Annotated in this window: 85 protein-coding genes and 3 tRNA genes; 46 read left to right on the top strand and 42 right to left on the bottom strand. The window is 35.0% G+C overall.

Annotated features, from left to right (window positions below; all coding sequences use genetic code 11):
* Window positions 1-93: 93 nt before the first annotated feature.
* Both HHU12_RS10760 and HHU12_RS10755 read right to left on the bottom strand, forming a co-directional pair.
* The gene (locus HHU12_RS10760) at window positions 94-2,883 is read right to left on the bottom strand and encodes a sialidase family protein (RefSeq protein WP_169656743.1); all 2,790 of its coding nucleotides are present in this window, start codon (window positions 2,881-2,883) and stop codon (window positions 94-96) included.
* A gap of 22 nt (window positions 2,884-2,905) precedes the next feature.
* Window positions 2,906-3,307, bottom strand: coding sequence for a hypothetical protein (locus HHU12_RS10755; protein ID WP_169656742.1), 402 nt, complete (start codon window positions 3,305-3,307; stop codon window positions 2,906-2,908).
* A gap of 383 nt (window positions 3,308-3,690) precedes the next feature.
* On the opposite strand from HHU12_RS10755, the gene HHU12_RS10750 reads away from it, so the two are divergent.
* The gene (locus HHU12_RS10750; protein ID WP_169656741.1) at window positions 3,691-4,878 is read left to right on the top strand and encodes a phosphoglycerate kinase; all 1,188 of its coding nucleotides are present in this window, start codon (window positions 3,691-3,693) and stop codon (window positions 4,876-4,878) included.
* A gap of 80 nt (window positions 4,879-4,958) precedes the next feature.
* Here HHU12_RS10750 and HHU12_RS10745 read toward each other — a convergent pair whose 3' ends face one another.
* Window positions 4,959-5,444 carry a GNAT family N-acetyltransferase gene (locus HHU12_RS10745; protein WP_169656740.1) on the bottom strand — a complete coding sequence of 162 codons (486 nt, stop codon included), beginning with the start codon at window positions 5,442-5,444 and terminating at the stop codon, window positions 4,959-4,961.
* A gap of 326 nt (window positions 5,445-5,770) precedes the next feature.
* Between HHU12_RS10745 and HHU12_RS10740 the strand changes: the two genes are divergently transcribed.
* A complete protein-coding gene (locus HHU12_RS10740) occupies window positions 5,771-6,328 on the top strand; it encodes a hypothetical protein (RefSeq protein ID WP_169656739.1) in 558 nt (185 codons plus the stop codon).
* 117 nt (window positions 6,329-6,445) lie between these two features.
* Here HHU12_RS10740 and HHU12_RS10735 read toward each other — a convergent pair whose 3' ends face one another.
* Window positions 6,446-6,583 (bottom strand): hypothetical protein, encoded by a 138-nt coding sequence (locus HHU12_RS10735; RefSeq protein WP_169656738.1) that lies wholly within the window; start codon window positions 6,581-6,583, stop codon window positions 6,446-6,448.
* Window positions 6,584-6,936: 353 nt separating this feature from the next.
* On the opposite strand from HHU12_RS10735, the gene HHU12_RS10730 reads away from it, so the two are divergent.
* The gene (locus HHU12_RS10730; protein ID WP_169656737.1) at window positions 6,937-7,548 is read left to right on the top strand and encodes a LuxR C-terminal-related transcriptional regulator; all 612 of its coding nucleotides are present in this window, start codon (window positions 6,937-6,939) and stop codon (window positions 7,546-7,548) included.
* Between the two features lie 60 nt (window positions 7,549-7,608).
* Entirely contained in the window at window positions 7,609-9,441 is a 1,833-nt protein-coding gene (locus HHU12_RS10725; protein WP_169656736.1) for a sensor histidine kinase, read from the top strand.
* Between the two features lie 6 nt (window positions 9,442-9,447).
* On the opposite strand, the gene HHU12_RS10720 is transcribed toward HHU12_RS10725, so the two are convergent.
* Window positions 9,448-10,677, bottom strand: a complete 1,230-nt coding sequence (locus HHU12_RS10720; RefSeq protein WP_169656735.1) for a DEAD/DEAH box helicase — start codon at window positions 10,675-10,677, stop codon at window positions 9,448-9,450.
* A gap of 670 nt (window positions 10,678-11,347) precedes the next feature.
* Between HHU12_RS10720 and htpG the strand changes: the two genes are divergently transcribed.
* The 4 genes from htpG (at window position 11,348) to HHU12_RS10700 (ending at window position 15,871) form a co-directional block, all read left to right on the top strand.
* On the top strand, window positions 11,348-13,222 hold the full coding sequence (gene htpG, locus HHU12_RS10715; protein ID WP_169656734.1) for a molecular chaperone HtpG: 1,875 nt from the start codon (window positions 11,348-11,350) through the stop codon (window positions 13,220-13,222).
* Window positions 13,223-13,652: 430 nt separating this feature from the next.
* Complete coding sequence (locus tag HHU12_RS10710; protein WP_169656733.1) at window positions 13,653-14,606, top strand: hypothetical protein; 954 nt, start codon at window positions 13,653-13,655, stop codon at window positions 14,604-14,606.
* 299 nt (window positions 14,607-14,905) lie between these two features.
* Window positions 14,906-15,388 (top strand): TlpA family protein disulfide reductase, encoded by a 483-nt coding sequence (locus tag HHU12_RS10705; RefSeq protein ID WP_169656732.1) that lies wholly within the window; start codon window positions 14,906-14,908, stop codon window positions 15,386-15,388.
* 66 nt (window positions 15,389-15,454) lie between these two features.
* Complete coding sequence (locus HHU12_RS10700) at window positions 15,455-15,871, top strand: secondary thiamine-phosphate synthase enzyme YjbQ (protein WP_169656731.1); 417 nt, start codon at window positions 15,455-15,457, stop codon at window positions 15,869-15,871.
* A gap of 4 nt (window positions 15,872-15,875) precedes the next feature.
* Here HHU12_RS10700 and HHU12_RS10695 read toward each other — a convergent pair whose 3' ends face one another.
* The 3 genes from HHU12_RS10695 to HHU12_RS10685 all read right to left on the bottom strand — a co-directional run bounded on the left by HHU12_RS10695 (window position 15,876) and on the right by HHU12_RS10685 (window position 19,573).
* Window positions 15,876-17,558 (bottom strand): hypothetical protein, encoded by a 1,683-nt coding sequence (locus HHU12_RS10695; RefSeq protein WP_169656730.1) that lies wholly within the window; start codon window positions 17,556-17,558, stop codon window positions 15,876-15,878.
* A 107-nt stretch (window positions 17,559-17,665) separates the two neighbouring features.
* Window positions 17,666-18,598, bottom strand: a complete 933-nt coding sequence (locus HHU12_RS10690; RefSeq protein ID WP_205959851.1) for a YeiH family protein — start codon at window positions 18,596-18,598, stop codon at window positions 17,666-17,668.
* Window positions 18,599-18,670: 72 nt separating this feature from the next.
* Entirely contained in the window at window positions 18,671-19,573 is a 903-nt protein-coding gene (locus HHU12_RS10685; protein ID WP_169656728.1) for a LysR family transcriptional regulator, read from the bottom strand.
* A gap of 269 nt (window positions 19,574-19,842) precedes the next feature.
* On the opposite strand from HHU12_RS10685, the gene HHU12_RS10680 reads away from it, so the two are divergent.
* A complete protein-coding gene (locus HHU12_RS10680) occupies window positions 19,843-20,235 on the top strand; it encodes an arsenate reductase family protein (protein WP_169656727.1) in 393 nt (130 codons plus the stop codon).
* A 48-nt stretch (window positions 20,236-20,283) separates the two neighbouring features.
* On the opposite strand, the gene HHU12_RS10675 is transcribed toward HHU12_RS10680, so the two are convergent.
* From HHU12_RS10675 to HHU12_RS10665, 3 genes are all read right to left on the bottom strand, one after another.
* Window positions 20,284-20,985, bottom strand: coding sequence for a DUF2490 domain-containing protein (locus HHU12_RS10675; RefSeq protein ID WP_169656726.1), 702 nt, complete (start codon window positions 20,983-20,985; stop codon window positions 20,284-20,286).
* A gap of 63 nt (window positions 20,986-21,048) precedes the next feature.
* Window positions 21,049-21,654 (bottom strand): hypothetical protein, encoded by a 606-nt coding sequence (locus HHU12_RS10670; RefSeq protein ID WP_169656725.1) that lies wholly within the window; start codon window positions 21,652-21,654, stop codon window positions 21,049-21,051.
* Between the two features lie 155 nt (window positions 21,655-21,809).
* Window positions 21,810-23,807, bottom strand: coding sequence for an alpha-amylase family glycosyl hydrolase (locus HHU12_RS10665; RefSeq protein ID WP_169656724.1), 1,998 nt, complete (start codon window positions 23,805-23,807; stop codon window positions 21,810-21,812).
* 289 nt (window positions 23,808-24,096) lie between these two features.
* On the opposite strand from HHU12_RS10665, the gene HHU12_RS10660 reads away from it, so the two are divergent.
* Window positions 24,097-26,523 carry an ATP-binding protein gene (locus HHU12_RS10660; protein ID WP_169656723.1) on the top strand — a complete coding sequence of 809 codons (2,427 nt, stop codon included), beginning with the start codon at window positions 24,097-24,099 and terminating at the stop codon, window positions 26,521-26,523.
* 2 nt (window positions 26,524-26,525) lie between these two features.
* Here the strand turns inward: HHU12_RS10660 and HHU12_RS10655 are convergent, their stop codons facing one another.
* Together HHU12_RS10655 and HHU12_RS10650 are read right to left on the bottom strand one after the other, a co-directional pair.
* Window positions 26,526-27,509, bottom strand: coding sequence for a glycosyltransferase family 2 protein (locus HHU12_RS10655; protein WP_169656722.1), 984 nt, complete (start codon window positions 27,507-27,509; stop codon window positions 26,526-26,528).
* Window positions 27,499-28,599 (bottom strand): AMP-binding protein, encoded by a 1,101-nt coding sequence (locus HHU12_RS10650; RefSeq protein WP_169656721.1) that lies wholly within the window; start codon window positions 28,597-28,599, stop codon window positions 27,499-27,501. Before HHU12_RS10650 ends, HHU12_RS10655 begins: the two co-directional genes overlap by 11 nt.
* Before the next feature lie 95 nt (window positions 28,600-28,694).
* Here HHU12_RS10650 and HHU12_RS10645 point away from each other — a divergent pair, with 95 nt between their 5' ends.
* From HHU12_RS10645 to HHU12_RS10635, 3 genes are all read left to right on the top strand, one after another.
* Window positions 28,695-30,275, top strand: a complete 1,581-nt coding sequence (locus HHU12_RS10645) for a toxin-antitoxin system YwqK family antitoxin (RefSeq protein ID WP_169656720.1) — start codon at window positions 28,695-28,697, stop codon at window positions 30,273-30,275.
* A 1-nt stretch (window position 30,276) separates the two neighbouring features.
* On the top strand, window positions 30,277-30,582 hold the full coding sequence (locus HHU12_RS10640) for an RNA-binding S4 domain-containing protein (RefSeq protein ID WP_169656719.1): 306 nt from the start codon (window positions 30,277-30,279) through the stop codon (window positions 30,580-30,582).
* A gap of 169 nt (window positions 30,583-30,751) precedes the next feature.
* Complete coding sequence (locus HHU12_RS10635) at window positions 30,752-31,009, top strand: hypothetical protein (protein WP_169656718.1); 258 nt, start codon at window positions 30,752-30,754, stop codon at window positions 31,007-31,009.
* On the opposite strand, the gene HHU12_RS10630 is transcribed toward HHU12_RS10635, so the two are convergent.
* Entirely contained in the window at window positions 31,010-31,492 is a 483-nt protein-coding gene (locus tag HHU12_RS10630) for a tetratricopeptide repeat protein (RefSeq protein WP_169656717.1), read from the bottom strand. It abuts the gene before it with no gap.
* Between the two features lie 159 nt (window positions 31,493-31,651).
* Here HHU12_RS10630 and HHU12_RS10625 point away from each other — a divergent pair, with 159 nt between their 5' ends.
* The 5 genes from HHU12_RS10625 to ilvC all read left to right on the top strand — a co-directional run bounded on the left by HHU12_RS10625 (window position 31,652) and on the right by ilvC (window position 38,500).
* On the top strand, window positions 31,652-32,965 hold the full coding sequence (locus tag HHU12_RS10625; RefSeq protein WP_205959850.1) for a M28 family metallopeptidase: 1,314 nt from the start codon (window positions 31,652-31,654) through the stop codon (window positions 32,963-32,965).
* A gap of 294 nt (window positions 32,966-33,259) precedes the next feature.
* Complete coding sequence (locus HHU12_RS10620) at window positions 33,260-34,387, top strand: DUF3179 domain-containing (seleno)protein (RefSeq protein ID WP_169656715.1); 1,128 nt, start codon at window positions 33,260-33,262, stop codon at window positions 34,385-34,387.
* A 181-nt stretch (window positions 34,388-34,568) separates the two neighbouring features.
* Window positions 34,569-35,822, top strand: a complete 1,254-nt coding sequence (gene hemA / locus HHU12_RS10615) for a glutamyl-tRNA reductase (protein ID WP_169656714.1) — start codon at window positions 34,569-34,571, stop codon at window positions 35,820-35,822.
* 223 nt (window positions 35,823-36,045) lie between these two features.
* Window positions 36,046-36,930 carry an AraC family transcriptional regulator gene (locus tag HHU12_RS10610; RefSeq protein WP_169656713.1) on the top strand — a complete coding sequence of 295 codons (885 nt, stop codon included), beginning with the start codon at window positions 36,046-36,048 and terminating at the stop codon, window positions 36,928-36,930.
* An 88-nt stretch (window positions 36,931-37,018) separates the two neighbouring features.
* Entirely contained in the window at window positions 37,019-38,500 is a 1,482-nt protein-coding gene (gene ilvC / locus HHU12_RS10605) for a ketol-acid reductoisomerase (RefSeq protein WP_169656712.1), read from the top strand.
* Between the two features lie 332 nt (window positions 38,501-38,832).
* Here ilvC and lgt read toward each other — a convergent pair whose 3' ends face one another.
* The 3 genes from lgt to tsaD all read right to left on the bottom strand — a co-directional run bounded on the left by lgt (window position 38,833) and on the right by tsaD (window position 41,295).
* On the bottom strand, window positions 38,833-39,693 hold the full coding sequence (lgt, locus tag HHU12_RS10600) for a prolipoprotein diacylglyceryl transferase (protein ID WP_205959849.1): 861 nt from the start codon (window positions 39,691-39,693) through the stop codon (window positions 38,833-38,835).
* Between the two features lie 222 nt (window positions 39,694-39,915).
* A complete protein-coding gene (locus HHU12_RS10595) occupies window positions 39,916-40,272 on the bottom strand; it encodes a hypothetical protein (RefSeq protein WP_169656711.1) in 357 nt (118 codons plus the stop codon).
* A gap of 6 nt (window positions 40,273-40,278) precedes the next feature.
* Entirely contained in the window at window positions 40,279-41,295 is a 1,017-nt protein-coding gene (gene tsaD / locus HHU12_RS10590; RefSeq protein ID WP_169656710.1) for a tRNA (adenosine(37)-N6)-threonylcarbamoyltransferase complex transferase subunit TsaD, read from the bottom strand.
* A 105-nt stretch (window positions 41,296-41,400) separates the two neighbouring features.
* Between tsaD and HHU12_RS10585 the strand changes: the two genes are divergently transcribed.
* The gene (locus tag HHU12_RS10585; RefSeq protein ID WP_169656709.1) at window positions 41,401-41,850 is read left to right on the top strand and encodes a hypothetical protein; all 450 of its coding nucleotides are present in this window, start codon (window positions 41,401-41,403) and stop codon (window positions 41,848-41,850) included.
* 317 nt (window positions 41,851-42,167) lie between these two features.
* Here HHU12_RS10585 and HHU12_RS10580 read toward each other — a convergent pair whose 3' ends face one another.
* Window positions 42,168-43,874 (bottom strand): T9SS type A sorting domain-containing protein, encoded by a 1,707-nt coding sequence (locus HHU12_RS10580; protein WP_169656708.1) that lies wholly within the window; start codon window positions 43,872-43,874, stop codon window positions 42,168-42,170.
* A gap of 54 nt (window positions 43,875-43,928) precedes the next feature.
* On the opposite strand from HHU12_RS10580, the gene HHU12_RS10575 reads away from it, so the two are divergent.
* Entirely contained in the window at window positions 43,929-47,315 is a 3,387-nt protein-coding gene (locus HHU12_RS10575; protein ID WP_169656707.1) for a leucine-rich repeat domain-containing protein, read from the top strand.
* A gap of 264 nt (window positions 47,316-47,579) precedes the next feature.
* Here the strand turns inward: HHU12_RS10575 and HHU12_RS10570 are convergent, their stop codons facing one another.
* The 7 genes from HHU12_RS10570 to HHU12_RS10540 all read right to left on the bottom strand — a co-directional run bounded on the left by HHU12_RS10570 (window position 47,580) and on the right by HHU12_RS10540 (window position 55,112).
* Entirely contained in the window at window positions 47,580-49,763 is a 2,184-nt protein-coding gene (locus tag HHU12_RS10570) for a S46 family peptidase (RefSeq protein ID WP_169656706.1), read from the bottom strand.
* Window positions 49,764-50,037: 274 nt separating this feature from the next.
* Complete coding sequence (gene lepB, locus HHU12_RS10565) at window positions 50,038-51,141, bottom strand: signal peptidase I (RefSeq protein WP_169656705.1); 1,104 nt, start codon at window positions 51,139-51,141, stop codon at window positions 50,038-50,040.
* 23 nt (window positions 51,142-51,164) lie between these two features.
* Window positions 51,165-51,890 (bottom strand): 4-hydroxy-tetrahydrodipicolinate reductase, encoded by a 726-nt coding sequence (gene dapB, locus HHU12_RS10560; RefSeq protein WP_169656704.1) that lies wholly within the window; start codon window positions 51,888-51,890, stop codon window positions 51,165-51,167.
* A gap of 8 nt (window positions 51,891-51,898) precedes the next feature.
* On the bottom strand, window positions 51,899-52,612 hold the full coding sequence (locus tag HHU12_RS10555; RefSeq protein WP_169656703.1) for a DUF5683 domain-containing protein: 714 nt from the start codon (window positions 52,610-52,612) through the stop codon (window positions 51,899-51,901).
* Window positions 52,612-53,562, bottom strand: coding sequence for a ParB/RepB/Spo0J family partition protein (locus HHU12_RS10550; RefSeq protein ID WP_169656702.1), 951 nt, complete (start codon window positions 53,560-53,562; stop codon window positions 52,612-52,614). Before HHU12_RS10550 ends, HHU12_RS10555 begins: the two co-directional genes overlap by 1 nt.
* Window positions 53,563-53,612: 50 nt before the next feature.
* Window positions 53,613-54,392, bottom strand: a complete 780-nt coding sequence (locus HHU12_RS10545; RefSeq protein WP_044201265.1) for a ParA family protein — start codon at window positions 54,390-54,392, stop codon at window positions 53,613-53,615.
* Between the two features lie 78 nt (window positions 54,393-54,470).
* A complete protein-coding gene (locus tag HHU12_RS10540) occupies window positions 54,471-55,112 on the bottom strand; it encodes a polysaccharide deacetylase family protein (protein WP_169656701.1) in 642 nt (213 codons plus the stop codon).
* Window positions 55,113-55,553: 441 nt separating this feature from the next.
* On the opposite strand from HHU12_RS10540, the gene HHU12_RS10535 reads away from it, so the two are divergent.
* From HHU12_RS10535 to HHU12_RS10500, 8 genes are all read left to right on the top strand, one after another.
* Entirely contained in the window at window positions 55,554-56,450 is an 897-nt protein-coding gene (locus HHU12_RS10535) for a branched-chain amino acid transaminase (RefSeq protein WP_169656700.1), read from the top strand.
* A 41-nt stretch (window positions 56,451-56,491) separates the two neighbouring features.
* Window positions 56,492-58,174: a dihydroxy-acid dehydratase gene (ilvD, locus tag HHU12_RS10530; RefSeq protein ID WP_169656699.1), complete on the top strand. Its 1,683-nt coding sequence runs from the start codon at window positions 56,492-56,494 to the stop codon at window positions 58,172-58,174.
* A gap of 33 nt (window positions 58,175-58,207) precedes the next feature.
* Window positions 58,208-59,950, top strand: coding sequence for a biosynthetic-type acetolactate synthase large subunit (gene ilvB / locus HHU12_RS10525; RefSeq protein WP_169656698.1), 1,743 nt, complete (start codon window positions 58,208-58,210; stop codon window positions 59,948-59,950).
* A 12-nt stretch (window positions 59,951-59,962) separates the two neighbouring features.
* Window positions 59,963-60,505, top strand: a complete 543-nt coding sequence (gene ilvN, locus HHU12_RS10520) for an acetolactate synthase small subunit (protein ID WP_062617391.1) — start codon at window positions 59,963-59,965, stop codon at window positions 60,503-60,505.
* Window positions 60,506-60,777: 272 nt separating this feature from the next.
* Entirely contained in the window at window positions 60,778-62,046 is a 1,269-nt protein-coding gene (gene ilvA / locus HHU12_RS10515; RefSeq protein WP_169656697.1) for a threonine ammonia-lyase, read from the top strand.
* A 151-nt stretch (window positions 62,047-62,197) separates the two neighbouring features.
* A tRNA-Asp gene (locus tag HHU12_RS10510) sits at window positions 62,198-62,274 on the top strand.
* A 36-nt stretch (window positions 62,275-62,310) separates the two neighbouring features.
* Window positions 62,311-62,387 (top strand) — tRNA-Asp (locus tag HHU12_RS10505).
* 36 nt (window positions 62,388-62,423) lie between these two features.
* A tRNA-Asp gene (locus tag HHU12_RS10500) sits at window positions 62,424-62,500 on the top strand.
* A 49-nt stretch (window positions 62,501-62,549) separates the two neighbouring features.
* Here the strand turns inward: HHU12_RS10500 and HHU12_RS10495 are convergent.
* The gene (locus HHU12_RS10495) at window positions 62,550-63,497 is read right to left on the bottom strand and encodes an RluA family pseudouridine synthase (protein WP_169656696.1); all 948 of its coding nucleotides are present in this window, start codon (window positions 63,495-63,497) and stop codon (window positions 62,550-62,552) included.
* 67 nt (window positions 63,498-63,564) lie between these two features.
* Here HHU12_RS10495 and HHU12_RS10490 point away from each other — a divergent pair, with 67 nt between their 5' ends.
* On the top strand, window positions 63,565-64,764 hold the full coding sequence (locus tag HHU12_RS10490; protein ID WP_240970907.1) for a site-2 protease family protein: 1,200 nt from the start codon (window positions 63,565-63,567) through the stop codon (window positions 64,762-64,764).
* Here the strand turns inward: HHU12_RS10490 and cas6 are convergent.
* The 4 genes from cas6 to HHU12_RS10470 form a co-directional block, all read right to left on the bottom strand.
* Window positions 64,751-65,470, bottom strand: coding sequence for a CRISPR-associated endoribonuclease Cas6 (gene cas6 / locus HHU12_RS10485; protein WP_169656695.1), 720 nt, complete (start codon window positions 65,468-65,470; stop codon window positions 64,751-64,753). The two genes, HHU12_RS10490 and cas6, sit on opposite strands and share 14 nt — an antisense overlap.
* Window positions 65,471-65,711: 241 nt before the next feature.
* Window positions 65,712-67,616 carry an asparagine synthase (glutamine-hydrolyzing) gene (gene asnB, locus HHU12_RS10480; RefSeq protein WP_169656694.1) on the bottom strand — a complete coding sequence of 635 codons (1,905 nt, stop codon included), beginning with the start codon at window positions 67,614-67,616 and terminating at the stop codon, window positions 65,712-65,714.
* 140 nt (window positions 67,617-67,756) lie between these two features.
* On the bottom strand, window positions 67,757-68,887 hold the full coding sequence (gene chrA / locus HHU12_RS10475) for a chromate efflux transporter (protein WP_169656693.1): 1,131 nt from the start codon (window positions 68,885-68,887) through the stop codon (window positions 67,757-67,759).
* A gap of 365 nt (window positions 68,888-69,252) precedes the next feature.
* Window positions 69,253-69,756 carry a metallophosphoesterase family protein gene (locus tag HHU12_RS10470; RefSeq protein ID WP_169656692.1) on the bottom strand — a complete coding sequence of 168 codons (504 nt, stop codon included), beginning with the start codon at window positions 69,754-69,756 and terminating at the stop codon, window positions 69,253-69,255.
* A 146-nt stretch (window positions 69,757-69,902) separates the two neighbouring features.
* On the opposite strand from HHU12_RS10470, the gene HHU12_RS10465 reads away from it, so the two are divergent.
* Together HHU12_RS10465 and HHU12_RS10460 are read left to right on the top strand one after the other, a co-directional pair.
* Window positions 69,903-70,517: a DUF4251 domain-containing protein gene (locus HHU12_RS10465; protein WP_169656691.1), complete on the top strand. Its 615-nt coding sequence runs from the start codon at window positions 69,903-69,905 to the stop codon at window positions 70,515-70,517.
* 279 nt (window positions 70,518-70,796) lie between these two features.
* Entirely contained in the window at window positions 70,797-71,303 is a 507-nt protein-coding gene (locus HHU12_RS10460; RefSeq protein WP_169656690.1) for a YciE/YciF ferroxidase family protein, read from the top strand.
* A gap of 11 nt (window positions 71,304-71,314) precedes the next feature.
* Here the strand turns inward: HHU12_RS10460 and HHU12_RS10455 are convergent, their stop codons facing one another.
* Window positions 71,315-72,589, bottom strand: coding sequence for an N-acetylmuramoyl-L-alanine amidase (locus HHU12_RS10455; RefSeq protein ID WP_169656689.1), 1,275 nt, complete (start codon window positions 72,587-72,589; stop codon window positions 71,315-71,317).
* Between the two features lie 220 nt (window positions 72,590-72,809).
* Here HHU12_RS10455 and tatC point away from each other — a divergent pair, with 220 nt between their 5' ends.
* Complete coding sequence (gene tatC, locus HHU12_RS10450) at window positions 72,810-73,643, top strand: twin-arginine translocase subunit TatC (RefSeq protein WP_169656688.1); 834 nt, start codon at window positions 72,810-72,812, stop codon at window positions 73,641-73,643.
* A gap of 83 nt (window positions 73,644-73,726) precedes the next feature.
* On the opposite strand, the gene recR is transcribed toward tatC, so the two are convergent.
* Window positions 73,727-74,332, bottom strand: a complete 606-nt coding sequence (gene recR, locus HHU12_RS10445) for a recombination mediator RecR (protein WP_169656687.1) — start codon at window positions 74,330-74,332, stop codon at window positions 73,727-73,729.
* Window positions 74,333-74,357: 25 nt separating this feature from the next.
* The gene (locus tag HHU12_RS10440; protein WP_169656686.1) at window positions 74,358-74,648 is read right to left on the bottom strand and encodes an ATP-dependent Clp protease adaptor ClpS; all 291 of its coding nucleotides are present in this window, start codon (window positions 74,646-74,648) and stop codon (window positions 74,358-74,360) included.
* A 133-nt stretch (window positions 74,649-74,781) separates the two neighbouring features.
* Here HHU12_RS10440 and HHU12_RS10435 point away from each other — a divergent pair, with 133 nt between their 5' ends.
* The 3 genes from HHU12_RS10435 (at window position 74,782) to HHU12_RS10425 (ending at window position 77,530) form a co-directional block, all read left to right on the top strand.
* A complete protein-coding gene (locus HHU12_RS10435; protein ID WP_169656685.1) occupies window positions 74,782-75,693 on the top strand; it encodes an SDR family oxidoreductase in 912 nt (303 codons plus the stop codon).
* A 231-nt stretch (window positions 75,694-75,924) separates the two neighbouring features.
* Window positions 75,925-76,698 carry a DUF6089 family protein gene (locus HHU12_RS10430; RefSeq protein ID WP_169656684.1) on the top strand — a complete coding sequence of 258 codons (774 nt, stop codon included), beginning with the start codon at window positions 75,925-75,927 and terminating at the stop codon, window positions 76,696-76,698.
* Window positions 76,699-76,810: 112 nt separating this feature from the next.
* On the top strand, window positions 76,811-77,530 hold the full coding sequence (locus HHU12_RS10425) for a DUF6089 family protein (RefSeq protein ID WP_169656683.1): 720 nt from the start codon (window positions 76,811-76,813) through the stop codon (window positions 77,528-77,530).
* 67 nt (window positions 77,531-77,597) lie between these two features.
* On the opposite strand, the gene HHU12_RS10420 is transcribed toward HHU12_RS10425, so the two are convergent.
* Window positions 77,598-78,176 (bottom strand): outer membrane beta-barrel protein, encoded by a 579-nt coding sequence (locus tag HHU12_RS10420; RefSeq protein ID WP_169656682.1) that lies wholly within the window; start codon window positions 78,174-78,176, stop codon window positions 77,598-77,600.
* 173 nt (window positions 78,177-78,349) lie between these two features.
* Between HHU12_RS10420 and HHU12_RS10415 the strand changes: the two genes are divergently transcribed.
* The 3 genes from HHU12_RS10415 to HHU12_RS10405 all read left to right on the top strand — a co-directional run bounded on the left by HHU12_RS10415 (window position 78,350) and on the right by HHU12_RS10405 (window position 81,071).
* The gene (locus tag HHU12_RS10415) at window positions 78,350-79,138 is read left to right on the top strand and encodes a S1/P1 nuclease (RefSeq protein ID WP_169656681.1); all 789 of its coding nucleotides are present in this window, start codon (window positions 78,350-78,352) and stop codon (window positions 79,136-79,138) included.
* An 80-nt stretch (window positions 79,139-79,218) separates the two neighbouring features.
* Window positions 79,219-80,391: an MFS transporter gene (locus HHU12_RS10410; protein ID WP_169656680.1), complete on the top strand. Its 1,173-nt coding sequence runs from the start codon at window positions 79,219-79,221 to the stop codon at window positions 80,389-80,391.
* Window positions 80,391-81,071, top strand: coding sequence for an HAD family hydrolase (locus HHU12_RS10405; RefSeq protein WP_169656679.1), 681 nt, complete (start codon window positions 80,391-80,393; stop codon window positions 81,069-81,071). The genes HHU12_RS10410 and HHU12_RS10405 overlap by 1 nt, the downstream gene beginning before the upstream one ends.
* A gap of 3 nt (window positions 81,072-81,074) precedes the next feature.
* Here the strand turns inward: HHU12_RS10405 and HHU12_RS10400 are convergent, their stop codons facing one another.
* Complete coding sequence (locus HHU12_RS10400) at window positions 81,075-81,716, bottom strand: histidine phosphatase family protein (RefSeq protein WP_169656678.1); 642 nt, start codon at window positions 81,714-81,716, stop codon at window positions 81,075-81,077.
* Window positions 81,717-81,864: 148 nt separating this feature from the next.
* On the opposite strand from HHU12_RS10400, the gene HHU12_RS10395 reads away from it, so the two are divergent.
* The 5 genes from HHU12_RS10395 to HHU12_RS10375 all read left to right on the top strand — a co-directional run bounded on the left by HHU12_RS10395 (window position 81,865) and on the right by HHU12_RS10375 (window position 86,128).
* Window positions 81,865-82,293 (top strand): hotdog fold thioesterase, encoded by a 429-nt coding sequence (locus HHU12_RS10395; RefSeq protein ID WP_169656677.1) that lies wholly within the window; start codon window positions 81,865-81,867, stop codon window positions 82,291-82,293.
* Window positions 82,294-82,422: 129 nt separating this feature from the next.
* On the top strand, window positions 82,423-82,935 hold the full coding sequence (locus HHU12_RS10390) for a hypothetical protein (RefSeq protein WP_169656676.1): 513 nt from the start codon (window positions 82,423-82,425) through the stop codon (window positions 82,933-82,935).
* Between the two features lie 22 nt (window positions 82,936-82,957).
* Window positions 82,958-84,148 (top strand): sensor histidine kinase, encoded by a 1,191-nt coding sequence (locus HHU12_RS10385; RefSeq protein ID WP_317170466.1) that lies wholly within the window; start codon window positions 82,958-82,960, stop codon window positions 84,146-84,148.
* A 568-nt stretch (window positions 84,149-84,716) separates the two neighbouring features.
* Window positions 84,717-85,574 (top strand): carboxylating nicotinate-nucleotide diphosphorylase, encoded by an 858-nt coding sequence (gene nadC, locus HHU12_RS10380; RefSeq protein ID WP_169656675.1) that lies wholly within the window; start codon window positions 84,717-84,719, stop codon window positions 85,572-85,574.
* An 8-nt stretch (window positions 85,575-85,582) separates the two neighbouring features.
* Window positions 85,583-86,128 (top strand): hypothetical protein, encoded by a 546-nt coding sequence (locus tag HHU12_RS10375; protein ID WP_169656674.1) that lies wholly within the window; start codon window positions 85,583-85,585, stop codon window positions 86,126-86,128.
* Window positions 86,129-86,164: 36 nt separating this feature from the next.
* On the opposite strand, the gene HHU12_RS10370 is transcribed toward HHU12_RS10375, so the two are convergent.
* The gene (locus tag HHU12_RS10370) at window positions 86,165-86,956 is read right to left on the bottom strand and encodes an alpha/beta fold hydrolase (protein ID WP_169656673.1); all 792 of its coding nucleotides are present in this window, start codon (window positions 86,954-86,956) and stop codon (window positions 86,165-86,167) included.
* Between the two features lie 63 nt (window positions 86,957-87,019).
* Here HHU12_RS10370 and HHU12_RS10365 point away from each other — a divergent pair, with 63 nt between their 5' ends.
* A complete protein-coding gene (locus tag HHU12_RS10365) occupies window positions 87,020-87,934 on the top strand; it encodes a MerR family transcriptional regulator (RefSeq protein ID WP_169656672.1) in 915 nt (304 codons plus the stop codon).
* On the opposite strand, the gene folB is transcribed toward HHU12_RS10365, so the two are convergent.
* The 5 genes from folB to HHU12_RS10340 are packed head-to-tail and all read right to left on the bottom strand — an operon-like array spanning window position 87,911 to window position 91,176.
* Window positions 87,911-88,267, bottom strand: a complete 357-nt coding sequence (gene folB, locus HHU12_RS10360; RefSeq protein WP_169656671.1) for a dihydroneopterin aldolase — start codon at window positions 88,265-88,267, stop codon at window positions 87,911-87,913. The two genes, HHU12_RS10365 and folB, sit on opposite strands and share 24 nt — an antisense overlap.
* Before the next feature lie 3 nt (window positions 88,268-88,270).
* Window positions 88,271-88,918, bottom strand: a complete 648-nt coding sequence (locus HHU12_RS10355) for a DivIVA domain-containing protein (protein ID WP_169656670.1) — start codon at window positions 88,916-88,918, stop codon at window positions 88,271-88,273.
* Window positions 88,919-88,963: 45 nt separating this feature from the next.
* The gene (locus HHU12_RS10350) at window positions 88,964-89,185 is read right to left on the bottom strand and encodes a hypothetical protein (RefSeq protein WP_169656669.1); all 222 of its coding nucleotides are present in this window, start codon (window positions 89,183-89,185) and stop codon (window positions 88,964-88,966) included.
* Between the two features lie 3 nt (window positions 89,186-89,188).
* On the bottom strand, window positions 89,189-89,689 hold the full coding sequence (locus tag HHU12_RS10345; RefSeq protein ID WP_169656668.1) for a hypothetical protein: 501 nt from the start codon (window positions 89,687-89,689) through the stop codon (window positions 89,189-89,191).
* Window positions 89,686-91,176, bottom strand: a complete 1,491-nt coding sequence (locus tag HHU12_RS10340; protein ID WP_169656667.1) for a hypothetical protein — start codon at window positions 91,174-91,176, stop codon at window positions 89,686-89,688. The genes HHU12_RS10345 and HHU12_RS10340 overlap by 4 nt, the downstream gene beginning before the upstream one ends.
* A gap of 161 nt (window positions 91,177-91,337) precedes the next feature.
* On the opposite strand from HHU12_RS10340, the gene HHU12_RS10335 reads away from it, so the two are divergent.
* A complete protein-coding gene (locus HHU12_RS10335; RefSeq protein ID WP_169656666.1) occupies window positions 91,338-92,222 on the top strand; it encodes a hypothetical protein in 885 nt (294 codons plus the stop codon).
* 3 nt (window positions 92,223-92,225) lie between these two features.
* Window positions 92,226-93,338 carry a S41 family peptidase gene (locus HHU12_RS10330; RefSeq protein ID WP_169656665.1) on the top strand — a complete coding sequence of 371 codons (1,113 nt, stop codon included), beginning with the start codon at window positions 92,226-92,228 and terminating at the stop codon, window positions 93,336-93,338.
* Window positions 93,339-93,633: 295 nt separating this feature from the next.
* Here the strand turns inward: HHU12_RS10330 and HHU12_RS10325 are convergent.
* Window positions 93,634-93,985: transposase (locus tag HHU12_RS10325; protein ID WP_169656664.1), on the bottom strand; the 352-nt coding region annotated here is incomplete at its 5' end.

The raw sequence follows: 93,985 nt of genomic DNA, 5'->3' as shown, positions 1-93,985 counted from the left end.
AACAGCTTGAATTAGCATCTACTTATCAATATTTTAACCATTCGCAAATTTTAAGAGAGCGAAAGGTCAGTTACTGATTCAAAATCAAAAGTATTATTGAACCAAGAACTTTAAACTTCTCACCTCATTACTGTAAGAGAGTCTTAATACATAAGTTCCATTACCCAAAATAGGATGAGCAACTTTGTATTGGTAGTTTCCTATTTTAAGTTGATCAACCACTTCTGTATATATTGATTGACCTGTTATACTAATAATTTCAATTTCAAGAGTTGTTTTAATATCACTATTGATATTCAGAGACAAGCTTTCACCAGTAATTAAAGGTGATTTTACAATTGAAATATCAAGAATAGAAGGAGTCTGAATGATTGAGGTAACAGTATCTTCACCATTATCTCCATCTCCATCTCCACTTCCGTCTCCGTCACCATTTCCATCGTTTTCATCTGTCAAATCATGGGTCCATGCACCTCTGCCATGAGTACCAGCAATGACTTGATTATCATAAATTTTGATATCCCAAACAGAAACAGCAGGGAAATTACTTTCTAAACGGCTCCAGCTACTACCTCCATTCTTTGTTTCAAAAATGCCTATCTCAGTTGCTGCCCATAATTTGTTGGCCTCACCAGGAAATTCAAGCACATCAAAAACAGCAACATCAGGGAATCCAGTATCACTTGTCCTTGCATTAGCGGCAACTTCAAAGCCTGTAATATCATTCCAAGTTTCACCAAAGTCTGTGGTCTTAATAATTTTTGCAGAACCTAAGAAAGAGAACATCACATAGGCTGTAGAATCATTATTGGGACTTGTTGCCAGGCCAGAAATGTTACCAGGATGAGAATTTATGAAGTTGAAATTACTTGTTGCGGTAAAAGACCTTCCTCCATCTTTAGAGACAAAAATTCTATCATTACCATCCATTGCTCCTCCTGCCCAAACGACTAGAGGAGATTTTTCTGAAACCTCTACATCTAAGAAGTCTTGCTCATTCCAGTTTTCACTGATTGTAACCCCTGTCCAGTTTTTACCAAAATCAGTTGATTTCCAAACTCCGCTATATCCAACAGTAAATAAAGTGTCAGGTGCGTTATGATTATTGGCTAGCATTGACATAAATGGAGCACCTAACCTTCCCATATCAGTAAGTCCAGAACCTTGTGCGGAAATTGCAGAGAAAGAATTACCTCCATCAGAAGATACTTCAAACTGATTGTTAGTGTATGAACCAATCAGTTGTGAGGAGTCTCTCTTGTTGATGTAACTTGCAAAACCATCACCTCCAATAACAGGTCGATATTCGGTACCGGCATTTGCTGTAGAATCTTCAGGTGTAATCCATGATCCGTTATCTTGTGTTCCAAAGAAATATCTTTTTTGGTTAGGGAATTTATCAATTGCATAAATTTGAGTGGTATTTACTCCGTTTCCAATTTTGAGCCATGTCCCTTCTCCTTCACCAGGGGATGTAACATCATTTGTATGATATATCCCTCCGTCATTTGTGACTATTAAAGAGAAAGTTTTGTTGGTTTGATTAATAGATCCAATTGTCATAAAGTGTTGATCGGGGTGTATGGCATCAGCATCATTAGGTCCTGCTCCATCATAATCACCATAGGCGTCAGATAGCTCTGTAAAAACTCCAGTGTTATTTGCGGATACTTTTATTTTACTCAAGTTTACTCCACCAACGTAAACTACAGTTTCATCAAATGGATGAGCTAATACAGTGTGATCATACCACCCTTGTCCTCCAAGGTAGGCATAACTATTATTGTTTAGCGTAACAAAGTTCCATGTTGCTCCTTTATCTCTTGAGATGTAAAGGTTACCATCTGTACTACCTGAACCTTCGCCTGCTATGTTTGCAAATATGACATTTACATTAGCAGGAGAAACATCCATTTCTACTCTGCCTTGTTGAATAACTCCACTTGCAGAGAGGGTGTCCCAAGTTTCGCCTGCATCAGTAGATTTAATAAACTTATCGTTATTTGATGTCGCATACATGACATCAAAATTATTTGGTTCAAAGATTAAAGATTCTACATAAGTATTTGCATTGTAAACGCTAGTCCAATTATTGCCACCGTCAGTAGATTTATATATTCCAGCTGAACGATTGTAAGTATTGTCTCTTGTAGATGCGGCCATTAAGATAGTATTGTGATTTTCTGGGTCAACAATGATTTTATAAATGGTCTCATACCTCATGTCACCCTCCAAGGAACTTAAAAAAGCCCATGTGTTTCCTCCATCTGTAGATTTCATAATACCGTTGCCAACTATAGAACCAAACCCAGAAAAACCCTCTCCAGTACCGGCATACCAGATTTTTGAATTGGAAGGAGCCACAGCCATACACGATATCGCAATACTAGTAGAGGTAACTTCGGTGAGATTAGTCCAATTTTTTCCTTTATCAGTAGTTTTCCATATACCACCGCCTACAGCACCAATCAAGATAGTGTTGCCTGTAGCATCCGTAGGGTCTACGATGGCAGATCTAGTTCTTCCGGGAGAGTTGGATGGACCTCTTTCAATCCATTTGATAGCACTATCGCTTTTGATACGACTATTACTTCTTTGCATTGCTTTTTTGAGCTCCTTAATCTGATAACCAGAAGTATAATTCTGCCCTGTAGGTCTGTACTTCATACGGTTGAGAATGTCCATGTATTTTTTTGGTTGATTGGACTTTCTGTAACCATTATTTCGTTTCCACTTTTTTAATGCTTTTTCATAAGCAATAACATCTTCTGATGTGTGTGTAGTGGGTAAAGTGGGTTTTGTAGATTCATTATCATATGTGAAGTATACAATAGAGCATACTAGCATGATGATAAATGTAGCAGAGAGTAATTTTTGGGTCATGATGAATTTGTATTTTAAAGCTTTATAATTTCGTAGATTTTCCAGTAGTTATATCGATGGAATAATGAATGATATTTGATTCTCCTTTCTTAGCTATTCCCATGCTCTGGGAAGTTTTGAGATGTTTATCATCAATCCAAGAAACATCTCCATCTATAATGACTTTCAACGGGAGTGATATATTTTGCTTTTCATCCAGCACTATAAAACTCAGTTTCTGTTTTACAGGATTTTCTGATTTTGTATAGCACAAGTAATGGGAGTTTTGGCTATTGGGTATCACTTTTACATTTTCACTTTCTAATACCGTTTTTGCTTTATTAAGCATGATTTTATTGATTTCAGACTGATCGGTTTTTTTAGGTTGACAACCTAATGAGATAATTAACCAAAATGACACAAAAATAGACGCTTTTAATTGCATAATTAATGGACGATAACTTACTGTAGAATTAAAAATAAGATTGAAATTAGAGGTTCGTATTTGAAGAAAAAAAGGGAATTGAAACTTATATGAAAAAGTAAATTATTAGAACAAAACATAGGTAAGATAATGTTGTCTCATTTCTATTTTTAGTTTGAATCTCCTTGTCTTTCCACATTAATCACTTTAATATAACTTAATATCTATACCAATATTTGAAAATCATAATAAAACATCATTTTATATTAAATAACGTCTATTTTACGCTTTAGTGAAATAATTTTTTCCTCTGATTTTAGTCATTTTTTTAGAAGAAATATAGCTATATGTTGCGGGTGCAATTTTAAAAATTCACAATATTCTAAAAAACGTAGTTTATTAATATGAAAACTATCGATTCTTATAATTTCGCAGGTAAGAAAGCGGTTGTACGTGTAGACTTGAACGTACCTTTAAACCCAGATTTTTCAGTTCGTGATTTCACTCGTATCAATGCAGTAATTGCTACAGTTAAGAAAATCGTTGCTGACGGTGGTTCTGCTATCTTGATGTCTCACATGGGTCGTCCAAAAGATGGTTTTGAGGACAAGTTCTCTTTAAAGCACGTTGTTGCTCCATTATCTGAAAAATTAGGTCTTGAAGTTAAATTCGGTGGTGATCCAATCGGTGCTGAAGCAGACGAGATGGCTGCTAACTTACAGCCAGGTGAAGTAATGTTATTGGATAACTTACGTTTCTACAAAGAAGAGAAAAAAGGTGACGAAGAGTTTGCTAAGAAATTAGCTTCTCGTGGTGATGTTTGGGTAATGGACGCATTCGGTACTGCTCACAGAGCGCACGCTTCTACTGCAGTTATCGCTAAGTTCATGGACGAAAAAGTTTCAGGTTATGTAATGGGTCGCGAAGTTGAAAACGCACAAAAAATTACTGACAACCCTGCTCGTCCTTTCACAGCTATCATGGGTGGTGCTAAGGTTTCTGACAAAATCTTATTAATCGAGCGTATCATGGACGTTGCTGATAACATTATTATCGGTGGTGGTATGGCTTATACATTCTTCAAAGCACAAGGTGGTACTATCGGTAACTCTTTATGTGAAGAAGATAAATTAGACTTAGCTTTAGAATTAATCGAAAAAGCAAAAGCTAAAGGTGTAAACTTATTGTTGCCAGTTGATTCTGTATGTGGTGATAAATTCGGTGAAGATGCAGCTGTTGCTTCTTACGATTCTAACGCTATTGCAGACGGTTACATGGGTCTTGATATCGGACCAAAAGCTGCTGAGGAATTCTCTAAAGTAATCAAAGAATCTAAGTCAGTACTTTGGAACGGACCAATGGGTGTTTCTGAGTGGGCTAACTTTGCTAACGGTACTACTACTGTTGCAACTGCAGTGGCTGAAGCTACTGAAGCTGGTGCATTCTCATTGATCGGTGGTGGTGACTCTGCCGCTGCTGTAAACACTTTAGGTTTTGGTGATAGAGTATCATACATCTCTACAGGTGGTGGTGCTATGTTGGAATTAATGGAAGGTAAAGTTCTTCCTGGTATTGCAGCATTAGAAGACTAGTATTTCAACAACCAAGTATATTTCCTTAGATATTATATCTAAGACAAGCGATACCTTTTCAATAAGGTATCGCTTTGTTTTTATAAAGTAATTTTCACTGCAGATAATACAGCAACTTCAAGGCGCTGGCCGTGATGCACCCTGCATGCATTTTTGATGTAAAATTCTAAGGGCGAAAGGTATTTCTGTCCGTTGTTTTTAAAATAGCGGTTGTGATCAATTACCCATCCATTGAGTGCTCCAAACTGTTTCTTACCCAATTTCAATAAAGTACTCCCAATACCTTTTCCTTTATGTTTTTCATCCACAATAGTGGCAAACCATAGTTCTCCCTCTCTTTCAAATTTGAAGAACCAACCTACTATTTGATTTCCATAAGTTTTGGCTAATATAAAACGCTTTTGGTTTACTTTATTCAGATAGTTTTCAAATGCTTCAAGGCTTTGATACGATAACTGCATTGGGTATTCATTGTTCCATATCAGCATCAGTCTTTCTTTTTCTAAAAGATTGAGTTCTTGCACTAATTCATACTGATATTCATCTGATTGTAATAATAGATTCATCTTACAGAAAATTTATAAGAGATGTTTCAAACATGCTCTAAGTAGGATACTTCAATTAGGAACAAAACTAACCAATTTTACTTGAATTTGGTACGTGACAATTGAGTAAATATGTTTGACATTAAACTTATGTTAAATAATACTTTAATTTGAAACAGGAATAAAAATACTACGTCTAATAATAACCTAAGATCTTTTATTCTGAATAATGAATTTCACAAAAAGGATTTATAAAAATACACGCGAAATACTCAGATAATTTTAGAAAGAAGTTAATGTTGTTTGAGTTGCAATAATAATGTTGAATGATTTCTTATCTATATTAAATGAAAACGATTTGTAAAACGTATGCCTGCCAAATTGCACCTAAGCAATGGATGACAGCCTTTACGGGTATGTCTTATTTACTTATAAGTATTGTTTTATACATTCGCCCTTTTGACAATGTGTATGGCATGACTACTGCATTTGGTGTTTTACTTTTGCCTGCGGCGTTTCTCGATATGTATTTTTCATCAGGTAATAAAGACAAGATTTTCAGCTGGGGCTTTCTATTATTAAATGCCATTGCTGATTTTGCTATGGCTATTGTCTTTATTCTGCATTCTTATATGGATAATTCTACATTATTGTATTTCGGAAGTTTCTGGGTCCTTGGGAAGGGCATGATGGCACTGAATTTTTCTTCTTTAATCAAAAAGCAAAGGTTATTGAAATTGATATACAATGTCAGTAGTTTAGCCACTTTAGTGTTAGCCATGCTATTAGTGACCAATGCTTTATTTTCTGATATTCAGATCGATACAATATTTACCTCAGCCTTATTACTTTGTGCTTTAAATAAGTTTATTTCGGTATTCTTATTAAGTGAAAAGCATTATTAAGTATTTGGTTATCAGTAATAAAAAAGAGCTCAAGATAAATGAATAATCTTGAGCTCTTTTTTGTAGTCAAAGCGGTGAAAGAGAAATAAATTATTTCTTTTCACCTAGTACTTATTACTATTTTATGTTCATTTTTTGTGTAATAGAAGCTAACAATTCCTTGTCAACATCTTTATTGAAGTTTTCCAGATTACGAATAGCATCAGCAAACTTGATAGCATAAGTTTTCTCAAATTTGTACTTATTCTTCTTCATATCTAATTTAATTTATCTATCCATACATAAAATACGTTTTAAATTAACGTTGAATTTTATAATAAGGATAACGTTTTTAGTGAACAGTTACTAAAATTACGATATTTTATATTTTGTTAAACTGCCAACAACATTGAGATAATATTGAATATAAAAGTGAAAAAATAGTACTTTGTAACAATGAATAAAGTGGGTAACAAAATAAACATCAATAAATCACTCAATATTGTTTTATTTTTTTGTAAAACTTACAAATTATTACATCATTGTGTTTTTGTTAAATAAAATTATTTAATTAATCTTTTTAAAGCGATCTTTCGACACTCAACTCTTCTTGCTAATATTTAATCGTGATGGCACCTAAAATACTTATACTGGATGATCATATGTTATTCTGCCAAGGAATAGAAAGAATACTTTTAGAGCAATTTAATTCTGAGATCGATATCATCAATAATCCTAAAGAGGTAATACTCAATGAAGTGAACAATTATGATATTGTATTGGTTGATATGGATATGCCTGGACAGAAAGGTTATGATTTTGTTAGCACAGTAAAGGAAACTGGTAATAAAACAACAAAGTTTTTAATTGTATCAATGCACAATAAGCCTTCTCTGGTCAAAAAATCAATAGAATCAGGAGTAAATGGCTACATTCTCAAGGATGACCCTCTGGAAGTTTTTACAGAGGCAATTACTGCTATTTTAGAAGGTGGAGAATTCTATTCAGAGAGAGTAGAAGAATCAATGAAATACCTTACACTCGAAACAATTATCTTATCTCCAAGAGAAGAACAGATCTTAAAATATATTGCCAAGGGCTTGAATGCCAATGATATCGCAGAAATGCTTTATATTAGCGTTGAAACTGTGAAAACACATAATAGAAATATTAAGTCCAAACTGAAAATTGAAAATAGAGCAGAGTTGATCAAATATGCTTACAAGAACCTACTCACATAATACCTTGTAAGGGCTCTTCTATTGCTCTAAGTTTTATTTACTACTTGCTTCTTTGACTGAATGAAAATAAAGCTCATAATAGTACTACTATTCTGTCTGCTAAAAATTACTGCTTCTGTGAATGCACAGATTAAGATTGAGACGTTAAATGATAAATTTAACCTGACGCCGTATGCTCAAAAATATGGTGTTGATCAGCCTGTCTTTCAAGGAAACCGACCTGTTTTCAGTAATAACTGGGAAAAACCAAATCGAAAAGGACTTTCTAAAGGACCTACCGAGGAGGGAAGCTGGTATCGTTTAATCTTAACCAGTGAAAAGGAAGCTCAAAAAGTGCTGTATTTTAATTATTCTTTGATCCCAACACTTGAACTGTGGGTGTTGTCTTCGGGTGGAGATTCCATTCATTATTACGGAGGCACAAGCAGTCCTGTTCATTTGAAGAGTTTAGGGATTTCAGATAAAGGATACAGTTATGTATTAAATTTTGATGAAGGAGACGAAAAAATTATCTATTTTAGAATGGAAGGGCAAGGGTGGCCGATTCATTCTGAAGTCTTTTTATTTGATGTGACCTCTTTTCTGGAAAGCAATCAGCATGAGTTTTATATCATCAGTTTTTTAAGAGCTGTGGTGATCACTCTGCTGTCAATTGGCTTTTTGATTGGTGTATTGACACGTCAGCCTGTTTTCCTTTTTTATGCATTGACTTTCTCTGCCGGAATCTTGTTTGCCGAATGTGAAGTAGGATTATTTATAGATATATTCAAAGACCAATACCACGACGCTAATTATATAATGCGTCATTTTTTCAACTTGGTTTATATTCTTTCTTTAGTCTATTTTTATAACCTTTTTATACCTGAACAACGTTTTTTCAAAAAGTTCTTAAGTTGGTTTAATCCCCTGTTTCTTGTTTTTTCAGTAGTATCAATTGTGTCGCTGATCGCAAGTAAAAACCCTGTGGTTGTCTATGTGAATTTTATTTCAATTGTCATCATATCATGGGTAAGCTTCGGGTTCAGTACAGTAATTCTGTATAAGAAAAGGAAGTTCTCTTTATTATCAAAGTACCTTTTTTGGGTACAGATAAGCAGAGTTGTCATCATTGCTATATTTGTGACATTACCGCATATGGGATTGATTCAAAGATCCTCCTATACTGATTATGTCTATTATATTTTTATTGTATATGAATCTATCGTTTATTTCTACCTTCTTTTGAAGCGTTCGATAACGATTTACAATGAAAAAATAGAATTGAAAAAGGCAATGCTTGAGAAGCATAAACTGTATTCTAAAGCGGTATTGGAAGGGCAGGAGAAGGAGCGGAACAGAATCGGTAGAGAGTTGCATGATTCTATTGGAGGCAACCTCGCGCTTTTCAATAAATCTGATACATCAATGAGTCAGGAAGCCAAAAATCTTCTGACCAATACCATGGATTCTATCAGAAATCTGAGTCATGAGTTGATCTCACCTAGCTTCCATCACATTTCTTTCAAAGAATCTATTATCGATTTAGTCTCAAAGTATAATTCTGATAAGCAGAAAGTGATTGTTCAGTTTCATGATTGGCCTGTCATTAAGAATAAAGAAACACAGCATCACTGTTTTAGAATTATCCAAGAATTGATTCATAATGCAGAAAAACACAGTCAGGCTTCTACAGTTTTTATACAGTTTTTTGGCAATGATGATGAGATTGGAAATATCTATTATGAAGACAATGGGATTGGCTTTGATCCGCAAACTGTAAAGGGTGGAATTGGGTTGAATAATATTGATTTCAGGTCAGCTTCAATAGGAGCGAAACTGACCATTGAATCTTCTGTAAAAGGAACGATTGTGAAAATAGAGCATATTTCACTCAAAAAAGAAGTGAGCAAATAATGACCGTTATTTACTTTCCGGCTTTTTCTTTCTTCTATTTCCCTGTCGACTTCTTTTAATCTGTTTCTTTCTTTTGGCATCTCGCTGTGCAATATCCTTATCCTTTTCCTGCATTGGAAATGGATTTTCTTTTATTTCAGGAATCTTGTGGCCAATTAGTTTCTCAATACTTTTTACATCTTGAAGTTCAGTGCCATCAGCAAGTGAAATAGCAATTCCCTCTTCACCGGCTCTACCCGAACGGCCAATTCTATGCACATACGTCTCTGCTACTTCAGGGATCTCAAAATTGATCACATATTTCAATTGACTGATATCAATTCCTCGAGCAGCAATATCTGTTGCAACCAAAATTCTCGTCTTCTTTTTCTTGAAGTTTTCCAATGCCCTCTGACGTGCCGTTTGTGATTTATTACCATGAATAGCCTCTGCTTTCACACGGTTTTCATTCAGTGTTTTTGCTAAGTGATTGGCACCTCTTTTTGTTCTCATAAAAATAAGTACACTGTCCTTTTTGTCATCATCAAGTATTTCAAAAAGAAGCTGTTTCTTATTTCTTTTATCTACGTAATAGATAAACTGATCAATGGTGTCTGCTGTAGATGATACCGGAGTGACTTCTACTTTCAGTGGTTTATGAAGCAGAGATTTACTTATTTCTTGAATGCTAGGTGGCATTGTGGCAGAGAAAAGAAGCGTCTGTCTTTTTTTAGGAATCAGCTTAACGATTTTTTTAATATCGTTGATAAATCCCATATCAAGCATTTTATCTGCTTCATCCAGCACAAAAGTTTCTATGTGTTTCAAATCCACATAACCTTGCTGATGTAAATCCATCAATCTACCTGGAGTCGCAATAAGTACTTCCACTCCTTGTTTCAACCTTTTTATCTGCTTATCATGAGGAATACCTCCAAAGATCACCAGCTGTTTCAGTTTTGTTTTTTGATTGTATAAACTGAAGTTATTAGCCACCTGAAGTGCGAGCTCACGTGTGGGCGTAAGGATTAATGCTCTTATTTTATGTCCATTATTAGAATTCTTTTTCAACAATTGAATAATTGGAATACAAAAAGCGGCTGTTTTTCCAGTACCTGTCTGTGCACTTCCTTGTAAATCATGACCTTCTAAAATAGAAGGAATAGCTTTTTCTTGAATAGGAGTAGGCGTATCATACCCTCTGTTTTCTAACGCTTCTTGTATTTCAGGGATCACTCCCAATTCTTCAAATGTCATGGACAAAACAATTTTGATTTTTTTTGCAAAGGTAGTTGTTTGAAACTATTGCTCATAACATCATTTCTAAAAGGTCATTAATAAGCTGATATCGAGTGTAAATATTGTGTAATTGAATAAAGGGAAGAGTTTTATAAAAAGAAAAAAGCTGTCGAAACATTCAACAGCCTTTTCATTATGATGTGTGACTACTTATACAAATTTGAAAGGCAAAGTAAATAATACGTCATTACTTTGCGACGTTTTGAAAAACTCTGTGATATACTAAAATGTGTTTCTAAAAGGGGGTATCTTTTACATGATGCTGTAAAAGACATATGACTTGTTGATTTAGTTTAAATCTTTTATACCCGTTGTTAGATATTTAGTAAGAGAGTGTTTCTATGGTTTATATGTGACTTTGATAATCGTTACACAGAATGTTAATATATTCAAATGTCATCCAAAATTATCAACGTCGTCTACAAATCTATTACATTTTTAATATTAACCCAAAAAAAGGGCCTTTTTAATGAAAGTAATAAAATCAAAACTGACAAATAGGCAGTTTTGAGTGTCAATTTTACCCAATTTTTGTCTTGGAATGCAATTTGAAAAGAAAGACATGACTTTAAACAAGAAGTTTTTGGTCTTTAATAAATAAGTATTTTAATAAACAAAAAATATAAACATGGCAGCAAAAGGTTCTATTTCAGTAAATACTGAAAATATCTTTCCTATCATTAAAAAGTTCTTATACTCAGATCACGACATTTTTTTACGTGAGTTGGTAGCCAATGCAGTTGATGCAACTCAGAAACTTCAAAAACTTGCTTCAATGGGCGAGTTTGATGGTGAACTAGGTGATCTAACGATTCAGGTTGATGTAGACAAGGAAGCAAAAACAATTTCAATCACTGACCATGGTATCGGTATGAGTGAGGATGAAGTTGAAAAATATATCAACCAAGTGGCATTTTCTGGTGCTACTGAATTTGTTGAGAAATTCAAAGATGTAGATACTTCTACAATCATCGGTAAATTCGGTCTTGGTTTCTATTCAGCATTTATGGTTTCTGACCATGTTGAAGTAATCACAAAATCTTTCAAAGATGCTCCGTCAGTAAAATGGACTTGTGATGGTTCAACTACTTATGAAATCACTGATGCTGACAAAGCAGACAGAGGTACTACAATTGTACTTCATGTCAATGAGGATTCTGAAGAGTTTGTAGACGAGCACCGTTTACGTACTATCTTAAACAGATACTCTAAGTTTATGCCTATCGCTATCCAAGTAGGTGTAGATAAAAGAACAGAAAAAGAAGGTGAAGGTGATGATGCAAAAGACGTAGAAATCGTTGAGCCACATATCATCAACCAAAAAGAGCCACTTTGGACAAAAGATCCTAAGACATTAACAGACGAGGATTACATCAACTTCTACAAAGAGTTGTACCCAATGTCTGAAGAGCCTTTATTCTGGATTCACTTAAACGTGGATTACCCATTTGAATTGACTGGTATCCTTTACTTCCCTAAAGTAAAAGAAGATATCACTCCTCATAAAGATAAGATTCAATTGTACTCTCGTCAGGTGTTTATCACTGACAATGTAGAGGAAATCATGCCTGAGTTCTTACGCTTAATGCACGGTGTAATTGATTCTCCAGACATTCCATTGAACGTATCGAGATCTTACTTACAGTCGGATGCGAACGTGAAGAAAATCTCTAGCTATGTAACTCGTAAGGTTGCAGATCGTTTGAGCAGCTTGTTCAAAAATGAAAGAGAAAGCTATGAGACGAAGTGGGAGAGCATCGGTTTGTTCGTGAAGTATGGTATGATGACAGACGACAAGTTCTTTGACAAAGCAAAGAAATTCGGTTTGTTTGAAAACATCGACGGTAAGAAATTTACTTTAGAGGAGTACAAAGAACATATCGCTTCTAACCAAATTGACAAGGACGGCAAGCACGTATTCCTTTATGCTACTGACCAAGGTACGCAAGATACTTATATCCAAGCGGCGAAGAAGAAAGGATATGATATCTTGAAAATGGATACGATGATCGACAGCCACTTTGTGAGCAACACAGAGCACAAGTTCGAAAACATCACAATGAAGCGTATCGACTCTGATACGGTAAATAACTTGATTGAAACGGACGAGAAAAACGAATCTGTATTAACAGAGGACGAAACTAAGAAGTTGGTAGAGATCTTCAAGCGTGCCTTGAATGATGACAAGTTAGAGCCAAAAGTAGAGGCGATGACTGCTGACGAATTGCCGGTAATGATCACTAAGCCTGAGTTCATGCGTAGAATGGAAGAAATGTCTGCAATGCAAGGTGGAATGGGTGGCATGTTCGGTGGTTTCCCTGGTGCTGATACAGTAACTATCAACGGAAACAGCGAACTTGTAGGTAGAATCTTGAAAGAAGAAGATACTGCAGCTCAAGATAAATTGGTGAAACATGCTTATGATTTAGCAAAACTTTCTCAAGGTAACTTGAAAGGTGCTGATCTTACTGCATTTATCAACCGTTCATTAGAAATTATCTAATCAGGAGTTCGCTCTTTAAGAGTGAATTTTTGAACCGTTAATAGAAGGTCGTTGAGTATTTTTACTCTTCGGCCTTTTTATTTTTATTCTTTTTTCAACCAAAGAGTTGAGTTGGAGCAATCAAGGAAGAGTTGTTTTATACATTGTTCTTTTTAGGCTAGAAACATTCTATAATTGATAGAATTACATAAACTATTTTTTGATTTGATATTTAGAGCATGTTTGAAACATCTATTTTAGTAAAAATTTCTCCTTTCAGAACGTGAGTTTATTAATTTCATCAACCATAGAACCACTATTTTCTCTGAAATTAATTTCCTCACAACCTAAAATGGAAAATTTTTACTTCTAAAATATATATTCCAATCATACTCTTAGTTGTTGATAAAAATGTATATTTGGTACCGCTTAAGGTAAAAGAACAGTTAATATGCATTCAATCGCCAAACGAATTCTCTCAAGAGAAGAATTTACAAACAAACCACCTGTATTAGTAGATGTTGGAGCATCAGGAGAAATCCATGCAAAGTGGAAAGAAATAGCTCCTTACTGCATTTGTATTGCTTTTGATGCAGATGATAGAAAATTTGATATTTCAGAAGAAGATAATCAAGGTTTTAAAAAGCTCTATAAATTCAATTGTATAGTTTCTGATCAGGAAGTAGAGAAACTAGATTTTTATCTGACAAAAAGTCCTTACTGTTCGAGTACTTTGCTACCGAACCCTGATAGTGTAAAAGATTATATTTTTTCTCCCTTCTTTGAGCTGGACAGAACTATTCAGCTTAATAACATTTCTATCAGTCATGCACTGGAGAAATTATCTTTAGGCTACATTGACTGGTTGAAGACAGATTCTCAGGGTATTGATCTCCGTATTTGGAGAAGCTTGGATACTTCTATTCAAGATAATACTCTCGCTATAGATTTTGAGCCAGGTCTTACCCAGACTTATAATGGAGAAGACAATGCCAGCTCTATTTTGAATTATATGGCAGATAAGAATTTCTGGCTTTCAGAATATGAAGTGCAAAAGGTCATCCGTGGTAATCATGAAACATACGAAAACCTTTTTTCGGGTGCTATCAATAAAAGATTAGCGAAAGTAACTTTGAAAAAGGCACCTTTGTGGGTGGAAATTTCGTATTTAAATAACCTGGAGAAAGAAAATATTGATATTCGAGACTTTTTATTAGGACTGCTTTTCACCATTATCAATAAAGAATATGTGGTGGCTTTAGAGTTGGCAAGAAAAGGTAAAGAACTATTTTCAGATCCAATTTTTAATGAAATTGAAAAGGACGTTTACTCTAAGATTAAAAAGAACTTCTGGTCTGAAGCATTTGTAGATGAAGTGGTGAAGAAGTTTAAAAGTATTTTTTAAGCTTTTACATATTTGAAATTGGGATGAGTTGGATAATTATACTTTAGTTTAATTAAGCCAGAATAGAAATAGCTTCGTGATGATATTCTAATGCTGAGTGAGTAGGCTAAAAAAGCAAATCCAAAGTTTCCGATTTTAATTGAATGTCTGTTTTATCTTACATTTATTGTCGATCACAAAGGAAAAATTGTCTGAATTTAAGGAAGTATCTCCTATCAACAACATTGAAATTTTTATCAACTTTACATCGTTATATATAAAAACACTCTTTAGAAACTTAATTTATAAATCAGAGAACAATGAAAAAAAATAATATAATTACTACCTTAACACTGCTTATATCAATCACTTTATTCAGTTTTTTAAATGTTGAGAAAGATAGTGTCTATACATTTAAAGATCTAAAAGGAAATGAAGTGAACCTTACTGATTTTAAAGGGAAATATGTTTACATAGATGTTTGGGCCTCATGGTGCGGACCGTGTCTGGGAGAAATTCCTTCGTTAAAAGCTTTGGAAGAAAGCCATAAAGATGGAGATGTGGTTTTTGTAAGTTTGTCAGTTGATCAAGACACTAAAGCTTGGAAGAAAATGGTGGAGAAAAAAGAATTACACGGTAATCAATTCCATTATTCAGGAAATCAAGATTTCATAGAGAAGTTTAATATTTCAGCAATTCCAAGATTTATTTTATTAGATAAAGACGGAAAAGTAAAAGAGTCAAATGCTCCACGTCCATCTTCTTCAGAAATTAAATCTTTATTTAAAAAATTAGGAATATAATATCAATCACAAAATATTTAAAAAACTGTATGGGGTAGACTCATACAGTTTTTTTATTTTTGGACTATGGTTATTCAAAAGACAATTGCATTAAGACCTTATTCAAGAGGTTATCATATTATTACTGATGAGGTATTGGCTCAAATGCCAGAACTGAGTGGGAAAAACGGTATTCTACAGGTGTTTATTCAGCACACTTCAGCATCACTTACCATCAATGAAAATGCTGACCCTTCGGTGAGAACAGATTTTGAATCACATTTCAACAAAGTATATCCTGAAAACGCTCCATATTATGAACATACCTATGAAGGTCCTGATGATATGCCAGCTCATTTGAAGGCATCAACATTAGGAAGTAGTGTCTCTTTGCCTATCGGTAATGGTAGACCGTTATTGGGAACATGGCAGGGTATTTATCTTGGTGAACATAGAGACAGAGGCGGAAGCCGAAGGTTGGTGCTTACTTTTATAGGAGAGTAGTCTATTAGTGATGTTTCTTTTTAGCGTCCCTTTTATGCTTTTTATAAGCCTTTTTTTCGTCATCAGGAAGTTGGCTATAAGTACCAATTACAGCTGTCTGTGCTCCAGACATTACGGTATGAATGAGATAATGAATAAATGATTTGTATTGTATTCTTTTATAATACAAAGGTGCGTGCCTTGGTTTTCTGTTTTTGAAATTATTGCGGTGTACCAAATTATTAGCGGCAAACCCTGCAATTGATTCTATTACGCTTGATTTGCTGTCATTCTTTCCGGTGATTTTAATTTTTAAATCTTGATAGAAAAAATCTAAGTTTCCCCTTCCTATTGAGTCATTCAGTTGCGCATTAAAATCAATGGCAGTAGCAATTCCTCTTTGAAATTGTACTCCCATATTATCATGCGTAAATTGATTTAAAGCCGAAAGTGGAAAAGCGTCAATATGTCCTTCCGCCGTCATAAAATAAGGCTCTTTTCTCCCTAAAAATACATCAATAGAAAGCTTTGTGTCTGCTTTATCCAGGAGTTCACAAGCAAGTTCTAGTTGGATGATATTTTCATTTTTATTATTGACGTCAGAGATGACCCCATTGATATGTGTGATTGGGAGGTGGCCAGCGTGTGTGGCATCTTTACTTTTTTCCTGATATGTTAGCTGACTATTTTTAAGTTCAATACTGTCAATTGCCAATTGAAAATCTAATGCTTTTAAACTTATATGTGGAAGTTGTTTTATCACGGAGGAATCTTCCTCAAAGTTCTTGTCTCTGTAGATATTGGCATTTAGTGAATTGATAATGATTTTATCTAAATGGAAACGGTCTTGATTGAACAGTTCCTTTTCAGCGAGTCCATGTCCTTCCAACGATTCAATCTCTACAATAAAACGATCTGTTTGTTTTCCAATCATTTTAAAGAAAGTATCATCACTATACTGAGGAGACAGCTTGAGACCTCCTAACTTGAAAAAATCTCCTGTATTGCTGATCAGGAGCGTATCAAATTGATACTGATATAAATCTTTGTGGCCCTTCATAAAAGTAGGCCCGCTTGAAAAATGAAACTTCTCTAAGTCTACCACTTTATTTTTGTTGTCTAAAGAGTCCAAGTTGAATTTTAAACCTTCAAGAATAAAGTTTTGTGAAGTGTGGAAAATATGGAGGTGATTGTAATTATTGGTGACTAAATAACCATTGAATTCGGTATTCAAAATGCTGATTGTATGGATACCTATTTTGGATAAACGAGCTCTAAGTGCATCAAATTTTGGGATAGGGTTATGCACTTTCTTGTTTTTATTTTGAGTGTTTTCATTCCAGAAATATTGAAAATTAGGATGTATTATTCTTAAATCCTCAATGGTAATATTTTTTGAAAGCGCTCCAAGATAGAGGTTAGAAAACTCAATGATAAGTGTGTCTACAGTACCATTGACCCAGCTGTTTTTTTCTTGATTGATATGTGGAATAATACTGATACCTGTGGCCTCAATTCTACTGTTGCCCCATTCGATAGAAAACTCTTGAAAGTTGACAAAATAACCTTTCCCATTTTTTCCTAATGCTACTTCCTTTAAGGTTTGAGCAGCAAACTCTTCCAGCATTCTTTGACCTGCAGTAAAGAAATAAAAGATAAAACTAAAGAGCAGTAATAAAACAGTAAAGAGAATGTGCTTTTTTTTCATTGAAGAAGAATGGGTTGGGCTATAGTTTTAATTGTACAACTGCTTAAATATAAGAAAATCCCTGACAATAAGACTATTGCAGGGATTTGATATTGGGCTAATTCTCTTTAAAAGAGATGAATTACAGCGTATAATGATATTGAAGAAACGATTACCCAAAGTGCAATACCTTGGTACATTGGTCTTGTTCCCACGTGTTTTACACTTGACACATCCATAGTACAGCCTACTGTAAATAATGCAAGTGAAAGACCTTTGTGAGCAATAAATTTACATAATGGAGCAAAAGCCTGTGCGCCTGGCACATAAGAGTTGATCAACATCGCTACGATGAAACCTAAGATAAAAACAGGCATTGTTTTTAAACTCATTTTTCCTTTCTGAGAGAATGCTGCAATCAATGAGATAGGCACAATCCATAATGCTCTCGTCAGTTTTACTGTTGTTGCAATCTGTAAAGCCTCTTCACCGTATTTAGCGGCCGCACCAACTACAGCACTTGTATCGTGAATAGCTAGTGCTGCCCACCATCCAAACTGTGTTTGAGAAAGATGGAAGTACTCGCCTATAACAGGGAAAGCTACTAATGCCACGGCATTCAAAATAAAGACAGTGGCCATGGCTACTGAAATCTGATGTTGATCGGCTTTTAATGCAGGAGCCATAGCAGCAATAGCACTACCACCACAGATAGCTGTTCCTGATGCAATCAAACGGTAAATGGTTTTATCCAAACCTAGCTTTTTACCGATATAAGCACCAAACGTTAATGTAAGAGCAATACTACTGAAAGTGATTAATGATCCTTCGCTCCCTGTTTTCATGGCATCTACGGCATTCAAGCCAAAGCCAAGGAAAACGACAGACCATTTCATTAAATTATTACTTAAATTTTTATTGAGAGTTGGGTTAGGTATTTTGAATAATAAAGCGAAGATAATTCCGGCAAATAATGACATGGCTGGAGTTACCCATGGGGTTAAAGTCAATAAGGCTAAAACGATATATACAATTTTGTTACTTTGATTAGGACTTTTCATTTTCATATTCTTTTGATAACAATACAAATGTCATAAGTATTGACCTCAAAATGAATGAAGAAAATGAATGTGTTATAACTTTTTGTTATAATGAAGTAAGGCGTAATCCATAAAAGTAGTACCTAGGCCTATTGAACCACCTTCCTTTATTACAAAATGAAGGTCTCGGTCAATTTCAAAGTCCTCGATGTCTATAATTTGTAGCTGATCTCTATTCAGCTCCTCCAAAATGGAATAAATAGATAAGAGTGCGTAATTAGGCGAAGCTTCAATATATCTTTTAATACTTTCAGTGGAGTCCAGCTGCATGGCTATTGTAAGGTCATCTTCATGCAGGTTTTTACTTTCAAGAGCATCCTTGATGATTTTACGGGTACCGCTGCCTTGTTCCCTGATCACAAATGGTTTTTTCAAAAATTCCTTGATGGTCAATGAACTTTTATGTCCTCTGTGAAATTTTGTAGAGCAGACAACGACTAGCTCGTCTTTCAGAAAAGGAATGTATTTTAATCCGCCTCTATGCGGAGAGCCTTCAATCATTCCTAAATCAATCACATCATCAATCAGCCAGTTTTCAATGGCTTCAGTATTGCCGCTTTTAATTTCTATGTTGACATCCTTTACTTTCTGCTGAAAAGAAGCAATCACTTTTGGGATAATATAATGCGCAATTGTAGTACTTGCACCTATACGAATCGTTCCTCCTTGATTTTCACGAATGGCATCAATCTCAAATTTCAACTGACGTTCTAAACCAAAAATCTTTTCACAATAGCTTTTAAGTACCTCTCCCGCTGGAGTAATATGAATGATAACACCTTTTCTTTCCAGCAATGGAACTTTATATTCTTCTTCCAATGCTCTTACATGCTTTGTCACAGCCGGCTGAGAGATTTGCAATGCTTCTGCGGCTTTAGTAAAACTCTGTCGTTGAACAACTTCATAAAAAACATGCAGGCGGAAGTGTGATTTCATATACTTGAAAAGGTTGTATTTTTTTATTAATTTGATGAATATAATTGATCCAGAACTGACTTACTAAGCAACAAGGTAAAAACAACTTTATTTTTATCATGATGCATCATGTAAACCAAAATTACTCAAAACTATTTTTCACAATCAATACACCAATTGAAGATGATGAATGTCAGTAAATCTGGATGATTAATGTATGTTAATAAATAAATGGATTTTTACTAACTTTTGAATGAAAGAAAAACAAAGTCCAATAACAACCCATCACCATGTCACATTTAAAGCTCAACCATCCAATTGTTATCTATGATAGCAATGCCCCAAACCAACAGTTCTTCATCAACGATTTGAGAAGGAAAAACCATTTGATCCGCGAAATCGAGATCAATGTATGTCCAGTCTCAGAAGGTCATTTGATCCATATCATGGAGAACATAAATCTAAAACCAACAAGAGCATTGATCAACACCAATTCACCTTGGTACAGATGCTTCGCAGAAGATTTACACGAAATGAGTCCATTTGTACTTATTCGTACTTTACGAGATTTTCCTTCTTTACTTAAAACCCCTATTGTGATCTTAGAAAATGATATATTTATTGATCCCAGTTTGGAGGACTTATCACAGTCCCATGAGGAGGAGGAACAAGTCCTTGTGTAAAAAATAAGCCCAGAATTAAGTTTCTGGGCTTATTTTTTGAATTACTTTTTAAATTTTATGCCTTACTGCAATTCTTAGTAAATTGGCATAGTGATCAGATCCTTCCCCTTTCTTGAAAGAATCTTCCCTGATGTACTGAGCTTCCAGGCTCACATGACTGCTTACACTTCTATTAACTAAAGCAATCGTACGGTTTTTATTGAAGAATGGACTCTCTTCTTTATCTTCAAGATTGATAAAGGCTTCAGTACCAACACCGAAAATCCATTTCTCTATTCTCTTTCTAAGAATGATTGAATATCTCATTCTAAAATCGATATCACTTACCTCTGTCTCATTTAGTTTTGCACTGTAAATTTGCTGTTCAAAACGCACCCTTTGTTTGATAAATAATGACTTATCTGAGGTAAGCAAGTGGGTACCAATAAAATCCTGCATTGGTCTTATTTCATGTAAAATTGAAGACTCCTCTCCAAATACATAAAAATATCCTGCTCCGATTCTGATTGATAAATTTTTGTTGATCTTTCTTTTTAAACCCGAACGTATCTGAAACCTGTCGACAGGCTTGTCAAGCATGAACATGTAAGCCGCGTCAGTATCTACTGCCCATTTGTCAGACAGACTTACACTGTTGAAGTAATGAAGCCACAATCTGTTGTCAGTTACGTCTTGAGCATTAAGAGTATTCGAGGTAAAAGAAAGAATTGAAAAGACAATTATAAGTAGTCCTTTATTTAATTGTTTCATAAAAAAAAGTTGTTAGTATTGTTTAACAAAACTAGCAACTTTTTCATTAAGATTCTTCTTTTCTTAAAACCTTTTTCCGATAGAAACACCAAAAGTCCAAGTGTCGTATAACTTTTCTTTCATGTCATACTGGAAATTGGGAGAAAGTTCCCAACCATCATGTAATTTGAATTCCTTCTCAAGGATAAATTTCCCAACAAAAAGGTTTTTGTTTTTTTCAATTTCAATACCTGGTCCAATGCCGATTTTCCAGCTTTCCCAAGGTGAATAGAAAACTACTAGAGAACCTACATAAGCGTATTCTCTATCCAGTGTTTCTATGTGTCCATGTTCGCCCCCACTGTTTTTAACTTCTACCATATATTGAGCAATCTCAATATCGTTGATTAGGCCCACGGACCATTTTTCAGAGAATTGGTAAACATAGTCTAGCCCGAAAGTGGGAACTAACAGTCCTTCATGTGAAGGGATGGCCTGAGGAATATAAGTGTATCCCATATAAATGGATAACTTATGCCTTTTGAAGTCTTCTTCTTCGTGGTGGTGAGTAGTTGCTTTAGATGAGATGTGATTTGATTCATTTGCTTCTGAATCGAAATGCGATTGCGCGAAAGATTGATTTGCAAAAAACAATACTAATAAGCCAACAACATAACTTGTTACTTTCATTTTCCTGTTTGTTTGATTAAGAAGTAAATTTAATGTTTAAATACTAACGTATGAGAATTACAGTGTGAACATTAGTAAATCGTAGTTTGTACGTATAAAACCAAAAAAGGCTACTGATTATCAGTAGCCTTAAGTATATTTATAAAAGTTAGTGATTAAACCAACTTCTTTAGTTCAATGATTAAACACTGTCCTGGTTGAAGTGTAGCAGAAAGCCAGTTGTCTACAAATTCGTAGTCTTTCTTTTCTACAAAATCCCAATACTTACCATTGTTAGTACCTGGAACATTGATGTAGAAGTCCTGGCTGTTTTGGTAATCCGTATTAGCAACAACTAGAATACTATGTTCTGGATGCCAAGGATCAAAACGCTCAAAACCAATTACACTTTCATATGCAGTTTCAGGGTAGTGAAGCTTCATGGACTTCTCATTACCTCTCAAATGCACATTATTCAATAACCAGTCGAAGTGATTATAAATACTGTTAATGTATTTGATGTAGCCAATAAGGTTGTGATCATTATTCCATCTTAAAGCAGACTTAAAGAACAATGGTAATCTTTGCTGGCTGTAATAATCTGTTTCAGACTGCAAGAAGTTCAAACCAGTATTGACAGGCCACTCTTCCAGTAATTCAAAACCTTGATGAATAAATGGAATAGAGTTAGGCAGGAATTTGTTCAATACATACGTGACTCTACAGTGTGGTTCACCGCCTCTCATCATCGCACGAGGAGTGTTGTGTGTTTCAGGAGTACCGTAATAAGGTAAAGCCAGACGCTCGCTAGAATCTTGAACAATTCTTTGGATACCTGCTCTCTTTTCTCTTGAAGTGACTCTCCATTCGTGGCCTAATACAGCATTGAAACCTGCTTCTCTACTTTCTTGAGTAACATCGAAGTTTTCCTCACAGAAAGCAAAATCAGGGTCATTCTGACGTGCGACATGAATGATTTCTTCCATTAATGGTTTTGGAAGTGCGTGTCCCATGTCAATCATCACACCATCAATACCGAAAGACTGATAGTGAGGAATCACACCGGCAATCTTATCCCAAAGCGGTCTGTTGACATGTGGCGGTTGAGCCAGCTCAGGGTTGTAGTAACGGATAGTATCATAAGCGATGTAGTTATAATCATTTGGATAATGATCATAAGGGAAGTCGTACATACGCAAATACGTTACATCTGACCAAGCTGGTTGGATATCGTCTGGCGGCCAGTCCGCAAATGCACCAGGAATGATTAATTCACCCTCGTCAGTGTAAGCGACATATTTGCCGTCTTCCACCTTGATTTGTTCTGGTGTAGGAGGTTTCTTGAATAATGATCTGTACTCGTTGTTAGGAGCGAAGTGGAATCCGCCACCTTTTGGAATCTGTAAGATCTCTGCTAATTCATTGGCAGGGAATTCCGGGCTTTGGTATTCATGTGCTCTATGACGGTCGATCCAGTAGAACCATTCTGGGTTTGTTTTCACCCAGTCACCGCCTAATGAAGAAGTTCTTAATACAAACTCCATAATTACTCTCATTCCCATCATGTGAGCCGCTTCCACAAAAGCTTCAAACTGCTCCTCAACTGAGAATGGAATCAACGGGTCTGCTAAATTTTCATCCAGCTTGTACTGATCTTTGATGGCATAAGGAGAACCTAAATCACCTCTGTTACCATCCTCACCGATACTTGTGATCGGCAACATATACACAGTATCACATCCTAAATCTTTGATGTATTTCAGGATGGCAATACATTTTAATAAAGTACCTGTTTCTCTAAAGCCATTATCACTGCTAGTGATGTCCATACGATGACTAGAACCTACGTGCCCATCATTGTCATGGTCATAAGCAGTAGTTAATCTTGGGAAGATGTTATAGAAAGCCGACTGATAGGTCCAGTCTCCTCCATAACCATGTATTTGACTTCTTAATGTAGAAAGAGAACGGTTATAATTTACAGATGCGTCAGTAGGAGCAGTGATCTCCTTGATTGCATTTTTAAAGAACGTAAACGGGTTAGTTTTTACAGGGTGAGAAGCTCCCTGCTCTTGTCCCATCCATAAAGACGGAACATAATAATCTCTTGTCTCTTTGCCTTCATTGGCTTCAAGATATTCAAGAATTTTTAATAGTTTCGAATCTTTTTTCATACTTACTTTTTAAATCACGGATAGGTGATATTTATAGAAATTATCCTTCGATTGCTTTCTAATTTACAACCTTTTTATTCATTCAAACTACCTTCAATTGATTGTTTTTGTTAACAATTTATTTCAACCCGTTTCGATACATTTTTTTATTAACATTATTATGCGAATAAATTTATTCTCTAAAAAAACTTAACAATATATGTAATTGAATATTTGCTAAGTAACTTTGTGTGTTTGACAAAACGACCACTTGTTATCAGTTAATAAAAACGGAAAACTTTCACCAAATTTGAGTTCACAGTCCAGATCCATATGGTGGGTAATTACCCTAACTACTTTCTGCTTTCTTATCATAGGCTATAAGGTTTATGAAAACGGAGGGAGCCAATCCAAGAAATTGGCTTTCGAAGTGACAAAAGAAAGAGCGGTACGCTATGGTGAATCCATTGAGTCAAGGTTGCAGACCTTGCTTGGTGAGATGCGCATGATAGGTAATGCTATGCGTGTGATCAGAGGTGACAAGGAATACAGAGACAAAGTGCTAGGAGGTTTGTTAGACCATACGGTTCAGAACTATTCTAATATAGAATCTTTATGGATGGTATTGTTTGACAGTGCCAATGAAAATCAACTGCTTTACAACCCTGTTTTTATAGATAAAGAATATGTGGACAGTAGAGGAAGGGCAAAAAATAAATTACTCCATACGCAATTAGATTGGGATAACTTTATCCTTAAAGATAGAATTCTTAATTCAAAAGAATCATTTGTAACGCTTCCAAAATATACCAACAGAGACGAAGATAATAAGTTTGTTGTACACGTTGTACAGCCCTTTTTTACACAAAAAGGAAAATTTATTGGGGCTGTGGGTAGTTCTATCCGATTGTCATTCTTCCAGCGATTCATTGAAGAAAGTGAAGATTTCGATAACAGATATGTATGCATTGCCGCACCAAACGGACAAATTGTTGGTTCTGTCAATGAAGCAGATATTGGAATGAACGATGGTATTCCTGCTTACTTGTTTGCCTCATTAAGAAATGATCAGAAAGTTTCACGTATTGTAGAAAACAGTGAAACGGAGCAAAGTTACTATGAGATGTTGTTCCCGATCAAAATTCAAGGAATGACTGAGCCGTGGGTAATTACTACTCGTGTACCTTTAAAAACGGTATTAAGAAGTTCTATTCAATCAAGAAACTTCACGATGGCGTTGGTTTTCCTTCTTTGGGTTATTATTACTTCTTCTCTCACATTTATGGTAAGTAAGTGGAAGAACGAATTGAATCAAAGAAGAATAGTAGTTGAAGAGTACAAGAAAACCAATGAACTGCTTCGAAATATCTTAGATAATTCTGATTATATCATGATGTACACTCTCGACCGCGACAAGCGATTGTTGAGTTGTAATAACAAATTCATGAAAATCACGGAAATGCTGACAGGTATCAAACTGAAAAATGGTATGTACCTGCTGGATATTTTTGATAAGATTAAAGAAAACAATAAAAATATACTTCAAAGCGAATATTTTGACCGCTGTATTAAAGGAGAAGATATTGTGGTAGTAGACCGTTTTAAAGGTTACTATTTCGAACAGTTCTTTAACCCATTTAGAAATACACAGGGCGAAATTATTGGGGTGACTTCTTTCTTAGTGGATGTCACAGAACTGAAGGATGCTCAGAAACAATTGGAGGTGCATAAAAACCACCTTGAGTTATTGGTAGAGAAGAGAACTAAGCATATTGAAAGACAAAACGAAGCACTTAGAACACAGTCTGAAAAACTCCGTTATGCACATGATGAGATCCGTGAACAAAACGTGGCATTAGAGCATAAGAGTGACGAGATCAAGACAAAGAACAGTGCTTTAAAGGACTCTTTAAATAAAACAGAAGATACATTATCTCAGTTGAAAGAGATGCAGGATCAACTTGTCAGTTCAGAGAAATTGGCGTCTATTGGTCAGCTGACAGCAGGCATTGCCCACGAAATTAATAACCCTATTAATTTTGTAGCGAATAATGTGCTTCCTTTAAAAGATGATATTGAAGATTTGATTCAAGCTTTCTCAGAATTGAAGAGACACGCTTCTGAAGAAGTGGTCAATGAAATAGAGGAAGACTATGAAGTGTCATTTGTGATTCAGGAAATCAGTGACTTATTAAAAGGTATTGAAGAAGGGGCTACAAGAACGACTCAAATTGTAATGGATTTGAAGACGTTTGCTAGAATGGACTCTACTAAATTTAAGGAAGCTAACCTTGAAGAAGGTATTGATACTTCATTGACTTTATTGAATAGTAAACTAAAGGATAGAGTACAGGTTCATAAACAATATGCAGATATTCCACCAGTGGTTTGTAACGAAAGTAAGATCAATCAGGTGTTTATGAATATTCTGAACAACGCTGAGCAGGCCATCAAAGGTGAAGGTAATCTGACAATCAAGACTTGGTATGATGCGAAAATGGTGTTTATCAAAATCTCTGATGATGGATCGGGTATGGATAAAGAAATTGTGAGTAAAATTTTCGATCCTTTCTTTACAACAAAACCTGTTGGATTAGGAACAGGATTGGGTATGTCTATTTCTTTTGGTATTATTCAAGATCATTCAGGAGATATAAAAGTCGATTCTGAAGTTGGAAAGGGAACTTCCTTCACAATATCACTGCCAATAGAAGGTCCTAGTAGTGATATTAGTTAATACTATTTCTTCATCACACTCCATTTCATAATAGGTTTCTGAATAGCAAAAGGAAGGAACAAAAATGCTAGAATTAATCGTTCCTTATTGTTCAGAAGGTTTAAATGTTGAATCAATATTTTTTTGTTGATAAAGTGCTTATATGAATGGATTGACTTCTCTATAAATTTAGATTCATTTTCTGAAAGTTCTTTTCTCTTTAAATAAAACCTTCTAAAAAAACTCCCGAATATCAACAGTGATTGTTTCTCAAATTTGAAGGCATGCTCCTCATAAATTCCCCTTTTTTGTAATAGCCCTTTTGTCTTATACTGTAGTTTAAATTGACCAAGAGAGGACATGGATAATGAATTGGTTACAGAGCTTTCATTTTGTCTATAAAAATAAATTCCATTATTGATTTTAAAGTTTTTCATTTTTAAAACCATTCTTCTTGTTAGAAATTCATCATCATATGAAGTCGCTATTGGAGAAAGGGCATAGGAAAACTCCTTGAACTCTGATTTGTAGACACCTGTTGCTGATACACTCCAATCTAAGGTATTGGAGAACATCTCGCTAGCACTGAAAAGTTGATTGTATTTCTTGGGAAGCCTAAAGTTCTTGTCTGGCGATTGTGGGTAAATATAATTTAGTGTAAAGAGTGAAGCATCGATATCCTCTCTGTTGAGTTGCTGTACTGCTAATTCAATAGCGTTTTCAGATAACCAATCATCACTATCCAAAAAACAGTAGTAATCACCGCTCATGGCATCCAATCCTTTATTTCGAGCTTGACTTACACCTTCATGTTCTTGTCGGATGACCTTGATTATTTTAGGGTATTCTTTTCTATATTCATAAAGCTTGGCTACACTTTTATCAGTGGAACCATCATCCACACAGATAATTTCAATATCCTTATAAGATTGATGAAGAAGACTATGGAAATAATCATCCAAGAATGCTTCACTATTAAAAACTGGGGTAATGATACTAACCTTCATGGTGTTCTAAAAAAAGCTGTATTGTTTCCTTTCTTTTTACTTTAAGTGTGTTTGTTTTGATAAACTCACCCATAGAGTGAATATTTTTAGGTAATTCGTACTTCGTAAACTGTTCCTTCAGTTCATCCATCAACTCTTTCTTTTCACTTTCTGTGAGTGATATTCCTTCAATAAATAAATTGGCTTCCTCCCCCAAACTGTCATGAGGTAGTGCCCCAATGAAAAGGTTGATAGCCGCATAATCCATTTTTTCAAGTATTTTAGAAATACAATTTTCAATTTTCTCCACTTGAATTTTTACGCCTCCCGAGTTGATGATATTATCCACTCTACCTAGCCATTCGAATGTATCTCTTGCAACTATTTTGACAACATCGTTAGTTTGAATTCTTTGATAATCTGTCATTGGGGCAATGATGTGTAGGCAATCTCTTTCATCTTGACCGATACTCACTCCCTCTAATGTGTGATATAGCTGATCACTTTCCGCACTAATACTTTTTAAAGCTATATGTGAAACACTTTCAGTCATCCCGTAAGTCATATATACTTTAGAACTTTCGAGTAATTCTATAATTTTATTTTCGAGATGTGAACTGATAGGCGCTCCACCAATAATGATATTTTTGACCTTCTGAAGTTGTTCCATTTCTTCCGGAACATCCAAACTGCATTGGACCTGCAAAGGGGCAAGAGCTACAAAGTCAAAAGGAGGCAGGAAAGGGTGTTTAAAAGGATGAGCGGAAGGAGCAAAAATCCATAAATTCAGATCAGCAACCAATGCTCTTACAATCATCATTTTGCCAGCGATGTAATCTGTGTTAAGACAACATAGTGCATTATTACCATTTCTTAAATTAAGAATTTTTGTAGTAGCAGTAGCACTTGAAATCATCTGATTTCTTGTTACCGTAATGCTTTTAGGAGTTCCCGTACTGCCAGAAGTTTGGAGCGTAAACTCTTCTTTTCCATTGAGCCATTCAAAACAGAAAACTAAAATATTATCAATAAAATCATCACCTTCAAGCGTAAAGTTGCCTTGCTTGATTTCATTACTTTCAAACTGTTGATTTGCGATATTAAGATGCATAAATGGCCTTATGTGAATTAAAAAGGTTTAATGAGGTTGCCATTATAGGAATGATAATTGATCTTTGTAGGATAAGATTAATCTCATATACCTAAATGGATAATAAAAATAAAACAATCAAAATTAATTCTTTGTGTCTTCTACTTTTATTTACTTTTTTTTCATTTAAAGTAATAGGACAAACTAAGAACAAGACCCTAATTAAAACCTATTATGACGATTGGGCTGGAATTGTTGCTGAAGAATTTTATGTAATTGATGGTGATTCTGCTCGTATTGACGGAGAATACAAACGATTTTTTCCCGGCTCAGATAACCTTATTGTAAAGTCTTATTACAAAGACGGTGTTTTGCATGGCACTTTTCAGGAGTTTTATGAAAATGGACAGCCTCACTTTATTGCTCATTATAAAAATGGCAGTCAAGAAGGTGCGTATACATCCTATTATGTAGAGGGAATGAAGAAAACTGAAGCTCAGTTTAAGAACAATGAGATGGTGGATGTGATGAAAAAGTACTACCAATCTGGCGAGCTTCAGATCAAGAATGATATCAAAAAAGGAACGTGGAAAGAATTTTATCCAACGGGAGAGAAAAAATCAGTTTCTCAAATGTCGGGAGAAAAGAAAAATGGACTGACGGAAGTTTTTGACATAGAAGGAAACCTTGTTCAAAAAGGTACTTATAAAGAAGGGGTGATTGATGGCATTTTTTATACTTATTTCCCAGCGTCAAATACAGTAAAAAAGCAAAGTCAGTTTATTGAAGGTAAGTTGGAAGGAGAGTCAAAGGAGTTTTATGAAACGGGTAAAATAAAAGAGATCATTCCTTTTGAAAACAACAAAGAACATGGGTTGAGAAAGGCATATTACCCTAGTGGGGTGCTGATGGCAGAGGAAAAGCTGATTGAAGGGAAAGTAACTGGAAATTATAAAAACTATTATGAGAACGGTCAGTTGAAAGCAGAGATGATCACAGCCATGGGCAAAGATCGTAAAGGTGTTTTTAGAGAGTTTTCAGAAGAAGGTGTGCTTTTAAAAGAAGGGCATATGCAACAAGGTAAAATGCATGGCACTACACAACTTTTCTATGAAGACGGAAAAACAAAAGCGTCTTATTTTTATGCGAAAGGAATTAAGAAAGGAGAGCAAAAGGATTTCTATGAGGATGGTACAACTGTAAAACAATTGGATGTGTATTCTAAGAATGCAACGGTACATACTTCAAAAGAATTTTATCCTTCAGGTGTCTTAAAAGCAGGAGGAAACTACCTTGGTAAGGTGAAAAATGGGGAGTGGAAGACCTATTATGCGGATGGATCTGTAAAAAGTGTAAAGGTATATCAAAAGGGATTTGAAGAAGGCGAGGCTTTTATTTACAGACAAAATGGCGTGCTTCTTACAAAAGAAAGATATAGAAAAGGCAGAATTGTAGGCATCAGAATGGAGTATCATGAAGATGGAAAAACAGTGCTTCATGAAATCCCTTATGACAAAGGAAACATTTATGGTATGGTCAAAAAGTACTATAATGATGGTACTTTGAGAGAAATTGGAAAAAAATACAAGGAACAGAAGCTTGGATCATGGAAATACTATGATGAAAGTGGTAACTTGGAGAAAGAAGAAATATATGAAAAAGGGAAATTGCTGAAAGTAAATTACCCGAACGAATAAAATGCGAATAGACAAATATTTATGGTGTGTACGAGTTTTTAAAACACGTACCGTAGCAACAGATGCTTGTAAAAAAGAAGAAGTATTACTAAACGGTCAAGTGCCGAAGCCGTCACAGAAAGTGAGCGTGGGTGATACTGTAAAAGTAAAAAAAGCTCCAATCTGGAGAACCTATAAAGTATTGAATGTGATTGATAAAAGAGTAGGAGCCAGTTTGGTAGAAGGAAATATTGAAGATATTACGCCTGAAGAAGAATTAAGTAAACTTCAGGAATATATTGATGAGAAAAAGTTTTACCTGCGATAAGTGAGGTAGTAATATGAAATCAAAAAAAAGAGGTGTTTTAAACAAATACCTCTTTTTTTTAACTGTAAATATATTTAAATTAAGAACTCAAGCACACAAGTACAATTTTGGTGTGATGCTTATTGAACCCTAACTTTTCAAAATGTCAATTAAATAACTTAACTATTATATGGAGTACATTCACTTTTTATTATTGATAATGTACCTTTCAATTGGTCTTGCTATTTGGTCATTTTACAAAACCTACCTTATGAAAGAGGACTCTTCAAGAGGTTCTTCATTCGGTAATGATGATGATGATAATAATGGCGGATGGCCTACAACTCCCAAAGAACCTGATTTAGATTTGCCTCCGGGTATCTTTATTTTACCTCCTAATGCTCCTGATCCAAGTAAGAAAGAGCCACAGGAAGTAACACTGGTATAATTATCTTCCTAATTTTTGCCTTAAAGTATATGCTTGAGCGGACAACCCTTCTTTATTCGGAATAATTCTCAGTAATATTTCCAAAGTCCTTAAAGTATGTACTTCTAATTTTATTTCTCTATAAATATTGCATAAACCTGATAAAGCCCCGAAGTGTCTAGGTTCTAATTCCAAAACCCTTCTTAAATCAGCCAATGCCTTATTGTATTCACCACGCATGTAATAAGCTACAGCTCTTTTATTATAAACCTCAGCATGTTCTTTATTAAACATTAATGCATGTGAGAAAGTAGCAATTGCGTCTTTATAATTTTCCCTTGTTAATTGTTCAACTCCTAAAACGATGACATCATCTAGAAAAGGATCTTCTGTTCTTTGCCATATTTCAATAATTGAACTTTCTAAATCTGAAATTTTTTCACTTTCGGTAGCTTTTTTTAATTCCTTAAATAAACTATCTACCTCTTCTGTATATTGTTTCATAATGGGATACTTTAGATTTTAGTAAAAATTCATTTACTTTTATACCGCAAAACCATAATTCTTTTGGATTGCGCCACACAACATTAATACATAAACGCCCTAAAAAAGTTTCTTACAGTTAAATTCATTAGGGAAAAACTTAACATATCTTCATAGTTCATGAGAATAATACAAACAATTTGTGGATTGACATTTATACTACTGATGGCTACCTTTCAAGTAACTTCAGCACAGACTATTAACAGAGCAACCCAAATAATTGACACATTAGCTAGCGATGCCCTGAGAGGAAGATTGGCAGGGAGTGATGGTGAAAAACTAGCCACAGATTACATTAGTAACGAATTCAAAAAATTAGGATTAAAACCAGCTGGAGAGAATGGTACTTACTTTCAGGTAATGACAAAATACCAGAAAGTCGTTCAGAATAATACTCTGGTTATTAATAAGGAAAATATAGCTTCAGATCAGTTTTTTGTTGATACAAACTTGGAGCAGATTTATTCTAAAAAAGCAAAAGAGCTTCAGGTAAAGGATATTCCCTCAGGGAAGTCATTAAAGGAGTTCCGTGAAGAATTACTGAAGGAGACAGCTGTGACAATGGTTTGGATAAAATCAGATCAACATAAAAAAGAATTAGCAACACTTCAGTTTAAAAGTGCGAATCAAAAACACTTAGAGGACGTTTCTTCAAAACAAGCAATCATTTGGGTAGTTCCTCCAGCATCTGCTTTAAGTAAATTCAAGAAAGTACTTTTGGACTTCAAACAGGAGGTGAAAAAAGTGGAGATGAGAAATGTGATGGCAAAACTTGAAGGTACTGCAAAAGCAAAAGAAGTAGTGATGATTGGTGCGCATCATGATCATATTGGTATTTTAGATGCTGTGCAAGAAGATTCAATTGCGAACGGAGCTGATGATAATGCCTCTGGAGTTTCAGCAGTGATTCAGATTGCAGAGTATTTTGCCAAAAGAAAAAGAGCGTACGCCAGAACTATCTTGTTTACAACTTTTACAGCTGAGGAGATTGGTCTAGTTGGCTCGGAATATATGGTAAGCAAAATGTCTGAAGAGGAATTGAAAAATATTGTTGCGCTAATCAATATTGAGATGATTGGAAAACCGTCAGCCAATGGAAAGAGAAAAGCCTATATTACGGGATATAATAAGTCTAATCTTGGTAGATTGATGCAGAAAAATGTACGTGCAGCAAGAATAAACTTCAATTTCTTCGCAGATCCATATCCGGATTTACAGCTTTTTATGAGATCTGATAATGCACCTTTCGCCGCTAAAGGAGTTCCTGCGCATACTGTATCTTCAACTGATATTGATTTTGACTCGTATTATCACACTGTAAATGATGAGATTCCTTCATTAGACTTCCAAAATATAGTAGAGGTAACAAAGGGAATTATTATTGGCATAGAGCCGATTGTTTCTGGTAGAGTGACACCATCTAGAATCAGATAAAATGATTTTATCAGAGTATGTTTGGAATATATATTTTAGAAGTGAAAATTTTCCATTTTAGGCTGTGAGGAAATTAATTTCAGAGAAAATAGTGGTTCTATAGTTGATGAAATTAATAAACTCACGTACTAAAAGGGTAAATTTTCACTAAAATAGATGTTTTAAACATGCTCTAAGGTGTAGGTTTTTTTGTAATTTTGTTGTCTAACAGATAAGAAGTGTATTTAGATTTGAACTACTTGATTACTTATCTTGATGGTGACAGAATAAACCTAATAGAAATAGATGAATTTTTTGAAAAATATATTGCTATTGTTTTTTACGTTTGGAGCAGTGAGTATTGCTTCAGCACAGATCAATAGAGTAGGGGTGAAAAGTGAGTGGACTACCAATGTAGACAATTCATCTATTTCATTGTATGAATATGAAAACCTAGTACCTAAGGACGCTTTCCAAAGTATAGACCACCCAAGGTTCTATAATGAGGAAAATGCGAAAGAAGAATACAAAGAGGAAGCCAATGTTGTAGTGGTAGCGGCAGGCCGTGAGTTTAAAGCTTATCCACTAGACTTTTTGATGTTTCATCAGGTCATAAATGATAGAATTGGTGGAATGCCTATCGCTATAACCTACTGCCCGCTTACAGATGCGGTGGAAGTTTACGAAAGAAGATTCCAGTATAAAGGTGTGCAGAGAGAACTTACACTTCACCCTTCCGGAATGATCAGAAAAAGTAATATTATACTTTATGATCAGCAATCTGAGTCATGGTGGCAGCAGTATAATGGCAAAAGTTATACAGGAGAATTCAAAGGGCATGAGTTGGTGAAATACCCGGTATTGAGAATGACGATGGGCCAGTACTTTGATAATTACAGATATGGTTTGGTGATGAAGTTTAATGAACGAGATGAATTGCTTCCTTACGGTAAAAACCCATACTATAATTATGACAATGTATTGGTGGAAAAACCATTGCACCTTAATTATATGCCAAGTGAAAGGCTGATGCCGATGGAAAGAATTGTTGCTGTAAAACTTTTGGACGAACATGTCATTTATCCGTTGGAAGATGTACAGGAAAGAGGTGTGATCAATGACAAACCGTTGGATATGTACATTGCTGTTTTTTATAGTGGAGCATCAACTTCCATGTTAGCCGGCAGGGATATTCATACCAATAAGAAAATTGGTTCAGTGGCTGTTTACTCTTCATTTCATGAAGGTCAATCTTTATCTTTCTCAAAAGAGGGAGAAGTATTTAGAGATGATCAAACGCAGTCAGTCTGGAATTTCAGTGGTCGATGCATTGAGGGGAAATTGAAAGGACAGCAGTTGAAAATGCTTAAATTCTCACAGAACTTCTCATTTCCTGAACTGGATTTTTATCCGAATAGCCTGATTTACAATATAAATTGGTAATCTTATCAAATAGATTGACTTTCTTCTAAGAACATCTTTAAATTTGTAATTAATAAGTACTTATACCTATATTATGGGCTGAAGAGTATTCTTTATTAAAGAATAACTTTAAAGATACCAACAAGGTAAAAGTTTATTTTAATGGTTAGGATCATTTCTAACCAATAGATTAAGTTAGTAAATGAAAGATTTTAAAGCCGTAAAATTATCATACAAAAATACTCCTCTAGAAGTTAGAGGGCAGTTTTCACTTTCTCAACAAGATTGTGAATCCCTGCTGAAAGTATACCAAAATGATGAACGTGTCAATGAGTTGTTATTGGTTTCTACGTGTAACCGAACGGAAGCTTATTACATGGCGGAAGAGGACCTTTCAAAAGATATAATCAAAGAAATCTGCACTCTCAAAGAGGTGGAGGAAGATAAGGCTTACAATTATTTTGAGTCGATGTCTTCTTCATCAGATGCTCAAATGCATTTGTTTAGAGTCTCAATGGGACTAGAAGCTCAAGTGGTGGGTGATATTCAGATTTCAAGTCAGGTGAAAAGAGCGTATCAATGGACTGCCGATCATGAAATGGCAGGGCAGTATCTTCACCGCCTGATGCACACTATTTTCAATGCCAATAAAAGAGTTCAGATTGAGACTGAATTCAGAGACGGTGCCGCTTCAGTATCATATGCTGCAGTGGAGATGATTGATGAAATCACTTCAGATGTTTCTAATCCAAAGATCCTCGTTGTAGGATTAGGGGAAATTGGTACTGATGCTGTTAGAAACCTTCAGAATACGGAAATCACTGATGTAACGATCATGAACCGTACGCTTTCTGTTGCTGAAGAATTGGCTGAAGAAACAGGTTATCAAGTAAGGGATTTTTCAGAATTATGGAAAGCAGCCAAAGAAGCAGACGTAATTATCTCTTCTCTTCCAATTGCTGATTATTTTAATGCTGATAATGTAAAGTCTCTTGATATTTTAGCCTTCAAATGCTTTATGGATCTATCAGTGCCTCGATCAGTAGCCGTTGATGTAGAAAAAATTCCAGGTGCATTAGTATATACCGTAGATGATATAAATGCTAGAGCTTCAAAAGCATTAGAAAAGCGTTTAAATTCAATTCCTAAAGTGGAAGCAATTATTGAATCAGCATTGACAGAGTTCAACAAAAGAACACAGGAAATGGAGTACTCACCAATCATAAAAGGATTAAAGAGTACATTGGAGGATATCAGATGCAGAGAGGTTCAGAAATACGAAAAGGAATTAAGCTCTAAGGAAAAGAAAAATATAGATAAAATCACTAAGAATTTATTGAACAAGATTGTTAAGATTCCGGTACTTCAATTGAAAACTACTTCCAATATTGATAAAAAGGAAGGACAGAAGATGGGTAAAATCATTAGTGATCTTTTTGATCTGGATAAACAGTAATTATCCATTAAAATAAATTGCAAAGAAAAGTGGTTATCAGAGATGGTATCCACTTTTTTTATAGCCTACATTATTTTTTGACTTCTATTTTAGAAAAATATTGGGGCTTGATAACATTCCAATAACATTTCGAAAAGTAAGGTTTGCATATTAATAGCTTCTTTGGTTTATTTGGCTTTATTAAGCTTCCAAACGAAAATAGATAAAGGTTTAAAACTTCCAATTGAAAAATCTAATCCCCACATACAGTCTAGATAAATTCAAACCTATTGGTAATTCAAAGCATCCTTTCCAAATTGAGGTGTTTGATGCCAATCGTCATTTTGAGGTGCAGTATCCTCACAAGCACGATTTTTTTGAGGTTTTGTTTTTGACTCAGGGGTCGGGGCTTCATGTGATTGATGACAATGAATACAAGGTAGAACCTCCGTGTATGTTTTTTTTGAGTCCAGGCCAAGCACATAAGTTGGAGTTGTCGAAAGACATTGCAGGCTATATCTTTCTGTTTACCGCTGAGTTTTATCTGATTGATAAGAGCAACAAAAACAAGTTGCTTGAGTTTCCTTTCTTTTTTAATCTCAAACAGGAAAACCCTCCACTGAAACTAGAGGAGCCAATGGATGTGGCTTTTCTTACACAGTTGTTCGTAAAAGGTTGTGATGAAATGGATCAAACGGATGTAGTTTCTCACGAAATGGCTAATTCTATTTTAGACTTGATATTAAATACCTGTAATCAGATCTACCCTAAAGAACAACGTGCAATCGAAAAAGGGAAGGGACATTTGATGGTTAAACGGTTTAGAGAATTGATTGAGGAAAAATACCAAGAGAATTTATCGGTTAGAGATTTTGCAGAATTCCTCAATGTGACGGAAAACCATTTAACTCAAACGGTGAAAGGACTCACAGGGAAAACATCAAAAGAGTTAATTATGGATAAGCAAGTGCTTGAAATTAAGCGACTTTTGAAGCATACGGACTTGACGGTTACTCAAGTTTGTCACTATCTCAACTTCAAAGATCAATCCTATTTCAGTAAGTTTTTCAAGAAGTTGACAGGGCAGACGCCGAATGCTTATAGAGAGCGATCATTGAAAAGTACCTAAACTTTATTTAAAATCACCACAATCTTATTGATTATTATCTTCACATTTGTGATAGACAAATAGATTTAAATTAAAAATATTATATACAATGGCAAATTACTTCAATACACTTCCATTAAGAGAGCAGTTACACCAACTTGGACAATGTGAATTTATGGATAGCTCAGAGTTCAGCGAAGGCGTTGAGGCTTTGAAAGGTAAGAAAATCGTAATCGTTGGCGCTGGTGCACAAGGATTGAACCAAGGTTTGAACATGAGAGACTCTGGTTTAGATATTTCTTATGCTTTAAGACAAGTTGCAATCGATGAGAAAAGAGCATCTTTTGTAAATACTTCTGAGGCAGGGTTCAAAGTAGGTACTTACGAAGAAGTAATCCCTACAGCTGACTTGGTGATCAACTTGACGCCAGATAAGCAACATACTAACGTTGTTGAGTCAGTAATGCCATTGATGAAACAAGGAGCTACATTATCTTACTCTCACGGTTTCAACATCGTTGAGGAAGGAATGCAGATCAGAAAAGACTTAACTGTAATCATGGTGGCTCCTAAGTCGCCAGGTTCAGAAGTAAGAGAAGAGTACAAGAGAGGATTTGGTGTACCAACTCTAATCGCAGTACACCCAGAAAACGATCCAGAAGGTAAGGGTTGGGCACAAGCTAAAGCTTATGCAGTAGCAACTGGTGGAGATAGAGCTGGATGTTTGAAATCTTCATTCGTAGCTGAGGTGAAGTCAGATTTAATGGGTGAGCAAACTATCCTTTGTGGATTGTTACAAACTGGATCTATCCTTTGCTTCGACAAAATGGTTGAAAAAGGAATCGATGCAGGTTGGGCTGCTAAATTCATCCAATACGGATGGGAAGTTATCACTGAGTCATTAAAGCACGGTGGTGTATCAGGTATGTTAGATAGATTATCTAACCCTGCAAAAGTAAAATGTTTCGAAGTGTCTGAAGAATTGAAAGACATCATGAGACCATTATTCCAAAAGCATCAAGACGATATCATTTCAGGTGAGTTCTCATCTACAATGATGAAAGACTGGGCTGAAGATGACAAAAACTTGTTGAACTGGAGAGCTTTAACTGGTGAGACTAACTTTGAGAAAACTGCTCCTGCTGATGTTGAGATCACTGAGCAAGAATTCTACGACAAAGGTTTATTGATGGTTGCTATGGTAAGAGCTGGTGTTGAATTGGCTTTCGAAACTATGGTAGAAGCTGGTATCATCGGTGAGTCTGCTTACTATGAGTCACTTCACGAAACTCCATTGATTGCTAACACAATTGCAAGAAAGAAATTGTTCGAAATGAACAGAGTAATCTCTGATACTGCTGAGTACGGTTGTTACTTGTTCGATCACGCATGTAAGCCGTTATTAACTGACTTCATGAAAGGTGTTGAAGCTGATATCTGTGGTAAAGACTACAACGAAGGTAAAGACAACGGTGTAGATAACGTAACATTGATCAAAGTAAACGAAGCTTTAAGATCACACGAAATCGAAGCTGTAGGTGCAAGATTAAGAGGAGCAATGACTGCTATGAAGCAAATTGCTTTAGGATAAGGAATACTATTTATATCCAATATATGAAGGCTCCCTTTTTGGGAGCCTTTTTTGTTTGTGATTTTTAGGCATTATATAATCAAAACTATGAATGATGCATTTAGATATAAAAAGAAAGAGAAGATTATTTCTAAGTAGTGGTAATTAATCGGTGTTTTCAACGCATTGCCCTGATTATTATGCCGAGATCAAAGAGGGAGTAAGAGGTGTTGATTCAACTTGGCATTAAAAAAAACGAGAGCATTCAGAAAAAAGAATGCTCTCGTTTTTTATATAATTAGAAGGCTAATAAGTGCAAAGTCAAAAATAAAACATAGTTAATTTTGAACTTATTACTTCTTGGCCTTTACTTTTTCTTCATTAGGGTTTACCTCTGGAAGTGGAAGCGGTTCTCCAGCTTTACCAAATGATCTGATAAAGAAGAAAAGTCCTGCAAGAACAGCTGGGATACTTAACCATTGCCCCATATTCAAGGACATTGTAGCCTCAAATGCAACTTGATCTTCTTTGAAGAATTCCCAAACAAAACGCATCCCGAAAACTAATACCAGGAATAAACCAAACGTTCTTCCTTGACGTAGTTTTACGTTTTCTTTTCTGTAAATGGCACCCAGTATAAAGAAAATAACCAGATAGGTCAATGACTCATACAATTGCGCCGGGTGTCTTGGCGTCATTGGGTCAGCAACGTGAGCACGCTCGAAGATAAACGCCCATGGTAGATCAGAAGGTCTACCAATAATTTCAGAGTTCATCAAATTACCTAAACGGATAAAACAACCTGCCAAAGCTACAGGAATGACCACGCGGTCCAAGATCCATAACCAAGGTTGAGTGGGTCTGTCTTTACTGTAAAGGTAAAGTGCTATGATAATACCAATGGCACCACCGTGACTTGCAAGTCCACCTTTCCAAATTTGAATGATTTCAACAGGATTTCTCAAATAATAATCAGGTTGATAGAAAAAGACATGACCAAGACGTGCTCCAACAATTGTAGCGATCACTACATAAATAAGTAGAGCATCTGCATCTGACTCAGGTCTATTTTCAATTACAAAGATTTTTGCAATTAGCCATGTGCCTATAAAGAAACCAAGCGAGAATAAAAGTCCGTACCAGCGTACGGGTAACATGCCTGGTAAAATTTCTGGGTTAATGTCCCAGTGTATGAATGTTAGTATTGCTTCCATAGCACAAATATGTAAAATGAAGTCGTATTAAAAAAAGCATCTAAGGATTTAGAGTATGTTTGAAACATCTCTTTTAGTAAAAATCCATCCTTTCGGAATGTGAGTTTATTAATTTTATCAATTATAGAACCACTATTTTCTCTAAAATTAATTTCCCCATAACCTAAAATGAAGAATTTTTACTTCTAAAATATATATTTCAAAAATGCTCTTAGATGAAACTTATTTTCTAATTCTGTTTTTATTTTTTGAGGATAGAAGTGATGTGTCGGTCAGCGCATATTTTTCAGCACCGTTTTCATCTACATTGAGATAAAGCAACCCTTGTTCTCTCAAAGCTTCCATCTTCTTTTTTACCTCTATCGCAGAAGCTTTTGATGCAAGGCAGACAGCAGCGACACTGATGCCTTCTTGATGCTCAGAAGCTAATGCAAGAATAGCCGCATCATTTAAAGCTGTCACATGATCAGGGGAGGTGTTGCCTTTTAGTTCTCCCTTATTAGGAAACTTCTGATTAACATACACACCTAAACTGATTGCAGTAACAAATGCAAGAACAGCGATTATAATGATACTCATACTATTTTATTTTGTTCCACTGAATTTCATTCTTGGATTAGGGGAAGTGCTCAAAGCTTCAAAGTCTCCACCCTCGTACTGATAATGCGCAGCCATTGCAATCATAGCGGCATTGTCTGTACAATGTTCAAATTCAGGAATAAATACATTCCATCCTAATTTTTTTCCTTCCTCCAGCAATGTGTTTCTCAAACCAGAATTGGCTGAAACACCGCCGGCAATTCCTATTTCCTTTATGTTCAATTCCTTTGCCGCTTTTTTCAATTTTTTCATCAATATATTGACAAGCGTAAATTGAATACTAGCACACAAATCAGCTTTATTCTTTTCTACAAAGTCAGGATCTTTTTGTGTTTCCTTTCTTAGGAAATTAAGGAAAGCAGTTTTGATACCGCTGAATGAAAAATTATAATCAGGAATATTTACATTCGGGAATTTGAATTTGGCAGGATCTCCATCTTTAGCAAACTTATCAATAAAAGGTCCGCCGGGATAATCTAGTCCCATGATTTTGGCTGTTTTGTCAAAAGCTTCACCCACAGCATCATCGATCGTTTCACCAATTACTTCCATTTCTAGTGGAGATTTCACCACCACTAATTGTGTGTGTCCTCCGCTGACTGTTAAGCATAAAAATGGAAAATTGGGCTGAGGAGCTTCAATAAAGTGAGCAAGGATATGTGCTTGCATATGATTCACGCCAATCAAAGGTTTTTTCAATGCCATCGCCATCCCTTTCGCAAAAGAGGCTCCAACCAGCAAGGCTCCTAATAATCCAGGACCTTTGGTAAAGGCTATTGCATCTAAGTCAGATTTATTTATATTGGCTTCTGTAAGGGCTTCATTAACTACAGGAAGAATATTCTTTTGATGAGCTCTAGAAGCAAGTTCAGGAACTACACCGCCGTATTTTTGGTGTATTTCTTGCGTAGACACTATATTGCTAAGTACAGTACCATTTTTTACTACTGCTGCTGAGGTTTCATCACATGAAGACTCTATGGCTAATATTATTCCGCTCATTGTATATTTTCTTTGTCAATTAGAGAACAAAATTACATTACTTGGGGGGAATTACCTTAAAAAAAGAGAACCATTAACGACAATATTATTATATCAAACAAAAAGATGAGTTTACATACAAAAACGGAGGAACTTTACACACACTATAATTCATTGAATAATGTTGAGCTCTCAAGAGAACATTTTCAGACTTTATTTATCTACTTTCCATGTCTTTTGATTGTAGCTTCTGATGGAGTGGTAGATGATGAAGAGTGGGTTTTTGTAAAATATCTGGCGAAATTCATGGCCGAGGGGTATAAAAGTTCTTTGACAAGAACGGAGTTGGAAAACCTTCAAAAGGTATACTACAATGAATTGGAATACTTGATCAATAACTTGGAGCAATGGAAAGATCCTTTCTTAGATACCCTGAAAAGTTATCTGGATCAGAATGATGATGAGAAAGATGATATTCTAGATATTCTCCACCTTTTTGCAGACGCTTCAGACGGTATCAGTGATGATGAGGAAGAAGCGATTGAGGAAATATCGAATCGTCTGAATTTAGAATAAGGCTATAACATTTATAATATGATGTTGTATAATTTTATCTTTTCACATCCAGATTATTACCCTCTTCATTTTTTCTGTCCTACATTCAAGGAATAAACTAGGGATGACTTGCAAATAACGCTCATCGTGACGTTGAATTAGAGGTGTCGTTTTAATATGATATTTTATAAAAAACAAAAAGGCTCAATAATTTAAAAAATTATTGAGCCTTATATTAAAATACTCTGTCGTTATTTTGAGGTATTATTCTTAATTAATAGCATAGTATAATAGAAATTTCAAACAAGAGGCATTATCACTTTTCTGATATGAAATTTCTATTCTTTAATGAAAGATGCATGTGATACTTTTTGATTTTTTATTAGTTTTATCACATAAATACCACTAGGTAAAGTATTAACATTCAAATGTTGATTACCATTAGTTTCTGTTAATACAACTTTACCATTAAGATCAATTATTGAAAGAATATCATACTCTGGAATTCTGATAAAAGCAGAAGCTGGATTAGGGTAAATTAAAAATTCAGTTGAGGATGGTATTGAATTAATTATATCACTACCTTCTCCTTCACTACCTTCTCCTTCATTATCTTCTCCTTCATTATCTTCTCCTTCACTACCTTCTCCTTCATTATCTTCTCCTTCACTACCTTCTCCTTCACTACCTTCTCCTTCATTATCTTCTCCTTCACCACTTTCCTTTGAGTTATATACCCATTTAGCATAAAAAGTATAATCAGAGTTAGCGTTTTTAGGAATTGCGTTTCCATCTACCTTTAAAGTATACCCTTCGTCATAATACCAACCTTGAAAATACAAATCAATAGACTCATTATTTGGAAGATCTACCAATGCTATTGGGGTGTCTTCAGGGTTGTAGGAACGTGGGTTCTGATAAGTATTGTAATTACCTGCATTCATGTAAGTAATTTCATAGCCTTTAGTACGTTCGAGATAATATTCTGTCATGTTCTGTACAGTATGATAACCTGGCTCTATTCTATCACCCATGCTAGTATACCAATTGTAACCTTCATGATCAACAAAGAAAAAGCCTGACTCGTAGTTGTTGTACCCTAGAAATTCTAAATCTTTAAAGTAGAGCTTAGTATTTAGAATCGTGATTTTTGTAACATTAGATTCCAATCTTTTTAGAGTAACTGGCAATCGTAAAGAAAAAACATAATTTATAAGTTTTCCATCAATATATTGAATACCATCTTCAACATACAATTGATTCAAATACTCCACTTTATCAAGAAGATAATTGGTGTCTGAAGAGTTTTTAATTTTTAAGATCTTTTTCCCATCAATTTCATTCGGGATATAAATATCTTCTTCATCTTTTGGTACAGTACAGTTTGTTAATGTATTATTGGTGATAGTACTATTGTATTTATTTAATAAGTAATACCTTTTAGATGTATACTTACTTCTTGCGTCTGAAGAAGTTTCAGTATAGCGTTCACCACTTTCACCAACAACCCACATATACATATAATTTACATTATCAGATATTTGTTGTGGTAAAGCAAATATACTTCTGGGGTTTTCAACAAAGGCTGTAGTAGATATCCATTTTAATTTACTTGCTCCTTTAAAAGAAATAGATTTTAGTTTATTGTGAGAAAATGAATACTCATCTATAATTTCTATATTTTCAGGAAATTCTATACTTTCAATTTCATTCTCGATAAACGCAAAGCTGTATATTATCTTTAAACTAGAAGGTAGAATGATATTTTTTAGTTTTACCTCTCGAATTTTACCTCCAGATGATGTAGAAAATGCACTGCTTGCAATATAATATACAGGGTACCCTGCTAATGAATCAGGAATATAAAGATTCTCAATAGCAAACTCTTCATTGGTAACCTTCTTAATAGTATTGTTAGAAAAGTCAACATCATCTAAAGTCAATGTATCATATTTGATCTCATTTGTAGTATTAAAGCTTGCTTGTTGTGCTTGTAATAGAGTTACAATTAGAAAAAAATAAGAGAGTAATATAAATTTTTTCATAAAAAGTTTAACTATATTTATACTTTAAAATTAGTAAAACTATTGGCAAATTCAATGAAAAAACTTTTTTTCTGTTCTCTTCTATTTTTAATTACAACCATCCAAACATACAGTCAATGTATTAGACAAGAGTTCAATATCGGATATAACTTTATGCATTATGGAGATTCCGCTTCTCTATTCATACCTAAGGGTGCAAAGACTATAGACCTTCATCTTTCTACACGTACAAATATTTATAGTTCAAGTCAGATCGAGGTAGTCTTAAAAACTTGTGATGGAACTATAATAGAATCTACTGGATTTTTTGATTTAAAATCTTCACATGGAGTTGCATTTTCAGTGCCTGATAGTATACAAAGTGGCTATTGTAAGATTGTAACTAATGGTAAGAATTTATATTATAATAGCACTCAAAATCAGTTTGTAGTTACCTTTCTTAACGAGGATAATAAAAAGGTTAACTTTATAACTATGCCATTGGAGCACTCTATCATTTATGGAGATACTCTAAATCTAGACTTTAAATCTTATTACAGTAGTTCCCGTAGAACTTTCGATTTTCAAACTGAGTTTGTTGGAGAAGATTTAGGCATTCTGAATATCGACGGAACGAGTGTGACATCTACTAATATACCAGGTGCACAAGCAGTGAAAGTGAAATGTTTTCCAGGGAGTGGTGCGGAGGATTACGCATACACTGATACTACTATTTACATTACCAATATCGTTGATGAATCAAAAAGGAAAACGGGAATTATCTATGGTAATAATGAGTATTTATTAATCGATAAAGTAGCATCATTCAATTTAAATCAGGTAAGCAATAATAAGGAAACGGAGATTTCTTATGAGATTTTGACAGACGGAGAAACTATAACTATCGAGGATGGAATAATTTATTTTGAAGATACCACTCAAAACATTGTAGTTAATATTAAAGCTTATCAAGCAGAGAGTGAAGAATTTACTGCTGTAGAAAAGTTTATGCGAATTGTTTATACTGATTTAGGTAATAACTATCTATATCCATTAGTGGTAGAAGAAGAACTTATTGATTCCATCTTAGTTGATAATCCTAATGCTTTAGAAGAAACCTCTTCAACGGAAAAAATTCGATTTGAAAATATATTAAAAGATGGTCGAATGAATGAAATTTGGTATTACAATTGTGTAAGAAGAATCTCTTTGGAAAATGCTAATGCATCTACTCACACAGATAAACTTCATCGGTTTACTCGGCTTAAAACACTAAAATATACTAATTATCATGACGTCACCTTGCCTCAAATGTTGTTAGATAATACTACTTATCACTTAGATCAGTTGTCATTAGAAAATGTTCAAAGTATACAATATCAGCATTCTGATGATTTTCGCAACAATATTAGTGAACTTACAATTACACGTTCAAAGAATATTTTAGATATACCAGAATTTATCAATAAAGAATCATTGATTCGATTTGAGCTTTTATCTGAACATGAACTTGAATTCAGTATGTTCGCCGGTTGTTATAATTTGAAGTATTTGTTATTGAAAAACAATAACTTCAAGAATTTAGAAGGGATTGAGAAGCTTTCTAATTTAGAGTATATCGACGTGTTAAATAATAAAATAAATGATATTTCGGGGATTGAAGAATTGAAAAAAATAAATCACATAAACTTATCGAATAACTTTTTAAGTTATGTAGAGTTTGATAAACTGCTAAGTCCACTGCCTATTACAAATTATTTATTTCCTCAACATAAATTACCATTGACTACTACTATTGAGGGCGATACTATCATAGTAGAATATCCTTATCATACGGAAAATAATATATATTCTATCAATAATGCTGATAGATTAGAAGGTAATAAAGCATTTTTCAATATTTATTATTTTGAAGGTGCGATTGTGAATTTTGAGATTAGAAACGCATTATATGAAAATGCAGGGTATTATTATAAGGAAATCACCGAACCTCGATTCAAATATCTTTTCTCTCATGAAGTTTTTCTAAGTGCTAATTCTATAAAAGGAATTATTTCCGACTTTAAGGACTATGATCCTGATAAAGCCTACCTGAAGTTTGATCATGATGATACTCGTTATAGAATAAACTATGATCACGATGAACAATATTATTATGTATATTTTTCTAAAGAGTTAATTGATCGACCTTTTAGATTCTATAATAAGGAAGGCTCGTACGAATTGGATAAAAAAAATAACCCCGTAAAACATCGAGTGGGAAAAATAGAAAATAATATTGTATATATAGATTCCCCCCTATTCTTTGAAGAACTAAATGGAGCAGATAAATTTTACACTCCAATGGACGGATGGAATTATGGAGAGGTAAAATTCTTTTATCACAATATTTTAGAAAGAAAAGATACTGTAAAATGGGTAGTAGATTCATATGATATAGATTTGAATCCCCACATAAGGTGTGTTATCGTTTATGATTCCACAGATGTCCAACTTGGAGTGCTAGAGCCAATTATAATTGATGATTCTAATTATCAGAATTTTCATTATGAGTATATTTTGGAGCCTAATGAAAAAATCTATTTTGAGGTATACTTCACAGAGTTTCAATTCAGCAACTATAAAGAATACCAGATAGCTAGCTCATTCCAAACAGATGAGTTTACGACAGGTATATTCGATTATAAAAAAATAGTTACCGACAAAGGGTTAAAAATTGACGAAGCAAAAGTCAATTATGATTATTATGTGAAAAATGATCCTAGAGGATACCTGTTTATTGAAAGGGCAATGGAATATAGGGTCAGCCTATATAACTATGGAAATGAAGATTATTTTGGTTTTTATGGACTATACGAAGATGTTGAAGCCAAAAAAGGAAAAGATGCTTTTTCTCTGGATACATACAATTTTTTCTATAATCTAGATATTGTTGGTAAGACCTACGATGCGTCAAGTTCTATCTACAGAACTAATGGTGAAATCAATTTAGATATTGACAATTATAGTGGAATTTCTAAGCACTGGTCTGGTGGGGGGTATATTACACCAACTTCAAAAGGTTGGGGACATATACAACTTAGTCATCAGGGTGATGAAAACTTTCAACCATTTAGTGAGCGGATTAGTTTTAATGTTGGCGGGCCTGAATCAATTGAAGAAGACAAGCCTGAAAAGCCAGGTACTGATATTGAAGGTGATATAATTACATCAGATATTAATGATATTGGAAAAATTCAATTATTTTTTTATCAGAATACACTCTTTGTAAAGCTTAATTCCATAAAAGAACTTCATGAATACAGTATTATAAATATCAATGGAAGTATTATTCAAAATACACAAGTTGAACAAAAAGGTGATGAGTTTGAGTTGAAAATTCCTGCTTTACAGAAAGGAGTATATATTATTAAGCTATTTTTAGAGAATAAGGTTTACACTTATAAATATATGGAAGAGTAACCCTTGATAAAAATGGATAAAAGTATTGAAATGATGTTTATCTAAATTGCCTGTTATAAGATTAGCTTTATGTACGAATAGATTTTATGGGCAAATAGCCTCAAGTATTTATTTAAAATATGCTCTTAATTTATGAGTGTTTGAAAATCAAAATTAATGGAATAGGTCAAAGAACCGCACTAATTTTTAGAAGTCTAAAAATTTAATAAAAAAATAAGGGATTGAATCAGTAAAGTTCAATCCCTTATTTTATATCTCGAAATGTTATTGATTTTTCACCAATGTCATTTCTTCAATCAATCTTGGGCATTCACCATATTTGTCTACTACAAATAATACATAGCGGATATCCACGATAATATTTCTACATTTCACTGGGTCAAACATTAAATCTGACATTGTAGATTCCCAAGTTCTATCGAAGTTAATACCGATCAATTGACCTTCAGCATTGATCACAGGGGAACCTGAGTTACCACCCGTAGTATGATTAGAACCTGTGATACAAACCATCATTTTTCCATCTTCACCATACTGACCGTAATCTTTGTTTTTATAAAGATCCATTAGTTTCTGTGGAACATAGAATTCATGCGTTTTAGGTACATCAGTTCTTCTTTTCTCCATTACACCTTCCAATGTTGTGTAATATTTGAATTGAACACCATCTCTTGGTTCAGAGCCTTCAATTTTACCATAAGTCACTCTTAATGTGCTGTTGGCATCTGACCAATACTGCTTGCTTGCACCTTTTACATTGGCAACATACTCTCTATTAGGGAATACTTCTTTCAATGCTTTCACATAAGTACGCATTGATAAATCAATTTCTTCACCTAGTTTTTTATATTCAGGAGCAATGTTGTTGCCGTACATATCATAGATTTCTTTACCAATCACAAAAGCAGGATCTTTAAGCACCTTTTTGTAAATACTTTCCTGTGATGCATTGAGTACTTTCATAAGTTTTTCTTCATGGCAGAAAATACTTTTCTTGTAAACTGTATTGGCTAGTTTTTCAAAGTCACCTTTTTCTTTAGCTATAGCAAAAGAAGAAGGTAAGAATGATGGGTCAATAGCATCAGAATACATAGAAGAAGCAGAAACAAAAACCTCTTTGTCAGTGGCTAAATCATAATTTTTATAGAAAGCCTTCGCATTGTTTTTTAATTTCTTTAGTGCCATCTCAAATTCAGGCGTGTTAGGACTTACCTCTTTTAACGCATTAAAACCTAAAGAAAAACGAAGGATTTCAGGACCGTAATACAACTCTTCTATATATAAATCTCTACCTAGCTGATACTTTTCAATTGCCTTGAATTCCTCTTGGAACTTGCTTAATAATGCTTCATATTCCTTATTGCCTTTCACAGCTTTCGCAAACATTTCTTCCTGCTCATTTTTCTTGTTGATGGCATCAAGTCGTTTTAAACCTTTGCTTTCACCAATCCATTTTTTATAAGCATTCGCTACACGTGCTTTTTTAGCAGAATATTTAATTCTTACAGCATCATCTGCCGCCATGTTTTTGTCATAAATTGCAATTGTTTTTTCACGCATTGCAATTTTGATAGGGTTAGAAGTCTCCACAGTATATGAAACACCTTCTGAAGGTAAATATTGTTTTGTTCTACCAGGGAACCCATAAACCATTGTGAAATCATCAGGCTTAACACCATTCAATGAAATTGGGAAGTGGTACTTGGGAGTGTAAGGCACGTTGTCTTCTGAATATTCAGCAGGGTTACCGTTTTTGTCAGCATAAATTCTGAAAATAGAGAAATCACCAGTATGACGAGGCCAGACCCAGTTGTCAGTATCTCCACCGTATTTACCAATTGATGAAGGAGGAGCAAAAACTAAACGAATATCTTTAAATGTTTCCATGACGAACATATAATATTCATTGCCATAGAAGAAAGGTTTAATAATATAGTCGTAGTGTGTGCCTTCTACAGCTGCATCACCAACTTTCTCAATGTTTGCTTTGATGATCTCTTGACGTTTTTCTTCATCCATACCGTCTTTCACACCAGCAAGTACACTCTTAGTCACATCGTCAATTCTTACAACAAAACTGACAGTTAGCCCATTATTAGGAAGTTCTTCACCAAAAGACTGCGCCGCGAAGCCATCTGTTAGCAAATCGTTTTCAACTGTAGAGTGAGATTGAATTTGTCCATAACCACAATGATGATTCGTCAGGATTAGACCCTTGTTGGATACAACTTCACCTGTACAACCTCTGCCAAACCATACCACAGCATCTTTCATACTAGATTTATTGACAGAATAAATATCTTCAGCTGTTAATTTAAAGCCATTAGCTTGCATGTCCTCTTCGTTCAACTGCTGTAGTAATGAAGGGAGCCACATTCCCTCGTGTGCAATAGAAGATAGAGGTGTGAGTATACATGCAACCACAAAAATGTGTATGTATTTTTTCATTTCAATTTAGAATAAGTGTTTATAAAATATGGTTAATTACTATTGCCCTGTTTTTTTGATAATATTGTCCAGTAGTTTTGGGGCAGTATATTAAGTTAATTTTTTTGTCTTACTTAGGCAAAAAGTTTAACGAAAAAAAGCCAAACTACAGTACACTTTATACGGTCCAGATCAGGAACTTAAAAATACTGGAATAAAAAAGCCGAAATTGATTTCTCAACTTCGGCAAATTTGATATTTTTTGCTGACTCTTAAAATGAGTAGGCTCATTTAATTAGTCAATGAAATTAAATATTCTTCTCCATCGGACAGCTGAAGCGTCAGGATTTCTGTCCATTGACATCCAAACCATCACCGCTTTACCAATAATATGATCAGCAGGAACATAACCCCAGTAGCGTGAATCCAGAGAGTTGTGTCTGTTGTCACCCATCATGAAGTAGTAGTTTTGCTTGATAATATAAGTATCTTGCACCTGACCGTCAATTGATAGCTGACCGTCTTTGAAAACAACATTTTCATTGTCTTCATATTTAGTGATGATGTCCTCATACTGTGACCAGTTGTCTTTAGTGATTTTCACCACATCACCTTCCTTAGGAATGTAAAGAGGACCGAAGTTGTCAATACTCCAAACATTGTTAGGGTTTTGAGGGAAAACAGAAGGATCTTCTCTCGCATAGATTTTCTCTACGCTTTCTATGAAATCCAGTTTTCTTAATTCTTTTGCTGTATGAAGCGGAAGCATTGCAGAGTAACTGAATTTTCCTTCAGGACCAGGAATCATTTTCAATTTATAATGTCCTACATTCATGTGGTCATAAGCGTAAACATTATATCTTTCCAATGTTCTTTTACCGATCTGAGTTTTGGAAACGATTCTATATTGTGTTTCACTGTCTTCCGGAACCTCAACGCGGTTGCCGTTGATGAACACCTCTTGGTTTTTAATCTGAAGAGTATCACCCGCTATACCAATACATCTTTTGATGTAATTGAGTTTCATGTCAGAAGGAAAACCTTCCTCAGCAGGGTAGTTGAATACTACAACATCATTATTTTTAACGTCCGTAAAGCCAGGTAATCTGAATTGAGGCAGTTGAATCCAGTCTAGGAAAGAAGGAATTTGAGTACCCCATATTGTTTGATGCGTTAATGGAAGCTGAAGCACCGTTTTGGGTGTTCTTGGTCCATAATGCACTTTACTTACAAATAAATAGTCTCCCACAAGAAGAGATTTCTCCATGGAAGAAGTAGGAATCGTAAAGGCTTCAAATGCCGCCCAACGGATAAGCGTTGCGGCGATAACGGCAAAAATCAAGGCATCGGTCCATTCCTGAACGACACCTTTTTTCTTTTTATCTTTTTTGTTGCTCATTGTTGTCTTAAAGTCAGATTAAATTACAATGCTAGCATGTCCTGCATTCCAAAAATACCTTCTTTCTGATGCAACCATTCACCTGCAAGAACAGCACCTAGTGCAAATCCTTTTCTAGTGAAAGCAGTATGTTTGATATCAATTCTATCAATTTCAGAAGTGTAAGAAACTTCATGCGTACCAGGTACTTCAGGTTCTCTTACTGCCTCAATTTCAATACCATTGTCAACTGCTTCATCCTCACCTTGAAGAGTCCACTTGTCTACACCTTCAAAGTTTTCGATCACACCTTCAGCCAAAGTAATAGCTGTTCCAGAAGGAGCGTCTAACTTCTGAGTATGGTGAATTTCAACCATAGATGATTTGTATTCTGCATTGAAAGCACTCATCATTTTGGCTAATTTCTTATTCAGCTCAAAGAAAATATTCACACCTAAGCTATAGTTAGAAGCATAGAAAAATGCTGTTTTATTTTCTTTAGTAGTAGACTCTACCACTTCTTTTTGCTCTAACCACCCTGTAGTACCAGAAACAACTCTGATTCCTTTGTCAAGGCATTTTTTGATATTTTCATATGCCACACTAGGCTGTGTAAATTCAATAGCAACATCAACTGAAGCAGGATCAATAGTATCCAGGTCAGAAGCATTGTCTTTATCAATAATGCCGGCAATATTATGTCCTCTTTCTTTTAATATTTGTTCAATGGTTTGACCCATTTTACCATATCCAATTAATAGAAAATTCATTTGTTATTTTATTTTGAACTTAATTGTAAAGATACTGTCATTCCCACTGCAGGAAGTCCACTGTAAGGATCTGCAATCGCTGCAGGTTTCACTTTCATTGATAGATCCTCACTTATATCATAGTATTTTAAATGTTGGTCTACTGCTGCATCCAAAGCTCCTAACATGTACCACATGCATGATAAGATAATCATGAAGTCACGGTCTCTTCTGAAGTTGTCTCTTCTTTGGCGAAGATTTTCTTCAGTCAAGCCACGGTAGATCTCAGGAATCAGATGATCATTTGTAGGGTCTGCATCCGCTTTATAAGCCAGCCAATGACTACTCTCTACAAGATTATTATGATTAAACTGCATAAAGTAACCAAAAACGGCCATTCCGCCATACAGTATAGGTAGTTTCCAGAGTTTACGGTTGTAAATTTGCCCTAAACCTGGCACAGCAATAGTATAAAAAGAAGCCTTAGTAGGCTCTGTTATATCCATGTACTGTGTTTTCTTTTTCTTTTTTCTTGCTTTTTGGTCAATATGATTAGGTATAGCAGAGATAGAACTCAAAGAATCTAATGATTTTTGGTTTTTTTCCTCTGCCGTTAATCCATCATCTTCATCAGCAGTTTCTTCCTGTTGAGGCTCAGTTTGAGCGAAACTTTCAGAAGAATTAAAGAGAATAAAAAATGATGTAATGAATAAAAAAGCGATATGTACGCACTTGTAGAGCATTAGTGAGTTTTTAATATATCTAAGATGCGGTTGAGGTCTTCAATGGATTGATAAGGTATGTTGATTTCTCCTTTGCCATCATCAGCATTCTTGATTTTGATTTGAGTACCAAAATGCGTTGAAAGATCTCTTTGCAGTCTGCTGAATTCAAAGTCAAGAGGCTCTTTCTTTGCCTTCGCTTTAGCACTTAGAGGGTCTTTTCCTTGAATGATATCTCTGACAAGGTTTTCAGTTTTTCTAACCGATAGTTCACTTTTTACAACAGTATCATATAAAGCCAGCTGTACTTCGATGCTGTTTACATTCACCAAAGCTCTTGCATGCCCCATTGAAATGACTCCTTTTCTTAAACCGCTTTGGATTTCAGGAGGTAATTTTAATAACCTTAAGTAATTGGCTACTGTAGACCTTTTTTTACCAACTCTATCACCTAGTTCTTCTTGCTTTAATTCACATTCTGCAATAAGACGCTGATAAGAGATCGCTACTTCAATAGGGTTCAAGTCTTCCCTCTGAATGTTCTCAATCAATGCCATTTCCAGCATCTGCGTATCATTTGCTCCTTTCACATAAGCAGGGATTTTCTCTAGTCCTGCCATTTTTGAAGCTCTCCAGCGACGCTCACCTGAAATGATCTGATATTGTTGGTCTGTAAGTTTTCTTACAGTAATTGGTTGGATAATGCCTTGTGCACGTATAGAATCAGCTAATTCTTTCAATGCTTCATCTTGAAATTCTAAACGTGGCTGAAAAGGATTTCTTTCAACATAGTCAATAGAAATCTCATCAAGTTTTTCCACAACAGTAATATTGGTTGATTGGTTTTCAACCGCTTTCTGAGGTGCAGAACTACTTGTTTCTGTATTATTACTACTACCAAGTATTGCACCTAGTCCTTTGCCAAGTGCTTTTCTTTTTTTTAAGGTCTTTTTTTCAGAGTTTTCCGGCATATTATATTTTCGCCATTATCAAAGGTTATAAAAATTTAATTTTCCCTACCTTAGGCTTTAACAGGGATATTGTTTTTTGTAAGTATTTCCTGTGCTAAGTTTAAGTAACAAACTGCTCCTTTACTTACTGCATCATGAGCAATAACAGGCACACCAAAACTAGGTGCTTCACTTAATTTAATATTTCTAGGGATAATAACATCAAAAACCAAGTCATTTAAGTGTTTTTTCACTTCTTCAACCACTTGATTCGATAAACGTAAACGTGTATCATACATTGTCATCAAAATTCCTTCAATCAATAGATTAGGGTTTAATCTTGATTGAATCAATTTGACTGTATTTAATAATTTATCCAAACCTTCAAGAGCATAAAACTCACATTGTACAGGAACAATCACAGAGTCAGCAGCAGTAAGTGCGTTGACTGTAATTAAGCCCAATGAAGGTGAACAATCAATAATGATAAAGTCATAAGAGTCTTTGATTTTCTCCAATGCCTTCAGCATTCTTGTTTCTCTATCTTCAATATCAATCATCTCGATTTCAGCCCCCACCAAGTCAATGTGAGAAGGGATGATATCTAAATAATCATATTCTGAATTTATAATAATATCACTGACATTGATGTCTTCCACCATGCAGTTATAGATACTTTTTCTTTCTTCCTTAGGATCTAGGTTTAATCCAGAAGTTGAGTTTGCTTGCGGATCAGCATCTACCAAAAGAGTATTGTATTCCATTGCTGCAAAACTTGCGGCAAGGTTGACTGCAGTTGTTGTTTTACCAACACCACCTTTCTGATTGGCTACAGCGATTATTTTTCCCATGGATATCTCTTTCTAATTTTTGTTTGTCTACAAATATAGTTTTAATTCATACACATTTAAAAAAAGTCACTGTTTTATTCAAAGTGTATGAAATTCATAACCTTTATTTGAAAAATATTCTAAAAATCGGGGCAAAACATACTTTAAATTCTTTTCTGCTTTGATGCTGTCATGAAAAACAATGATTGATCCATTCTCTGCATTTTCTATAGCAGCCTTAAGGCATTTTTCCTTTTTATAATTCTTGTTATAATCCCTGGTCAATACATGCCACATAATGATTTCATAATCTTCCAATAATTGCCTCATCATTTTTTTGCCGATCTGACCATGTGGCGGTCTGAAAAATGGTTTCTTTGAAGTGACTTTATATAAAGGATTGCTTTTCAATACCTCATCACATTTCTTTACATTCTCCATGTAATTAGGAAGGCTTTTCTTCCAATATTGCAAATGATTGAAAGTATGGTTTCCCACCTGATGCCCTTCTTCCAATACTTGATGATAGACACTTGGATGTTTACGAATGTTGTCTCCCACACAAAAGAAAGTAGCTTTTGCATTATATTTTCTTAATACTTCTAACACCCATGGCGTGATTTCGGGAATTGGCCCGTCATCAAATGTTAGATATAATACAGGAGAAGGAGAGGCTTCTTTTTTCCAAACTAGACTAGGGAAAATTTTATTTCTAAAAACACTACCTACTTTTTGAATCATATAACAACACTTTTATTGCATTTTTTACAAATATAATAGATATGAAAAATCATTAGGAATAATATTTATTACTTTGCTCTAATATATTAAAATCAATGTTTCATCTATGAAATAAAGAAAAAACATAGTTTAGAATTCGTAATTATTTCTAAAAACTAATCCTTCATTCGTATATATATTTGCAAAATAAAAAGTTAGATCTTTATATTTGATGTAAACAATGATCGAAAATGTTGAAGAAAACGCAAAATATCGTCCTTATTATTATTAATACTATTGTCGTCCTTCTCAAAGGAAGATAATGGCAGGATCTTATATTGCATAAATCATAATAAAGAACGGCCATTGTCAAGACAAAAATTCTGACAGTGGTTTTTTTATTGCTTAAACATTCCAAATCATCTTAAAAGTAGTTGTGTAACCAATTAATAGTCTTCTGCCATGTTGAAATATTATGACAAAAATACGGTGATTTTCCACAATGGAGAATTCGTGAAAGCTGAAGAGGCAAAGGCTGATTTATTTTCTCAGTCATTGCACTATGGTAATGGTGTTTTTGATGCTGTAAGAGCTTATGATACAGCATTGGGACCGCATATTTTTAAAGCGAAGGAACATTACACACGTTTCCTGGAGGCGGCAAAAACAATGCACCTCGATTTACCTTATAGTGTTGATGAATTAGTAGGGATTACTTATCAATTACTTGAAGAAAACGGCTTTACTGATGCATATGTTAGACCTTTAGTATATGCTAGTGCCAATATGGATTTAACACCTACCAAAACGCATAACTTGTTTATTGCGGCTTGGAGATGGGATAAATTCTTAGGAAAAGACTTATTAGATATCACTATATCAAAATATACACGTCCTAGTCCTTATTCATTTAATGTAGAGGCAAAAATCTCTGGACACTATATTAATAGTATCGTTTCTATTGCAGAAGCAAAAGACAGAGGTTTTGATGATGCTTTGTTATTAGATGTTGAAGGATATGTAGCGGAAGGAACAGGTGCTAATTTTTTCTTTGAAAAAGGAGGAAAGCTTTATACTTCTCAAAAGGGACATATCTACCCAGGAATTACTAGAAACGTAGTTTTCGGAATAGCTAAAAGCTTAGGCGTTGAGGTAGTGGAAGGACAATTCAAACCGGAAGATCTAAAAGATATTGACGGAGCGTTCTTCACAGGTACTGCAGCTCAGATTACAGGAATCAGCAGTATTGACCGACAGCCAATGAAAAAGAACTGGGAAGATACAATTGGTTGCGAGGTGTTTGAGAAATACAGACAGTTTGTGACACAGAGTGAGTATGATAACTACTCTATTATTTAATTATAGGACTAATCAGACAAACAAATAGATATTAAAAGATTATGGCAGAGATGTTAAACAAGCATAGCCGCACAATTACTCAAGACGATACACAGCCTGCAGCTCAGGCCATGTTATACGGTATTGGGTTGACGGAAGAGGATATGAACAAGCCTCAAATCGGTATTGCTAGTACTGGATATGAGGGAAACACATGTAACATGCACTTGAATGGCCTGGCTGCTGAAGTGAAAGTGGGTGTTCAAAAGTCAGACATGGTCGGCTTGATTTTCAATACTATTGGAGTAAGTGATGGTATCACAAACGGTACTATCGGTATGCGTTACTCTCTTCCTTCAAGAGATATCATTGCTGATTCAGTTGAAACAGTTACAAACGGACAATTCTATGATGGTTTAATTACAGTTGTAGGTTGTGATAAAAATATGCCAGGAGCTATGATGGCAATGTGCCGTGTCAACCGTCCAACAATCATGTTGTATGGTGGTACTATTGCTTCAGGATGCTGGAAAAAGAAAAAATTGAACATTGTATCTGCTTTTGAAGCATTAGGTGAAAAAATCGCCGGTACAATTTCAGATGAAGATTACAAAGGAGTAATTAAAAATGCTATTCCTGGTGCTGGTGCTTGTGGTGGTATGTATACTGCTAACACTATGGCTTCAGCGATTGAGGCAATGGGTATGAGTTTACCTTACTCTTCATCAAACCCTGCAGTAAGTCAAAACAAAAAAGACGAATGCCAGAACTTAGGTCCTGCTATCCGTAACCTTTTAGAGTTAGACTTAAAACCATCAGATATCTTAACGAAGGCATCTTTTGAAAATGCATTGGCTGTAATTATGGCTTTAGGTGGATCAACAAACGCTACATTGCACATGTTGGCTATCGCAAAAGCAGCAGACGTTGAGTTGACTTTAGATGATATTCAAAGAGTTTCTGATAGAGTGCCATTCTTTGCAGACTTGAAGCCTTCAGGTAAATACTTGATGGAAGATGTATTTGCAGTAGGTGGTATCCCTGCAGTAATGAAAACATTATTGAACTGGGGCTTATTGGACGGTTCTTGTATGACTGTTACTGGTAAAACAATTGCTGAAAACTTAGCAGATGTTGATCCACTAGGTAGCGATCAAGACTTGATGAGACCTCAAGACAATCCAATCAAATCAACTGGTCACTTACAAATCCTTTACGGTAACTTAGCAACAGAGGGTTCTGTAGCGAAGATCACTGGTAAAGAAGGTGAGAAATTCGTAGGTCCTGCAAAAGTATTCAACGATGAGTTTGCAGTGATTGAAGGTATTTCTAACGGTGAAGTAAGTAAAGGTGAGGTAGTTGTGATCCGTTACGAAGGTCCAAAAGGTGGTCCTGGTATGCCAGAGATGTTAAAGCCAACTTCAGCAATTATGGGTGCAGGTCTTGGTAAAGACGTTGCTTTAATTACTGACGGACGTTTCTCAGGTGGTACTCACGGTTTCGTAGTAGGACATATCACGCCTGAAGCAGCAGTTGGTGGTAACTTAGCATTAGTAGAGGATGGTGATATCATCACAATTGATGCGGTTACTAACAAAATCGAAGTGGCAGTTTCTGACGAGGAATTGGCAGAAAGAAGAAAGGCGTGGGTAGCACCAGAGCCTAAGTTTAAGAAAGGAATCTTATATAAATATATAAAAACAGTTTCTTCAGCATCTGAGGGATGTGTTACTGATGAATTTTAATCAGTAATAAGAGAAGTACAAAATTGTTTCAATATGAGTACAGCGACAAAAGAAATGGCCAAAGAAGCAAAGACAGTAGGTCAAAAACCACAAAGAGTAACGGGAGCAGAGGCAGTGTTAATGGCACTGATTGAGGAAGGTGTAGATACACTCTTTGGTTACCCAGGTGGAGCGATTATGCCAGTGTATGATAAGCTCTATCATTATGAGGACAAGTTAAACCACATTCTTGTACGTCACGAGCAGGGTGCTGCTCATGCTGCACAAGGATATTCTCGAGTCAATCATAAAGTGGGTGTCTGTGTTGCAACTTCTGGTCCAGGAGCGACAAACTTGATTACAGGTCTTGCAGACGCAATGATTGATTCTACTCCTATGGTAGCGATCACAGGTCAAGTAGCTTCTCATTTGTTAGGAACTGATGCATTCCAAGAGACAGATGTTGTAGGTATTTCGACTCCAGTTACGAAGTGGAATTACCAAGTAACAAAAGCATCTGAAATTCCTGAAGCGATTGCAAAAGCTTTCTACATTGCAAAAAGCGGTCGTCCAGGTCCTGTATTGATTGATATTACAAAGGACGCTCAATTTGAAGAGGTTGACTTTGAATATAAACCTTGTACAAAAGTACGTAGTTATAAGCCAGTGCCAGTTGCTTCTGAAGAATCAATTGAAGCGGCAGCTGATTTAATCAACAAGGCGAAAAAACCATATATCTTGGTAGGTCATGGTGTAATGCTTTCTAAAGCTGAAAATGAGTTACTCGCTTTCGCTGAAAAAGCAGGAATTCCAATGGCATCAACGCTATTAGGTTTGTCAGCTGTTCCTCATAACCATCCTCTATATGTTGGTTATTTAGGAATGCACGGAAACTACGGACCGAATATCAAAACAAACGAGTGTGATCTTTTGATTGCAGTAGGTATGCGTTTTGATGATCGTGTTACAGGTGATTTGAAAAGATATGCAAAACAAGCAAAAGTAATTCACATTGAAATTGATCCTTCAGAGATTGATAAAAATGTAAAAGCTGATGTAGCTGTAATTTCAGATGCAAAAGTGGCTTTAGAAAGAATTACTCCTAAGTTGAAAGAAGCGAAACATGAAGAATGGTTAGCTGAATTCCACGCTTGTGATGAAATCGAACAGAAAGAAGTGAAAGATTATGCATTAGGTTCTTCTACTGAAAAAGTGAAGATGTCTGAGGTGATCAAAATGCTTTCTGATAAAACAAAAGGTGAGGCAGTAGTCGTTACAGATGTTGGACAGCATCAAATGGAAGCTTCTCGCTATTATGAATTCAAGCGTACAGACAGTATTGTAAGTTCTGGTGGTTTGGGAACTATGGGATTCGCATTACCTGCTGCATTAGGAGCGGCAATGGGAGCACCTGACAGAACAGTCGTTTCTATTTCTGGAGATGGCGGTTACCAAATGACAGTACAAGAGTTAGGGACAATATTCCAATATAAAATCCCTGTAAAGATTCTAGTACTTAATAATAGTTTCCTTGGAATGGTACGTCAATGGCAAGAATTATTCTTCGATAGTCGTTACTCATTCACCGAAATGGTAAATCCAGATTTTGTAAAGTTAGCGGAGTCGTATTACATCAAAGCTGACAAAGCAGAGACAAGAGAATCTTTAAGTGATAAAATGGACGAATGGTTAAACACTGAAGGACCATGTTTCTTGGAAGTAGTTGTGGAAAAAGAATCAAACGTTTTCCCAATGATCCAAACAGGTGCCGCAGTTTCAGAAGTTCGTTTGAAGTAAAAAATTAAGATTATGGAAAAGCAAAGATTCACATTATCCATTTTTACAGAGAACGTAGTAGGCTTAACGAACCGTATCTCCATCATCTTCACAAGAAGAAAAATCAATATTGAAAGTTTAACTACTTCAGCTTCAGAAATTGAGCACGTTCACCGTTTTACGATTGTATTCTATTCAGATTGTAAAGAATCAGCGGAAAAGGTAGCGAAGCAAATTGAGAAGCAAATTGATGTAGTGCGTTGTTTCCTATATGAAGACAGCGAAACAATCTATCAAGAAGTAGCTTTATACAAAGTAGCAGTTGATAACCTTAAGGATTCAGATATGGTCGAGGAGATCGTTAGAAAGAATCATGCAAGAATATTAGCAGCGAAAGCAGATTTCCTAGTGATTGAGAAAACAGGTCACGAAGAAGAAACACACGCTTTGTATGAAGAGCTAAAACCTTATGGATTGATGCAGTTTGGTCGCTCAGGACGAATTTCATTATCAAAAGAACGTCAGGAGATCAGTAGCTTACTTGCAGAATATGATCAAGAGGATGCGATAGTGTAAGGTGAGATCACCTTTCATAAGATAAGAACTACAGATAATTATTATTATGTCAGAGTTAAATTTCAGAGGAGTAGTTGAGAACGTAGTACTACGTAACGAATGTCCTTTGGAAGAAACTCAAGAAGTTCTAAAATTCCTCTATCTATAGATACATTTAAAGGGATGGTTTCGGCTGTCCCTTTTTTACTTTTAAATGGATAATAAGTACTAGGCGTTTTAAATACTTAAATCTATTTTACTAAAAACTTCCACCCTTATCAAAGGGAAATATCATGGCAGAAACAGAAGAATTGGTAGGTTTACCGAGTGTGGAATCTATCGTAAAAGCACATAGAAAATTAAAGGATGTTGTTACTAGAACACCTTTAATGAGAAATATGAACTTGTCTGAAAGATATCAGGCTGATATTTGGTTGAAGAGAGAAGATCTTCAGATTGTACGTTCTTATAAGTTGAGAGGTGCTTACAATAAGATTTCATCTTTATCAATTGATGAGCAAAAGAAAGGTATTGTGTGTGCTAGTGCAGGCAATCATGCTCAAGGTGTAGCTTATTCTTGTAAAGTGCTAGGTATTCATGGTGTGATTTATATGCCAGCGCCAACTCCAAACCAGAAAGTAAGTCAGGTGAGGATGTGGGGAAAAGATATGGTGGAAGTAGTTTTGGTTGGTGACACTTTCGATGATGCTTACGCTGCAGCTATGCAACGTTGTGAGGAAGAAGGAAGAGTATTTATCCATCCTTTTGATGATCCTAAAGTAATAGAAGGTCAAGGTACGGTAGGACTAGAGATCTTAGAAGATGCTAAGGACGATATAGATTACCTTGTAATGCCAATTGGTGGTGGTGGACTGTCATCTGGTGTGGGAAGCTATTTCAAGCAAATCAGCCCTAGTACAAAGCTGATAGGAGTAGAACCTGAAGGTGCTCCAGCCATGAAGGTGTCTATTGACAAAGATGAAGTGGTAACATTACCTAAAATTGAGAAATTTGTGGATGGTGCCGCTGTACAAAGAGTAGGTGATAATACTTTTAAAATCGCGAAGCAGTTTTTAGAAGATGTTATTTTAGTACCTGAAGGAAAAGTATGTTCGACTATTTTGCGTCTATACAACGAGGATGCTATTGTAGTAGAGCCTGCAGGTGCTTTATCGATTTCAGCTTTGGATGCTATCAAAGATGAAATAAAAGGAAAGAGAGTGGTCTGTGTAGTAAGTGGGTCTAATAATGATATCGGTCGTATGGAAGAGATTAAGGAACGTTCTCTTTTATATGAAGGGTATAAACATTACTTCATGGTGAGATTCCCTCAGAGAGCAGGTGCTTTAAGAGAATTCTTGGCTGAAGTTTTAGGTCCAAATGACGATATTGTTCACTTTGAATACACGAAAAAAGTGAACAGAGAGAAGGCTCCAGCCATTGTTGGGATTGAAGTAAAGTACCCTTCAGACTTCGATAGTTTGACAGAACGAATGACTCAAGGAGGTTATAAATTTGAGCTTCTCAACGAAAATCAAGATATGTTCAACTTTTTGATATGATTTTGTGATTTATCTTATTGTTGTAAATCAGAGTATTATGATTTTGTTAAGATAAAATTACAATTTTAATACCCGCTATAGTTTGGATTATCCAAATCAAGGGTGCATATTTGCATCGCTTTTAAGAAAAACGCCTCTTAAAAAGCGACCTGGAGCAGTAGTTCAGTTGGTTAGAATACCTGCCTGTCACGCAGGGGGTCGCGGGTTCGAGTCCCGTCTGTTCCGCCAACAAGTCTTCATCAAGACTTTCAAAAACCGATGACTGGAGCAGTAGTTCAGTTGGTTAGAATACCTGCCTGTCACGCAGGGGGTCGCGGGTTCGAGTCCCGTCTGTTCCGCCAACAAGTCTTCATCAAGACTTTCAAAAACCGATGACTGGAGCAGTAGTTCAGTTGGTTAGAATACCTGCCTGTCACGCAGGGGGTCGCGGGTTCGAGTCCCGTCTGTTCCGCCAACCAATTCAAGAGAAAGACAAGTTCGTTATGGACTTGTCTTTTTTTATTTTATACACTTTTTATCAGTGCCGTAATATCTAAAGGTAATACGGAGTCAAATTCCAGTACAGTATTTTGATCAAGGGGAGAGATAAAATGTAAAGTTTTAGCATGTAGACAATGACGCCCGATTTGATTCTGAATTTTTCGGTCTAGTATTAAATAGGAAACCTCATAACGCTGATCACCAACAAGGGGATGTCCTAGGAATTGCATGTGAACTCTGATCTGATGCGTTCTGCCCGTTTCCAACCTGCATTCAACTAAAGTGAACTTAGAATAACGCTGTAGTACCTTATAATGCGTTACAGCCTCTTTGCCAAAAGACTTATCCACGGAAACTTCAATACTTCTTTCATTTTCTGGGTGTCTGCCAATATGTTGATGAATTGTTCCCTGATCCTCTTTTACATTTCCCCATACCAAAGCATTATAAATTCTGTAAGGTTTCATTTTCTTAAACTGCTGACTTAAAAATTGTCTAGCATGTTCAGTTTTAGCCAAAACTAGTACCCCACTCGTATCTTTATCCAAACGCTGGACAATACAGTCTTTTAAGAGTACATCTTTCTGATCCGTTTTTCTATAATAAGTTTTTAATGCGTTCTGAACAGTATTGCCATAATTGCCTAGTCCAGGATGCATGGGCATTAGGGCAGGTTTATTGATTACAATGCACTCACTGTCTTCATGGAGTACTTCTAAGGGATAATCATAATCTAGCAATTCTGTAAGTTTATTAAAAGGTTCATACCAACGAATGATGTCATCAGGTTTAACAAGGTAACTTGCTTTTGACTTTTTATCATTGACAGTCACCATTTCAGTTTTAATTTTCTTCTGAATGATGTTTCTACTTTTATTAGGAAGGTTTAAAGATAGAAAATGGTCTAATCGTACCTGTTTGCCGGCTTTTGGTACTGTAAATTCTTCATGAAGATGCTTCTTTTCTATCATTCTCTTTTTTTGTTGTATGATCCAAGCTACAAAGTTAACTTGCAAGACTTATTGATGGAATTAAAATATGGAAGAAAATAAAGAGACGAAGCAAGAATTTGACTTTTCAAAGTTTACACTCCCAGAGAAAAAAGAGAACAAAGAGAACAAAAAGGGGATGGCCTGGTGGAAACACCTTCTTTTATTTATAATAACACTTGTAGCAACCACTTTTGCAGGCTTGGAATGGTTATATGGAAAATCTGTTATTTTCACTCCAATCAGTCCAGAAGAATGGTGGGGAGCACTTTCTTATTCGGTTCCATTTTTAGGGATATTGACGGTTCATGAATTTGGCCATTATTTCACTGCAAAATACCACAAACTCAAAGTCACTTTACCCTATTATCTACCGGTATGGTTTTTTAGTATAGCTCCATCAATAGGTACCTTCGGTGCTTTCATTAAAATTAAAAGCATGATCAAATCAAGAAATGCGTTTTTTGATGTAGGTGTATCAGGTCCTTTAGCAGGTTTTGTAGCCGCTTTGTTTGTTTTATTTTATGGCTTTACACATTTACCTCCTCAAGAATATATTTTTCAGATTCATCCCGAATATCAGGAGTATGGTTTAGATTATGCGAATCATGTATATGATAATTTGGGAGAAGGCGAAGATATGATGTTTGGTACTAACTTGTTATTTGAATTTTTCAAGCATTATGTAGCTCCAGATCCATCATTAGTACCCAATCCACATGAAATGATGCATTATCCTTATCTGTTTGCAGGTTTCTTGGCTTGTTTTTTTACAGCATTAAATCTTTTGCCTTTTGGGCAATTGGATGGAGGGCATGCATTATATAGTATAATAGGATATAAACGATTTCATCAGCTTCTACCTTTTACATTTGCCGCATTTTTATATTGGGGTGGATTAGGTTTATTCTCTGCAAATGACAGTCATGAATACCTTCTGACTTATGCTCCACTATATGTTTTCTATTTGTATTTTGTTTCTATGCAACTGTTCAAAGACAAAATAACGATAGCACTTTATGCAATGGGTATTTTTACTGCTCAGTTTGTTACTGTAACTTTTATTCCGACTGCAACAGGGTATACGGGATGGTTATTTTTCGGAGTGATTTTATCAAAGTTTGTAGGATTACATCACCCACCAGCATTATACAAAAAAGGTGTTGACACCAAACGTAAAATTGTTGGTATCATCACCTTGATCGTTTTTATATTATGTTTTACGCCTACGCCGTTTATTCTGAACTAGAATTTTCTTCACCGACGATATAAGGCTTTTTATCAGGATTGAAATAAGGAATGTCTAGCATACCAAATCCATGAGCTGTCAATTCACCAAATCCATTGTGATAGATAAACTCTTGTACTTCTGGAGCTGCTAAAATTTCAAATGGGAGGGTATAACCTCTAGCTTCCTTGATTTCTCCATTCTTAATTACAGAATAGATACGGGCAAACTTTTTGTCCATTCGATTGATCCTTGCTAAATAGTCTTGATCAGGAATCACTTGAAACCTGAAGAAAGAGGCTATTTGCTCTTGGGTATACAAACCTGAGCTTTCCATTCTGAACATTGTAGAATCATACAACATATCAGAAAAGTCATCACTTACAGGATTTACAAACATCTTGTTGTTTAACCCTTGAATATCGTGGAAAGGTACAATGGGTGAGATACAGAGGTATTTCATGGACTCACTGAACTGAGGTACTTCTTCTACCTCAACACTGTCAGCTTGCAGCATCAAATTACCTAAAAGAATATGAGATTCTCTGAACAACCCATTGACGATACTGTCAACGAATTCTTTATTTGGGCTGGTTAATACGATGGTTGCTTTTTTTGAAAAATAATGTAGACCTTCTCGGCCAACTTTTGTCTGTCCTTTAAGCCCAGAAAAAGTAAAATTGGCGTTATCGAATAAGTCATTATCAGCACACGCTATCTTCAGCATGTTCTGAACAAGTTTTTGGTGGTGGAAGGGTAAAATTGCACCCTTGTTACGGAGATTGAAGATTATTCTTATGCGCACCTTCTAAAAAATTTGTAGTTGGTAACTTCCAATAGGATAAATCCTAGATAGATAAAAAAATTAATAAAGCGTGGAAACACTTGTAAAATACCTCAATGAGGCAGATTACTTAATATCATTAATTTCTCTCAATTAAAGTAATTTTTTTAACAAAATTATATTTTTAAGCTTTATTTAACGAAGGATTATATTTTTTCCACCAATTCTGCAAAACAAGAATTGACCATACTTGGTTTTGATCATAATTGGAAGAATTAAAGATTGTGTTCTTCAAACTCTCTGTATAATTGACATCAAAGATGCCTTGATTTGCTACAAAGTCCTTGTCTAACATTTCATTGACCCAACTTCTTAAAGCAGTTTTATACCCATTCATCAATGGTACTTCAAATCCGTGTTTTGGTCGTTTATAGAGCTCTTCAGGTAGTAAATTTCTAAATGCATCCTGTAAGATTCTCTTCTTCATGTTACCATGGATTTTATATTCAGAAGGAAGTCGCATTGCAAACTCAACTACTCTATGATCAAGGAACGGAACACGTACTTCAAGGCTGTTCAGCATACTCATAGAATCTACCTTGTGCAGCATGTCATTGACCAATAAACCATTAAGGTCAGAGAATAAAACATCATTAATTCCAGTTCCATTAATCGATTGTGTGAGATGTGCTTTTCTCTGTGAAAAAGCATTTTCATCTATTTGATCTTTAAAGTCTTGAGAAAGGATGCTTCTTGTTGTATCGGTATCTCTCCAACAGCATTGGAACCAATACCTTTCCTGTGGAGAAAGTTTTAACCCTTCACCAAATTTGATGGCTTGTCTCACTTTATTTCCTAAAGCAGAGTTTCTACTTTGAGGGAGTTGCTTTAAAATAGGAAGACCCGCTTTGATGGCCTTTGCTAAAGTTCCTTGGTTTCTTGATTTCCATTCCCCCAGGTGTTTATTGTATCCTGCGAACATTTCATCAGCGCCATCTCCAGATAAAGCAACTGTTACTTTCTTTTTTGTTTCCCTGCACAAAATATTTACAGCCAAAGCTGATGCATCGGCAAAAGGTTCTGCATAACTATCCAGCATACCAAAGAGATGATTGTAAAAATCATCTGGCGTTAGTTTAAAAGCAGTATGATCTGTATTGTACTTTTTGGCGACTAATTCAGCATAATGTGTTTCATCAAAAAGAGGCTCGTCTTTATAGCCAATAGAGAACGTTTGTAACTGTTCTGTATGTTTTGATGCCATAGCAACTACCGCAGAAGAGTCAATTCCTCCACTTAAAAAAGCACCTAATGGAACATCCGAAATCATTCTTTCTTTAATGGAAGCGTCCATCACTTTCAGAAGTTCTTGTTGTGCTTCTTCATACGAAAGATCTAAAGGTGTTGAGCATTGTTTTTGAAGCTGATAATATGGCTCAACAATGACCTCTTTTCCTTTAATAAACATATAATGTCCTTGGGGAAGTTTCTTGATATTCTTGAAGACAGAATCAGGAGTAGGAATATAAGTTAATTGCAATAATTGGAAAATAGAAGTGGGGTCAACATCTTTTTCAATACCGAATTGAAGAAGAGAAACCATTTCACTACCGAAAACTACTTTATCCTCATCTACAGCATAAAGCAATGGTTTTATTCCCATTCTGTCTCTTGCTATAAAAAGACTGTTTTCCACATTATCATAGATGGCAAACCCAAAGAAACCATGGAATAAATTTACACAGTCCTTGCCATAATGAATATAAGCATAGAGTAATACTTCAGTATCAGAACTTGTTTTGAATTCAACACCTTTGTTCTTCAACTGTTCTTTAATCTCTTGATAATTATAAATTTCTCCATTGAAAACAATGGTGTAACGTCCTGAAATATCATGCATAGGCTGATTAGCACCTTCAGACAAGTCAATGATAGAAAGTCTTCTATGTCCTAGATGAACGAAATGACTGCTGTAAACGTCAGATGCATTTGGTCCTCTATGAGCAATAACCTCTGTTGCTTTATGCATATGGATAGCTTGCATTCGACCAATTTCATTGAAGGCAAATAAACCTGTAATACCGCACATGATCTTTTCTTGGAGTTAAAAAAATGGTGATTAAAGAATTTTTACAGAACGAAATTAGAAAAAATATCAGTAACAAAAATCAAAAAGCCAATGAATTAAAAACATTGACCAAGATATTGAATTAAAAATGGGTTGTTAGTTTAAACTAACTCCAATGTGTACCCTAATAAACTACCTCCTAAAATGATCCACATGCTGTTCACTTTTTTGAATTTAAAAGTGATCATTATACTTAAAACAGCAATTAGAATACTTTGCCAACTATGAAGTGAAGTTATGGTCATTTCAAATAATACTTTTACCATAATTGCTACGGAAGCAATGTTGACAGCATCAAGAAAATATCCAACATGTTTGGAGTTTCTCAATTTAGGAATCAAAGGGTTTAATAGTAAAACCAGAATAAAAGAGGGGAGAAATATACCCAATGTAGCCATAATTGCCCCTTGTATACCTCCAAGTTGAAACCCAACAAAAGTGGCTGTAGAAAGTACAGGCCCTGGAGTAAATTGACCAATTGCAATTGCATCCATTAATTCCTGTCTAGTAAGCCATCCATTTCCAACAAGTTCAGTATCTAAATAGGCAAAAAGTACATATCCACTACCATATAATACAGCTCCAACTTTTAAGAAAGTAAGAAAAATTGTAGATGTGGAAACACCAGCTATCCCTTTTAGAGGTGCTGAAGTAAATAAGAGAGGCAACAAGGCATTTTTATTTATGCTATTACTGTTTTTGAAGCTGAAATAAAGAATACCCAAAATACCAGTACTTAATAATGCTATAATTTCATTCACACCCATAAGAGACGCGACTAATGTCAATGCACCTAAAATTCCTATTTCAATACTTTTTAAAGCTTTTTTGCCGAGCTTTAAAATTGCCCCCATGATAATAGCCAATACTGCAGGTTTGATTCCTACAATAAAAGGTGCAACGTTAGGTAGTTCGCCGTATTCAGTATAAAACCAGCCCAAAATACCGGTAATTACAACAGCCGGAAAAATAAAAGCTATTCCTCCTAGAACTAACCCCATGAACCCTGCTCTTTCATGCCCAACATGCATCGTCATTTCGGTCGAGTTTGGACCAGGGATTAAATTGGTGGCGCCAATTAGGTCTAGAAAATGCTCATTGCTCATCCATTTTCTTTTGTCAACAACTTCTTTTTCTAGCATAGCAATGTGTGCGGCGGGTCCACCAAAGGCAATACAACCCAAACGGAACATGACAGTAACAACTTCAAGTAGCTTTGATAAATTATTCATTTATAATAAAGATTGTGTTTGGTTATTTAGAGCATGTTTTAAACATGCTCTTAAGAATTAGGTTTTTGTACTCTTATAGTAGAGTGTTTTAATTTAATAATTCAAAGTACGTACAATTGAAGTGGTGTTTTGTGGTCTATTTGAAAATATAATAGTAAAAAAATAGGCATCGAGCACTTAAACCGCCCGATGCCTATCTGTGTCACGCTTTAGAAACTGATTTTTATTATAAAAAATATTTTCAGTTTGCTAGCATTATCTCATCTCATAACTTTCAAGAACAAATTAAGCGTATCATGAACACATACAGCGATGATGTAAGTGTTAATAAATATTGATTATTATCATTGTTTTGGTGTAAGTATCTAGAACTTAGCTCTTAAACCTAATTCTACCACTTTTAAATCTTTAGGTTTACCCTCATCTATTCTTAATCTGATCAAAGTTCTCATTCTATGAAAGCCATGTCTGCCTGCTGCACCAGGATTGATGTGTAATAATTTCCTTTCCTGATCAGGGATTACTTTTAATATATGAGAGTGGCCACATATAAAAAGATCGGGTTGTAGCTCCTTCAAGCGTTTTTTGAGTTTTGCAGTATATTTAGGAGGGTATCCACCTATATGTATTATGTATACCTTTACTCCATCTACTTCAAAAATTGCTTCCTCAGGATAAGTAGCCCTTAGGCTTCCATCATCTATATTTCCATAAACTGCTTTAGTAGGAGCAACTTTTTCTAGTTCATCCATCACATGTTGCTCTCCAATATCGCCAGCATGCCATATTTCATCACAGCCCTCTAAGTTTTTTAAAATATGCTCATCAATGTAGCTATGTGTGTCAGAAATGATTCCTATTTCTTTCATAATATTTTTATGTATTCAAAAGCCATCTATGTTCCTTCGAATTATTTCCATCTGTTAATAAAATTCAATCAAAATAACTTAAATACTATTCAATCGTTCAATTAACTATAAAAAATAATTTAGAAACCGAAAAAGCTGAAAATACTATGAAGAACTTAATTAAAATATTTATCGTTTCGATTTCTCTTATGTTAAGCTCAAATCTATTCGCACAGGACGCTTCATTTGATGAGCAACCTTTAACAAAACAAGAGTTGAGAGCTCAGAAAAGATTAGAGAAAAAGAAAGAAAGAGAACAAAAGAAATTAATCGCAAAACAATTAGAGCTTATTATTCACGAAAATGCCGTTCGTGGAATTGATAGTGCAAGTTTTGTTTTAGAAGCTACTCAAGTTTACGACAGATACGGAAACGTTGAAAACGTAAACAGCAATATCAACTTTGTGAAAGTAGTAGGAAATAAAGCCGTTTTCCAATTAGGATTCGATGGTGTAGTAGGGTTGAATGGTGTTGGTGGTATTACCATGGAAGGCACAATTTCAGGTTATGAAGTTGAAAAACTTGATAACGGTAGAGTAAATGTGAAATGTAATGTGCAAGGGCCAATTATGATGGCGAATATGAGTTTCACAATGGATGGTGAAGGAAATTTTGCCAATGTGAAAGTGAGAGCACAGACAGAAAATATTGAATTAAGTTTCAGAGGGCAAATTCAGCCTAACAATCATTCTAGCGTGTATGAGGGTATGAAACTATTCTAATGGTAAAAAATAAAGTTTAGATAATGATGACATAAAAAAAAGAGCAGTTTCTTTGAATCTGCTCTTTTTCGCTTCATTTCATTTCATTTCTTTTGTATAACAAATATAGGATTAACTTTCATTATCTCATGATGATTAGGAAATTATTTCTAGTGATTTTTGTCATTGAAACTGAATTTTGATGGAGTTATTTTAGGTGTGTGAATTACACTTATAGTGTAGTGACGTTGTGATTGTGAATTTAATTTATATTGTCAATCATCTTAAAACTAAATCATTATGAAACAATTTGAAGATTTAAGAGATTTATTTATTCATCAAATGAAAGATAGATATGATTCTGAGACACAGCAGATTGGTGTTTACCATGAGTTGGGTTTGAGAGTGAAGTCTGTGGGGCTGAAAAGAGTTTTGGCTATTTGTGAGAAAAGTGCACAGAAACATATCGACTTTTTGGATGAATTATTTACAGACCTTCATGAAAATCAAGTGGGAGATATTTGTGAATGCAGTTTGGGTATGATCAAGGAAATGAATAAAGTGTTAGAAAACACTTCAAATCATAATATTACAGACATAGCAATACTTTCAACCATCCGACAGTTACATTCCAATGACCTTACAGGCTATCAGAATATTTTGATGTATGCTGATCAGGTGCATGATGATGCGATATTGGATGTATTGAAGCAAATGCTGAAGAATGAAAAAGATCTTGACCAGCTTTTGGATGAAACCATGTTGAATCTAATTCAAAAAGAACACGTACTGGAAGTAGAAGTTTGAGTTTTCAAATACTATGGAAGTAATTGTTTATGGGGTTTCCTTGCTTGGTTTTCTAATACGGTAACTATAAAAGCATCAGGAAACCCTTTTTGTCTTACTGAACTCAATATTTTTTGTGCTTCCTCTTTAGAGTAAGTTTTCCCTACAAGCACTTGATATTTGTAGGCATTTTTTGATTCTTCGTCATAAAAAAGGAAAACAGGGTAGCCTAACACTTTAAATTCTCTTTTATTCAATTCCACATCATCAACACTTGACATGATTTGGATTCTATAGAAATGAAGGCTTGATAATTTTTCATTCTTTTTATCAGAAGTTGTTGAATCTTGCGGAGTTGCTGTATTTGCTACAGCAATTTGTGCTTCTTTTACTTCTACTTTTTTCTCAGGAACTGGAGTTGCAGTTTTAACTTTTGGAGCATCAAATCTTCTTACATATGCATCCTTAAAACCTTTTTTACGAATTGTTTTAGCAAGCTGATCAGCTACTTTTTTTTCATATTCCCTTCCGACTAAAAGTGCATACATTTTTCCTTCTTTATGAGGATCCACTTTCATTTTCAGGTTTCTAATTTTCTTTGATTTCAGATCAGCAGTCGGGTTTGAAGTAGATCCAATTTGTACTCTATAATAAGGGTATCTTTTATCATCAGCAGGTCTAGGTCTTTTATTTTCAAAATCACGAATAGCTCTGAACAAGGCCGATGCAATATAAGTTTGTCCTTTGCCTGAGTTTAAATAAGCTTCTTCTTTGGCATTACTCATAAAACCACATTCTACTAACACACCAGGCATTTCAGTATATTGAAGTACTTGTAAGTTGTGGCCTCTGTCATTACGGTCACGAATACCTCTACTTTTTCTTCCAGCTCTAATAAAATCTTGATCAATTTGTTTTGCTAGAGTATGGGAAGTGGGAAACTTTTTGCTTTGAATATGAATTTGAGTACCATGATAGCTTTTGTGTGCCAAGCTGTTACAATGTATACTTATAAAATAGTCGGCATTAACACTATTAGCATATTCTACTCTTTCATCGAGTGAAACAGTTCTATCCGTCTTTCGAGTATATTTTACTACTACGTTATTGACTCTTTCCTCTAAATAGCCTCCAAGTCTGAAAGCAATATCTAGATTAAGGTCAGATTCATGCTTGTAATAGCTTTTACTTCTAGGTTTACCCACATCAGTGCCACCATGACCGGGGTCAATCACAATAACGACTTTTCTGCCAAAACTATATTGTTTATAAGATTCACTTTGTCCAAAGACAGTAAAACTGAACAAGGTAAGGATGGAGACGAAGTTTAAAAAAAGATATTTATTGCGATTGGATAACATAAAAATTTTCTCCGGATATTAATATTTGAATATAAGTACTTACGAAATTACTCAGAATGCTTTAGTATTTACAAGTATTCTTATTTAGTTCTTTTAAATATTATGCGATTTCATTCAAAATGTCGAACTTTGAGCCCGAAATTTAAGTACGAACTCATACAAACGAATGGCAGATAATAACGAACAGCAGGAAATGTCATTCTTAGATCATTTAGAAGAGCTAAGATGGCACGTGTTGAGAGGGGTAGCATCAATTTTTATTTTCTCAGTAATTGCATTTGTAGCAAAATCTTTTGTTTTTAACGTCATCATTTTAGGACCGTCACGTTTAGATTTTCCTACCTATACATGGTTGTGTGAATTATCACATTATATGGATACGGATGCGTTGTGTATTCAAAGTCTGCCTTTTACGATCCAAAGTAGAACAATGACAGGTCAGTTTGCCATGCACATTATGTCTTCTATTGTGATCGGATTGATTTTCGCTTTCCCTTACACTTTCTGGGAAATATGGCGTTTTGTAAAGCCAGGATTATATCAAAATGAGCAGAATGCAACAACCGGAGCTACGTTTTTTGTGAGCTTATTATTTATCACAGGAGTATTATTTGGATATTATGTCGTATCTCCATTGGCCATCAATTTCCTTTCAAATTATCAAATTGATGAAAGTGTATTGAATGAGTTTGATATTTCTTCCTACATTTCCACCCTAGCCATGATTGTACTTTCTGGCGGTGTAATGTTCCAATTGCCGATGGTCGTTTACTTCTTGTCAAAATCTGACATGGTTACACCTGACAGTATGAAGGAATACAGAAGACATGCTATTGTAATCATTCTTATTGTATCAGCAATCATTACTCCTCCGGATCCAATTACGCAAATATTGATTGCAGGACCGATTGTATTCTTGTACGAAATAAGTATTTATATCTCTGCAAGAGTGTTGAAGAATAAACAAAAGAAAGCCAAAAAGGAACTTAGAAAAGTGTAGTACTTTTCATTAAGATTAGAAATAAAAATGAGCTGGATATTTTGAGAAAGATATCCAGTTTTTTGTTTTAGAGCTGTTATTACCTAGAGGGATGTTCTTTCAGAAATAGATCTGCCGAGTGTTAATTCATCTGCAAATTCTAAAGCTCCGCCTACAGGAATACCTCTAGCAATATTTGTCACTTTAAGGGAAGTGATATTCTCTAATTGTTGTCTAATAAAGAAAGCAGTTGTGTCGCCATCCAAACTTGCATTCAGAGCGAAAATAACTTCGTTGATGTCTTCTGAATGAACACGTTCAATGAGATGCTCAATAGTTAGATCCATTGGAGTGATACCTTGCAACGGTGAAATCACCCCATTTAGAACATGGTAAATTCCTTTGTAAGCACCTGTAGATTCAATGGCCAATACATCAGACATATTTTCAACAATACATAAAGTTGAAAAATCTCTTGATGGGTTGGAACAGACTCCACAGAGCTCATCATCGGAAATATTGTGGCATTTCTTACAATACTTTACATTTAATTTCAAAGAGGCGATAGAAGTGGCCAAATCTTTGGCAAACAGTTCATCTTCTTTCAAAATAAAAAGAGCCATTCTCAAAGCAGTCTTTTTCCCAATTCCGGGAAGTTTGGCAATTTCCTCTACGGCCTTTTCTAATGATTTTGAAGGTAAGTTAGGCACAGCTATCAGTATTGAAATGTAAAAATTATAAAATTTCGCAAGAAATTCCTCTGTCACACAATGCAGTTCGCATAGGTGTTAGTTCATCAAAAGTACCATTCTTTACGGCACACTTTCCATTATAATGTATAATCCAAGTACACTGTTCCGCTTGATGCGTAGTATGATCACAAATTTGAATCAAAGCATCAATTACAGTATCAAATGTATTTACATCGTCGTTGAAAACGACCAATTCTCTGTTAAGTTCAGAATCAACCAGGGTTTCCTCCAGCTCTTGAACTTCAGTATCACTTTGTGTTGAAAACTTAATCATATGAAAGTAAAAAGATTTGATACACAAAAATAGCAATCCTATCATTAATTAACTAATTGCCTCTTTAATAACATTCATTCTTTCAAATTAGTTTACGTAATTAGTGCAAATTCGACTTTAATTTATACAAAAAATGAGCAAAACAATTCTGATTACAGGAGCAAATGGATTATTAGGGCAACATCTTACCCAATTACTTACATCTCAAAATACTTACAATGTGATAGCTACGGGAAGAGGGGGAGATCGCTTAAAAGAAGAGGGTTATAAATATCTCACTATGGACATCACAGATGAAAAAATGGTGAGAGATGTGCTTCAAAATACGCAGCCTTCAATAATTTTTCATTGTGCGGCGATCTCAAAAGTTGAAAACTGTGAAGATGATCATGATGAGGCTGTCCGTCAGAATGTGACTGCAACTCAAACTTTACTTCAAGTGGGGAAAGAAAATGGATTAGAGCACTTCATTTATCTGTCTACAGATTTTGTCTTCGATGGTGAAAAAGGTTTATATGAAGAAGACGATCAAAGAAATCCACCCAATTTTTATGGGCAAACTAAATTGATGTCTGAGGATTTACTTCTCAAAGAAAAAGAAATCAAGATTGCGATTGTAAGAACTTGTTTGGTTTATGGACAAGTGAAAGACATGAGCAGAACTAATATTATGACTTGGGTGAAAGATAAATTGAGTAAAGGAGAAGCTATAAAGGTGGTCAATGATCAATATAGAACCCCTACCTATGCGGGTGATTTGGCAAATGGATGTGCTTTAATCGCCGCTCAAGGAGTTGAAGGTATATTTCATATTTCAGGCAAAGATTACCTGACTCCTTATGCAATTGCACTTCAAGTAGCAGAATATTTAAACCTTTCAGTCTCAAATATTTTACCTGTTACAGCATCCACATTTGTTGAGCATGGACGTCGCCCGCTAAAGACAGGTTTTACGAATAATAAAGCATATGATATACTAAATTATCAGCCAATTTCGTTTTATGATGGCATGAGAAAAGTATTAGGAGGTGATATGAATCGTTAAAATTAACTTAAAAAATATATTTGAAAATTGATTCAAAGCCTTATATTTGCTAATGTGTAAACTACTATGCCTAACGTTTTTATACATTAATCCAAACAAATGCTCTTCTAATTAGTGTGAACTGACTGTTTGGCATAAAACATGCAATGTTGTATAAGGTTGAAAAGTCTTTGGACATCTCTAATATTGAAATAGATTACTCTACCTTGAGTTATAAAAATATTTTTTAGAATGAAATTAAAAACTTCACTTCAAGCTGTTTTATTTTTGGTGCTTCTTTGTTTTGCTTATTCGGAGAGTTATTCTCAAGGATTAAAGAGTAGAGCAAGATTTACTTCAAAAAAGCGATACATAAGTTTTGGTGGTATGATTACCTCTGCCAATTTTATGGGTGATTTATCTCCTGCTAATAGCATGGGTAGTATTGACTGGGCACATACTAAATTCCAATTTGGTGGTTTTATCCAAAAAAGAATGACGCCTAGAGTTACAGCTCGTTTATCCTTAAATAATAACATCTTTTCAGGAAGTGATAAAGATGCCGGTAGAAATGCTGACAGAGGTTTAGAGTTTTCAACTTACGCTGTTCAATTGAATGCCATGGGCCTTGTAGATTTATTTCCCAATTCAGGGGTATTTTACAGAAGACCTAAAATTCCGATTCCATATGTTGGTCTTGGTTTTGGCTTTTTGTTCTCTACTGCCACTGTTTCTCAAAACCCGGAGCCGGGTTATCAAGGTTCGATTCTTACAGGCAAGAAAACTGTAAATACTCCTACCTATGTGATTCCAGTTGCGTTGGGTGTGAGGTATAAGCTGACATCCCATTTAGATATAGCATTTGAGGCTACCGCCAATTACACAGGATCAGATAAAATCGATGGAATTGATAATGATGTGAATTCAAGTCCTACTATTAATAGTATCAATGATGCTTTCTTAACATTAGGCTTTCAGTTGAATTATATTGTAGGTGGATCAATCAAGATGCCGAAATTCCGTTAAAGAATAAATAAATAAATTGAAAGTCCGTCAGGAAACTGAACGGACTTTTTTTGTAAACCTAATAATATGGAGAACTGCTACTAAATTCTAGATTTTTTAAATTAAACAGAGTATGAACAAGGAATTGAAATATTTTTTGATCTCCTGCTTCTTCGTCACTATCACTTTGATAAGTAATCATAAAGCTAATGCTCAATATTGGGTGTTGAGTGGTGGTGTTGGAACAGCTTTTTATTCCGGGGATGTGTCTCCTGTACCGCACCCTTCAGATTTTAGAGTAGGAGGTAAATTTTCAGCTAATTATAAAATCAAAAACCATTTTCTATGGAGAACAAGTTTAGATTTGGGGTGGTATACAGGTAATGATGCCCACTATGATAAGTCATTTCATCAGTCTAGAAATGCAAGTTTCGAGAATGTGATGGTGAATGTGGCAACAGGATTTGAATACAATTTTTTGAATTTCAGAGAGCATAAAAGAAAGATAGATAACTTTACGCCTTATTTCTTTATGCAGTTAGGAGTAGGGGCGTTTCCTATTTTAAACACTACCACAACAAGGGCTGATAATATCTATTACTCAGTTACCCTTCCTTTGGGTATTGGTTTTAAAAAGAGAATCACCTATTACCTTGATTTTGGTATGGAATTCAGTATAGTGAAACCTTTATGGAATGACAATACGGATTCGATTTTTAGAGGAGATATAACAGCACCAGACAGAGAACAAACAGTGTATCCAACTTGGAGAGATAATTATTATTTCTTAGGTTTTACACTTAGTTACCATATCTTTAATATTAACTGTCCTCAATACAAGGATAGAAGATAAAAAACGAAGACAAAAAATAAAGGCTATCAGTTAATGATAGCCTTTATTTTTTATGTTGAAGATTGGATTATCCTCCGAAGAAGTAACCAACACTTAAGATCCATTGAGTAGCTTTGATTGTTGGAGCATTAGTAACTTTTGATAAGTTTGCACCACTTTCATATTTCACGTCAACAGTAAGTTTTTTGATGTCAGCACCAATACCTGCTTGCCATCCCCAAGTGAAGTTATTAATATCAGCATCATCACCACTTTCAGGGAAATTAGATTGAGCTACAGCTCCACCAAATGCACGGCCACTAATTCCTAATAAACCAAACTTTAAACCTACAACGATTGGCACATCAAATCTATTGATATATTCACTATCTGATGATACACCTTGAATGTTGATTGTACCGCCAACTCTAGAGTATAAAGCTTCAATTTGAGCATAAATTGGTAATACAGGGATGTTAGTTCTGAACATACCACCAAGGTGCCATGAAGCTGTTCCTTCAGTTGTCCATGTTGAAGGTGCACCTTCTAAGTTATAAGATGATGCTCCAATACCACCTTTTACACCAAGGCTAAAAAGTCCATCTTGTGCTTGGGCTGTTGCACCGATAAGTAATAGACCAACAATTAGAGTTAAGATTTTTTTCATAATAAAAAAATGATAGAGTTATTTTTAAATACGCTTATAGATTAGACAATTAACATTAAATGATTGTCAATTTATTGGATAAAGTATTAACATCGATCAAAACACTTTGTTTGACATTGTGTACCCTTTATCTTGCGATCCAATTAGAACAAAAATTTAACCAATCATTTCAAATGCGTCGAAATCATTACACTTTATCACTGTTCCTGCTTTCCATTATTTTTCTTGCCAATACCTCTAATGTTTGGGCATGGGGACAAACAGGGCATAGAGCTGTAGCTCAAGTAGCTGAAAATCATTTATCCAAAAAAGCAAAGAAAGAACTGGAGATGATCTTGGGAGATTCTGCTTATCTTCCAATGGTATCTACTTGGATGGACGATATCAAATCAGATAAGAAGTATAGCTTTATGTATTCTTGGCATTACATCAATATTGATGAAGGAGAAACATTCGAAGAAATAGAAAGAAGCCCTAAGGGTGATATTGTGAAAGCAATTGAAGATATGACTGCTATCTTGGAAGATGAAAATGCTTCTATGAAGAAAAAAGGAATGGCAATCAAAGTATTGACTCATTTAATTGGAGATTTGCATCAGCCATTTCATGTGGGGCATAAATCAGATCTTGGAGGCAATAAAGTGAAAGTGACTTGGTTTGGAAAGCCATCCAATATTCACAGAGTCTGGGATTCTGAGATGTTGAAATCAAAAGAACTTTCATATTCGGAGGTAGCTTTATATGTTGATAGAACAACAAAAGAAGAAGTTGAAAAACTTCAGAGCGCTTCAACAGTTGATATGATGAATGAATCTTTTGAATTGGCCACAAAGTATTATGCTGAAGTGGGTGATGGCAAGTTAGGATACCGATATATGTATGATAACTATGCTGTTTTAGAAGAACGTATCAAAGTAGCAGGAATTCGTTTGGCAGGAATACTGAACAGGGTTTTCGCTTAAAAACAAACAATATGCTAGTTTGGGTACATTCTTTTTTTCATAGGATGTACCCTTTTTTAATGATAAACTTTATGATATAAATGACTCAAAATCAAAAAATATATACTCTTAACTTCTGGTTGCTCTGTAGTAGTTCACTGCTCTTTTTTACCAGTTTTAATATGATTATACCTGAGCTTCCGGATTATCTCACCTCATTGGGTGGGGAAGAATATAAAGGGTATATCATTTCTATATTCACGCTGTCTGCAGGGGTATCAAGACCTTTTAGTGGGAAATTAACCGACAGGGTAGGCCGTGTGCCTGTGATGGTTGTGGGAGTGGTAGTGAGTTGTGTTTGTACATTATTTTATCCTCTGATCGGAAGTGTTGCGGCTTTTCTATTGATTCGTTTTTTTCATGGTTTTAGTACAGGTTTTAAGCCTACAGGAACTTCTGCTTATTTAGCGGATATTGTTCCATTTGAAAGAAGAGGAGAAGCTTTGGGGATATTAGGTTTTTGTTCAAGTACTGGTATTGGGCTTGGGCCTATTATTGGAAGCTGGCTCGCTTTAGAAACAGATTTAGATACTATGTTCTATTGTGCTTCAGGTATTTCTTTACTGTCTATTTTAATTCTTTCTGGTTTAAAAGAAACCCTTGAAAACCCAGAAAGAGTGAGATGGGAGCATTTCAATATTAAGAAAAATGAAATTGTTGATAAAAACGCCTTGTCTCCATCAATAGTGATGCTGTTGTGTACTACATCTTATGGAGTGATTTTAACGTTGATTCCGGATTACAGTAAATCATTGGGAATAGAAAATAAAGGAATGTTTTTTATGTTTTTTACGGGAGCTTCCATGTTAGTGAGAGTTTTTGCGGGCAGACTTTCAGATCGTTATGGCCGATTGCCTGTATTGAAGTTCTCTACATTGATGCTAATGATTTCGTTGATCTGGATAGGTTTTGTTTCTTCTGATGTAGAACTTTACTTGGGTGCAATTGTACTAGGATTGGGAATAGGCACTAATTCGCCCACTCTTTATGCATGGACAATTGACAGAAGTAATCCATTACATAGAGGTAGAGCCATCGCAACAATGTATATCGCATTAGAAATAGGAATTGGATTAGGAGCACTGGGATCAGGTTATGTTTATGCCAATGAGATCTCACAGATTGGGTGGTCATTTATCTTGTCTGGAATCTTTTGTCTATTGGCCTTTTTATATATTACATTTGCACCATTAAGAGAGAAAAAATTAAACTAATGAGATTCGAATATTTATTTTCCGACTGTGATGGTGTCATCATAGACAGTGAAATTGTTGCAGCAAGAGTAATGGTAAAATATATCAATTCATTTGGGGTGCCAATGACAGTTGATGAATACCTGAGTAATTTTGCAGGACAAACTTTTAGCGGTATCATGAATAGACTATCCCAAAAACATGGTTTTAGTCTTCCTGATGATTTTATTACACAAATTACGGACAAGTATAAAGAGGCGGCAAAGACAGAGGATAAGCCAATAAAAGGTACTAAGGAAGCTTATGAGGCAATTGATCTTCCCAAAGCCATCATTTCTAATAGTTATAAAGAGCAAATAAATCACGCTGTTGATTTTACAGGGCTGAGAGGTGAATTTGGAAACAGAGTATATTCTGGAGTAGAAAGTGTGGATAATCCTAAACCTGCTCCTGATGTTTATCTATTTGCAGCAAAAGATTTGGGTGTAAGTCCAGAAAAAGTTATTGTGATTGAGGATAGTATAAGTGGTGTGAAATCAGGTTTAGCAGCGGGTATGTATGTTATTGGTTTTGTGGGGGCTTCTCATTTAAAAAGTGATCATGAGCATACCCTGAAAACATTAGGTGTTGAAAATGTTATTCAGGATATGTCAGATTTGCCTGCATTAATAGAGAGGTTAAATGCAGAAGTTGAGAAATAAGGTTTAGCTAACATGAATTTTTGTTTGGATTTTTTCTAAATGTCTGATGTCGTTGGCCTGTACAATTCTAAAAAGACCATTTTTATAAACTAAATGATATAACGCAAGATTAGAATGCTCATACTGATCCATTTTGCTTAAAGGCTCGTCCATTAAATGAGAAACCAATATTTTCATAGCACGGCCATGAGTACAGATCAATACATTTTCTTCTTTCGTGTTGGATAATATATGCTCCATCACTTTTTGTTGACGTTTTACAACATCATTAGGAGATTCAGCATCTTCCAGTTTATAATCATAATTACCACTCTGCCATTCATATAATAGCTTCATGTGGTTTTTATCATCCTGTTCTGTCAATTTACGACCTTCTTTTTCACCCCAGCTGATTTCGTTAAGCCCTTGATGAGCTTCAGTGGGAATACCAGTTTGTGTAAAAGGTAAAACAGTTTGATGTGTTCTTTTTAGATCAGAAGTATAAATCTTGTCAAAGGCGATTCGGTTATATTTTTTGAAAAAAGCTTCTGCTTGAAGCTTACCTAATTCATTAAGGTTGGAATCTATACTACTTCCTTGTACATATCCCTTTTTGTTGAAATCAGTCTCGCCATGCCTGATAATATAAATGTGTTTTGCATTCATAACTTAATTTAGATTTTTCTAATAAAATCATCTGATTAATGACTTAATGGTAAAACATATTTTAAATTGCTCCTTCAAAAGGAAGAGCGCCTTTCTTATTTTACGTAAAAAATGTTAGTTAAGTATAAAAAAAAATTACACTTCATGTATGTTTAACAGTAAATTTACAATAAAAAATCTTAATAACTTGAGAGACAATATGCTTGGACACCTTGATATTGAATTTATTCAAGTTGAAAATGGATTAATTAGTGCAAAAATGCCCGTTGATCAAAGAACGAAGCAACCAATGGGATTATTACATGGAGGTGCGTCCTTAGTGTTAGCAGAAACACTTGGTAGTGTAGGAGCACTTACTCATATTGATGACAACGAATTTGTGCCTGTAGGTCAAGAAATCAATGCTAACCATATAAAAAGTACAAGAAGTGGACATGTTATAGGAATAGCAAAACCTATTCATCTTGGAAAAACTTCTCATGTGTGGGAAATTAATATTGAAGACGAAGAGGGGAATCTGGTTTGTATTTCAAGAATGACAGTGGCGATATTGAAAAAAAAGAAAAAAAAAGTTTAGCTTGACGGCTGAAATCAATGTAATATTTGAACCAAAAAAAAGTGCAAATTTTGAACTTAAATAACATTTTCTAAGTTATTCTTTGTTTTACAAAATTTGTTTTTTATCACTTATAGAAGATTTAGTTTTATGGGAAATACCAAGATATGGATTGTAATACTTTTTATATTTATCTCTTTGGGGATAGTAGGAATACAATCAGGTTGGTTTGTGGATATTAAAGTGCAGGAGAAAAATAATGATGGTTGGGTATTGTCAGGAGTGGAGTATAATGGAAAACTAGATAGTAAGAATTTTTCTCAGCTTTATGATTCTATTGCCACTGAGGTAAAAGAGGGGAAACTGAAAGGGGAATTGGCAGCTTTGTTTTTTGAAAACCCCAACACTGATAAAAGTGTGAAGGTGATTGTGGGAGTTATCAATAATGAAAAACAGTCAGAAGGTTATACCTATTTCAATCAGAAACCTTATAAAGAAATATATTCTGAAATTTCATTGGGAGAACTTTTTACGCCTAATCCTCAAAATGTGATTGAAGTACTTTCTCAAAAAGCAACTACAGATTATCCAGAAGCACAGCGATTGTATTTGGAATATTACCCTGATCAGAAAAGTGTGATTCAATCTATAATTCTACAATAGTTTAACCTAATTCAACCAAAGAGTGAAAGCACAGATTTATTCAAATAGAGTAACATTAAAAGTATTAGTGATTAGTATTGGCTTGATCATAGGCCTGACCTCTTTGGTGTATACTGAATTGTTGGTGGATGAATTAAGACTTAGGGAATACGATCAAATTGATTTTTTTGCGAAAGTGCAAGCCAAATTGGCCTCTATGGGAGCAGAAGATAATGCAGATGTCACGTTTCTGTTGATGGAAGTAATTAAGGGGAATGACTTAATTCCAGTAATTCTTGCGGATGAAAATGGCATACCGATCTCTTCTAAAAATATAAAGATTCCTAAAGGCCTGAATGTGGCAGAACAGCAAGATTTTCTGATGAGGGAAATAGAGGATATGAAAAAAGATTATGAGCCCATCAGAATTGACTTTGCAAACGGTGAAATCCAATATATTTATTATGCAGACTCGAACCTGGTAAGTAATCTTAGATTTGCTCCTATTATACAGCTTTCTGTTTTAGGTATACTAGCATTGACGGCCTACTTGGTTTTTTCTACTTCAAGGAGGGCAGAACAGAATCAGGTTTGGGCAGGTTTGGCAAAAGAAACGGCGCATCAGCTGGGAACGCCTATTTCTTCTTTAGTGGCTTGGATTGAGTATTTCAAGACGGATGAAGATTTTGATCAATCCATTATTGAAGAGCTTCAGAAAGATGTCACTCGATTAGAAATGATCACACAGCGTTTTTCAAATATCGGTTCAGAACCTGTATTGAAGCCCGTGAACTTAGAGCCTTCCGTTAGAGGAGCTTTGGATTATATGTCTAAAAGGATTTCCAGTAAAGTGAAATTGGGTGTGCATTATGAAATAGACAGTCCAGTGGAAGTTAATGTGAGCTTGCCATTGTTTGAATGGGTAATTGAAAACTTGTGCCGAAATGCTGTGGATGCAATGAATGGCGTTGGAGAACTGAACGTTTACATCGGACTCACACAGCATAAAACGGGAGTACAGATAGATGTAAAGGATACAGGGAAAGGAATTCCGAAAAATAAGATCAGTAAAGTATTCAATCCTGGATACACCACTAAAAAACGTGGGTGGGGACTAGGACTGACACTTGTGAAGAGAATTATAGAAGAATACCATAAAGGCAGAATTTATATTCTTGAATCAGTTCCGGGAGAAGGAACAACATTTAGAATAGTGCTGCCTATTGTTGTTTGAAAAAGTAATTAACTTTTAGTCTGTCACTTACTGTTAATAATGGATTTTATGTTGTGAATTATCCTTTATTTTCTGACATTTGTATTGGGTCGGTCACATATTGGATTTTTCAACGTGAACTCATATAAGGTGTACTGATTTTTGAAGAGCAGGCCTCAACTTTACTTCGGTAAAGTCATTCTTAGAATGTTAACAGTGGAAGGTCGACATGTGTCAGGAAGCCTAATCTTGTTATAAAAGGAAGAATTCCAACCGGCCCTTTTTTAATACTTTAAAGCGATGCAATGCATGGCTTTTTTTGTTGTTCTAAACTAATAAGCAGTTATACAATCAAAATCGGAAATTTTAGATCTTCTTTTTTTGACAACTCAGCGTTAGAATTTCATCACATAGCTATGCTATGCTCTTCAATTCTGCCTTGATTAGTCAAAAAAATAATAATCTAATTTTTCCCAATTTTAAATGTTTAACTACTAAAACGATCAAGCTTTCTAAAGAAATCATTTTTTTCTTTTCTAAGGTGGATTATATCGTTGAACAATAAATTCAATTGATTACTTTTGTGTCCGTGAAACCGAAATATTTAACAGAAGAAGCCATCAATGCGTTTATAACGACTGCATTGAATGAGGATATAGGAGATGGAGATCACTCAACACTTTCAGCTGTACCGGCAGATGCGATAGAGTCAGCTCAAATGATCTTCAAAGACAATGGTGTTATTGCGGGAATTGAAATTTCTAAGCGAATTTTTCTTCATTTAGATCCCACAATGGAAATCGAAACTTTTGTAGAAGAGGGAGACCTTCTAAGCAAAGGGGATATTGTAATGAAAATTAAAGGCAATGCCCGTGCTATATTAATGGGTGAGCGATTGGCCTTAAACTGTGCACAGCGTATGAGTGGTATTGCAACACATACCCGCAGAGTTGTGGACTTAATAAAAGATGCTTCCACAAAAATTCTTGATACAAGAAAGACAACTCCTAATTTCCGTTTGATGGAAAAGTGGGCTGTGTTTATTGGTGGAGGACAAAATCACAGATTTGGTCTGTATGATATGGTGATGCTTAAGGATAATCATATTGATTATGCCGGAAGCATTGCAAAAGCAGTAAGTGAAACAAAAGCATACTTAAAGGCGAATAACAAAGACCTAAGAATAGAGGTGGAAACGCGTGATCTCGATGAAGTACGTCAGGCGATTGAAGCGGAAGTGGATGTGATCATGTTGGATAATATGGATATTCCTATGATGAAGGAAGCTGTAAGTATTATCAATGGCAAATCTGAAACTGAAGCGTCAGGAGGTGTTACAGAAGAGAAAGTTGCAGCAATTGCATCAACAGGTGTTGACTTTATATCGTTAGGTGCGTTGACACATTCAAGTTTAAGTAAAGATATCAGCCTTAAAGCTGTAAAATAAAGCATATTATGACAATTAAGACAAAAAAATACCAACTAGAATCGAATACTTATGTTAAGTTAGGTCTAATGGGAGTGATGAAAGAATTATGGTGGTTTTGGATTCTTCCAGTTGCTATCATTGTTATTCCTTCATTGATCTGGCCTTCATCAGTTTGGTGGATGGTTGGTTTATCCGTATTTATTTCCGTTTTATATATCTTATTCTGGTGGGCTCAGTTTATGGGAGCTACTCAGATGGAGCAAAGTAAAATGTTCTTTGAAAAGTTGTCATATGAGATTGACAGCCGTTTTATTATGATGAAGCGTAATGCCAAAGAAGGTATGCCAGTAAAATGGGAAATGGTAAAAAGCGTGAAAGTAACAAAAGAAGCTTTCATTTTGATGTTGGGTAATGATAATGTAGAGGCAAATAAAGTGCAGCGTTTCTTCGCTAAGCGTTTAGGTATGCCATTATACTTGCCTTTCTCAATCTTCCCTACTGAAGTAGCAAAAGGTTTTATGTTCAAATTGTTAGAACGTAAAGGATTGATTGAAGCACCTTCAGCAGAATAAGAAAGTTCTTTCAAAAATAAATGACCTCATGGAGTATTAATTCTGTGAGGTCTTTTTTTGAGCGATCCATTGTATTCCTTCCAAAAGTACCTGATAGTGGTTAGCATTAAAATAAATGATTTGCTGATCCGGTAGGTGTTTTGCTATTTTCTTGACTTTCTGCACTGTGATAATCTTATCATTCTTTCCTGCAATTAAATAAAGCTTTGTACTATTTTCAGAAATCATTGTGAGTAACTTTTTATTTTTCAGTATTGTACCTCTTAATGCAATCCAAGTATTAGCCACTTTTAGGCTTTCCTGTGGAGAACTTAAGCTTTTCGAAGCAAATTGGAATTGATTTTTTGTGATCAGTCTAACTTTTCTTATATAGGAGAGTGTATTGTGAATAACTTTTTGATTTTCCATCACAAACCTAAAAAAAGGAGCAATATAACTGTGAGTGACTACTGGAAATAATACATTTTTTGCAATGCCGTCAGGAGCAATCAAATAGATTTCCTGAAAAAGGTGTGGAGCCTGTCGGTAAAAAAAAGTAGCAAGCCGGGAACCAATTGAGTAACCAATGAGGTTAATTTCTTGAAATATATTTTTTTGTAAGTATATTTCAAGGTCATTCCAAAGTTGTATTATCGTATTGGCAGGGGTGCTACTACCATGAAAAGGCAAATCAATGCTTAGAATAGCATATTGTGGAAGCTTGTTTGATAAGATCTTGAAAATCTCAGCCCTTTGGCCAAAGCCATGAATACAAATCAAAAGGCGATTACTTTCGTTGTTGGAATTGAAGTAATGAAATGATGAGTTTTTAATGAAATGATCTTTCAAAAGTTAAAACAATTTTAATGACAAAATGTTATTGGAGTACTAATTTAGAATTTGTAAAGTAATATGAGTACTTACACGATAAAAGATTTAGAACACCTAACTGGAATCAAAGCACACACGTTAAGAATCTGGGAACAAAGATACAAAATCATAATTCCCAAAAGATCTGAAACCAACATACGTTACTACAACGACGACGATTTAAAGCTGATGTTGAACGTTTCATTGCTGAATTCTCATGGTATAAAAATCTCCAAAATAGCAAAGCTCACCCGCGAGCAGATCAGGGAAGAGGTATTCAATGTTTTAAGCACTAACGAAACTTACTCTGATCAGATTACACAGCTTACTTCTTCAATGCTGAATTTTGATGAATTGCAGTTTGAGAAAATAATTTCATCATCTATACTCAAGTATAGTTTTGAGGAAAGTATGATCAATATTATTATGCCTTTCCTGACAAGGATTGGTTTCTTATGGCAGATTGGTGCTATATCACCAGCACAGGAACATTTTATCTCTCATCTAATAAGACAAAAAATTATAGTTGCTTTAGATGCGATTGTATACAGAGATGATAAAGACCTGCCAAGATTCACACTCTTCTTACCTGAAGGTGAATTGCATGAAATTACGTTGCTTTTTGCTTCTTATATCATTAAATCAAGAGGTTTTAAAGTAACCTATCTAGGGCAATCGTTGCCAATGCAGGAATTGAAAGAGGTATACAAAACGACGCCTAGCGAATATATGTTAACGGTTTCGACTTCGCTTTTGAAAATTGGAAACCTACAAGACTATATTCTACAGCTGGGTAAAGAGTTTTCGGATACAAAAATCTTCCTTACGGGTAGACAGGTGATAGGAATGGATTATGAATTAACTGAAAATACTCAAATATTACCTAGTTTGCCGAGTTTTATCAGTTTGGTAGAAGGACTTTCTAAAAAGCAATCAATGAGTGATGCTAATGCTTGATGCGTGACAAATACCACCGATTGGAGGGTTGAACTTTTTGATTTTAACCCTTACTTGAAGTGCAGATTTAGGCCATTTTTTATAAATTTCATCTACAATTTTCTGTCCTAAATGTTCCAAAAGCTTACTTGAAACATTCATTACTTCTTTCACGATTTCATAAAGATCCATGTAATTGATAGTACCTTCAAGGTTATCAGTTTGTGCGGCGTCATCAAAATTAGTATCAACAAAAAGATCGACGCCGTATTTATTGCCTATTTTTTGTTCTTCCTCGAAAAAACCATGGTAGGCAAAAAATTCTAATCCCTCAAGTGCGATAGTATGTTTCATGAATTATTTATCAAGATTTAGATCATCAAAAAAGTTGGTGTCAAGTGAGTCATCAACAGTCACATTGTCCTGCATTTTCTTAGCATGTTCTTTCTGAACTTTAATAGCATCTTGGTCACTGTAAGCTAATTTCTTGATGGCTTTCAACCTTCTAGCTTCTCCCAATGTTTTTTCCGCCATTTCACTCAATGCTTCCAGAAGTTTATCAGAATAATTATCAATAGCCTGATAATCTCTTTTGATCATTTTAGTGTTTTTGCGCAACGTATCCATTTCATGCTGATACCTTTTCTGCACTTCCTCCATGGCTTTCTGTGCTCTATCTTCTGCTTCTTGAATGATTAGCTGTGCACGTTGCTGTGCGGTAGCTAGCATTGCATTGGTTTGTGATTTAGTATCATCAATTGCTTTTTTACGAGCATTTTCAGCATTATTGATACTGTCGATCATCTTGTTTTCTAGCTCCTCAAATTTTCGGAGTCTTTTTTTATTCTCTTCCAGTTGTTCCAGCATCATATCGTTCTGAGATTTCAGATCTTCAACTTCTTTGGCAACTTTATGCAAAATTCGACTCACATCTTTGGTGTCATAACCCCCAAAGATTTTCTTCTTTATATTGCTATTGATGATGTCGTTTGGTTCAATACTCATAATGATAGAACAATTCCGTGCACTTTTTTATTTGTTTCCCTTAAATTAGTCTTCATCGAGACATTTTTCCAAATTTTTCTCAATATCTTCCCAATAAGAAGTGTTAGTTTCTGGCACTGGAATCGGTTCCTCGCCAGTTTGTACTCTCCAATAATTAGAATTGTAAAGACATTTTTTCTGATATTCAGATAATTGGTTAAACTTGGCGTAATTAGTACTTTTTCCTTTTTGTGCCAACAGCTTTTGATATATTTCTTTACTTTTCATTTTCTAAAATCCTTTATTTTTTAAGCTTAATTCTTCAAACCCCACCTCAAAAATTCCTTCTTCAATCCAGAACCCCACAGCTTTCTGTTCATTAATAAAGCAGTAAATCACCTCACCGCTATACTGACTTTCTTGATCTCTATAAGAGAAACTAATATTCAGGAAATTTTGATGTAAAAAACCATGGCCTGATTGTATTTGGCCACTGATGCCTAAGTCCCATTTTGAAAGGTATTCCTCTTTATCCTCAATAGATAAATTTAGGTTGCCATTGTAAATACTATCTTTAGCCCATGTATTATGACCGCTTACGGCATAGTTTCCTTCAATAGACTTGACTTCTTGAAGTGCTTTAGGGAGTTCAATCGGTCCATGGAGTGAACAATAGGCGTGATAGAGCTCATGAAAACGTTCTTCAACATTATCTTTTGAAATTTGACTCTCCCAATAATGTATAGATGTTTGAGGTGTAAAAATACGTCTGAACCAATTTATTATTCTCATTCCGATGGCTGTCCAATGTTATAGGTAAATCCGAGGAATAAACTTAAAGTGTTTTCCCGTATTTCCATGGAGTTGTCTCTTTGTCCTTGCAAAACTATACGATCTTCTGGATAAAATTCTACAGGATTAGAAAAATTAGCAACTTGTTTTAAATTATTGCCTCTCGCAAAAGAATATTGTAATCCGGCAATGATATCCGTTTTGAAAATTTTGAATTGGGCACCACCCGTTACATGGTATTGATCCAAAGAAAAAGTGGTGATCTCAGCAGGGTATTTATTATCTCCTCCCCCTGTATAAGGAGTAAATGTGAAGTCTGTTCTGAATCCTCCAATTACTTCAATATTCTCATTGACACTGCCTCTCATACCAATAGCCACATTTGTTACGTCCCTGTGTTGTGCTTTATAATCAAGCCAATTTTCTGTTCTAAAGCCGATAATATTGTTGGTCACAAATGCAGAAGGAGGTTGGTCTGTGATCAGGTTATATCTTTTTATAGGAGCAAAATATTCAGCAGTAAAATAGAGAGAAGATTTCTTTCTGAAATATGTAGCCCCAAAAGCAATACTTAAAGGTTCTTTAAAACGAGTTTCTAATTCGTCTTGCTGTTCGGTGGCCAACATATTGGGAAGCGGTAGACCTAGATTGCTATTGATATTTTGTACGCTCACTTCTCTGTATACTTTGGAAGTTCCGGCATAAGCGAGGGTGGGAGTAGTGATATTAAGCCCTAAGTTGAGGTTTTTGACTGAATATTTGAATCCCATTTTAAACACAAACCTAGAGGTATACCCTTTTATATTCTGAACATTTTTAAACCTCGCAATATAAAAATCTTCAGAATTACCAATGCCTCCACTTTCCAGGTTATAGGCTTTTGTTTCAATATTATAATCATAATTGATGACAGCGTAGGAATGAAAAGCGCTCAATCCGAAACTGAATTTTTCAGAATATTTTTTCGCCATCCCAATTCCGAGCCAGTAATCTTCATATTCCATACGATAATAAAAATCTCCAATATACTCTTCATTCCCAGGAAGAGATTTAATAACGTTGATCTGTTGTGTTGTTCTGTTTCTTATTTCAGAATAGACATTGTCACGGGTGAAACTAGCGAGTTCTATACTAGTTTTCGTCCAGTTTTTAGGTCTTAATAAAAATGCGACAAACCTTGGTTGTACTTTAAAATCCCAATCAGAATAATCTTGTCCACCACCGAGGGCATCATCATACCTATATATATAGGTACTGAAAATATTAGCAGAGATAGAGAATTTTTTATAATCAATGTCTGCAATTTGAGAAGGATTATAAAAAATAGCTGCAATACCACTACCGCCACCAACTACAGCACCAGAAAGCAAACTTGCATCAGTGTTAAAACTATTGCTCCAATATCTACCTGTTTGTCCTAGTGAGGGGAATGAAAAAAGCAAAATAAGGAAGGTAACAAAGAGCTTTTGAGTATGTAAACGCGTCATAAAAAATGAATGCTTTTAAGTACAGATTGTAAGAGGGAAAACTATTTTTCAAAATTAAAATTAAGTATAAATGATGAATATTTTATTTTTTAAATATGAAAAAGGTTCACTAACTTCATAAGAAGTAAAACTTATCTATCTAGTCATCTAAATCAATCAAAATGAGTCTAAGCAAAAGCTTACGAATACTAAGCGTCTTTTTGCTCTCTTATTTTATTTTTTCTAACGCTTATGGACAAACAGATTCATTGAGCGATACCCGAAAATATAGAGAACAATTTATCTACTTTGGTACCAATATTAGTCCTTCGTCAAAGTCAAGAGATGCTGCTTTTTCACCATTGCTGTATGACGGTCCCGGAATCGGTGGGGGCGGAGGTTTTGTTACCCGAAACAACAATTTTGAATTTCTAATTGACGGAAGTTTTATTTTTGGTCTAATGAGTACCAAACTAGCAGGGAGTACTGATACAGGAGGAAATATTTATTACTCTGTTCCGGCACATGCTCATGCGTTATGGACGGTCAACCCCGTATTTAAAAGCACGCCTAATGCTTTTTTAAGAGTAGGTGGAGCAGTGGATTTCAGTGGTAACTTCCGTGGTAATTTCTCTTACACGAATTCGGCTTTAAATTTTGAATATATCTCAGGTATAGGTCCAGGAGCTCAAGTAGGTTGGGATGTACATATAAATAAAACTGGTAAGTTCTTCAGAAAAAAAGACAGAGATCTGACTTTTTTATGGACGGTTTCCCTTCCTTTAATGGGAACGTATATGCGACCAAGCTACAATACAATCAGTGATTTTACGACAGGTGCAAATTTCATTTCCGGAGGAGGACAGCAAAACTTTGCTTTTATTGGAAATCTAGTGCAATTCAATTCGAGATTGGAGATGTATTATAGGTTGCACAATAAAAATGCTTTCAGATTATTTTATGAATGGAAATACTTTGCGGTAAATGAAGGGAGTAGTGGAAATTCGAAAGGAGCTTACCATCAGATTGGGATAGCATTTATGTTTAATGTCACAGGAAATAAATAAGAAATGAAAACAAATCAATTTAAAACAACAGTCTTAAGTGTTTTTGTAGCCGTTTTTTTATTTGGCTGTGAAAATCTCTTTATAGAAAAAGATCCGGGAAGTAATCACAGAGAATCATTTGAATATTTGTGGAATAAAGTGAATGAGCAATATTCTTATCTTGAATTGAAAAATATAGATTGGGATAGTGTTTATACAGTTTATAATGCACAGGTGAAAGATGAGATGTATCAGGAAGAATTTTTCAGTCTGATGTTTGATATGCTGAAAACGCTAGAAGATGGTCATGTTAATTTATACTCCCCTTTCAGTGTTTCCAGGTATCCAGAATTGGCGGTTCCTGATTCTAATTATAGTACACGTATTGTTAGAAGCACTTATTTGAGTGAGCAATATCTGATCACAGGCCCTCTACAGCATGATTTGATTCATAAGATTAATGATGCTGGAGAGAAAGTAATTGATACACTGCATGTCAATGGCAACGAAAATGATGTGAAAGGAATAGGTTATGTAAGGTATAGCAGCTTTGTGTCATTGATTTCCAATTATGATATTGACTATGTAATATCGAGATATGGAGCAATAACGCAAGGTTTGATTATAGATGTGAGAAGTAATGGAGGTGGATCACCTTTGAATATATTTCAGTTGTGTGAAAGATTTATTCCTGCTGATGCTGGAGAAACGATACTTTATTATAGTAGAAATAAAGTAGGGCCTGGAGCTAATGATTTCGATGAATGGACACCTGCAAAAGTTTCTCCTTCAGGACTTTATTATCCGGGAAGAATCGTAATTTTGACTGATAGAAGTTGTTACAGTGCTACCTCTTATTTTGCAACAGCAATGAAAGCCGTTCAAAAATTGAGAGATGTGAAAATTATAGGTGTTCCAACAGGTGGAGGTTTAGGGGCTCCAAGAGGAGGGCAGTTGCCAAATGGATGGTATTATAGAATGTCTGTTACTCAAACAAGGTCTGTAGATGGTGATCTGGACTTTGAATTGGGAGTGCCGCCAGACATATATGTCACTCAGAAACCTTCTGATACTCAGAAAAATATTGATACAATTTTAGAAGCTGCAATTGACGAAATTAAATACGGTGATTGGTAGTCGTATTACAATTTGTTATACGGAATTAATCTTTTTTGTAGAAAATAAAATAAAAATCATTTTTTCTGTAACTTTTTCGTTCACATACCGTTAATATAAACGCGAATAATACTAAAGATAAGCTGTCTAACGACAGAGGACGATTAATCCAATCACGAAAAAAGCACAACATGTTTTTGTATGTTGTGCTTTTTTGTGTTTAAAGCGGAATAAATTGAGTTAAGAGTTAAGAGTTAAGAGTTAAGAGTTAAGAGTTAAGAGTTAAGAGGGATCACCTTCAAAAAGTGGGCACAGGTTAACCAAATACCTTTGAAATTCTGAACAGGAAAAACTTTAAATCTGTAACGCCTCGGAATTCTCTTCTAAAATCTTTTATCCTAGAATTAAAAGATTCAGCATAGGCATTAGTAGCTCTACTATTGAAGTAATTTGTGATTTTGTCAGAAAAGTAGGTGAATGTATTCATGATTGTTTGAAAGGATTTAAAACCACTTTCTTCTACATCGTTGTACCATCTAGCTAGTTTCAAATTTGCGACTGATTTTGTGATGTCCTGTTCAAAAATAGATCTCAAATGCATGGATAGTTTGTAAGCCTTGTGAATCTTTGGAAACCTGTCAAACAATAGCTCAGCTCTTTGTTTTTGT

This window comes from Flammeovirga aprica JL-4 (genome assembly GCF_012844305.1).
Lineage (GTDB): Bacteria > Bacteroidota > Bacteroidia > Cytophagales > Flammeovirgaceae > Flammeovirga > Flammeovirga aprica.
The sequence above is the reverse complement of the archived record's forward strand: the minus strand, read 5'-3'. Positions and strand labels throughout refer to the sequence as shown.

What these genes read in the sequence shown, in the direction of transcription:
- HHU12_RS10330 (WP_169656665.1), top strand. Translation starts at nt 92,226, where the DNA reads ATGAAAACAAATCAATTTAAAACAACAGTCTTAAGTGTTTTTGTAGCC.
- HHU12_RS10405 (WP_169656679.1), top strand. Translation starts at nt 80,391, where the DNA reads ATGAGATTCGAATATTTATTTTCCGACTGTGATGGTGTCATCATAGAC.
- HHU12_RS10700 (WP_169656731.1), top strand. Translation starts at nt 15,455, where the DNA reads ATGGTTATTCAAAAGACAATTGCATTAAGACCTTATTCAAGAGGTTAT.
- HHU12_RS10465 (WP_169656691.1), top strand. Translation starts at nt 69,903, where the DNA reads ATGAAGAACTTAATTAAAATATTTATCGTTTCGATTTCTCTTATGTTA.
- HHU12_RS10730 (WP_169656737.1), top strand. Translation starts at nt 6,937, where the DNA reads ATGGCACCTAAAATACTTATACTGGATGATCATATGTTATTCTGCCAA.
- HHU12_RS10725 (WP_169656736.1), top strand. Translation starts at nt 7,609, where the DNA reads ATGAAAATAAAGCTCATAATAGTACTACTATTCTGTCTGCTAAAAATT.
- HHU12_RS10545 (WP_044201265.1), bottom strand. Translation starts at nt 54,392, where the DNA reads ATGGGAAAAATAATCGCTGTAGCCAATCAGAAAGGTGGTGTTGGTAAA.
- HHU12_RS10440 (WP_169656686.1), bottom strand. Translation starts at nt 74,648, where the DNA reads ATGATTAAGTTTTCAACACAAAGTGATACTGAAGTTCAAGAGCTGGAG.
- ilvN (WP_062617391.1), top strand. Translation starts at nt 59,963, where the DNA reads ATGGAAAAGCAAAGATTCACATTATCCATTTTTACAGAGAACGTAGTA.
- chrA (WP_169656693.1), bottom strand. Translation starts at nt 68,887, where the DNA reads ATGAATAATTTATCAAAGCTACTTGAAGTTGTTACTGTCATGTTCCGT.
- HHU12_RS10345 (WP_169656668.1), bottom strand. Translation starts at nt 89,689, where the DNA reads ATGAGAATAATAAATTGGTTCAGACGTATTTTTACACCTCAAACATCT.
- HHU12_RS10750 (WP_169656741.1), top strand. Translation starts at nt 3,691, where the DNA reads ATGAAAACTATCGATTCTTATAATTTCGCAGGTAAGAAAGCGGTTGTA.
- HHU12_RS10435 (WP_169656685.1), top strand. Translation starts at nt 74,782, where the DNA reads ATGAGCAAAACAATTCTGATTACAGGAGCAAATGGATTATTAGGGCAA.
- HHU12_RS10540 (WP_169656701.1), bottom strand. Translation starts at nt 55,112, where the DNA reads ATGATTCAAAAAGTAGGTAGTGTTTTTAGAAATAAAATTTTCCCTAGT.
- HHU12_RS10575 (WP_169656707.1), top strand. Translation starts at nt 43,929, where the DNA reads ATGAAAAAACTTTTTTTCTGTTCTCTTCTATTTTTAATTACAACCATC.
- HHU12_RS10755 (WP_169656742.1), bottom strand. Translation starts at nt 3,307, where the DNA reads ATGCAATTAAAAGCGTCTATTTTTGTGTCATTTTGGTTAATTATCTCA.
- HHU12_RS10655 (WP_169656722.1), bottom strand. Translation starts at nt 27,509, where the DNA reads ATGAAGGTTAGTATCATTACCCCAGTTTTTAATAGTGAAGCATTCTTG.
- ilvB (WP_169656698.1), top strand. Translation starts at nt 58,208, where the DNA reads ATGAGTACAGCGACAAAAGAAATGGCCAAAGAAGCAAAGACAGTAGGT.
- HHU12_RS10340 (WP_169656667.1), bottom strand. Translation starts at nt 91,176, where the DNA reads ATGACGCGTTTACATACTCAAAAGCTCTTTGTTACCTTCCTTATTTTG.
- asnB (WP_169656694.1), bottom strand. Translation starts at nt 67,616, where the DNA reads ATGTGCGGTATTACAGGTTTATTTGCCTTCAATGAAATTGGTCGAATG.
- HHU12_RS10740 (WP_169656739.1), top strand. Translation starts at nt 5,771, where the DNA reads ATGAAAACGATTTGTAAAACGTATGCCTGCCAAATTGCACCTAAGCAA.
- tatC (WP_169656688.1), top strand. Translation starts at nt 72,810, where the DNA reads ATGGCAGATAATAACGAACAGCAGGAAATGTCATTCTTAGATCATTTA.
- HHU12_RS10535 (WP_169656700.1), top strand. Translation starts at nt 55,554, where the DNA reads ATGTTGAAATATTATGACAAAAATACGGTGATTTTCCACAATGGAGAA.
- HHU12_RS10550 (WP_169656702.1), bottom strand. Translation starts at nt 53,562, where the DNA reads ATGCCGGAAAACTCTGAAAAAAAGACCTTAAAAAAAAGAAAAGCACTT.
- HHU12_RS10425 (WP_169656683.1), top strand. Translation starts at nt 76,811, where the DNA reads ATGAACAAGGAATTGAAATATTTTTTGATCTCCTGCTTCTTCGTCACT.
- lgt (WP_205959849.1), bottom strand. Translation starts at nt 39,693, where the DNA reads ATGGAAGCAATACTAACATTCATACACTGGGACATTAACCCAGAAATT.
- HHU12_RS10430 (WP_169656684.1), top strand. Translation starts at nt 75,925, where the DNA reads ATGAAATTAAAAACTTCACTTCAAGCTGTTTTATTTTTGGTGCTTCTT.
- HHU12_RS10685 (WP_169656728.1), bottom strand. Translation starts at nt 19,573, where the DNA reads ATGAAATCACACTTCCGCCTGCATGTTTTTTATGAAGTTGTTCAACGA.
- HHU12_RS10400 (WP_169656678.1), bottom strand. Translation starts at nt 81,716, where the DNA reads ATGAATGCAAAACACATTTATATTATCAGGCATGGCGAGACTGATTTC.
- HHU12_RS10585 (WP_169656709.1), top strand. Translation starts at nt 41,401, where the DNA reads ATGAGTTTACATACAAAAACGGAGGAACTTTACACACACTATAATTCA.
- HHU12_RS10395 (WP_169656677.1), top strand. Translation starts at nt 81,865, where the DNA reads ATGTTTAACAGTAAATTTACAATAAAAAATCTTAATAACTTGAGAGAC.
- ilvD (WP_169656699.1), top strand. Translation starts at nt 56,492, where the DNA reads ATGGCAGAGATGTTAAACAAGCATAGCCGCACAATTACTCAAGACGAT.
- HHU12_RS10350 (WP_169656669.1), bottom strand. Translation starts at nt 89,185, where the DNA reads ATGAAAAGTAAAGAAATATATCAAAAGCTGTTGGCACAAAAAGGAAAA.
- HHU12_RS10495 (WP_169656696.1), bottom strand. Translation starts at nt 63,497, where the DNA reads ATGATAGAAAAGAAGCATCTTCATGAAGAATTTACAGTACCAAAAGCC.
- ilvA (WP_169656697.1), top strand. Translation starts at nt 60,778, where the DNA reads ATGGCAGAAACAGAAGAATTGGTAGGTTTACCGAGTGTGGAATCTATC.
- HHU12_RS10705 (WP_169656732.1), top strand. Translation starts at nt 14,906, where the DNA reads ATGAAAAAAAATAATATAATTACTACCTTAACACTGCTTATATCAATC.
- HHU12_RS10460 (WP_169656690.1), top strand. Translation starts at nt 70,797, where the DNA reads ATGAAACAATTTGAAGATTTAAGAGATTTATTTATTCATCAAATGAAA.
- HHU12_RS10675 (WP_169656726.1), bottom strand. Translation starts at nt 20,985, where the DNA reads ATGAAACAATTAAATAAAGGACTACTTATAATTGTCTTTTCAATTCTT.
- HHU12_RS10640 (WP_169656719.1), top strand. Translation starts at nt 30,277, where the DNA reads ATGCGAATAGACAAATATTTATGGTGTGTACGAGTTTTTAAAACACGT.
- HHU12_RS10355 (WP_169656670.1), bottom strand. Translation starts at nt 88,918, where the DNA reads ATGAGTATTGAACCAAACGACATCATCAATAGCAATATAAAGAAGAAA.
- hemA (WP_169656714.1), top strand. Translation starts at nt 34,569, where the DNA reads ATGAAAGATTTTAAAGCCGTAAAATTATCATACAAAAATACTCCTCTA.
- HHU12_RS10630 (WP_169656717.1), bottom strand. Translation starts at nt 31,492, where the DNA reads ATGAAACAATATACAGAAGAGGTAGATAGTTTATTTAAGGAATTAAAA.
- cas6 (WP_169656695.1), bottom strand. Translation starts at nt 65,470, where the DNA reads ATGCTGAAGATAGCGTGTGCTGATAATGACTTATTCGATAACGCCAAT.
- HHU12_RS10695 (WP_169656730.1), bottom strand. Translation starts at nt 17,558, where the DNA reads ATGAAAAAAAAGCACATTCTCTTTACTGTTTTATTACTGCTCTTTAGT.
- HHU12_RS10390 (WP_169656676.1), top strand. Translation starts at nt 82,423, where the DNA reads ATGGGAAATACCAAGATATGGATTGTAATACTTTTTATATTTATCTCT.
- dapB (WP_169656704.1), bottom strand. Translation starts at nt 51,890, where the DNA reads ATGAATTTTCTATTAATTGGATATGGTAAAATGGGTCAAACCATTGAA.
- lepB (WP_169656705.1), bottom strand. Translation starts at nt 51,141, where the DNA reads ATGAGCAACAAAAAAGATAAAAAGAAAAAAGGTGTCGTTCAGGAATGG.
- htpG (WP_169656734.1), top strand. Translation starts at nt 11,348, where the DNA reads ATGGCAGCAAAAGGTTCTATTTCAGTAAATACTGAAAATATCTTTCCT.
- HHU12_RS10645 (WP_169656720.1), top strand. Translation starts at nt 28,695, where the DNA reads ATGGATAATAAAAATAAAACAATCAAAATTAATTCTTTGTGTCTTCTA.
- folB (WP_169656671.1), bottom strand. Translation starts at nt 88,267, where the DNA reads ATGAAACATACTATCGCACTTGAGGGATTAGAATTTTTTGCCTACCAT.
- HHU12_RS10710 (WP_169656733.1), top strand. Translation starts at nt 13,653, where the DNA reads ATGCATTCAATCGCCAAACGAATTCTCTCAAGAGAAGAATTTACAAAC.
- tsaD (WP_169656710.1), bottom strand. Translation starts at nt 41,295, where the DNA reads ATGAGCGGAATAATATTAGCCATAGAGTCTTCATGTGATGAAACCTCA.
- HHU12_RS10570 (WP_169656706.1), bottom strand. Translation starts at nt 49,763, where the DNA reads ATGAAAAAATACATACACATTTTTGTGGTTGCATGTATACTCACACCT.
- HHU12_RS10690 (WP_205959851.1), bottom strand. Translation starts at nt 18,598, where the DNA reads ATGAAAAGTCCTAATCAAAGTAACAAAATTGTATATATCGTTTTAGCC.
- HHU12_RS10555 (WP_169656703.1), bottom strand. Translation starts at nt 52,612, where the DNA reads ATGCTCTACAAGTGCGTACATATCGCTTTTTTATTCATTACATCATTT.
- HHU12_RS10670 (WP_169656725.1), bottom strand. Translation starts at nt 21,654, where the DNA reads ATGAAAGTAACAAGTTATGTTGTTGGCTTATTAGTATTGTTTTTTGCA.
- ilvC (WP_169656712.1), top strand. Translation starts at nt 37,019, where the DNA reads ATGGCAAATTACTTCAATACACTTCCATTAAGAGAGCAGTTACACCAA.
- HHU12_RS10580 (WP_169656708.1), bottom strand. Translation starts at nt 43,874, where the DNA reads ATGAAAAAATTTATATTACTCTCTTATTTTTTTCTAATTGTAACTCTA.
- HHU12_RS10650 (WP_169656721.1), bottom strand. Translation starts at nt 28,599, where the DNA reads ATGCATCTTAATATCGCAAATCAACAGTTTGAAAGTAATGAAATCAAG.
- HHU12_RS10490 (WP_240970907.1), top strand. Translation starts at nt 63,565, where the DNA reads ATGGAAGAAAATAAAGAGACGAAGCAAGAATTTGACTTTTCAAAGTTT.
- HHU12_RS10760 (WP_169656743.1), bottom strand. Translation starts at nt 2,883, where the DNA reads ATGACCCAAAAATTACTCTCTGCTACATTTATCATCATGCTAGTATGC.
- HHU12_RS10595 (WP_169656711.1), bottom strand. Translation starts at nt 40,272, where the DNA reads ATGAGTATCATTATAATCGCTGTTCTTGCATTTGTTACTGCAATCAGT.
- HHU12_RS10420 (WP_169656682.1), bottom strand. Translation starts at nt 78,176, where the DNA reads ATGAAAAAAATCTTAACTCTAATTGTTGGTCTATTACTTATCGGTGCA.
- HHU12_RS10375 (WP_169656674.1), top strand. Translation starts at nt 85,583, where the DNA reads ATGACAATTAAGACAAAAAAATACCAACTAGAATCGAATACTTATGTT.
- HHU12_RS10745 (WP_169656740.1), bottom strand. Translation starts at nt 5,444, where the DNA reads ATGAATCTATTATTACAATCAGATGAATATCAGTATGAATTAGTGCAA.
- HHU12_RS10680 (WP_169656727.1), top strand. Translation starts at nt 19,843, where the DNA reads ATGTCACATTTAAAGCTCAACCATCCAATTGTTATCTATGATAGCAAT.
- HHU12_RS10365 (WP_169656672.1), top strand. Translation starts at nt 87,020, where the DNA reads ATGAGTACTTACACGATAAAAGATTTAGAACACCTAACTGGAATCAAA.
- HHU12_RS10625 (WP_205959850.1), top strand. Translation starts at nt 31,652, where the DNA reads ATGAGAATAATACAAACAATTTGTGGATTGACATTTATACTACTGATG.
- HHU12_RS10470 (WP_169656692.1), bottom strand. Translation starts at nt 69,756, where the DNA reads ATGAAAGAAATAGGAATCATTTCTGACACACATAGCTACATTGATGAG.
- HHU12_RS10720 (WP_169656735.1), bottom strand. Translation starts at nt 10,677, where the DNA reads ATGACATTTGAAGAATTGGGAGTGATCCCTGAAATACAAGAAGCGTTA.
- HHU12_RS10735 (WP_169656738.1), bottom strand. Translation starts at nt 6,583, where the DNA reads ATGAAGAAGAATAAGTACAAATTTGAGAAAACTTATGCTATCAAGTTT.
- HHU12_RS10335 (WP_169656666.1), top strand. Translation starts at nt 91,338, where the DNA reads ATGAGTCTAAGCAAAAGCTTACGAATACTAAGCGTCTTTTTGCTCTCT.
- HHU12_RS10415 (WP_169656681.1), top strand. Translation starts at nt 78,350, where the DNA reads ATGCGTCGAAATCATTACACTTTATCACTGTTCCTGCTTTCCATTATT.
- HHU12_RS10410 (WP_169656680.1), top strand. Translation starts at nt 79,219, where the DNA reads ATGACTCAAAATCAAAAAATATATACTCTTAACTTCTGGTTGCTCTGT.
- HHU12_RS10665 (WP_169656724.1), bottom strand. Translation starts at nt 23,807, where the DNA reads ATGAAAAAAGATTCGAAACTATTAAAAATTCTTGAATATCTTGAAGCC.
- HHU12_RS10635 (WP_169656718.1), top strand. Translation starts at nt 30,752, where the DNA reads ATGGAGTACATTCACTTTTTATTATTGATAATGTACCTTTCAATTGGT.